This window comes from Paenibacillus apii (assembly GCF_011043685.1).
Classification (GTDB): domain Bacteria; phylum Bacillota; class Bacilli; order Paenibacillales; family Paenibacillaceae; genus Paenibacillus_AQ; species Paenibacillus_AQ sabinae.
In genome coordinates this window covers 1-115343 of record NZ_JAAKGU010000009.1, presented here as the reverse complement: position 1 = coordinate 115343, position 115343 = coordinate 1, and the positions used below count along the sequence as shown (strand labels likewise).

Sequence of the window (115343 nt, the reverse complement as noted above, 5' to 3'; positions counted from 1 at the left end):
TACCGGAAATTCTGCTGGCAGCGGCAGCGGCGTTTTCAGATGACGGCTCCCCGGCCTCGGACAATCTGGCCTTGTCGTTTGGAATCGGCCCGATTGTAAGCGGAATCATGGATGCGCATCTTTCTTTTCTGGCGGCAGACCAGGCTTGTCAAATGGGGCTGTTCTTCGGGGTTCCGGTAACGGACGGGAACGCTTGGCCGGAGGTCGTCCGCGCTTCTGAAAGATGGCTCTCCGATTGGTCTGAGCAGATCGAATCTTTTACCCGTTACGAACAGAAACCGTTTGAAGAGCTGCTCGAACGCTGGACGGAGTGGGGGAGGGGGCGATGGGTGGCTCCCGTTTCCCTGAAGAAGACCGGCATCCAGTGGGTGAACCGGCTGCTCGATCTGGTTGAGCGGGATTTTGGAATCAAGATCGGGAGCGTGATCGGAGACCGTTCGCTGCTGATTGAAGGGCTGCTGGAAGCGCCGGATTGGGCGTCGTTGCAGAAACAGTGCCTTGATTGCGCGCAGGGTGTGCAGTTTTTTTTGAACGTAACGAAGACTTCCTTAAAAGAAAAGGTGGTTCAAGAAATCAAGACTTATCTGGAATCCCACTATCATGAAAATATCCAGCTCGATCAATTGGCGGAGCGGTTCGACCTTAACGCTTCCTATGTTAGCAACCTGTATTCCAAATCGACCGGGCAGACGATTCTTGAATATGTCACGCTGCTGCGTATTCAGCAGGCGAAACGGATGCTGAGGGAGAGCAGCTTCAAAATCTCCAAAATCTCGCAGAACGTCGGGTACGATAACCAGCGGTATTTCTGCCAGGTGTTCAAGAAGCATGTGGGCGTAAGCCCCGGCCAGTACAGAGAGGATCATATGATCAGAGTCGAAGAAAGCTGCTCGTCGTGACTTTATTTCAAACACCTGGGAAGACTCTTCTAGACGGAACAAAAGCCTGCGGCCTTCGTTCGCTAATCAAGCGGACGCGGTCTGCAGGCTTTGGTTCAGATTGGTTGAAGTGGAGGAAGCCCTGCCGCATGTGTCCCGGCTCTCAGACGAATCTGGCTCCTCCGTCCACAGTCAGCGTAATTCCGGTCGTATACGTATTTTGCACCAAGAACAAGATCGCGCCCGCAATGTCGTCCGCTGAAGCAATGCGCCGTACCGGAAGGGTCGCTGCGGTTTGTTCAAACCAGGCTTTCTTTTGCTCCGGGGGCATTCCGTCGTGCATAGGCGTATCGACATAGCCGGGGGACACGACGTTGACCCGCACCGGAGCAAGCTCGGCGGTCAGCACCCGGCCCAGGTTCTCCAGGGCGCCATGCACGGCAGAAGGCACCGCCGCTCCCGGAACCGCCTTTTCGCCAAACACTCCGCTTGTCAGTGTAATCGATCCGGTGTCCCGGATTGCCGGCGCGCCGTAACGAATGGCGAGGTAGGGTCCCCAAAAGCGGCTCTCGAACTGTTCTCTGGCGCTTGCCGCATCTATGTCCAGGACCTTACCCAATCCGTGCTTCACTTCCCCTGCCGTAATCACTAAATGATCGAAATTCCCGACTTCCGCAAAAAATGTACGGAGATCGTCCTCGCTCCGCATATCCAGCGCCCTTGTCCGTACATTCCCAACCAGGCTTGCCGCCGCTTGTGCCAGCCGTTCCTCGGAGCGGCTGGCAATGATAACCTCAGCTCCAAGCTCTGCTGCCCGTTTCGCTGCCGCCAGACCGATTCCGGAGCTGCCTCCGATTACAACAATACGTTGTCCCTGCATTTCCATTCATCTCCTCTTTAAGAATTAACGGCATCCAGACGTTCTTTATCCGCCGACGGTTTGGCGCTCCAGGCTGAAACGGCCGCCGCCGCAAGCATAATGACGGACAGCGTCCCGCATAAAGCGGCGAATCCGAAGGGCATCAGCGCAGCGGCCAGGATGGGGCCCAGGCTTGCGCCGACGAAGACGAAAAATCCGTAAAGCGCCAGAGCCATGCCGCGTGCGGTCGAGCCCAATAGCCCGATCCGGGAAATGATCGACGGAACGGCCGAGGCGATACCGGCGACAAAGACAACCGTCGCGGCGATAAAGAGCGTCATATCGACGCCGGACAGCACCGCTTCTCCGGCCAATCCGGCCGCGGCAGTGAGAAAGCCCGCCACGAGGACGCGAACAGGCCCGAAGCGGCGGATCCAGGAGCCGCAAAACAATGCGCATACCACTCCGGTCATGCTGATCAGTCTGAGCCAAAGAATGCGATCGGGAGACAGGTGCAACTGCTGCACCGCGAATTCGTTCAATCCGAAGAACATGGCGACAAAGCTCATTAATATCGTTACCGCCGCCCCGTAGGCGACGAGCAGCGCCGGAATCCGGACCAAAGTGCGGAAGACTTCGAACAAGCCGGGGCCGGCCGCGGGCCGCCCGGCATTCGGGCGGTCTTTCGGCAGCCGCAAGGAGAGCACGATCAAAATGGCGTAAATGAGGCTTAATAATGCGAATACAGCTTTCATTCCCCAGTTCGCCGCTACTTCAGCCGAGAAGATCTGTCCTGCCACTCCGGCCAGCAAAAATCCGCAGCTTAGGTAAGAAATGACGTTCGGACGCTGCTCCGGGGGAATCACATCGCTGACATAAGCAAGCGCGACCGGAGGAAACGAGGCGGCAAGAAAGCCTTGCGCGGCCCGCAGCAAGAGGAACGGGGTGAAGGAAGAGGCCAGTTCTACGGACAAGGTGCATACCGCAAGCAGAATGAGGCCTGCGAGAATCAAACGCTTCTTAGGCACTCTGTCGGACAAGGTGCCGAAGAACAAATTCCCCAGGGCGAAAGCCATGCTGAAGATGCTGCTCGCCCAGACCGCCTGAATCGGGCTTACGGAAAATTCCGAGATCACGTAAGGCGTTAGCGGAATCATCACATACAGCAGCGAAACGACAGCAATCCCGGACACGGTTAACAGCATCGCCGTATAAGCGAGACGAGATTTACTCATTTCAATCATTAAGACATTAAACCTCCTTTTCTAACAGCAACAGTTACGTAAACGTAATGGTTTAGGGATAAAAACACGGCTCGGACTCCGCTTAATTCGACATTTCGTCAATCATAAGCTGAATCCGGGCCATATTGCTCAGGATCTCTTGCCTGAACTGATCCAGAGCCTCCATCTTTTTGTCGGTTTGTTCCAGATGCTTCGATAGAATCTCGAGAACCTTTTGCTTGCCTTTAATCATGGACGGCTCTTCAAAGTACAGGTCGATGACGGATTGAATTTCCTCCAGGCTGAGACCGAGCTTTTTCAAAACGTTGACTTTGTTCAGCCGCTGCAGCGATTCATCCGAGTAATAGTGATATCCGTTGCTTTCCTGCTCGACACTCCCCAGCAATCCGAGCTCCTGATAGTGGCGAATGGTCCGGGGCGTCACCCCGGCTCTGCGAGCCAGTTCTCCGATCAGTATTTTGGATTCCATCATTTGCATCCTCCAACCATTACGTTAACGTTACAGTTAGTATAATGAACAGGGAGGCTGATGTCAAACCGTTGTTGCCGCGACTCGAGAAAAGAGAACCAGATAGCTCGAGTTTCTGAATGCTAAAGGCACAATACCACCAATAATTGGTATTGTGCCTTTTCAAAATTCCGGCTGCGCTCAAAGCCGAAAGCCTGTCCTAAAACACCCGCCGCGCCGTCACGAGCCGTTTCTTCCAATAGTCGCTGAAGGCTTCGGTGCGGACGCCGTATTTCTCCGAGTAGGTATGCAGCAGCTTCTTGTCTCCCGCATAGATGGCTACATGCCCGATGTTCAAATCGCGGGCGCCGAAGAACAGCAGGTCGCCCTTGCGCAGCTCGTCCAGCCCGATCTCCGTGCCTTCCTTGGCCTGGTCGTAGGATACCCGCGGAAGGTCAACCGCGAGCGTATCCTGAAAGACGCGCTTCACGAAGGAAGAGCAGTCGAAGCTGGCTGTCTGATCCGGCGACGCTCCGAATACATACGGCGTGCCGAGAAAGGTCTCGCCGTAGGCGATCAGCTCGTCCGCCTGCTTATCGATCAGGGACGGGCTGGCATAGTCGGTGTACTTTGGCTTCGCGGATATGTATCCCGTTTGGTTGTCCGGGGTCCGCACCTCCAGCCAGAAGGCGCCCACTTCGCGTATAACGTGGACTTTCGATCCCGTAGGCAGCAGCTCCAGAATGTTCGAGCCGCCCGTATCCTGTGTGCCAGCGGCCGAGGCTGGCAGTTGCCCGCCCGTATTCGCTGAACGGCTAACCAGCGTCAGCGAAGGGGTCGCCTTATCCGCTGGGCTACTGCCTGAATCCGGCGAGCTGCGCAGATTGACGCCCCACCGGATAGACGTCTCGAAGGTTATCGTCGAGACGTGGACGGTGCGGGCGGCCTGGTCCCAGGCAACGGTGCTGCCAAGGGCTTCGCTGACGAAGCGCAGCGGAACCAGCGTATATCCGCCGGATATTTGCCCGGGAGCATTAAGCGGCACCGTCCGGTCGTTCACCGTGGCGGTAAGATCCCCTATGCGGTAGGTTAGCGTGATGCCGTCCTTCGTGGCTGTAACCATCTTGTCCGTATTGTTCCAGGACAGCTTGGCCCCCTGCCCTTCAAACAGACGGCGCATGGGAACGAGCAGTGTGCCGTTCACATTCACCGGCTCCGCTTCGGTCTTAAGCAGCGAGCCGTCCAGATAGATGGATACCGGCGCGGGAACGGTCAGGGCCGGCGGTACGGCGGGGGCATCCGGGGCATCCGGACCCGTCTGAACGGGTCCGTCGGACTGAACGGTCCCGGCGGCTTGTCCGGTCCCGGCCATCGGCGAAGCCGCTTCAGCCGGCTTAGTGCCCGGCTTGGCGGCTTCCTCCGCCTGCGCGGAAGCTGAGAATAACAGGGACATAGTCAATGCAGATAGGATCGCGTGCTTTCGAATCGTCATGAGTTCATCACCTTGTCGTTGGATTGATACGGATACCGTAACTTTTTTGAAAGGATGCAGCCGTTTCTTCTTGGAATATAAGAATTGATAAGCTGGGCGCTTATGAATTTGTCTTATATTTCTACAAGAAACGCACTTGCGTCCTTCAGGACGCTGTCAGGCATTTCTTCTTGTATAGTTAGACTGACAAAAGGCGAAATGGTTTTGCTTAGGGTGCCGACTTCTTTCATTGACGATTTCCCTGAAATCAACTAGAATCGACGTATTAATACAGGGCGATGGAGTTCGCCTTAAAACCGCCGCGAGGCTGATGACTCCTACCAGAGGACCTTGATCTCCCTGGTAGGAGTCTGTTTTTTTAGATATATAACGAAGGGGAAAGAAAAAAAGATGAATACAGTTAGACAGAAGTGGGCCCGGTGGGCTGAACAACGTGCGTTTGCCGCGCTGGCGGGCACGCTGCTGAAGTGGGTGGTGCTCGGGAGCGGCGTCGGCATCCTGTCCGGCACGGCCTCGGCTTTTTTCCTGAAGAGCCTGGACTATGTAACCGACGTAAGAATAGCCAATCCGTGGCTGCTCTTTCTGCTTCCGCTCGGGGGGGCGCTGGTCAGCTTCCTGTATATGAAGGTCGGCAAGAACAGCGGGAAGGGCAACAATCTGATTCTGGAACAGATCAGCAGCGGAGGCGAGACGATTCCGCTTCGAATGGCGCCGCTCGTCTTGTTCGGAACGCTCGTCACGCATTTGTTCGGAGGGTCGGCGGGCCGGGAAGGGACGGCTGTTCAAATGGGCGGAAGCCTGGCCGAATGGTTCGGGAGACTCCTCCGCGTCCGGCCCGCAGACCGCAAAATCCTGCTGATCTGCGGCATTAGCGGCGGGTTCGGCTCGATCTTCGGTACGCCTTTGGCCGGCACGGTATTCGGTCTGGAGGTTCTGGCGATCGGCCTCATCCGGCATGAAGCGCTGATCCCGGCTTTTGTGGCCGCTTTTACAGGCAATCTCGTCACCTCCTCGTTCTGGGGCGTTTCTCATATCCACTATCATATCGGCGCGGTGCCCGCGTTAACGTGGATCGTCGTTCTCAAGGTCGTATTCGCTTCGGTTCTGTTCGGGCTGACGAGTATCTTGTTTAGTGAATTGACCCATGCGCTGAAAAAAGGGTACAGCAAGCTCTTCAAAAACCCCGTGCTGAAAAGCGCCGTGGGGGGCGCCGTTATTATCGGTCTCGTCTACCTGCTCGGAACGCGCGATTATTTGGGGCTGGGCATTCCGCTGATTCAGGACTCTTTTGCGGAGGGCGTGTCTCCGTTTGCTTTTTTGGGCAAGCTGGTGTTTACTTCCCTCACTTTGGGCGCCGGATTTCAGGGAGGCGAGGTGACTCCGCTGTTCGCGATCGGGGCCACTCTTGGGAATGCACTGGCCGGTGCTTTGCATCTGTATGCTCCTTTTTTGGCGGGCCTCGGGTTTATCGCCGTCTTCTGCGGCGCGACGAACACACCGATTGCGTGCTTCCTGATGGGGGTTGAATTATTCGGATCGGACGCCGCCGTGTACATGTTCATGGCTTGTCTGGTCAGCTACCTGTTCTCGGGCCATACGGGCATTTACACTTCCCAGCAAATCGGGATATCCAAAAGCGAGCATCTGCCGATTCCCGAGGGTACGACCTTGTCGGCGGTCAAAAGCTTGATGAAGAAGCAGGACAAGGCCGCTCCGGCGTCGGAGAAGCGATAAAAGCACTCATCTCGGCCGTATCGAAAACAAGGCTGTGGATGATATAATAAAGGGAAGCCTTAGAGGAAAGGGAATCTATGATATGGAAATTGCGGAACGTAACGGACTTGTAGCCGGTTGGCTGGCGCTGACCCATATTCAGAGCAATACGGCGGTCAAGCTCGAACAAGCGCTGCAAGAAAGGCACCGGATATCCCTGAAGGAATTCTATATGCTGCTGTTCCTGTCCGAAGCGCCTGGCAAAAAGCTGCGTCTGCAGCAGCTCGAATCTATGGTCGGCCTGAGTCAGAGCGCCATGTCGCGGCTGGTCAGCCGGTTCGAGGCCAAGGGCTGCGGAGCGATGAAACGGCATATTTGCGAGGAAGACCGTAGAAGCGTCTATACCTCCTTGACTCCAATCGGGCAGAAAAAAGTGGATGAAGCGTACGCCACCTTTCAGTCCGTCCTTCTGGACGCCCTGCCGGCGCGCGAGCTTGCCGGTCTATTGCAGCAACTTCTTGAAGCGAAGGGCCATTCGGCGGATGCATGAAGAATACCGGCGCGTGGCGGACAGCCGCCCAGGTAAAGATCAGCCCTTGATTCATCAATCTCCTGATGGATTAAGGGTTTTAATAATTAAGGGGATGAAACACATGATCCTACGAAGCGATCCTTGGGGAGGGAGATATGAAAGAGATGCAAAGTGAATCGAAATATACGCAGCAGCATCTGGCGAACGAACGAACTTACCTGGCCTGGATTCGTACGGCGGTCGCGCTGGCGGGTCTCGGCTTTTTGGCAGCCGGCCTCGTATTCCGGGATTCCCGTTACAGCGGAATCGGGCACATCGTCGCGGCGGCGGCAGGCATTTCCGCGGTGCTTCTCGGCGGAGGCGTGGTAGCAGCGGCAACCGGCGATTATATGCGAAAAAGAGAGGGCATCAACAACGAACAGTTCCGTTCGTCATCTTCGCTTATCCGGCTGGTGTTCGTCTCGCTCACCATTATCGAAGTGCTGCTGATTGTGCTGGTTGTGCTGATGCTGTTGTCCTCTTAGAAGGGCTGAGGCAGAAATACAGGATGATGGCGGTTTACGCCAGAGGTCCAGTGAAGGAGGAACACGTTGAAGAACAGAACCGGCCTGATGGTGGCCGTCTCGATTATCCTGATTATCGTTAGCAGCCAATTAAACGCCGCCGAATCACGAATGCTGGGCGTGCTGCAGCAGCTCCTTCTCGGGCTCGGCCTGGTTGGCTGCCTGCTCGCTATGTGGAAATGGATGAAGGGCGGCAGGACCAAAAAATGATCGGCGGATAAAAAGTAAGCATCGAAAGCTTCGTAATCATTGTATGCATCACAGGCATCGTAAGCATCGCCGCGCAGTCAGCCCAAATGGGCTGGAACGCTCTTGGGACTTATATAAATCCCTGAATCCTTCCCTCCGGGAAGGTTTTGTACTTACTAGCTTTGGATGAACAGGAAATCCTCCCGTTTATTCCTCTCAAAAATCGATTTCTTGCCCACGAAGGGGAAAAGCTCCTGCTTATTTGACCATTCAGCTTCATTTCAGGCAAAACCGGCAGATTAAACGGGAGAAATTCCAGTTTAATACTGCCGGAGGGGTGTTTTCATGTAAATAAACAGGAGAAATTCCACTTCGTCCGCTCTCGGATTACAGTAGGCCGCTTCCTCGTATGGAGCGGCTTCTTCGGTAAGTCCAGCGGCTTTTAGGTTTGTCCTGTGCCTAAGGTTTGTCCAACGCTTCAGGTTTGCCCAACGCTTCAGGTTTGCCCAACGCTTCAGGTTTGCCCAACGCTTTAGGTTCGTCCTACGCCTAAGGTTCGTCCTACGCTTTAGGTTCGTCCAACACTTCAGGTTCGGGCCCCTTGCCGCTAGATCGGTTACGCCTGTTGGTCCGCGCCGTATGCCGCCCGGAGATCGGTTACACCTGTTGGTCCGCGCCGTATACGGTCCGGAGGCCTGGCTCTGGTCCGTCCGGCTGGACCGTTTCCCGCCCTGTTTTCCGGGACCAGAGGTGAAGGAGGAAATAAAGAATCAGCGCCAGGACCGAAATCGTTCCGGCAGTGAGATACATCGTCCGGTAATCGGTATGGGCCGCGATGATGCCCAAAATATATGAGCCGAGGCCAAAGCCGAGATCGAACAGTACAAAATAGGTCCCGGTAGCAAGCGCGCGCCGGTGAACGGGAGCCGCCTGGATGGCCAGCGTCTGAAAGCTGGGAAGAATGGCGCCGTAGCCCAGTCCGATCAGCCCCGCCGTGGCCAGAAATTCCGGAGCGGAAGAGATCCGGCTGAGCCAGATCATCCCTGCGGTGAACAGGAGGATGCCCGGATAGACGAGCACGTGGGGGCCTCTGCGGTCGAACAGGCGACCGGTAAAGGGCCGTGAAATCAGTACCAAAGCCGCGAATACAATAAAAAAGTAGCTGGCCACCGCGCCCATTCCGATCGACTTGGCATAAACGGAGATGAACGTCGACAGTGATGCATACGAAAAAGCGAGAATAAATCCGGACAGGGACACCGGCACGGATTTGGGCTCGATATACCGTTTGATGCTCCAGTTTCCGAGCGTATTCGGCCGCGGCGTATGGGGAGGAACGGGCGTTAGAATGCCGCAGACACAGGCAAGCAGCGAGAAAGCGCTGATCGTCACGAACAGCAGGTCGAAGCCGGCGTGGGCGGTGATGGTGAGGCCGATGAACGGGCCCATAACCATCGCGAGGCTCATGAACAGGCTGAAATAGCCGATGCCTTCGCCCTTGCGGCGTTCCGGAATGACATCAAGCACGATGGCCGAGGTGGCGGTCGCCCCGATCCCGAAGGAAATCCCGTGGATAAAACGCAGCAGCAGCAGGGCATTGTAGCTGTGAATGAACAGGTACAGCACGGAGCAGCCAGTAAACAGCAGGAGCGAACCGACTACAAGCGCCTTGCGGTTGAACTCGTCCAGCCATCTGCCCGCCAGCGGTCGGAATATTACGGAAGCGATGACGAACACGGTGGTCACCAGTCCGATATTTTGCTTGTTACCCTGCAAATTTTCCAGTACGAACGCGGGCAGCGTCACCGTCAAAATATAAAAGGTCATAAAAATAAAAAAGCTGCTAAGGCATATAGTCAAAAAATGACGGTTCCACAGACGGTCCTTTTCCAAATCCAATCTCTTCCTTCTCTAATAGTTGTTATAACAAGTATATGAAGAGGAGGTGAGCTTGTCAATCTGACAATATCCATAGTTTGCCGGGAATTCCTACAGGAAGCGGCCGGTGATTTTCTTTTGGAAAAAAAGGAGTTGACCCTAACACTGGTGTCAGGGTTTATAATGAACGCAAACATTCTCATCATCCGGAAGTGAGATGCAATGAAAATAGGCGAGCTTGCCAAACTGACCGGCGTAAGCGTCCGGTCGCTTCGATACTACGAGTCACAAGGTTTGATTTCGCCGGTCCGTCTGGCCAACGGCTACCGCGAATACTCTCCGCTTGCCGCGGAGACGGTGGAAACGATCCAGCTGTATTTGAATTTGGGACTTACGACAGAGCAAATCGCGGGCTTTTTAAACTGCGTGCTGAAGAACAAGGAAGCGTTCTGCGCGGAGGTGATGCCGCTGTATGAATCCAAACTTAAGGAAATTGACCGGCAGCTGCACCAGCTGACGCAGATCAAGCTTAATCTGGAGGAACGAATGGCTTCCATTCGCCGGGAGCGGGAAGGGTCCGGCGCGGAAAATCCAAGCTGAAAAGAGAAAGGAAGGATTTAAAATGGCGATTAAACATGCGGAAACACCCGAAGTATTACGGGAAGCGGTGGCTGGCGGCGGCGTAGTGCTTGCCGATTACGGCGCGGCCTGGTGCCCGCCCTGCAGAAATCTGCTGCCGATCCTGGATGAACTGGCCCGGGATTACGGAGACGCGGTAACCGTTGTTAAGATAGACTGCGACGAGCAGCCCGAGCTGGCCGCGGAAGCGGGCGTCATGAGCATGCCGACCGTGATTGTCTATAAGGGCGGGCAGCCGGTGGATAAGCTGATCGGCCTAAGCCCGAAATCGGTCTATACGGGTATGCTGAGCCGGCATCTCGCGTAAGCCCTATCCGTCGATAATAATAGATGGAGCGGCGCGGGAGTCATCCTGTGAAAAAAGCGTCAATGCCAACAAGCGGCCTTACACCGGTATTCGAACGGTGTAAGGCCGCTTTGGCTTGACCTGAATTGGCTTGAAGATGGTGAAGGTTACACCTCACCTCGGGATTTGAAGCGACGGCCAACCTTTTTATACTGACATTGACCAAGAGTAGCCTTAACGGTACCCGGAGCCTGTGAGAGCTTGAACGAACGAGTATGCTTGCTCAAGGCCGGAACTTGAAGTAAACGGGAAAACCTCCCTTACATTTGCCCGAAAACGGCCATTTCAGACAATAAGCAGGAAAACCTCCGGCTTATTGGCGGGTTTTTCAGCATTTCCGGTTGATTGGCCGGATTAGACGGGAGTTTTTCCATCCTATGCTTATTCCAGGCCGCCTTATTAAAAAATAAGAAGGAATAATTTCGCTTCATCCATCCGGCTGTAGCCGCAAGAGCTGGAGCTATTTTCGCTTTCCGCTTATGGTTATAAGCGGGTTCATAGCCAATACCGGCGCTCATTCCTGTCCGGCGCTGGCGGCGCTGTAAGTGAGGGCTTCCGGCACGTCGACGACGGTGTTCCGGCGAAGCGCGTCCGTCAGCTCGGCTTGAAGCTTATCGACGAAGGAATTCCATGTACCGCGGCTGGCGCCCAGCTTCTTGCGGCCGATCTTCTCCAGCCTTTCCATCCACATGCGTTTGTCGGTGATTTCGCCGAGCTCTGACTGGATGTCTTTATATATCGCTTCATTCGCGTGAAATTTCTGATCCAGTGCGAAGGATGCCGCGTTTGCGGTGTAGCGGATACGCTTGGCCAGCAGCCTTAGCTGGTGCAGTTCGTCCAACGCCTCGCGGGATGCCGGGTCTTCTTGCCCAAGCAGCTCCTTGCACCGTTTCTTCTGCTGCTCGAAAGCAACCTCAAGCTCGCGCATCGCGACATTGACATCCTGTTCGGTAACGAGGGCGGGCAGACGTTCCTTGATAAAATCATTCCATTTGCCATCCGTCTCGCCTTTCAGCAGCGAGGGCAGCTCATCGGCCAATTTCCCGCGCTGCCTTGTGCGCCTGTCTTTTTGATGCAGGATAACCGCTTTCAAAAGCTTGGCGGTCTTTTTGTCGCCTTCGCGCTTCGCTTCCTTCCGCCGTTTCTTGAAGGATTGGATGAGCACGTCGGCATCCCTGACTTTGCCCAGGCGCTTCTGGGAACGCTTGAAATACGCGCGAAGACCTGAGGCATCCTCAGGATCGAGAATCGACAGCAGCGTGATCAGCTTGCGGCTGCTCACCCGCGCCTGGTGAACGGCTTCTTCGTCGAAATCCTTCAGCGCCTTTTTTCCAAAATCCAGATAGCTTGCATACAGCTCCGACATGGCCTGCTCCCATTGCTGCTCCCGGCTTGCCTCGGCGCCTTGGACTTCTGTGCCTGTTGTCATTAGGTATCACTCCCGATTTAATTGTCACCTGCTGGACCGTGCTTCAAAGGATTGAGCATAGCGGTAATAAATGGTGTGTAACCTTTTGTGTATTCAGAGCGTCTTAATTTTAGAATAGCGTGATTATAGTCACATTACAATTCATGCGAGAGAAAGGGTGAGACGGATGTTGAAAAAAATAGCGGCACTCTGCATCGTCCTCGGGCTGACCGTTTCGATAACCGGAGGGGGGCCAGGCGGAACGCCTTCCGCGCAGGCGGCCGTCCCTGCCGGAATGGTGGTCGTGACGATCAATGGGGTAACCTTGAAGCTTCAGTCTCAGGCTTATGTCACGAAAGGAAGAGTGATGGTCCCCCTTCGGGAAATGGCGGCGGGGATGGGAGCGCAGCTGTCCTGGAATGCGGCCGCCCGCACGGCGACGCTCCGGAGAGCTCCGCATCTGGTCAAAATTACGGCCGGAAGCAGCCGGGCAGTGAAGGACGGCGGAATCGTCCTGCTGGATGCCCCGGCCGAAATTCGCGCTGGGCGGGTGTATATTCCGCTGCGCTTCTCGGCGGAGAGCATGGGCGGGACGGTGACCTGGAACGTTCGGACAGGCACGGCTGACATTGTGCTGCCGCTTGACCCGGCAAGCGCGAAGGCGGTCATTGCTGACCGCGCCAAAGAAGCGGTGCTGGCGCTGAAGAAGAAAGACTGGACTGCTCTTTCTTCCATGATCCATTCGAGGGGCGTCCGCTTCTCACCCTACGGTCATGTCGACACCGCGAAGGACATTGTCCTGAGCTGGAGCGAAATCGCCGCGGCCGGTACGGATCAGACCGTCCGAACCTGGGGCGAATATGACGGGACAGGCGATCCCATCAAGCTGACTTTTGCCCAGTATTATAATAAATTTATATACAGCGCCGACTTTGCGGATGCCCCGGAAATCGGCTACAATCAGACCATCGGCTTCGGCAATTCGCTGAATAACGCGCGGAACGCGTACCCGGATGCCATCTTGGTCGAATACCATTTCGACGGATTCGATCCGCAGTATGCCGGGATGGATTGGCAGAGTCTGCGGCTTGCATTCGTCAAGGAAGGCGGGCAGTGGATGCTTGCAGGCATCATACATGATCAATGGACGATATGAGTGAAATCAGTCAACCAAACGGATCGGACGGGCTTCATTCCGATCCGTCAGCAGCGCTTCCCGGGCGTATGGCGCTCTTCGAGCACCTGTCCGGCAGCGCGTCCGAAAGAGAAGGGGGCGGCGATATGCTGATCCCCTTTGCCTTTGAGGAGACGCTGTGCCGGGATGTCGGCGCAGGGCTTGCGCTGCCTTCGCTGCACCTGTGGAGCCACCCCAGCGGGGTTGCGCTCGGCCTGCGGGACAGCCGCTTGCCCTTCGCCGGGCAGGCGATGCAGAGCCTGGAAGCGCGCGGCATCCGCACGGCGGTCAGACATTCCGGCGGCGCGGCGGTTCCCCTTGATCAGGGAGTCGTTAACGTCTCCCTGATCCTGCCCAAGAGCCGGGGAACGCTCGATTTTCACCGCGATTTTCGCCTTCTGGCTTCCCTGATCGCGGAGGCGGCGGGCTTCTCCCACCCTTCCGCCGCTGCGCAAATCATGGCTGGAGAAGTCAAAGGCTCTTACTGCCCCGGCGATTACGACCTGTCTATCGGGGGCCGGAAATTTTGCGGCATCGCCCAGCGGCGGCAGAGCCATGCGTACTTTGTGCACGCCTTCGTCGTGGTGGGCGGCTCCGGGCGGGAACGCGGCGAGCTGGTGCGCCGCTTCTATGAGGAAGCGGCCCAAGGCGCCGAGGGCCTGGATTATCCGAAGGTGCGGCCGGAGACGATCGGCGCACTGGGCGAGCTGGGCGGCCCGGATGCGGCGGCCGTGTTCGCGGACGGCCTTCGAAGAGCGGTAGACGCCCGGGGAACGGAGTTGGTGAAGGCTGCCGATCTGGCGGAGGAGACCGGCTACCGTCTCGGGTACGGCGATCCAAGGGTGCTGGAAGCGGCCAATATGCTGCACGAGCGGTACGCCCAGTGAGCCGCGGTATAGGTATGCGGCATAAATGCGAAGAAGCGAGCAGGTCTCCGGGTTACTGGAGACCTGCTCGCTTCTGTTTTGGGGCTGCAGCCCGTTGAGGCGATCCCTAAGTCATTTGCGATGACTTTTGGGACAGCCCCGCTGATTGTTCTGTCCGTCAATTCCGAGCCGGACCGGGCAGGAACCCGGCAATCGCACCGACAGCAGCGGACGAGGTCAGGTTCATTGCTGCGGTTTTCGTTCGGCGCCTTCCCAAAACGGCCTGAATGCAGGTTTTTTTGGCCCAGAGTATATGATTCATAAGGAAATCCTGCGATCATACAGGAATTTCAGGCTGTACGGACCGAATTGAGTCCGAGCGGGGGAAATACCTGTATCCACGCAGGCATGTATTCCAAAACCTGTTCTCAGGCGACCAAAAGATGCACAATTTCAGGTTTTTGCATTATTGCTTCATCATGCCCCCTAAATTGGCGAAGAACATCCCGATTCCATTCGGGAGGATGAACCGGGATGTTCTCCTGTCTTCGAAAAATAAGGAAAGATTAACCAAATAAAAATTCCTCATTTAGTGATTGACCAATCAATAACTGGATGATATCATAAATTTAAGTTAGTAATTGATCAATAACTAATCACGAAATGAGGTCGATGAAAATGGAAAAAGCGATTGTAATTGGAGCAACAGGCGGAACGGGAGCAGCGATCACGGAAGAACTGGTCAAACGGGGGATACGTACTATTGCTTTTGGGCGTTCGCGTCAGAAATTGGAGCACTTTGCAGGAAAGCTTGGAAATCCCGCGCATTTGACGCTTGCCGTAGGGGAGGCAATGCGCCCTGATGATATTGTAGCTCAAGCAGGCGGCGCGGACGTATTATTCCATTGCGCGAACGTACCCTATAATGAGATGGTGAACAAGCTGATACCGCTAGGCGAATCGGTGATGGAGGCGGCAGAACGGCTTGCGATTAAAGTTGTAGCGATTGACGGGATCTATCCTTATGGGAGAAAACAGATGGATCTTGTCACAGAAGAGCATCCCAAGCAGCCTCATACGAAAAAAGGAAAAGTCCGCCTGGACTATGAACGGATGCTGTTCAGCAAGCGGTGGAGCAAGGTCAAAGTTATGATTGTTCGCTTGCCCGATTATTATGGGCCTACGGCTAATGAAGCCTCGTATTTAGGTTCAACCCTTGAAGCGATCGCTGCTGGGAAAATGGCTTTTTTCGTCGGCAACATGCATGTTCCCCGCGAATTCGTCTATTTGCCGGATGCAGCTGCCATGGTTGCCGAGCTGGCAGGCAAAGACTTCGCTTACGGACAGAACTGGAATATACCGGGGGCTGGGATCATATCGGGACGGGAGATCGTACGGATTGCGCAAGCGGCAAGCGGCCATGTTAAACCGGTCATTCCACTGAAAAAATTAGGTTTATCGATGCTGGGTATGAGCGTGCCCGTCATGAAAGAAGTCATTGAGATGCTTTATCTAACCGAAGATCCGCTGACACTAAGCGGAGACAAATACAAACGACTAATCGGACCGATCACTGCGACGCCATTCCAGGACGGTATTACTTCGACTGTTTTGGCATTGAAGAGCAGGGCATCTTTTGCACAATAGTTATTGATTGATTAATAAATTAACGAAAAGTTGTAACAAGCTTTAGACCGTTTATGAAATTAATCATTAAGGAGAGATGAAATATGTTGAAAAGATTGTTTAAGTCAAAAGCATTCACGATGAGCTTTCTTGTACTGATACTAATTCTGATTGGCGGGGTGATTTTTAGTATGAGGGACTCCGATGATTCCCAACGGACCACCGTCGATGTTGACCGAAACGCCCAGGTCATAGTCGACCTTTCCATCGAAATCGAAGCTTCGCAGCAGACCGTATGGCGGATACAGACTGGTATTGACCAGTGGCCAACTTGGCAGAAAAACGTCTCTAAGGCCCGGTTATCCGGTCCACTCGCGGTGGGAAGTACCTTCCATTGGGAGACCCATGGGCTACCCATCGTCTCCACCATTCGCGAGGTCGACCCTATGCGGCGTATCGTTTGGGGGGGGCCAGCACAAGGCATCGAGGGCGTCCACGTGTGGACCATCACTCCCACCTCCAAAGGAGTCGTCGTACATACCACTGAGTCCTGGGACGGTCCGCCAGTAGCGGCCGACTCCGACGGTATGCGCGCGGCACTAACGGCCTCGCTCAATGCCTGGCTTGCCGATCTCAAGACAACTGCTGAGGCGGCCAACTGAAAAGCAGCCTTTGCGCGATGGGGATTGTTACGCTCCCTCGGTACCTCCGGGTGAGTCAATCCCAATTGTAAAGACACCTCCAAAACCACTAAAGAAGTAGGAATGGAAGCATCTTTGCACATATGGGGGTTAAATTCCTAAAATGAATTTTGGGACACTTCAACATACAGGAGCACCTTGTTTCTTGTAAGTCAATGAATTATTTGTGGGTCATCACAAAAAGCAGGCCAAAACTGGTTCCTGCTTTTTGTGTTTCGGTATGACCACATGTCGAATAGCTGTTGCGGCATCTCAAATTGAAGGGGCTGGTACAATAACTGCATATGGTTATTCTATCCTGCGTGCTTCCGAGTAAGAAGAATTAGTAACGATTCCCACTCAAAGCAGCGGAGAGAACGGAATGATTGCGGAAAAGCGGCAGCGCCCGCCCCTTACACCCACTTTAGTTCTACCTCAAAAAAAGGACGCCGCCGCCACCATTTCTATGGTTTATTGGACAGTAAGCTCCTGAATGTCATGTGTACGAAGACTAAGGCAAGGTCACGGTGAAGCTGTCAAATTTGATTTTTCCCGACGCATGATGAGGAGTGAATGTTAAGGTCACTGTACCGGCTGGAAGAGGGTCGTACAGCTCGGTGCCGGTGGAATAATATTTGCCATCCCGGAATTGACTGCTGGTGCCGCCGAAGTTGTAATCAAGCCTATGCCCTGATTCATCCGTCGCACCGACCGTTATATAGTCGACCGAATCTTGGTCCTCGGACACCGCGCTATAGGTAAGCCGCATGCCCGCCGGTCCAATCACCAGGTCGGATACTGTCAGTTCAACGCCGCCGGATTTCTGCTTATGGCCGATCGCGATGAGCTTGGTGCCGGACTGTTTTGTCACAGGTATGGCGAAGTTCCACTTCTTCTGTCTGTCCTCCGTGCTGAGAGTCAGTCCAAGCTCGAACCGGTCCGGCAACGCCGCCGGTGAGTCGACTTCCAAAATCCCCGTATGATAGGTCGGGGTAACTTCGGTTAGATTTCCCCCCGTCGAGAAATTCGCTGGCGTTCCATTGACGGTAAACTCGTTTCTCATAATGATATATTCCTCTCCCATCGGCTTCTCCGTCTCCAGCGAGTACCCGATACTTAAGCGCGTCCCGTCGTAGAACACTTCATTGATCGTAAGCGAGTCGCCGCCGGATACCTTGGTCATGCCAACCGCTGAAGTTAATCCATGCTCGCTGACGTTCTTCAAACCGCTGTCCCCGATCTGGCTGAACACCGAGCCAATGACCGGAATTTGGGACACAATGCTTGCCATTGCCGGAGACAAGGCCGCCGAACCGAGCAGCAGACCGCAAGCAACCGCCGCCGCCCCCGCTGTATACCCTATTTTTCTAAGTATCTTCGTTCTCTTGCCTGCACCGGCTTCCTGTACCGTCTTCGAAATGATAGCGTCCAGCTTGTCCTGGGGTACCGGAATCGTGTCGATTTCTTGTTTAAAGGAATGAATTTCTTGGATCATCGCCAGCGGCTCCTTTCAGCTTTTTTCGCAAAATCGATAGGCCCCGGTGAATATTCGTCTTGACCGTTCCTTCCGGGCAATCCATTATTTCGGAAATCTGTTTGACCGAGTAATCCTTGTAGTAGCGAAGCAGCAGCACCGTCTTGTACTTCTCCTCAAGCGTCTCTACGGCCTCAAGAAGATCAAGCTGATCCTCCAGCTGAAGCTGATAGGAATCCCCAATATGTTCAAGCGCTTCCGGACTCATTGCGGTAATCTTGCGGTTCTTTTTCAAGGAAGAAATAGCGGTATTAATCAGAATCCGCGTGAGCCAGGTGGAAAAATAGCGGCTGTCCTGCAGCGAGGATATCGACTTGAACGCCTTATACACGGTCTCCTGAAAAACCTCCAGCGCATCCGTCTCGTTTCTCATGTACACATAGGCCATTCTGTAGAGCTTCTCTTTTTCCGCATGAATGAGCGTTTGAAACGCATCCGGATCGCCGCGCATGGCGCGAGGGACCAAATCTGCCGTTGTACTCATTACCCCGCCTCCTTTTCTCCTTAATTAGAGATTTCGGGCCCAAAAAACGTTTCAGCTTCTTTCTTTTTACATCATCGCCCGCGGGTGAAGGAACGGCTTGTAATATAAATCATATAAAAATGATTCTATTGCAATTTATATAGGAGAAGAGCTTCCGAGATTGAACGCAGAGGAATTTGGATTTTTTATAAAAAGGAGAGAACTACTGATGAACAAAACGCTTAACAAAGATTTTACCGAGATTGTTGCCGGACGGCGCTCCATTCGCAAATATGACCCTGCCGTAAAAATCAGCAAAGACGAAATGACGCAAATTCTGGAGGAAGCAACGCTGGCGCCTTCTTCGGTCAACATGCAGCCCTGGCGTTTTCTCGTGATCGAAAGTCCGGAGGGAAAAGCGGCTCTGGCCCCGCTCGCCATGTTCAACAAGGTGCAGGTGGAGACTTCCGCAGCGGTGATTGCCATCTTCGCGGACCTGAACAGCTTCGACTATGCCGAAGAGATTTACGGCACCGCCGTAGAGCGCGGCTGGATGCCTGCCGATGTGAAGGAAAGACAAATCGCCGGGCTGACCAAGTATTTCGCTACCCTGCCGCCGCAGGTCAACAAAGAAAACGTGCTGATTGACGCCGGTCTGGTCACGATGCAGCTGATGCTGGTCGCCCGCGCTCACGGCTATGATACGAATGCAATCGGCGGCTATGAAAAGGACAAGGTCTCCGAAGTCTTCGGCATGGATAAGGAACGCTATGCGCCCGTTATGCTGCTCTCGATCGGGAAAGCGGCGGAGGAGGGCTACACTTCGGTCCGGCTGCCGGTCGAAAGAATCGCAGAATGGAAATAATTAGATTCGAAGAGTAAAATATAGAGGAACACGACAAGGAGGGAAATCGAAATTATGATCATTATTCATGCTGTTTTTCATGTAAATCCGGAACGGAGAGAGACCTTTTTGGCCGAGATCGGGCCGCTGGTGGCCGCGAGTCAGGCGGAAGAGGGCAACCTGTCCTATGAATTGTACGAGCATTCGGAGAACAAGAATGTGTTCATTATGGTTGAAACCTGGCGTGATTCCGAGGCTGTGAAGTTCCATAACGCAACCAGCCATTTCACATCCTTTGCAGGCAAGGCGGGAGAATTCCTGTCGGCACCGCTGGAAGTGAAGTTTTATAACGCCGAAGAAACAAACGTGTAACGGCGGACCTGAGTTTTAACGAGGCGGCCGCGAAGGGCTTTCCGAAGCGTTCGGCTTATCCAAAAAGAAACGGCTGCACCGTACCTTAAGGGCGGGGCAGCCGTTTTTTCAAAATATAAGAAAGGTTAAGCTTCGCGCTTATCATTTGCCTTATATTTCTACGAGAAACGCTACCGTCCCTAACAGGACGGCGCAGCCGTTTCTTCTTGTGGAAGAATGTATGGCGGAAACGGCGTTACCCTTGTAGGCGCATGCCGTTTCTTTGTTATGGGCCGGGGAAGAAGGGCCGCTCCATCAGGTATACAGCTCGGGTCTCCGGTCGGCGAATACCGGGATTTGACGCCTGGCTTCCCGCACTTTGGAAAGATCCAGCTCGCCGGTTATAATTTCTTCTCCTTCGCCCGCTTCGCAGACGATTTCTCCCCACGGATCGATAATCATCGAATGTCCGGCAAAAACATTGGCGGGATCGGAGCCCGCCCGGTTGCAGGCCACCACATAGCATTGGTTCTCGATCGCCCGGCTGACGAGCAGCGCGCGCCAGTGGGCAAGGCGCGGCAGCGGCCATTCGGCGGCGGCGAACAGCACCTCGGCCCCGGCGGTCATATGGGCGCGAATCCACTCCGGGAACCGGATATCGTAGCAGATGACGCCGGCGCAGGGAGTGCCGGCAAGATCGAACAGCCCTTTGGATGCGCCCGGCTGGAGATACAGATGCTCATCCATCAGGCGGAACAGATGCAGCTTGCTGTATTCCAGGATTGGCTGGCCTTCGCGGTTCACGGCGAACATGGTGTTCGTTGTTCCGCCCGCGCGCTGCCAGGCGGTGGAGCCTGCGACAATGTTGATGCCGTATTCTTTGGCCAGACCGCCGATAAACGTGAGCGCCGCCTTTCCTTCGGGATCGGCCATTTCGCCGAGCCGCGTCAAATCGTAGCCGGTCGTCCACAGCTCGGGCAGCAGGAGACAGTCCGGCTTACCGGCCGCCGCAAGGCGGATGGCGCGCTCCGCCGAGGCGTAGTTGGCCTCCGGCTGGCCGAAGGCGATGTCGAGCTGAAGCAGGGAAACTTTCATTGGGCGGTGCACCTCCTTATGTATAGCACTATACGTTCCCTTGGGGGCCAAGGCAATACCGGCTGTCCCTTGAAAGTCTTTTCTCTGAAGTCGCGCGATATTGACAAAACCGGCTGGCGGAAGGTAAAAAAAGAGGAGATAACGGAAGAAAAGAGGGGGCCGACATGAAAATAACGTTAACCCGCGCCGCAGAGCGCTACGGTGAAATCTATTTCTCCACGGCCTATGGCGAGGGCAAGGGGCAATGGCTCGGCGCTTCTCCATTTGTTCCCGGAGCGGAATACGAGGCCGAGCTTGAGCTTCAAGGGCTCTTTATTAAATGGGTCGACCTCGTCCCGGCGCCCGGGCAGCCGCCCGCGATCTCGATTGAAGGGAACAAGAACGTTCTGACCGGAACGCTGGAGGATATCGAGGAGGACGGAACGGCCTATATGCGGCTCGGAGAGTCGCTGATCATGTTCGAATGTCTCGGCGAGCCTATGGCGATTGGCGGCACGGTGGAGCTTACGGCCGGGATCTTGCGCATTTATCCAGCCGCTTACTAGCGCAGAAGGAGACGCCATTTCGGAGTCCGCCGATGCGGCGTTCGCAGGCGGCAGGGTTGTGCGGGGTGGCTTCCATGGGTATGCTTATATAACGGACGTTATGCTTGAAGCGAAGATTGAAAGAAGCTGTGAGGAGCGTAAGCGAAATGAACAGTGATATTCAGCAATTTAAAAGCGAGTTTTTCAAGGCGCTGGCTCATCCGATGCGCATCCGCATACTGGAGCTGCTGAGCGAAGGGGAGAAGAACGTCAACGAGATGCAGGCGATTCTCGGTTCGGAGGGCTCCGCCGTATCGCAGCAGCTCGCTGTTCTGCGGGCGAAGAATGTGGTGAACAGCGTGAAGGATGGCACCTCGGTCATCTATTCGCTCCGTGATCCGCTGATCAAGGATCTGCTGGCCGTGGCCAAGCAGATTTTCGATAATCATCTGGTCAACGCCATTTCCCTGCTTGAGGAGATCCGCAGCGAATAAATGCTGCGGCTTCCGGCAGGGTGAACGGGATAGCGTCTTCAGGCGGTATTGCTGCTGGGCGCTTGTTTTTAGCATTGACAACAAAAAAATACAGGAGTAATGTGTCCTATATATTCAAATAATCAGATATTCAAAGAAAAGAAGGTTATGACATGATCGGATGGAGCCGATTTCAGGACTACAGCTTGAGTTCTCTGCGAAAAGACCTTGTTTCCGGCATGATTGTCGGCGTTATTGCCATTCCTCTTGGAATGGCTTTTGCTATTGCATCGGGCGTCAAGCCGGAATACGGCATTTACACGACGATTGTTGCAGGCATTCTCATTTCACTGCTCGGCGGATCGAGATTTCAGATCGGAGGCCCGACAGGCGCTTTTATTCCGATTCTGTTCGCCATCGGGGCGAAGTACGGCTACGAGAATTTGCTCATAGCGGGCATGATGGCCGGCATCATTCTTGTCCTGATGGGCACGCTCCGGCTTGGCGTCCTCATCAAATTCATTCCGAAGCCCGTCACAATCGGATTTACCGCTGGGATCGCCGTCATCATTTTTACCGGACAAATCGCGAGCTTCCTCGGTCTGAAGGGGATTGAGCGGCATGAGAGATTTGTGGACAACATGCATGAGATCGGCCTTCATCTCTCGACGATGAATCCGTACAGCCTACTGACCGCCGCGATCTGCCTGGCGGTTATCCTGCTGACGGCCCGGTTCGCGCCCCGGGTTCCGGGCTCGCTGATCGGCCTGATCGCTGCCAGCGTGATGGCGGCACTGCTGTTCAGCGGCAAGGTAGCGACAATCGGCTCGGCTTATGGAGACATCCCGAACACGCTGCCAAGCTTCCGCTTCCCTGAGATTACCTGGGAGCGGATCGGGTCGCTGCTGCGGCCCGCGTTCCTGATCGCGATGCTGGGCGCAATTGAGTCGCTGCTGTCGGCCGTCGTGGCCGACGGGATGAGCGGCACCCGGCATGACAGCAACCGGGAGCTGATCGGCCAGGGCATCGCCAACATCGCGGCGCCGCTGTTCGGCGGAATCCCGGCGACCGGCGCGATCGCCCGGACGGCGACCAATATCAAGAGCGGGGCCGCTTCTCCGGTGTCCGGCGTGATTCACGGCGCCGTCGTGTTCCTGATTCTGCTGCTGTTCGCTCCGTACGCTTCGAGCATTCCGCTGGCGGCGATGTCGCCGATTCTGATGGTGGTCGCCTGGAACATGAGCGAACGGAAGGCTTTTCTGCGATTGCTCAAGACGAAGACGGGAGATTCGCTGGTGCTGCTGATCACCTTCCTGCTCACGGTCTTTGCCGATCTGACGGCGGCCGTGGAAGTGGGGCTGGTGCTGGCCGTTATCCTGTTCGTGAAACGGATGGGCGAGGTGCATCTGGTTTCCAAGGTGCTGCCCGACCCAGAGTCGGTCAAAGTGGGGCCGCACATGGTATCCGAGGAGCATGACTGCCCGCAGATCGGCATTTACACCGTGGAGGGCCCGCTGTTCTTCGGGGCGGCCTACCGTTTTGAGCATACGATGCCCGGCGGCGGGCCGGATCAGCCGAGAGTCGTTCTTCTGCGGATGAGCAAAGTGCCGCTGATGGATACGACCGGCGAGAGCAATCTGGCGGGGCTTGTTAGGCATTTGGAGAGTTCGGGCGGCAAGCTGCTCATCTCCTGTATACAGCCCCAGCCGCTGGAGCTGCTGCGCAAGACCGGCCTCTACGAGCGGATCGGTGTTTCCCGGTTCTACGAGCATACGGGAGAGGCCATCAATGAAGCGCTTCGGACCGTCTCAAGAGAGCAGTGCATCGGCTGCCGTCATGCCGCCTTCCGGGAATGCGCCGCCTTGTCCGGCTATGAGGAAGCGCAGAACCGGCTTGGGTTCAAGGCGCGCTCCAAGGCGGAAGCCGTACGCTGATTAATTGGCGGCGGCAATGTGAAGATACATCAACAAAAGGCCCGGGCGAACAGCGCCTGGGCCTTTTTGGGTGGACGCGGACCTTTCTTCTTTTATACAATGGGGGAATATACATTACTCGCTGATAAGGAGAATGCAAACCGATGAAGGAGCTGAATTATCCGAAGGTCTTTCTGATGCTTGCCGGTCTGACTCTGGCGACGCTTGCCGTGTACGGCATCGTTTCGCTGCGGACCGATGACTTCTACAAGTTTCTGATCTGGAATCTGTTCTTGGCCTGGCTGCCGTTTCTGTTCTCACTGGCAGCGCATGCCTTGTATAAGCGGAATTCACGCAGTCTGCTGCAGTTTCCGCTCGGCGCGGCCTGGCTTGTCTTTTTTCCGAATGCCCCGTATATTATGACCGATCTGCTTCATCTGACGATTCGCAGCGGGATTTATATTGTTGACGGCGTCGTCCAGAGCCGGTTCTGGTATGATCTGACCATGCTGCTGCTGTTCACCTGGACGGCGTGGCTAACCGGATTTTTCTCGCTGTATCAATTTCAGACGGTGATTTGGCGCAGGAGCGGCCTACTGGTGTCCTGGCTGTTCGTGCTGGCCGCCTGCGCGCTGGGAGGGTACGGGGTCCTGCTGGGCCGGGTTTACCGCCTGAACAGCTGGGATGTGCTGACCGACAGGCACCGGCTGTATCAGCTGATGCTGGACAGCGTGAACCGGCAGTCCGTCTTTTTCAGCCTGTTCATCGCCCTGGTGCTGCTGGTCATCTACACGACGCTGTACAGTCTTCTGAATGCGCGCGGAAGCAGGGACACCCTCCGGTGGCGGAACTAATCCAGCGGGGCCGGGTCGTGGCCGAACCGCTTCAGGTCGATCGTTCCGAGGTCGTCGAACACGACGCCCTCGCCGAGAAGGTAGAGCCGCTGAAGCTCGCCCGCTTCCCCGTCCTCCAAAGAGATCCTTCCCTTGGCATTGATAATCCGGTGCCAGGGAAGCTTGTGGCTGCGGCTCATGGAGTGCAGAATCCGCACGACCTGCCTCGCTCCCCGCGGGCTGCCCGCTGCGGCGGCTACCCCTCCGTATGTCATGACCCTTCCTTCGGGGATGGACTGCATGATGCGTATGGCTTTTTCGGTAAACGGCTTCACTTTCGTACTTCCTTCCTGCCAAGGTGATGTCCCTCAATTATAGCAAAAAAAGAATACCAAGCTGGAAGATCGGCTGCCCGCGAGGGGAGTCGATTTTTTGGCGCGCAGGCCTGCGGATTTCCACCGCCTGCTCAATACAGGTATAATAGGAAGAATCAGGGCGATAGGCCCGGTTTTACGCGATCAATCGTTCTTAGGAGGCGGCCGGGAAAATGGCAGATAAGGTCATGAAGTACATAACTTTGCCTTCGCATTGGGGCAGGGAAGTCAGACATAAATATTACTCGCAGGAATCGGACACGCTGGTTGTCGTGTTTCCGGGGAGAAACTACCCGGCAGAGCTCCCGCTGCTGCATTATGCCGGCAAGTCCGCGCTGGAGTACGGCTGCGATCTACTGCTGCTGGAATACGGCTACCAAAGCGCGCGGGTTGACCTGAAGCGTGAGGAAATGGGAATTATCGAGGAAGAGTGCGGGCGGGCACTGTCGTCGGTCCCCGGGTACAAACGGCTGCTGTTCATCGGCAAAAGCATCGGCTCGGTCATCGCGGGCAGACTGGCGGCCGATTACGATCCGTCCGTGCAGCTGGATTGCCTGTATCTGACGCCGCTGCCGGAGACGATTCCATATATCAAGCGAACGGGCGGGACCGTGATTTACGGCGGCGGCGATCCGCTGTTCAGCGAAGAGGACACGGCCGGAATCCGCGGGCTAACGGATGTATCTTTGTATAGAATCGACGAGGCGAATCATTCGCTGGAGGTCGGCAGCGTCAACGAGTCCTTGGCTGTTCTTATTGTCGTTAATAATTTAGTGCATGAATTTTTTCGCGGAGCGCTGGGCTCGTGAGGAGGAGTCACCAAGACGATCGAAAGGCGGATGACCATGATACTCGAAGCGGCTATGCTTCACATCAAGAAAGGAATGACGGAGGCGTTCGAAGACAGCTTCAGGAAGGCTTCTTCCCTCATTTCCTCCATCGACGGCTATTTGGGCCATGAGCTGCAAAAATGTCTGGAAGACGATCACAAATACCTGCTGCTCGTCCGCTGGCGGAGCCTGGAAGACCATACGGTCGGATTCAGGGAATCCCCGCAGTATACGGAGTGGAAGGCGCTGCTTCATCACTATTATCACCCGTTTCCGGTAGTGGAGCATTTTACTCGCATCAGTCTGGAATGAGTGAAGGAAGAAGGAGGCGGCCCTATGGGAAAATATATTGCCCTGATCCGCGGCATCAACGTCGGAGGAAATAAAATCGTCAAGATGCAGGATTTGAAGACAATGCTTCAGTCGCTCGGATTTCAAAAGGTGAAGACGTATATTCAGAGCGGCAACGTCGCGCTGGACGGCGGAGATACGGATGCCGAGGCTGTACGGGGTTCTATTGAAAAAGGCATCAGCGATACCTTCGGCTTCGACGCCTCCGTGATCATCCGCACCGCGGAAGAGGTGAAGGCGGTGATCGCGAACAATCCGTTCGAGCTGACCGAACCGGAGGAGTTCAAGCGGTTGTACGTTTCTTTTCTGGCCGGAGAACTGACGGAAGAAGCGCTGGAGCGGCTTCGGCCTTATGAGGACGGAGTGGACAAGCTGCGCGTCATCGGCAAGGAGATGTATATTCTCTACAGCACCAAGGTGAGCGATTCCCCGCTGTTCAAGGTCCCTCTGGAAAAAATAATGGGCGTGTCCGCCACGTCCCGCAACTGGAACACGGTGAACAAGCTTGCGGCGATGGCAGCGGAAGATTGATTTGAAGGAAAATAGCGGGGGATTTTACTGAAATACTTCCCGGATCTCCGGGTTCAGATTGGAAAATAAGCTGCTTCCGGTACGCTTCCGGGGGCGGCTTATTTGCTTTGCATTTATTATGAGGCTGATTATAAAGCTGATTATGAGGCTGATTATAAGGCTGATTATAAGGCTGATTATAAGGCGTATGCCTTGAAGCGGGACAGCCATTTCACACTGAAGGCCTTCGGCGAACCGGTCTACCGTGAGCATTTCAAAGGAGGCCTTCGGCGAGGCAGTATGGCAGTATACGGCGGCGATAACAAAGCGGCCTGCAGCGGCGTGAGTTTGCGAAAAATTCCGTCGTTTATGCATCTTTTTTTCTCGTAAATCCCTCCTCCTGATTCGATTCCTGCAAAAGTACAGGCACTTGGCTTTCAATCTCCCCATAGCGGCTGTTCAAGCAAAAATACCTGCACAATGGCATCCATTTCTTTCTCCATGGGCGAAATTCATCGCGAAGCATGCAGATTTGCAGGAATTGCTGCCTGATCTACCTGATCTGCCTGATCTACTTGATCTGCCTGATCTGCCTAATCTACCTGATCTACCTGCTCTACCTGATCTGCCTAATCTACCTGATCTACCTGCTCTGCCTGATCTACCTAATCTACCTAATCTACCTGATCTACCTGATCTACCTGATCTACCTCCACCGGAAATGCCTGTTCTCCTGGAACAGACCGCACAGACCGCATAGACCGCACAGATCGGAACCAACCAAACAAACAGGCTGTTCCCTCAATCCTTTTTCTGCACGACGATAGGTGGTATGACTTGCCGGCTGCCGACCTGTTCCTTCAGCAAACATTCAGCCCGGATTCATTATGAGTTAAGGTAGGGATGCCATAATACATTACGGAAGAGGAAGCGGCAAGCCCTGCGGCGGGCCGGAAGAAACAAGAGCGGACGGAGAGTGGTTAAGATGAAATTTATCAGGAAAATGGGGTCTGATCCCGTTCTTTTGGTCATATTGCTGCTTGCGGCATTTTTGTGCGGCTACGGGATCTGGAATGACAAGTACGTGAATTTGTACTATACAAGCGCGGTGGGGAGCATGCTGCAGAGCTGGCATAACTTCTTTTATGCCTCGCTGGACTCGGCGGGGTCGGTGACGGTGGATAAGCCTCCGGTTGTGTTCTGGATACAGACGCTGTTCGCCTGGGTGCTCGGACTTAAGGGTTGGAGCGTGATCCTTCCCCAGGCGCTGGCCGGGGTGGGTTCAGTCCTGCTGATCTACCTGCTTGTTAAGCCTACCTTTGGCAAAACGGCGGCCCGGATCGGCGCTCTGGCGATGGCGCTTACTCCGGTGGCGGCGGCCGTCAGCAGAACGAATAATATCGATGCCATGCTGGTGTTCACATTGCTGCTGGCGACGTGGTTTTTGTTCAGGGGCACGAGAAGCGGCAAAATCGGCAGCCTGATCGCCGCGTTCGCGTTAATCGGCGTTGCGTTCAACGAGAAGATGCTGCAGGCGTATATGGTGGTTCCGGCTTTTTATCTATTTTATTGGCTGGCTTATAAGATCAATTGGAAGAAAAAAACGGGCATCCTGGCGGCATGCACCACCGTTATGCTGGTCATCTCCGTGTCCTGGGCGGTAATCGTTGATTCGATTCCTGCGAGCGAGCGCCCTTTTATCGGCAGCAGCACGACCAATTCGGTCATGAAGCTGGCCTTCGGATATAACGGCGTATCACGCCTGACCGGGGACCGCGGCAATGGCGGAGCCGGAGGCTTTCCGCAGGGCATGAACGGAGAGATGCCGTCATGGAACGGCACCGTGCCGGGAATGAATGGCGGCACTGGAACCGGACAGGACGGCGTGGACGGAACCTCGGGGGCCTCGGTGAACCTGAACGGGAACGGCGCGGGCACTCAAGGGGCAGGCCCCGCGCCCGGCGTGCAGGACGGAACCTCGGCGGACGATGGCCGTCAGGGTAGAGGAATGGCAGGGCAATTCCCGGGGAATGGCACGGATGACGGCGGCCAGCGTGCTTTCGGACAGATGGGGAATGACCGCGGAGGTATGGGCGGCGGCGGGATGTTCAATACCGGCACGGCGGGGCCGCTGCGGCTATTCCAGTCGGAGCTGTCGGGACAGGCCAGCTGGCTGATTCCTTTCATTCTCTTTGGCTGCATCGCCATCTTCGCTAATCTTCGCAGAAGACATTTCACGCAGCAGCATAAAGAGGCTATATTTTGGCTGGCATGGCTGCTGCCGGTTGCGGGATTTTTCAGCATTGCGGGCTTCTTCCACCAATACTATCTCATTATGATAGGTCCTCCGATCGCGGCGCTGGCCGGGGCGGGCTACGTCAAGATGCGGGATCTGTACCGCGGCCATTCGGGCTGGCTCTCCTGGCTGCTTCCGGCGGCGGTGCTGGCAACGGCAGCATTCCAGTGGTACATTCTGCATCCATATACCGCGACCATCGGGGCCGGCTGGTCCATCGGCGTACTGGCCGCGGGCATTGTCCTTGCGGCGGCACTGGCGATCCCTAAGATCGGCGGAAGGCCAATCGCCCGGCTTGTGACGGCCGCAGGACTGCTCACTCTTCTGATCGGCCCGCTGTATTGGTCGCTTACGCCGATCGCCTACGGCCTGAACAGCATGACCCCGGCAGCGGGTCCGGACAGCCGCGAAGGCATGGGCGGCGGAATGAGAGACGGCATGGGCATGAACGCAGTCGCCCAGGCCCAGGGCGCACCTGGCGGGGTGGCCCAGGACGGAGCGGGCACCCCGGATGGCGCTAATGCCCAGGATGGAACAGGCACCCCAAGCGGTGACGTCGCCGGGGACAGCCGCAGCGATGGCGGCCAGTTCGGATTCGACCGGAACGGCGGCGAGAGCGTCAATGAATCGCTGGTGGCCTATCTGAAAGAGCATAACACCGGTGAGCAATATCTGTTCGCCACGATGAATTACAGCACGGGCGGCCCGTACATCATCGAAGGCAACAAGGTTGTCATTCTCAACGGCTTCTCCGGCTCCGATGTGGTCTACACGACGGATACGCTTGCGGCGCTGGTGAAGAGCGGTAAGGTCAAATACTTCTATGTCTCCGGTGGCGGCATGGGAGGCGGACGTGAGGGGAACTCGAGCCTTACGACATGGATCACCGAGAACGGCACGGAAATTCCGGCTTCGGAGTGGCAGGGTACAGGCGGCACAGCAAGCGGCACGCTCTACGAGGTTACCCTGAACTGACCGCCAAACAGCATGCATAACGGGCAGGCGCGCCGAAGACCTGACTTCGGGGCGTTTGCCCATCTATTTTTAACAAAGGAGGAGCTGCTCATGAATACCAACGTGCGCTATTCCGTAATTATTCCGATGTATAACGAGGAAGCAGTGATTCAGGAGACCTACCGGCGGATCAAAAAAGTGATGGACACCACGAATGAGCCGTATGAGCTGATCTTTGTCAATGACGGCAGCGCCGACAACTGCGCGCAAATGATCGAGGAGTACAGCTGCTGGGACGAGAGCGTGAAGCTAATCGACCTCTCCCGCAACTTCGGCCACCAAATCGCGATTACCGCAGGGATGGATTACGCCCTCGGCGATGCGGTTATCATTATCGACGCGGATTTGCAGGACCCGCCGGAATTGATTTTGCAGATGATCGAGGAATGGAAGAGCGGCTATGAGGTCGTGTACGCCAAGCGGGTGAAGCGGAACGGCGAGACGTTCTTCAAAAAATGGACGGCAAGCCTGTTCTACCGGGTGCTCGCCTATTCGACCGATATTAACATTCCGGTGGATACGGGAGATTTTCGTTTGATCGACCGCAAGGTATGCGATGAGCTGAAGCGCCTGCCGGAGAAAAACCGGTTCGTGCGGGGACTGGTCAGCTGGGTCGGCTTCCGCCAGAAGGCGATTGAATATGAACGCGACGAGCGGCTGGCCGGAGAGACGAAATATCCGCTGAAGCGGATGATCAAGCTGTCGCTGGACGGGATTACTTCTTTTTCATACAAGCCGCTGAAGCTGGCCGGATTCCTCGGCGCTCTGCTGTCGGCGTCGGGCTTTCTGTATCTGCTGTACGTGCTCTATCTGGCCATTTTTACCGACTCCGCCGTCAAGGGCTGGGCCTCGGTCATCGGCATTACACTGACCTTTAACGGCTTCATCCTTCTGATGCTCGGTATCCTGGGCGAATACGTCGGCCGCATTTACGATGAGTCCAAGGGGCGTCCGCTGTATATTGTGCAGGAGGTATTCCAGGGGAAAAAGAAGCCGCAGCCGGTCGGGCTGCAAACGGCTCAGTATGAGTCGAAGTAACGTTTTGGCCAGTTCGGGTATGTTGCGTCCTAGCTCAACTTGGCAGTACAAGGGCTGAACTGAAAGATTAGATGCAGCTTTCAGAAGTATCTGAAACGGCTGTCTCCGTACGTACCGGCGTATAAGATTCAGCATGGTGAACCGTACCATAAATAGCGGCAAGCTTTTTGAGCATAGAAGGGATTTACGTGCAGTTAATGGAATAATATTACTATGCTTCGGAAAGGAGGATTTAGTATGTACTTTTACTGTTACAGAAAGCCGATAAGAATCCGCCAGCTTCCTCAAAATTAAAAATTTGAGGAGGATAAATATGAAGGTTAATGATAATTATCTGAAAGAACAATTGAGTCATGTTTATTGGTTGAATGGTGGTTGTTGCGCGGGCAAGACTACAATGACGAAGAAATTTGTTGAGGAATTAGGATTTCAAACGCTAGGGGATGATGTCTTAAAATATAGGCCATTCACTAGTTCAGTTGAATACCCAGCCCTTCAATATCCTCATCCGGAATTAGACTGGAGTAAATGGTTTAATAGACCGAATGATGAGCATTGTAAATGGCTTTTTCAAATTGTTGAAGAAATGATGGAGTTTTTTGTTATCGATTTATTGAAAATGTCTTCGGATACACCAATCGTCATAGATTTAGGAATAATGCCTGAACGAATATTACCGTTTATTCCTAAAGAAAGAATGGTATGTCTTTATACATCTGACGAAGAAATAGAACGGCTATATTTCTATAGGGAAGATCATAAGATGATTTTGGATGTTATTAATCTTACAGATAATCCAGCGCAAACAATCAAAAATGGAAACAAAAGTATGGCGAAGTTTTCTCGTGATATTAGAAACGCCTGTGTTAAGAATGGTATCATGACCATTGAAAGAACAACAAGTTTGAGTAAGGAAGAACAATTTAAATTAGTACGTGAATACTTTGGACTGTGATACAAGAAAGTGATTAGTTAATCATTTTCTGAACTGAAGAAAGGGCCATTCGCCGAGGATGGCCCTTAAACTTGCCGTTACAGACAGTGCAGTGAACCCTACCACAAGTAACGGCAAGTTTTTATTGTGCAACTCGAATCAAGTATGCGAAGATCGCCGGTGATATGATCGAAGGGAAAGGAGGGAGGACTTCCATGTACGAATGGAATGAAATGGTCCAGCTTATGGTGGATTGGGTGGAGGCCAATATAACGGAGAGTTCATCTCTATTGAAGATGTCGGAGCAGTTAGGGTATTCCCCCTATTATTGTTCCAAGCAGTTCAACCAATTGACCGGAATGACATTACGGGATTACGTCTGGACCCGAAGAATCAGCCGTGCCGCCTTGGAGCTCCGCGACACGGACCAGCGCGTTCTGGATATTGCCGTAAAGTATGGATTCTCATCACAAGAGGCGTTTACACGAGCTTTCAACAAGGCTTTTCAGCTCACCCCCGCAGCCTACCAAAAAGCTCCCCGACCTATTCCGTTGGCTATTCGTCAGGAGGTATTCTCGCCTTATCATTATTTGATCAAGGAGCGGGATAAGATGAGCAAGGTACATTTGCAACCGGCGGAGATCAAAGTCGAGTTCATACCAGCGCACAAATTTATCGGGATCTGGGACATTTCCGTAACAAACTATGGGGACTTCTGGGGAAACGGGCACTCTTGTGACGAGGTCAGCGGCACGTTGGAGAGTATGTCAAACCACACACTTCCCGGACAACTGGGACAGACCGCAGGATGGTTTTACCAGAATGGACAAAAGGGATATTTGTATGGCATCCCAGTTTCAACGGAGTACGACGGACCGATTCCGGCAGGAATGGAATGCAGGGATATTCCAGAGTCGGAGTATCTGGTCTTTTTCCACCCGCCGTTCGATTACCTGAAGGATAATGGTGCCGTTATGGGAACGGTTGAAGACGTGGCGTGGTCCTTCGACCCTAAAAGTCTGGGGTATCAGTGGGATGAATTGATCAAGCAGGATTACCAGCGGCATTTTCCAGAGGGGTATGGTTATGCGGTGCTGCGGCCGGTGAAAAGGTTATAGTACTAAAAAGTGAAATAATGGGGCACCGACCATAGCTGGATTACGGAAGGCCATCCTGCAAAGGATGGCCTTAAAACTTGTCGTTACAGACATCGCGGAGAACCGTATCATAAAGCTTTTTGGAAGTGGAACGTAAAGGGCCTATTAAAGCGTTGAGCGGTATGGGTTTGGGGGAGGTCACTTGTCCCTGAAACGTCAGCTCAGAGACGCTTTCTTTTTGAATGTCAGATGACGATGGTGTACTTAGCGGGAGGGCTTTTGCGGAAGCGGCCAGCGAAAAATGTGCTTGTAATTTTGCGACGATCTCCAACTCGATGCCTTGAGGGAGACGCGGGTCTTTAACATGAACCTGCTTGACCATCATCTGGAGAACGCCCAGCTGGCGAGCAGATGATTTTGACTGAAATAAAGACTCAAAATTTATATTAGGAATTTATATAAATTATGATATAGTTTTTTCCATGGGAAATAATAAAGATCAAAACAAGTTGAACGTTACCGACTTCGCTATGGTATTCGAAGATTTAACGAGAATTATCATTCGGATGCCCTCAATTGAAAAACTAAGCTTCACGACGCTTTCCGTCCTGCACACATTATCTCGTAAAAGCCCCATGCGACTAACTGAATTGACAGCGAATGAGCAAGTTACACAGTCGGGAATCACGCAGTTGGTCACCCGACTCGAACGAGACGGGCTTGTCGAGCGTCGGCCAGATCCGAATGATGGTAGAGTCGTTCAAGTGCATATTACCGAGAGAGGGGCGAATGTTATTGATTCCCGTCGTTCGGAGCGTATTGAACAGCTTTCGAAGTTTATTGAAGGGCTCACTCCCGAAGACAAACTGGCAATTGCATCTGCAATACCCGCATTAAGGCGTCTGGCCGAACTTGGAAACGATTCGTAATCTACAGGAAGGGGAATGTGCTATGACAACAGCTTCTTTCAAGCTTCAGCCCAGTCCGATCTTTGTACCGGATGAGGTACTTATTGATCTTCGCAATCGTCTACAGTCCACTAGATGGCCTCTTGATGCCGGAAATGCTGACTGGTTTTACGGTGTTAACCGGAACTATCTTGAAGAACTCGTCGACTACTGGGTTAACGAGTTTGATTGGCGCAAAACCGAGAAAGCGATCAATGTCTATGAACACTATAAAGTAAATATTGACGGAGTTCCGCTACACCTTATGCGTAAACCAGGCGTCGGACCCGATCCCATGCCATTAATCTTGTCCCATGGTTGGCCTTGGACATTCTGGCATTGGTCAAAGGTCATTGATCCACTAGCGGACCCTGGCTCATTCGGTGGTGATCCGGCTGAAGCATTCGACGTCATCGTGCCCTCACTTCCTGGATTCGGATTTTCTACCCCACTGCCAAACAACCCTGACATGAACTTTTGGAAAATTGCTGATCTCTGGCATACGCTAATGACCGATATCCTGGGCTATACCAAATACGCAGCAGCGGGATGCGACGTAGGCGCTCTCGTGACCGGTCAGCTCGGACACAAATATTGTGACGAGCTCTACGCGATTCATATCGGATCCGCTCTAAAACTTAGCTTTTTTAACGGGGATCGCGCTTGGGATTTTTCTGGAGGTCGTCCCATTCCTGAAAATATTTCTGAAAGCATCCGATTGCAAATTTTGGAGTTTGATCGGCGATTTGCGTCGCATCTTGCTGTACATGTTCTTGATCCCGGCACGTTGGTGTACGGGCTGAGCGACTCACCGGTTGGTATGCTAGCCTGGATATTGGAACGATGGGTGAGGTGGAGTGATAATAAGGGCAACATCGAGAATGTCTTTTCAAAGGACGACATACTTACCCACGCAACAATCTATTGGGTAAACAACGCTATCGAAACCTCCATACGCGTCTATGCCAATAATAATCGTTATCCATGGACACCCGCCCATAATCGCCTGCCCGTTATTGAGGCGCCGACGGGTATAACCTTCGTGGGCTACGAGAATCCGCCGGGGATCACGACGGAAAATCGCGTGCAAAATTTTCTCGAAAGCGACCGTGCCTCCTGGTATAACCATGTGAACATTGCAGCCCATGAACAGGGAGGACACTTCATACCTTGGGAGATTCCGGGCGAATGGGTTGATGATTTGCGTCGTACTTTCCGAGGTCGGCGATAATATAGCAGTTCTTAGGTCCGTGGCCATCCCTTAAAGGATGGCCCAAAAACTTGCCGTTACAGAGGTTATCTCCTTACTCATTGATTTCATTTCTAAATTTCCGGAAATCTTTTGGTGTTCTTTCATGATATTTTTTAAAAGACTGAATAAAGTGATTTACATGATTGAAACCCACTCTGTGGGCGATTTCGGTTATTGTATAATCTGTTGAGATTAATAACTCGCTGCTTTTCTTGATACGGTACTTAATTAAGAAGTCGTAAGGTGTCATATGAATGGTTCTCTTAAAACTCCGAGTACATTCCGAAACACTTAGATGCGCTACATCAGCAATCTCTTGCAGTGTTATATTATTTGAGTAGTTCTGATGGATGAAGCTAAGCATTAATTGAAGTCGTTCTTGCTGCAGCTTTAAGTATCCAGGTGCTTCCTCAGAAGAAAGTGAAATGTTAGAAATTAAGGTAAACCATAATTGTACAGTTTTGATAGCAACCTCGTATTCCCACCCCCAGTTTTTTTTCATATTAAATTTCTTTTTCATATCCCAAAGCATTTCTAGTACTTTACTTTCCCATTCAACATCTCCCTTGATTGCTAGTGACACTAAGGAAGAGTTTGTATAAGGCAGTACATAATTTTTTTCCATGGCACTATCTGCATAGAAGGCCAGCAGCTTCTCAGGAAAATTAAAACTTACATATTGACCGTTATGTGTCAGGCTCGTAGTAACATGAAGGGCGCCCTTATTAATTAAAATGGCCTGACCTGTTTCTAATTCATGATCAATCCCATTAACTTGTATAACTAGTTTTCCTTTAGTAACCAAAGTGATTTGTAGTTCTTCATGCCAATGTAAATCGTTAAATCCTCTGCCTTCAGGAATACTTCCATGAATAGTATCTTCGGCTTATCATTACAATCCTGTGCACAGACGATTGGATAAGACCTCTTGGAGGCGTCCATGTGAAAATAAATCAATCGTCGTTACCGTTTCATCCCTATATTTTGCTTTTAATCAGCATACTGTCTGTTTCGATCTCATCCATCATGATAAAATCCTCAGATACTCCAACCTCTGTGGCCGGGATGTACAGATTGTATATGTCAGTAATCATTATGCTTCCTTTTGTACCTTGGAAAACTCTCCGAACCTCAGAGACAAAAAAGATTGGAGTACCGTTTTTTTAGCCGGTCTATTTCTCGGGTTATACTTCTTATGTTGGATGGAATCTTTAGTATATACCTCAGTGGCGAGCTCCATGGTCATCTTATCTTTACAACCTTTATTTGTAATGATTGGTTCATATTTTATATTTAGAGAACGAACCAACATTTTAACCATTCTTTGTTTGATTGCTGCTCTTTTAGGTTCAGTAATTATAGCTTGGGGAGACATCGGGGTTTCGCGGGAGGCGTTAATAGGAGATGGATTATCCTTATTAGGAACCATCTTGGTTTCAGCATATATGCTGGCAGGACAAAAAGTAAGTCACAAAATAGACGCAAATTTATACAGTGTTATTGTTTTTTTTCTAGGCGGGAGTGTCATGCTAGTCTACAATTTGCTAAATAATATCACATTGATCGAATATGATTTTTCGGGTTGGACATATTTCTTTTTGCTTGCACTAATCCCAACTATTTTTGGGCAGTATATTTTTAATCTATTGTTAAAATCTATAGGCGCCACTACTGTTTCTGTAGGTATTATTGGAGAGCCTGTTTTGGCAATAATTCTTGCCTATCTATTCTTGGGAGAAACAATCTCGATCTTTCAATTCACAGGTGGATTGATGACCTTATTAGGAATGGCGGGTTATTTTTGGACACCTTCTTTAACCCTAACTGTTTCAAAAGATAGAAGTTATAGTTGAGTGTTTTGTAACTTTTAAAATTTAGGGAAACAAGTAATAGGGGTAGTCAATTTTCCTCCGCCGTCGTATAGCCGGGTTTAATTCAGAGGTATTAGTTCTTGGAGGAATACCTGATGGCACACCGATAGAGTGATCGATAGTTAGAAGGCTTATTCCACTTGTTTGCAGTTGGAATGAGCCTTTTTTTGCTCAGGCTCAAGCAGAGTATGAGAAGTTGATGTAGTTTTTTTATTTTGAAAAATACGTTCAAGGCGAAATTCAGTGATTTTCCAATTATATCTACCCATTGCATTGTATCTCTTGTTTTATAATAGACCGAGACGGAAACCACGGAAAGGAACATCCATGTCATGAAAAGCAGCATCCGTAACCGCTTATTGGTCATGCTTCTCGTATGTATTATTGTGCCCTATTTCATTTCGGTACTGGCTATCTATTTTCATACCAAAGAAAAGGTAGAGCAGCACGAATATCAGATCAGCGAGGTTCAGCTTGAAAAGGGCAGTGAAGAGCTCGGACAATATTTTCAGGATATGGTCAATTTACCGTATATTTTATATCTTAATCCCGGCTTATTCCGGATATTCGAAAGAGGCTTTGATAAAGAAATTTACTCGAATCAGCTTGAAGTAGATAAATGGTTTCAAGCCTTTTATCTGATGCGCAGAGAAATTCATCAAGTTCGGTTTTTTATCGTAAAAGACGGGGATTCTTTTACCGTTTACGATGCCAAGGTGAGTGCCCGTAAGAAGCAGCCTGATTTATCAGAAAGTCCTCCCATTCAGAAGTTGATTCAATCCGGCTCCAATTTTTTGATTGAACCGCCGCATTTGATCCGGAATTATAATGGAGCTGCCGTGATGCCAATGTCGGATCGGACGTTAGTGATGACGATTCATCATAAAATCAAAAATATACTCTCCAACGAATTTTTAGGTGTTGTCACCATGGATATCGACCTAAGCCGCCTTTCCACCATTTCCAACCGTTTTCTGAAGGAAGGTGAATTGGTTATCCTTACGGATGGGAATGGAGCTGTCGTCTATTCAACCGATCAAACGCTGATAGGTAAAAAGTGGAGGCCTGGTTCCGGATTGTCTCCCACGAGTGGAAGATCGGGCGATATTACAATGTCAAAGCCGCTTCCGGGCGAGTTCGGGGATTGGCATTTGATCAAGGTGACTTCAAGCGGCAACTTATACCGCGATGTGAGGCAAACGGCGTATATCAGCGCCTTTTTTGGTGTAGGTGTTGTTATTTTGGGACTTATTATGGTCCATTTTATTTCAAATAAGATCACTCGACCTATTCAATTATTAAGTAAGAAAGTCCGAAAGATTGAAGGAGGGCATACGAATATATGGTTTAATGATACCGGCCGTGATGAAATCGGTCATTTGGAGAGGCATATTAAGGAAATGATGGAGCGAATCAACTTGTATATTGATAGGGAATATCGGCTCGAACTCGAGAACAAAACGAACCAATACCGGGCGATTCAATCGCAAATCAACCCGCATTTTCTACATAATGCTTTACAATCCATCGGTGCGGTTGCCCTTCGTTCTCAAACTCCGCAAATTTATCAATTGGTGACTTCCTTGTCGAAAATGATGCGGTATACGATCCGAATGGATAATTGGGCTTCGATACGCAGTGAAGTGGATTACGTGAAAGCATACTTGGATCTGCAAAAAGAACGTTTTCGGGTGGAATTACGCCACTCCATCTCTATAGAAGATTCCATAATGGATATGTCGGTCCCGGTCATGATCTTACAGCCACTCGTTGAGAACTTCTTCAAGCATTGTTTTGAGGAAGGGCATTACGGTTCGCATCTCAGCATTCAGGGATGGCTTGATGACGGAGATGTGAAACTGGTTGTGGAAAATGATGGACCCGGCTTGTCCCTCGAAGAGTTGAATGAACTGAGAAGGATATTACACTCAGTCGGCCATGACGCAGCATCGCCTAATAACCGGATTGGTCTGAAGAATATACATGATCGTTTAATCTTGAACTACGGTTCCCGCGGAGGCCTGGAGGTGGATTCAAATCCCGGAGGAGGATTTACCGTCCTTATTACGATTCCAACCCAATCAAAGGAGGACGATAATCATGAAAGCTCTTATTGTGGATGATGAATTCAATGTGCGTGATGTGATTCGGTATTTGGGGCAATGGGACCAACTGGGCGTGACGGAAATATGGGAAGCCGACAACGGGGAAGAGGCTCAGACCATTATTGAAAGGGAGCGGCCCGAAATCATATTTGCCGATATCAAAATGCCCAAAGTTACCGGTATCCAGCTTTTGGAGTGGTTAAACCAACAAGCCTACCCGGGAAAAGTGATTATCGTTTCGGGGTATGATGACTATTCTTATATGCGGAAAGCCATCCAATGCTCCAGCTATGATTATTTACTGAAGCCGGTTGAAGAAGACGTATTAAATACGGTCTTGGAGGGTGCCATTTCTGCCTGGAACAGTGAGGAAGCCGAACGGCGAAGCGATTCTGCCGTTGCCCAAGAAGCCGAAAGGCTGCACAGGAACCGGTTAATTACGGCGGCCTGTGAAGGAGACCCTTGGAATGAGGAGGACCTGGCGAGGTACCTTCCGAAAGCCGATGCCTACGATCTTACCTTGCTGTATTTTTACCATTCTCACAGCGCCGATACTTACATTAATCGGCTCGCCGAGGAGATGAGGGCACAGGAGTGGGGCAATGCGTTTGTTCTGCAAAATGAGGATTGCACCGGTCTGTTGATCAGTCCGCGCGGCTGCAAGCTCCTGGTAGTGCAGTGGATTTCCAGCCACTTTGATATTCCCGTACGATTGGCCGGCGGCGATCCGCTAACGTCCTTAAACGATCTTCCGAATGCTTACCAATCGGCCAAGAAAGCGATGGAGCTGCAGAATTTCAGGACCATTCATCGTTTAAGCGATTTGGATGACGCGCGGCGAATGAATGACATTGTCGCCTATTTGGAGCAGCATTACACGGAGGAGCTTTCTTTGGATAAATTGGCCAATCGCTTTTTTCTAAGCCGGGAGCATATTTGCCGCCGGTTTAAACAAGAGCAGGGGATCAACCTGTCCAATTATTTAATCCAATTAAGAATTGAACAAGCCAGACGGTGGCTTAGTCAAACGGAAGAGAGAATTTACTCGATTGCGGTGAACCTCGGGTATCAGAATGAAAAGTATTTTTCAAAATTATTCAAGAAAGAAGTGGGCATGACTCCGGCCAGGTACCGCAGCCTATACGGAAAACAAAATAAAAAGAAGGGAGGGGAGATTGGTGAACAAAGTTACGAAAATAATGTTGACAGCGGTGATGGTCATATCGCTTGCGGCGTGCGGGGAAAGGAATGAGGAAGGCCAAACCGGTCAACAAAAAGTTCACAAGATCGTTCTGAGCGTATTAAATCCCAAGGTGGAGATTGCCTCCCAGTTTGAGCGGCTGGTCAAAGAATACGAGAGGGAACACCCTGAAGTGGATATTCACATTCGGACGGTTGGCGGGGGCGCTGATGACCGCTCAATGCTGATGACCCAATTTGCTGCCGGGAAAGGCCCCGATATTTATACAAACGGTGGATATGAGGAAGCCAGACTGTGGAAAGATTACCTGGAGGATTTGTCCGATCAGCCTTGGGTCCGACATGCGTATAAACACGCATTAGAACCGATGGAAATGGACGGTAAGATCTACGGCATGCCGATGAATGTGGAGGGCTACGGCTTTATTTACAATAAAGATTTGTTAGCGAAAGCGGGTATTAAGGAAACACCGAGAACACTGACCGAATTAAAGGATGTGTCGGAAAAGCTTAAGGCCATGAATATTACTCCTTTCTCGATCGGGTACGCGGAAAAATGGCTCCTTGGCGTATTCATGTTAAACATCGCATTTGCGCATCAGGACAACCCTGATGCTTTTATTAAGGGATTGACGGACGGAACGCAAAAGTTTAAAGGAAACGAACCATTTATAGGAATGCTCCGATTGCTTGATCTAACCGTACAATATGGCAGCAAGAATTCGCTGACCATAGATTACAATGCGGCAGTCACCGGATTTGCAAAGGGTAAAACAGCGATGATCCTGCAAGGAAACTGGGTACAGCCGATGTTGGACAAAATCTCACCGAACATGAATATAGGATTCTTCCCAATGCCGATCAGCGACGATGCAGCAAAAAACGATGCACTCGCAATCGGCATTCCCAACAATTGGGTCGTAAATAAAAAAACAACCGCTGTGAAGAAAACGGAGGCTAAAAAGTTCTTGAACTGGATGGTTTCTTCGGAACAAGGCAAAAGATTTATGACCGAACAATTAAAGTTTGTTCCCGCCTTTTCCAATATAGAGATCAAAAATCCGGATCCCCTTGCCGCTGATATGATCAAGTACATAAAAGAAGGCAAAACATTATCATGGAACTGGTTCAAATATCCTGCTGGAGTAAGCGATGAGTTTGGGCCTGCCATGCAAGCTTATATCAATAAACAAATGAACAGGGATGAGCTTCTGCAGGAATTCCAAAAATCTTGGAACAGATATTCGGAAAAATAAGTTGAAATGGGCTGAGAATCAACAAATTCTTAAGCCTTTTTTATTTGTAAAATAACACCATATCAAGCATGAAGTTGGATTCCCTTATCCAAGACCTATATTTATATTGATGCAGCTTCACTTGTTCGCATGGAGGTAAAAAGCTTTATTTCGCATTCATATTGGCCCTTTTGCAGATGATTTGTGATGTCCATTTAGAGGGCAATATCAATTTAGATACATCCCGCCGCTCCTGCACCGGGCGCTGACTATTTGAGTCCTTGTCGCTATTGCTCGAAATCCGCTCGTTAACCTAACATGGAACATGAAATCCGGAAGAGGATTAGCCTTTAGCGGAGAGGAGGAAAGTACAGAAGAGGGCAAGGCAAGATGAATTTATCGACAAGGAGAGAGAAACCGAATGAAACGAAAAAAAACGAAGAAGAAAGCAATACCATTGCTGCTCGCAACTGCTGTTCTACTTTCAGGGAATGCCGTTTCACAGTTCTATCTCGCTCAACCTGTATTTGCGGACGATTTGGTTTTCCCGGTAGAAGCATTTAGACCGACCGATGACAGGCCGCTTGATAAAAGCCATCTGCAGCAGCCTATGACGGTGCAAAGCTTCGAGCAGTTGGACAATGGCGTAAAGCTTAATTTAGGCGCACAAGAGGCTTACATACGGATGCTTACATCCGATATGGCCAAAGTGTCGCTCTTGAACAAAGGCGACAAGGAATATACCTCTGTGGGGATCGCCAAAACGGATTGGTCCGCTCCTAAATTCAAAGTGAAGGAAGACGACAAGAGAATCGTCATTACTACCGACAGCTTAACTGTAGACATCAAGAAAAGCCCGTTTGGAATCAAATATATGGATAAAGACGGAAACGTCATTAACGAGGACGGGGATCAAGGGATCGGTTACGAAAACGGGAAGCCTTACGTGTTCAAAAAGACAGATAACAACGAGAATTTCTACGGGCTGGGCGAGAAAACCGACGGTCTGAACAAACGCGGCAAGGAAGAAGGCATATGGCATCAGGACCCGTTCCCGTATGAGTCGAAATATATTTACCAATCGGTTCCATTCTTTATCGGTTTGAAAGATAAAAAGGCGTACGGCATTTTATTCGACAATACGTACCGCACTTACTACAACTTCGCCAAGGAAAGCGACGATTACTATTACTTCTACGCCGACGGCGGCAAACTGACCTACTATTTCTTCAATGGACCGCAGATCAAAGACGTCGTAGACCGTTATACCGATTTGACCGGCAAAGTCCCCCTGCCCCCTGAATGGTCTTTGGGCTTCCATCAATCAAGCTGGGCGTATTCCCAAAACGACATGGAAGAAGTAGCCGCAGGGTATCGCGAAAAGAAAATTCCGGCGGATGGATTGTTTTTTGACATCGAATATATGGACGACTATAAAGCCTTTACGTGGGGGAAAAAAGTTCCCGATCCTGCAGGGCTGGGCAAACGTATGGAAGAGCAGGGTTTCCATCAAGTGAATATTTTCGATCCGGCGATTAGGGCCTTGCCAGGCTACAGCGTCTATGATGAAGGGACCGCGAAGGATCTCTGGGTTAAAAATCCCGATGGAACCAACTTCCTTGGCAAGCTCTGGCCTTGGGACCCTTCTGCCCCGCCTTCTTCCGTTTATCCGAATTTCCTGAAAAAGGAAACCCGCGATTGGTGGTCGATGCAGTACAAGCCGTTCTTTGACACAGGCATAGACGGTATTTGGAACGACGTGAACGAACCGGTCAGTTTTATAGCCAAAGACCACTGGACGCTGCCGCTGGATGCGGTGCATGAGGATGATAACGGAGTCAAACATGCCCATGAAGAGGTCCATAATATTTACGCGCATTTGGAGGAAGAAGCGTCTTTCAACGCATTCAAAAAACTTAAACCGAACGTCCGTCCGTTTGTATTGACGCGTGCCGGATATACGGGAACGCAGCGTTACGCCGCAACCTGGACTGGTGATAACCACAGCACCTGGGAACATCTCAGAATGTCGATTCCAATGAATGCGAATGTCGGATTGGCGGGCCACCCGTTTGTCGGCAATGACATCGGCGGATTCACCAAAAATAAACAATTAGGCGAAATCTGCACGCCGGAATTGTTTGCACGCTGGGTTGAGCTTGGCGCTTTCCTTCCGTTTTCCCGTGACCACTACAATAATGATGGCGACAGCCCGTCGGTTAAGCAAAACATTAATAGACAAGAACCGTGGCAATTCGGTAAGGAAGTTGAGGATATCAGCCGTAAGTATATTTCCATGCGCTATGAATTGATGCCTTACCTGCAGAACGCGTTCAAACAAGCGCACGAAACCGGAAATCTGATTCAGCAGCCGCTCGTATTCCAATTCCAGGATGACCCCAACACCTATAACAATGAAGACCAATTCATGTTCGGCGATTCTCTGATGATTGCACCGGTTGTGGAGAAGGGCGCAACGTCCCGCAGTGTGTATTTGCCAGCCGGCGTAAAATGGATCGACTACTGGACCGGCGAAGAGTTTGAGGGCGGCCAAACGATTACCAAACAAGCCGATCTCGGCACGCTTCCGATCTACGTGAAGCAAAACTCGATCATTCCGCGCCGTGAAGTTCAGCAGTATGCCGGCGAGAAAAAGCTTACAAATCTGACTCTCGACACCTATCTTAACGACAAGGCTTCCTACAGCTACTATCAGGACGATGCGGCTACAGAGGATTACACGAGAGGCGAATTCAACGTCACCGACTTCCATGTGGAGAACAAAGGCAACCACGTCGAATTCGAACAGGACAAAAAAGTTCAGAACTACGCATCCGACATTCAGTCCTACACGCTGAAGCTTCATGACGCTGTAGAACCGAAGAAAGTACAAGCCGCTAACAACAAGTATGCCAAAGCAGGCAGCATGGAAGAATTGAATGGGCAAGAAAGAGCGTACTACTTCGATGCGAATGAACATGTGCTGTATGTCAAAATCCCGGTAGACGAGAAACAGAAAGTGAAGATTCAAACTCAAGACGATGTAGATGGAAGCAAATAATACCGCTGCCGGAATTGCCAAACTATGAATTACCGGGTTGGAGACTCTTATCTCCAACCTGTGTTTACAAAGTCATTATGAAGGAGAGAAACCAAATGAAGCCGAAAAGGAAATGGGTGCCATTAATTTTAGCTGGTGCAGTCCTTCTCTCAGGTAATGCCGTTTCACAGCTTTATTCGGCCCAATCCGTCTATGCCGAGGTCCAGCAGCCGGCACCCGATACGCCTTTGGATAAGAACAAGCTGCAACAGCCGATGACGGTGCAAAGCTTTGAGCAGTTGGACAATGGCGTAAAGCTTAATCTGGGCGGAGAGGAAGCTTATATCCGTTTGCTCACTACCGATATGGCCAAGGTGTCGATCTTAAACAAAGGTGAGGAAGAGTTTGTCTCTCCGGGGATCGCGAAAACGGATTGGCCTGCTCCTAAACTCAAAGTGAAGGAAGACGACAAGAGAATCGTCATCACTACCGACAACCTGTCGATTGACATTAATAAAAGCCCGTTTGGAATCAAATACCTCGATAAAAGCGGGAACGTGATTAATGAAGACGACATTAAAGGGTCCGGTTATGAAGACGGAAAGCCATACGTGTTCAAGAAAACGGACAAGACTGAAAACTTTTATGGTTTCGGCGAGCAAACCGGCGGTTTGAACAAACGCGGCTACGATATCGGCATGTGGAATACGGACGCATACTCCTATACGAAAGATACGAAATATGTGTATGCCACCATTCCGTTTTTTATCGGTTTGAAGGATGAAAAGGCCTACGGTCTCTTCTTCGATAATACGTACCGTTCCCATTTCAACATGGCTAAGGAAAGCGACGATTACTACTATTATTACGCCGATGGCGGAAAGCTGACCTATTATTTTATCAATGGTCCGGAAATCAAAGATGTTGTTGACCGGTATACCGATTTGACCGGCAAGATCAATTTGCCGCCGGAATGGTCCCTCGGTTTTCAGCAAAGTAAATGGGGTTACTGGCAGGATGACATTGTTCGGGTGGCCAAAACATTCCGCGAAAAGAAAATTCCCGCCGATGCGATGTACGCGGATATCGATTATATGAATGAATACCGCGTATTTACCTGGGGACCGAAGTATTCCGATCCGGACAAGCTGAAGGCAGATATGGACAACCTGAATTTCAAATATGTTACGATCAACGACCCGGGTGTCAAAGTTGACGAAAGTTTTGATACTTATCAGGAAGGAACCAAGAACAACTTCTGGGTTAAAAATGCCGACGGCAGCCCCTATGTCGGTTATGTATGGCCGGGCGACTCCGTTTTCCCGAACTTCCTGAAAACCGATGTCCGCGACTGGTGGGCGAAAAAACACAAAGCGCTGTTTGATAAAGGCGTATCCGGCATTTGGAATGACATGAACGAACCGGCCGTATTTGGCGGTCCGGGATGGTCCATGCCGCTGGATACCGTCTATGAGGCCGATGACGGAAGTAAGAAACAGAACAAAGAGATTCATAATATTTTTGGCCATCTGGAAAATGAAGCGACTTACAAAGGATTCAAAGTCAACAAGCCGAACGTTCGCCCGTTCGTGCTTACACGGTCTGCATATGCGGGAACCCAGCGTTACGCCGCCATCTGGACCGGAGATAATACCAGCAACTGGGATCATCTTCGCATGACGATTCCGATGAACTCGAATCTAGGATTGTCCGGCGCAGCGTTTGTCGGCAACGACATCGGCGGTTTTGCAAAACCTACGGCGCAGGATCAACCAACGCCGGAGTTATTTGCTCGGTGGATCGAAGTTGGCGCCTTTGTGCCTTTCTCCCGGGACCATTACAGTTGGGACAAGGAGCAGGAGCCGTGGGCATTCGGTAAGGAAGTAGAGGACATCAGCCGGAAATATATTTCCTTGCGCTACGAATTGCTGCCTTACCTGTATAACCAGTTCAAACGTGCGCAGGAAAGCGGACAGCCTGTACAGCAGCCGCTCGTCTATCATTTTCAGCATGATCCAAATACCTATAACAACGATGATCAGTACATGTTCGGCGATTCGTTAATGATTGCACCTGTAGTAAATCAAGGAGCAACGTCCCGCAGCGTGTATTTGCCGGCCGGCGCCAAATGGGTCGATTACTGGACCGGTGAAGAGTTTGAGGGCGGACAAACGATCACCAAACAAGCCGATCTCGGCACGCTTCCTATCTATGTGAAACAGGACTCGATCATTCCTCGCCGCGAAGTTCAGCAGTACACCGGCGAGAAAAAGCTGACGAATCTGATCCTTGACACTTACCTTGCAGGCCAGGCTTCCTACAGCTTCTATGAAGACGATGCAAATACAGAGGATTACACGAGAGGCGAATTCAACGTTACCGACTTTCATGTAGAGCAGAAAGGAAATCACATCGAATTCGAACAGGACAAAAAGACGCAAAACTACGCATCTGACATCCAGTCCTACACGCTGAAGCTGCATGATGCCAAAGAGCCGAACAAAGTGCAGGCGGCTGAGAACAAATACGGAAAAGCAAGCAGCCTTGACGAACTGAACCAACAAGCAAGCGGCTATTACTTCGATGCGGGAGCGAAAGTCCTGTACGTTAAAATTCCAGCAAACGAAAGCCACAAAATAAAAATCGATTAATCGTATAATATCAAATGAAAAACGGGTTGGAGACATTGTCGCTCCAGCCCGTTTTTTATGTTATTCGTATCCATTTCTATCCGAACTGAAAGGTTAGATGCAGCATTTGCCATTCGTAGGCGCTTGGCCATATTCGAAATCGGTGGACGTATGACGAAACGTTGCAACTCACTTCATTTGAAATTAACTCTGTCGTTAAAGTTCCTACACCCTGTTTCTTTCCATCCATGCGGCTGCCCAGTCCACCAGCGGCCGTTGCTCCAGAAATCGGACTTCAGCGTTTCCGATTCTATGAATCTTGATATTCATTTCTTTATCATATTCGTTTCCCAAGCGGACAAAATCCCCGTCGTCCACAGCCTGGGTTTCGTAAGTCACCCATTTGCGCGTTCCTTCCTCCATAATTGCACTGCTTTCATGGACAAATTTCTTGGCAGGAAAGTTAGCTATAGTTTCAGCCAGATGCAGCGACGTGTTTTTATTATAGCCGACGCCTATTAGGAGTACGTAACCATTTAGATGATACAATTTATCCAACGGGGAGTTCTTCCCGAAGATATTGCATAAATCATGGTTTTGCGTTAGATATTCCGCATGCTTGCCTACTGCGGCAATTGACCGTGCCGGGTGATTCGACCTTTTGGCTCCCGGCCACTTACGAAACATTTCAGCCACGACGCCCATACCGATCGCAGGGGTTATTTCTTTATCGTAGGGTGGCCAGTATTCGCGAATAATCGGCCACCATTCCGTAGGTGCTTCACTGTGGACTCCCGTTGAAGGGTCGAGATTCTTCCATGTCTGGGAAGGCATCATCAAAGTGCCTTCTTCACCGATAATTTCCAGAAGAGATCGAATTAAGGTTTCGGCTCCGCCTACAACAAAACCCAATTTGCTTAAAGAAGTATGAACGAATATGTGTTGACCTTCCCTTAATCCGCAGTTTTTAAATGCATGGATTAGATCTTCTTTCGTTAAGATAGCTCTTGTTTCTTGTAGTTCGGTCATGTGGATCTCCGCCTTTTCTTATATTAAAATAACCCGCTATAATTAGCAGGGTTGTCTCTAGCGTGGCCAGGACAGCAGTGCCCTTCAATTCATTTCCCAAATTATACCAACAATATTCGTTTGCAACAATAGCTCCAGCAGAATAACTTGCCGCTACAGACAGCGCGGAGAACCGTATCATAAGTAGGGGTAAGTTATTACGATTGACAGCAACAATTAGTACGTGATAACTTTACAATATAATAATAAAGGCAATGTAACCTTCGGGTTCAACCTCGCTGAGAAGTGGGTTGGACCCTTTTTGCATTCAAAACCAAGGGAGGATTCGTATGCTGAGAACAGAATTGCTGTTACAGAGGCTGGGCGAGATCGGCAAGTCGCTCGAACGTATGGGGGGAGCTCTTTTACTATTAGGCGTTGGTTCCGTTGGGGTCGAGACAGAACGGTTGGATGAATATTCGGATTTAGATTTCTTTGTTATTGTGAAACCGGGGGAGAAAAACAGATATATCGACCGATTGGATTGGCTCGAAGAAATACACCCTCTTGCCTATTCATTTAAGAATTCGGATGACGGGTACAAGGTACTGTTCGAGGACGGGATTTTCGGAGAATATGCTGTATTTGAGGAATGGGAGCTGGCGAACGCCTCCTATACGGAGGGCCGGGTCATATGGAAGGATCCGATGTATGGCAATACGGAAATCGCCAAACCTGTAAGTCCGATCCCCACCCTAAAAAATGATGCCTTGGACTTTCCTTTGAACGAAGCCTTAACAAATCTATACATAGGGCTCGGCCGCTATGCAAGGGGAGAGCGCCTATCCGCTACGAGGTTTGTTCAAGGTTACGCTATAGACAGGATTCTATCCGTGCTCCATTTACTGGAGCATGAGGTGGATTACTTTCCCGACCCATTCGGGAATGAGAGGCGGTTAGAGAAGAGATACCCCCGTTTTGCGGAAATCATCGGAGACATGATACAGGGATACAATCATGTTCCCGAATCCGCAATTCGCATTTTAAATTTCATAGAAGAAGTGTATCCGGTCAATCGAAGGTTAAGCGATGAGATACGACGATTGGCTAATCTAACTTGCCGATAGAAACAGCGCGGAGAACCGTATCATAAGTAGGAGCACTGAGAGCCAAAAGTCTCCTGGATAACAATTCTTTGAGTTGACTACGATTCCACCTCAGCTTACGGTTCTGTATTCGGTCTAGACAAATCTTTTCTTCCTCTTTTTGCTCAGAAATGATAGATGAGATTTGGAGTTAAATTCGACACGGATACAGCATGGGTGAAGGGGAATGTTGCCTTCTTCCAACCGTTCGATTAACTCTCCCTTTGTTTAAGGCTTCGCCAGTGCAACCTCAAGTGAGCAAACGGCAAAACTCGAAGGAAGTTGCAAAACCTTGAGAGAACGAAGCCGCAACTTAGCGAAGAAGCCGAAATGCAAAAGACAAAACGGCGAAGCGAAGGGGCAAACAAACCACCCCTAAGAAAATGCAGTACATAGATACCTCAAGCGATATTCAACAGATTATATAACCGCAAATTATGCATTAATTACCGATTAAAGTTTTCTTGCTTTAAAAACGAAGGACAGGGGAAACATTTTCGCATTGAAAGCAGAATGATATTTCTGTTCAACTTTACTCTCACTTTCAAGGGTTTGTTTATCAGTTTCTTCTATCATTTCCTCAATAAAAAATCCAGCTTTAGATAAAGCGTTAATGTACGTTGAAATTTTCCTTTTGCTGAGTGAAACATCAAAGCCGTATTTTTCAAACGTAAAAAGATTTTCATCATAATAAGAGCTTTTAACTACAAGATTATTTTCTTCAATTTCCATACATCTCATAACAGGGTGATCCCAGCTAAAGATAAAAATACCACCGCTTTTTAAATAGGATGCGATTAAATTAAATGTTTTTTGTAAATCGGTAGTCCAGCCGATTGCATATATTGAATAAACAATATCAAAATAACCCTTTGGTAAACCTGTATTCTCCTCCATGGGACTGTTAAATAAACGTGCTTCATATCCACAATCTTTTAAATAACGGCTTGTATTTTCAATTTGCTGTGTTGACATATCAAGTCCCCATAGTTCTGATGCATTATGGTCACCAAGATATTTAAGAGAGTGCCCACTTCCACAACCAATTTCAAGAACTTTTTTACCAGACACATCACCAAACAAATGTAAATCTTCTTCGGTTGGTATCAAGCATCCGAGTGTCGGGAGTGCAGTTACACCGACCCATTTGTCAGCAGTATTATCCCAAAACTTTTTATTTTGTTCTAAAACCCCTTTATTATCAAGAGTGTTTTTTCTTGAGTTTAATAATATATTGCTCTTTACGACTGAACTCTCCATAATATTCCTCCTCGTATAATCGTAGTATCCATCCAAAGGTCTTCTTGAATTACATGAATTATTTCCTCTACGGTTTTCATAGTTATAATCCCCCAGAGAATGGAATGTATGTTCCTATTATAGCGGAGTCTTTTAACAATTGGAAGATATACCCTTACGGTAAACTGTCTGTTAGCTTAATCCCCGCCTGGCTCTGTATAATAACATAATGGCTCTATTTTAATGATAAAGTGGTACTGACTCATTAGCCTGATGGCTCTGCTACATCGAAATAATCATGAGATGAATAAAGTTTTCGCAAACGGACTTCTTCGTACCGGGCGCTTAGTAGGGCTAATTCATGCGATTGACAATAAGCGGGAAAAAGTATACTCTAATAATGAGTGAGTAACTCACTCATTATTAATTCGACATTCGTTTTCAAAGGAGATGCAAAAGATGAGTAAAAAGAACATCCTGCCGGATTTATTATTGCGAAAACGTAATCGGCGTAAAAACACAAGGCTGCTTCAGATTCATACGCCGAATCGTATCGTTGAAAGCCGTTACGTTAAAATCGGCGATATCGACCAATGGGTAACCATACGGGGAGAGGATTACCATAATCCCGTTCTATTGTTCATCCATGGCGGACCAGCTTCCCCGTACTCCATTTTCAGCCCGTTATTGCGTTCGTGGGAGAAACATTTCACAATCGTTCAATGGGATCAGCGAGGCGCTGGCAAAACGTTCACCAGGAACGGAAAAGACGGAAGCGGTACGATCACCTTCGACCGCCTTGCACAAGACGGCATCGAGTTGGCGGAATATCTGTGCAACAAACTCCGGCATCAGAAAGTGATTCTCATCGGCAGTTCAGCAGGCAGTCTGATTGGAATTATGATGGCTAAACAGCGTCCCGACCTGTTTTATGCTTATGTCGGTACAGATCAAAATGCTCCGGATCCTCAGCATCAAACGTACAAAGTGACGCTAGGTGCTTTCCGCAATGCAGGCAATGCGAAGGGAGTTCATTTGGTTGAGAAAATGGGGCCGGATCCCACGCGATGGAGCCGCAAAGATTTCGAACTGAGGAATCAGTATCTGGTTAAAGTGATCAACGATGTGCCAAATATGATTATGGACCTGATGCTGCCGTCTATGCTCTCTTCCCCTGAACACAAGTTCAGTGATCTCATCCATATTTTTAAAGGGATGAATTACACCCTTGGCCACTTGTTTGAAGAGTTAGTGGCTTTTGACTTCGACAAGGTTGGACTGTGCTTTGAATTGCCTTTCTTTATTATGCATGGCGATCAAGATATCATAACGCCAACTGCAACGGCACAAGCATACTTCGACAAGATTGAAGCTCCTTTCAAAGAATATGTTCGGATTCGGAATGCCGGCCACCTAGCGTGTTTTGCCCGGCCGGAGCAATTCTTGGAGGAACTTATGAAGCGGGTACGTCCTCTGGCGGAAGGAACAGAGAACGAATTGCAGATGGGTTGAATTTAGAGATTTCGTGGTACTATGAGGATAATTCCTTAATAAGATTGGAGATTGAGGCTCATTGTCCCCATTAAATAAACACCAGCTGAATCTGATCCGCGACGAGCGTAGAGAACAGATTAAGCAAGCGGCGCTTAAACTATTTGCCCGGCGCGGATACTCGGGAACGAAAACGAGTATGATCGCTGCGGAAGCCGGTATCAGCGAAGGCCTTATTTTCCGGTATTTCAAATCCAAAGAAGAGCTATTCACCACGCTCGTTCAGGAGTTAATGGAAGAAGCGAAGAAGGAAACCGAGAACCTTCAATATTTGTCCGGCTCTCCCTTTGAACAAATCAAAACGTTAACCCAAGGCATGCTGGACGAGAGCAGTAAATATGCATTTATGTTCATTCTAAGGGCACGCAAGACGGATGAAATTCCAGAGGCGGCGGCCCGGATTCTAGAACAACATTCAGTAGATGTTGTAATTGACAGGCTGATTCCAATCTTTGCTCAAGGGCAGCATGCTGGAGAATTCTCCTCGGGAGATCCACGGAAGCTGTTGGCCTGGTACTTTTACATCATCAATTGTCTTATTTTGGAGGAAGTTGAGAAGGAAGAGTACGGGTTGCCGGATGTGGACTTCTTAGTGCGATTATTGACAAACGGGAAACGCTAGTCCAATCTTTCAAATGATAGAGCCATCATCACGCTCAAGTGGAAACCAATCTGGGATATCTATAATAAATTTCCAAAGCGAGTCGGGTATAATCAGCTTTTCCTGGTCTTTAACGGACAGGGTTGTTTTAATTTCTCCTTCAACTCCTTGCGCAATCTTCTCGATCCAGTCCGGTTCCATAATGATCTCTCGTCCTAATGCAATAATTGGAACGCCTGATTGCAACGCTTTAACGGCATTTTGAGGAGTACGGATGTTTCCAACACCGATAACAGGAACCTTATGGCCGACTCGTTCTTGAATAATTTCCAAGCGAGAGCGGGAATCATCGATACCTCGACGTGGAACAGACCAAAAATCATTCAACGAAATATGCAGATAATCAAGCCCTTTAGATACAAGAATCTCTATAAATTCAAGCGTGTCGGCCATTGTAATTCCTGGCGTTTCTGGCTCCTCGGGGGAAATACGATAACCGATAATAAATGGATCCTTGGCATGCTGACGAGCGACCCGCTGTATTTCTTCGATTAGCTGCAATGGAAAGGTTAATCGTTTTTCAAAGCTTCCTACGAAGCGGTCAGTGCGTCTGTTGGTATAAGGCGAAAAAAATTGCTGAAGGAGACATCCGTTTGCGCCATGGATTTCAACCCCATCGAATCCAGCTTCGATTGCACGTCTGGTAGCTTCACCAAACGCATGAATGATCTGAATAATCTCGGCTTCAGTCAATTCATAAGGTACCAGGTCTGCTTCTTTATCTTCGGGCAAAGCACTCACACATACTGTGTTTCCATCTACAGGGGCGGCTTTGCGGCCTCCATGAAAAATCTGTAGAACAGCTTTGGCTCCGTGCTCCTTAATAACAGAAGCGAGTGTGTTTAAGCCTGGGATCATGTCGTCCCGATCAACAGCGGCTGATCCTGACAACCCGCCATTGGACATTACCCAGGTGCCAGCCGTTATGACCATGCTTACACCATTAGCGCGTCGCGCATAATATTTGAGTTCTGTATCTGTTATGGAGCCGTCAGTATTTGAAGCGCCATGAGTCATGGGGGCCATGACGATCCGGTTTTTTAATTTAATACTATTCGGCAGGACAAGCGGTTCGAAAATTGGTTGATAGATATCCTTCATATTGAAGCCTCTCCTTTGGAAAAAATGATCGTTTTTTTGAGCAAAACGGCTGATGTCCGAGCAGGCAAGCTGTTTACCGGCGTCTCTTGTGAAGAGTATAATTGATTTGTTAAAATGAGCACAAATCATATTTGTCATAATTATATGAAGGGGATTCATATGAAATTATCACAACTTCAATGTTTCGTCGCCCTCGCCGAATTGGGGAGCTTTACTGAAGCTGCCTATGCGGTTGGTTTGACGCAATCGGCGGTGAGTCATGCCTTGGCAGCCCTTGAAAATGAAGTGGGAGTAACCCTCCTTGAGCGTAACCGCAAAGGCGTTGCAGCACTTACTGACGCTGGACAAAAAATTATCCCACACGTTCGTGAGCTTTTGGCGCAAGCAGAGGCCATTGAACAAGAAGCAAAGTCAGCGCGCGGCTTGGCAAAGGGGAAACTTCGACTGGGCGGTATTCTCTCCTTTAGCCCAGGCTTACTTGCCGGTGTGTTGGCTCGATTTCAGAAGAAATATCCTGATATCGAAGTGGTTCTGTTTGAAGGCACGATTCAAGAAATTAACGATTGGATTACGTGCAGCATCATTGATGTCGGGTTCGTGCTGCACCCCGCAAAAGATGTTGAGAGCACGTATATTACGACGGATGAGTTGTGCGTACTCGTTCCATCCAGGCATCGACTTCACGCTCAGACGGAAGTGTCCCCCCAGGAACTGTGTGAAGAAGGATTTATTATGGCCAAAGACGGCTGCTCGAGTCAGTTAATGGAACTGGCTGGTCTTGAGCTAAAGCAGTTCAAGCCGCTTACTCGCTATCATGCCAACGATAGCGCAACGCTCCTAGCGATGGTTCGTGAAGGACTTGGTATTACACTGTTGCCGCGTATGATGCTACCTAAAAAGCTGGAGGGAGTCGTTGCGCTTCCGCTCAATCCTCCACAAATGTTACAGATCGGACTCGCTGTCAGGTCGCAGGAAATAGCATCGCCAGCAGCCGTGCTGTTTGTTCAAACGGTATTGGCCTGGATGCAAGAGGTTGGGGAAATCTCATAACAGCCTGCGCAGCTCAGTCACCATAGCATTTAGAATTGCCCTTATATTTTCATGGGGTTACTGTGCATGCATAAGAAGAGGAATCATAATGTAAGCGCTTAAATTTTGATTGCCATTTGCCATACCCCTTGTTATAATGCAGTTGAAAAGGTTTCCAAGAATCCCGTCAGACGAACGAAAGCAAGAAGAAAGAAGACCTGAATATGAAAGCAACGATCCGAGATGTGGCCCGATTGGCCGGAGTATCCATTAGTACCGTATCCCGCGTGATGAACGCTCCCGAAACCGTCGTAGCCAGCAAAAGGGACCGTGTTCTGGAGGCGATTCAACAATTGCAGTATCAGCCGAACGCGTTTGCGCGCGGGCTGATCTACAAGAAATCGTTCACGCTGGGGCTCCTTATTCCCGACATTGAGAACCTGTATTTCGCGGGGATCATCCGGGGCATGCAGGATGCCTGCATCAAGCTTGGGTACAGCCTCATGATCTGCAACACGGACCGCGACAAAGAGCGTCTGCTGTCTTACATGGATACGTTCCGCGAAAAGCAGGTCGACGGCATCGTGTTCGCCAGCGACAAGCTGCACCCCGAGTATTACGAGAAACTGGTCGGATGCCGGATTCCGTTTGTCCTGCTATCCTCCCACTCCGACGAATACGAGATTCCGAGCATTGAGGTGGACGATGAGGCGGCCGCCTACGACGCGGTAAAGTTCCTGATTGAACTCGGACACCGGGAAATCGGGATGATCGGGTTCGGCCACAGCGATTCCATGTCGGGACCGCCGCGGTATGACGGCTTTGTCAGAGCGGTCACGGAATCGGGCCTCGGCCACAACGTAAACAGAGTGAAATATGCGAACCACCGTTTTGAAGACGCTTACCAGGCGGCTCATGAATTGTTCACCGACCATCCCGGACTAACCGCCGTGTTCTGCGTGGCCGACGAGTTCGCGATGGGGACGATTTCCTACCTGAAGGACCGGAATGTGCTGGTGCCGGGACAGGTATCGGTCATCGGATTCGACAATTTGCGGATGGCGAGCATGTTTATTCCGAAGCTGACGACGATCGCCCAGCCGATCTATCAGCTCGGATACCGGGCAGCGGAGAAGCTGCATGAGCTGCTGGCGACCGGAAGTGTGGAGGTTCTCCGGGAGAAGATGCAGCACAAACTGATCGTGCGGGAATCGTCCCGGGAAAAGTGAAGCCGACGGGTTTCACCTTGTGTCTTTGAAAACCTTTTCAGAGACGAATGGAAAGACTCTGGCGAAGCGGGCTGGCACGAATGACATTTTGAAAACCCTTTCAAGGAGGTGATCCCGCTTATCGGAAGGTCGGCCTCAAAATCAATTAAAAGGGGATGTATGAGAAGATGAACAAGAAGACGGGACGCAAGCTGTCTACTCTCGCTGTACTCGGTCTGTCATTCTCCATGCTCGTTACCGCCTGCGGCAGTGGCGGCAACAACGCTTCGCCAAGCCAGGCCCCGGCGGCCACGTCCGGCGATCAGGCGAAAGCCACTGCGGCCGCGACCGCAAGCGCGGCCGACACACCGCTGCAGAAGGCGCTGAACGGCGAATACAAAGGGACCAAGGTTACCATGTTCGGCCCGTTTGTTGACGCTGACCAGGTGAAATTCGAGACGAGTATCAAGGATTTCGAAGAGAAGACGGGCATCGACATCCAGTACGAAGGCTCCAAGGAATTCGAGGCCACTATTAACGTTCGTGTGGATGGCGGCAACGCGCCGGACATCGCCGATTTCCCGCAGCCGGGTCTTCTGGCAGCCATCGCGAAGACCGGCAAGGTGATCGATCTGAACACGGTGCTTGACCCTGAGAAGCTGAAATCCAACTACAACAAGAGCTGGCTGGACATGGCGACGATGGACAGCGGAAGCGGCAAGATCATGGCCGGCATCTGGAACCGCAGCAACGTGAAGAGCCTCGTCTGGTACCCGAAGAAGCAGTTCGAGGAAGCGGGATACCAGGTTCCCCAGACCTGGGATGAAATGATGGCGCTTACCGAACAGATTGCCAAGGACGGCGACCCGGCCTGGGCGATCGGCATCGAGAGCGGCGCTGCCACGGGCTGGCCGGCGACAGACTGGATCGAGAACATCATGCTGCGGACGACGACACCGGAGAACTACGATAAGTGGGTAAAGGGCGAGCTGCCGTTCACGTCGCCTGAAGTGAAGAACGCGGTCGAGATTATGTCGAAGATCTGGATGAACAAAGATTATGTCTATGGCGGCACGAAGTCGATTGTCACGACGGCCTTCGGAGACGCTCCGAAGCCGATGTTCGAGAACCCGCCGAAGGCCTGGTTCAACCTGATGGGCAACTTCATCACAAGCTTCTTCCCGGAAAACGTTAAGGTCGACCAGGACTACGACTGGTTCTACCTGCCGCCGATCGACGAACAGTACGGCAAGCCGGTGCTGGTAGCCGGAGACATCTACGCAATGTTCAACGACCGTCCTGAAGTGCGGGCTGTCATCGAATTCTTCACCACAGGCGAATCGATCAAGAGCTGGGTGCAGTCGGGCGGCGTGGTCGCGCCGATGAACGACGCTCCCCTCGACTGGTATCAGTCGGAATCTGACCGCCGGATGGCAAAGCTCGTGCAGGATGCGTCGACGCTGCGCTTTGACGGCTCCGACCTGATGCCGGGCAAAGTGGGTGCGGGCAGCTTCTGGAAGGGCATGACCGACTATGTCAGCGGCACCGCTACGCTCGAACAGGCGCTGGAGCAGATCCAGAAAGGCTGGAACAACTGAAGTCCGCGGTTCAGGGGTGAATCAGGTTAAAGCTGACCGGGGCAGGCGGAGCGTGCCGTAAGCGAGAACACCAAAAGGGGGCAGCGGGCAGGAAAGGCTCTGCCCCCTTTTGTCATGGTAAGTACAACATTTAGGAGGAGCGCATATGGGGACACAAGCCAAACCGGGAATCCGTCTGAGAGCCGTGTTGATCTCCTTGGGCATACTGCTCGCCAATATTTTGGTCAACGGCCTGATTTTCCTGTTTTTCCGGGATTCGACGCTGAATCCGCTGCTGACAGCGGTGCTTGCCGTGCTGTGGGGCGTCTTGGGCGTCTATCTGATTTATTATTCGCTTACCTTTGCGGCCGAGCAGTATCCCGACAAGATTCGCGGCAGGATCCTCCCGTTCATCTTCGTGGGACCGGCGGTACTCCTGCTGGGCTGGCTTCTGGTGCTGCCGGCGCTGCGGACGCTGTATCTCAGCTTCTTCAATGCGTCATCCGACAAGTTCACCGGGCTGGCTAACTATGCGGCCATCTTCAGTGACCGGCTGCTGGGCACGGCGCTGCGCAACAATCTGCTGTGGGTGTTCGTCGGCACGCTGGCCTGCGTCGCCTTCGGCCTGCTGATTGCCATTCTGGCGGACCGCAGCAGCTATGAGAGAATCGCCAAGTCCATCATCTTCATGCCGATGGCCATATCGTTCGTGGCGGCGGGCGTAATCTGGAAATTTGTCTACTATTATCAGCCGGGCGACGAGCAGATTGGTCTGCTTAACGCCATCGTGACGTACTTCGGCGGAGAGCCGCAGGCCTGGACCAGCATGATTCAGCCTTGGAACAACTTTTTCCTCATTCTCATTCTGATTTGGATGCAAACCGGGTTCGCCATGGTCATCTTCTCGGCGGCGATCAAGGGAGTGCCCGACGATATTCTGGAAGCGGCGCGCGTGGACGGCTCCGGCGAGATCCGTATCTTTTTCCGTATCATCATTCCGTTCATTTCGACTACGATTCTGACGGTCACTACGACTATTATTGTCTTCACGCTGAAAATATTTGACGTCGTCATGGTCATGACTGGCGGTCAATACGATACAGAGGTTGTCGCGACGCAGTTCTACCGGCAGTTCTTCATGTACCGCAACTTCGGTTATGGCTCGACGCTGGCCATCGTGCTGCTGATCGCGGTGCTGCCCGTCATCATCGTCAATCTGCGCCAGTTCCGCAAGCAGGGGGGATTCTAAATGGTGGGCTCCAAGAAAAGAAAAGGCAACAAGACGGTCGTCAATCTCGTGCTTGGGATTATCTGTTTCATCTGGCTGGTTCCGACGCTAGGCTTGTTCATCTCCTCGTTCCGCCCTGCCGCGGACATTCTGCAGACCGGCTGGTGGAAGGTGTTCCCGCACCAGGAATGGAAGGCTTCGGATGATGTGATCCGGCTGTCCAAGGATGTAGATCTGCGGGGACCGATTGAAGTGAACGGCAAGACCTACACGGACGCGCAGCTCAAAGCGGGCGTGGTTGAAGGCGGCAAACGGCTCATGTGGGAGAACCGCAGAGCGCGCATGATCAGTGTGCAGACGGAAGGCTGGGTGACGAAGCCCAACCTGACGACGGATAATTACAAGAACGTGCTGTCCGGCAAGGAGTATAAGCTGAAAAAAGCCGACGGCAGCGAGACGGTGCAGAAGGGAAGCGGTCTCTCCCAGGCGTTCTGGAACACGCTGACCATCGCGGTACCGGCGACGATTATTCCGATTCTGATCGCATCCTTCGCGGCGTACGCTTTTGCCTGGCTGCGTTTTCCGGGACGCAAGACGATGTTCGTGACCATCATCGCGCTGCTGGTGATTCCGCTTCAGGTCGCGCTCATTCCCGTGCTTAAGGATTACACGGCCCTCGGGCTGAACGGCAGCTATCTCGGCATCTGGCTGGTGCATTCGGCATTTGGCCTGCCGCTGGTAACGTATTTCATGTACAACTTCATCAGCCAGCTTCCGAAAGATCTGTTTGAGTCGGCGTTCATTGACGGGGCGAGCCATTTCACGATCTTCAGCCGGCTGATCCTGCCCCTGTCGGTACCTGCGCTTGCTTCGATCGGCATCTTCCAGTTCCTGTGGGTCTGGAACGACTATCTGGTGTCGCTGATCTTCATAGGCAACCAGCCGAATGTGCAGGTCATGTCGATGAAGATCGCCGATCTGGTCGGTTCGCGAGGCAACGACTGGCATCTGCTGACCTCGGCGGCCTTTATCTCGATGCTGATGCCGCTCGCTATCTTTTTCCTGCTGCAAAAGTATTTCGTCAGAGGTTTGATGGGCGGCTCGGTCAAAGGCTGACGCCTTGTGTACGTCCCTATTGCGAGCAAGGTCCGCTCCGGGCTTACGGCCCGTCCGTTCGATAGGTAATCCAGGCGGAGACAGACCGCCGTACAAAGGAGTGCGGAGTATCCATGAAGATGAAACCTTACGTCCATCCCGAGCCGCTATATCCGTACAGGGAATGGAGCCTGGAAGAAGAGAGTTTCGCCGACGGCGAGAACCAGCGGAGCGAAAGCTTGTTTGCCGTCGGCAACGGCTATATCGGCATGCGGGGCAATTTTGAGGAGGGCTACCACGGCACTGAAGGAACGTCGGTTAACGGCAATTACCTGAACGGCTTCTACGACGCTGAACCGATTATCTATCCCGAAGGCGCATACGGTTACGCGGTGCGGAACCAGGCCATGCTTAATGTCACCGACGCCAAAATCATCGGCCTGTCCGTCGAAGGCCACGCCTTTCACCTGAATGCCGGCACCGTGCATCGCTACAAGCGGACGCTCGACATGCGCAAGGGGGTGCTGCGCCGCGAGGTGGACTGGGAATCGCCCGGCGGGCACCGCGTGTCCCTCATCATCACCCGCCTGGCGTCGTTTGGGAACAAACACTTGGCCGCCATCCATTACGAGGCGACAGCGCTCAATTTCGACGGCGCGATTACATTCGCCTCGGCCATGGAAGGCGCCATCGCCCGGCCGCCGGCGACCGACGACCCGCGGCTCGGGGCGGGAAGCGAGCTGCCGAGCCTGCTTCCGGAGGGCATGGAGCACGGCGGCGCGTTCTCATGGATGCGCCAGCGGACCCGGCATACCCGGTTCGTGCTGCTGACGGCGATGAGCCATGCTCTGGAGACCCCGGCCGGCTGCGGGACGAACCGGAAGGCGGCGGACCAGCGGCTGACGGAGGAATTCTCCGTGCCGCTGTGCAGCGGGGAGACGGCAGCCCTGACGAAGTACATCTGCTACCATACCTCCAAAGACTATCCGGAGGAGGAGCTGATGTCTCGGACCGGAGAGCTGCTGCGCAGCGCGGCGCATGCCGGCTTCAGGCAGCTGCTGGCGGAGCAGGAAGCCTACCTGGACGAATTCTGGAAGCGGGCCGATGTCGAGATCGCCGGCGATCCCGCACTCCAACAGGGCATCCGCTTCAATGCGTTCCAGCTGCTGCAATCCGTAGGCAGGGACGGTGCGACCAACATCGGGGCCAAGGGCCTGACCGGCGAAGGCTACGAAGGCCATTATTTCTGGGATACGGAAATGTATATGCTGCCTTTCTTTACATTTACCCGGCCGGACATCGCACGATCGCTGCTGGAATTTCGTTACCATACGCTCGGCAAGGCCCGTGAGCGCGCGGCGATCATGTCGCAGAAGGGCGCACTCTACCCGTGGCGGACTATCGACGGAGAGGAGAACTCGTCCTATTTCCCGGCAGGTACGGCGCAGGCCCACATCAACGCGGACATCGCGTACGCCATCCGGCAGTATGTCCTGGCGACGGGAGATACCGATTTTCTCGTCAGCCAGGGTGCGGAAATCCTGTTCGAGACGTCCCGGTTCTGGGTCGACCTCGGTCATTTCAATCCGGCGCGCGACGGGGCGTTCTGCATCGACGCGGTGACGGGACCGGACGAGTACACGGCGATTGTTAACAACAACGCCTACACCAATCTGATGGTGCGCAGCCAGTTGGAGTACGCTGCCGGCACGGCCGACCTGCTCCGCAGCTCATATCCGGAGCACTACGAAAGGCTGGTCCGGGCCATCGGGCTGACGGAGGAAGAAGTGCGTCTCTGGCGCAAGGCGGCGGCCCTCATGTTCGTGCCTTTGGATGAACGGCTTGGCATCATCGCCCAGGACGATACATTCCTGTCGAAGGAGAAATGGAATTTCGAGCAGACGCCGGAAGACAAGTACCCGCTGCTGCTGCATTTTCATCCGCTCGTCATCTATCGCCATCAGGTGCTGAAGCAGGCGGATGTCGTGCTGGCCCTGTTCCTGCTCGGCGAGCAGTTCACGCTGGAGGAGAAAATACGGAATTACCAGTATTATGAGCCGCTCACGACCCATGATTCCTCGCTGTCGCCCTGCATCCACAGCATCATGTCGGCGGAGATCGGCGATCTGGAGGGCGCTTACGCCTATTTTGACCGGACAGTGCGAATGGATCTTGACGACATCAACCGGAACGCCAAGGACGGCCTGCACACGGCGGCGATGGCCGGCTCGTGGATGTCAATCATCAACGGCTTCGGTGGCATGCGGCTCCGGGATGGAGTTCTGTCCTTTCAGCCGCGCCTGCCGGGTCAGTGGGAGAGCTGCCGGTTCCGAATCGCGTTCCGCGGCTGCCTGTTGGAGGTGAGCATCGGGCGGGAGAGCACCCTTTACACGCTGCTGGAAGGCGACGCGCTGGAGCTGCTGCACATGGGGCTTCGAGTCTCGTTGTCTCCGGGACAACCGGCTTCCTTTTCCCTATAAGTAAAGCAGACGGCGCTCCGTCCCCTGAAGTGGGGAAACGGAGCGCCGTTTATGCGCTCTTTGGCCGGTAGTTTTTTTTGCTCCGAAGCGAACATATGTGCTATAATGGAAAAATCCTGCATGAAAGGAGGCTCCGTGGCATGTTGGTACATAAAGCTTGCGATTCCGGCGTTGAAGGTATGCGCGAAACAAGAACCATGAATGACAGCACGGACAGGAGTAGATCAGAATGAAAATAGAGGAAATCGTAGAATACTGTTTGTCTTATCCTGGCTCGTTTGAAGATCAACCCTTCGGAGAAGGATGGACGGCCATACGCCATAGAGAAAACAAGAAGTTATTTGCCTTGATATTTAATCGAGATGAACATCTTTGCGTTAACCTTAAATGTGATCCTGAACGATCTGATTTCCTTCGGCAAGCATTTAAGGAAGTCAAGCCGGGATATCATATGAATAAAGAGCATTGGAATACGGTCATTTTAGATGAAGGACTTCCGGAAGATGATCTTCATGATATGGTAAAGCACAGTTTTGATCTAACGAAACCTAAACGTAAAACCAAGAAATAACACAGATAAACGGATTCTCCTGCTCGGGGTCCTTGAATTGCAATTTTAGCGATCTCTTTCGCGCCCTGCCGGGCCTCTCCCGGCGCAGCCCGACACTCCATATTTTACCGGTTAAGCGTAAACAGATAATTATACTTGCTTGCATGCTTTAACTCATCCAGGATAATGCCGCCCACCGTATCCCGGTAGATGCCGACGGGAAGGCCAAACCATATTTTTCGATATTTTTCGACGGCCGACAATTCTCCCTGCAGCGCCCGCTGTATGCCGGTAGTATAGGATTCTACTCGCTGGTACTGCTCATTGCTGATCCCCCGTATGTCCTGCCCCGTCAACTCTTTGTAGATCCCCCGAAACATACGGTTATGCTCCCGTTCATCGTCGCGGATGGAAGCAATGATCGCAGCTTGCTCGGAGTTTGGGGCGAGCTTGATCAGTTCGTCATAGAAGAGCTCGTCATTTCGTTCTCCCTGAACCGCTTCTTTGATCATATCCAGGGCTTGCGGGGTAGAGGTGGCCCAAACGGGCTGAAAAGCGGCTCTGCTCCAATACGGGTTTACCCAATACATAATATTCAGGACCTCCCAATGATTTTGTAATCGTCAGGATTAGCATATGTGCGGAAGCCCAATTTGGTTTCATAAAAAAAGAAAACCGCCCAAAGGCGGTCGATGGAACAGGGTAGACGGGATAACGCGATAGTGGATGCTAAGCGGCTTTCGGCTCGGTCCTTCTTTCCAGAAGCGCAGCTCCTGCCCAGACAACGGCCGTAATAACTCCTGTGACGATAGCCGATCCGCCCGCGTGGAGAAGCAGCAGTGGAATCCATATGAGACTAAGAAAAAAATGCACTTTACGCATCCATTTATTTCGCACCCGCTTGATCAGCCACCCGTACCCGGCTAACGCCAAAAGGATCAAAAACGCGGCTAGTCCGGTAAATATTTTGTCGTCATGAAGTTTCGTGATCAGATAATAAGCGCCATGCACCAAAATGAGGACCAGTGCGGTCCAGCCCTTGAACTGGTGTACACGGTGCAGAAGCTTGCCCAGCTTTCGTACCGGAAGGGAGGTGGACTTGAGCTTCTTCTTGAAACCCATCCAGGAAAAACTGACCGCTCCGCATACGACCGCAATTGTCCCCAATAATTTAAAAGGTTCCAATTCTTCCTCTCTTTTTCATTATCGTATCAGCCAGTTATTAACGAATGATTAAGGCGGTCTCCCACTAAAAGGATCTTATGGTATTATGAAGGAGACGGTCACACAGTGTTCGGGAGGGGACTGAAATGATCATTGGTTCTTTACAAATGAATGTAGAAAAAAAGGATAAAATAAAAAACTTAAACACCATTGAGAAGCTAATCAATCAGTCGGTGGATTCGGTTGATTTGGTAGTTCTGCCTGAGCTGTTTTCAACAGGTTATTTTTTTGATTCGGCAAGCGAACTGATGGAGATCGCAGAAGAAATTCCTAACGGGTATACAACAAGAAGGCTTAGTGAAATTGCTAAAAATGCAAACTGTCATTTCGTTGGAGCCATTGCAGAACAGGACAACGGCCATCTTTATATTACCGCAATCGTAGTAGGGCCATCAGGTTATATGGGAAAGCAAAGAAAACGGCATCTTACGGATCATGAATCCAAAGTTTTTTCTTGTGGAACAAGCTCGGAAGTCTTTGATATCAATGGATGCAAGGTAGGAATTGTGATCTGTTTCGAAGGATGGTTCCCGGAAAGCGCAAGAGAATTAATGCTAAAAGGGGCGCAAATCATTTGTCATTCCGCATTAACCTGTCAGGAAAGAACCCTTGATATCATGAGAATCCGGGCGATAGAGAACAAAGTGTATCTGATTTTAGCCAATAGTATAAGCACAGAGTATCATAATAATGAGTCCATCACCTTTAGAGGAGATAGCAGAGTAATCGATTAAGATGGAAATATTTTAGTCAATGCCGGTCAAGATGAGAAACTAATTACTGTAGAAGTAAATGAAGAACATACGATTCACAAAGACTTGGAAGATTGTAAGGATTTGATTTCGGAAATTAAAAAACATACATACTACTAGGGGAGAACTTATTCCCAACATATCCATCACTTACACTTCCAGAATAATGGTAGTTTCGCGGATTATTTTCATCGGCTATGCTACTATTATTTTGTACTTTTCTTCATAACCTTTTCTTTTCCTCCGGATTTGGGTAGTCTGGAGGCTTTTTTTGATTGTTTAGGACCGAACAAGTATCAACTTGTCTGGTCCTTTTTTCATTATTGGCTAAAATCATCTGTAAGCATAATTCGATCAGCTGCAATCATGTTTTTGCATAACAATTTTGTTATGATGTATATCGTATATATTCATTTTACTTATGATAAAACCTGTTGTATCATCTGCTTATGGCAAGCGGAAAATCACTCAAGCAAGGCCAATCCGATTTGAATAAAGGGGGAACTATTGTGAAATATAAGGCTTGGATTCTATTAATATTAGCCAATCTATTTTGGTCTGGTAATATGATTTTCGGAAAATTCAGCTCAAATGAATTTCCTGCAGTGTGGACAGCTTTTCTAAGATGGGTTGTTGCATTGATTCTACTTATTCCCATTGCCCAAATTGTGGAGAAACCTTCGTGGCTTCAAATATGGAAAAAAAACCGGGGGATTATCATTTCGTTAGCTGTTTTAGCCATTGTCGTCTATAGCTATCTCATGTATGCTTCACTACAATTCACATCTGCAGCGAATGGCGCTTTAATTAACACTCTCACTCCAGCCTTGATTATGCTCTTTTCGTTGATATTCCTAAGGGAAAAAGTAAGTACCTTTCAGTTCATTGGATTAATCACTTCATTTATTGGTGTCCTGATTGTTTTGACTAAAGGAAACCTGCTTCAATTGTTCTTCACCCACTATAACAAGGGCGATGCACTCATGTTTTTGGCCGTGTTATGCTGGACAGCCTATTCATTGGTTGTAAAAAAAGCAAAGGGCATTCCGCCCATTACATTGGTAGCGATGATAGCGATTGTTGGTACTATTCTGTTGATTCCTTTTTTATTCATGCAACCACTTCAGTATAAGGAAGTAACTTCTTTCGGTATTATGGGGATTGTTTATTTGGGTGTGTTCCCGGCAGTCGGCTCGTTTATCTTTTGGAATCAAGGCATTAAGATGTTAGGAGCGGGTAAAGCTGGCATAACCATGAATTTGTTGCCTGTCTTTACAGCTATAATTTCGGTTATCTTGGGTCAGGGTCTGGTGATTTCACAAATTGTCGGGGGACTCCTTACGATTGCCGGTATGATATTAACTTCGATAAAACTGAAACAAGTTTCTCCCGAAAAGAGTATGGCGCCTCAGTTGAATGTATAATAACTCCTCAACAAAATGACCGAACAAGCATCTACTTGCTCGGTCATTTTCAGATTGTCGAGAAACCCATGTCTTTGAGACATTGGGTTTCTCTTTTTTCATTCGTAATGTGCTCAAAGACCTAAAAAAGAGGGGATCACCCCCGCTTTTCCAGGCGATCCAGGTGGATTGCCATCTTCTTCATGTTCGGCTTTGATGGCATACAATAAGGCGTATGTGCTACGTCTATTTCAAGTTCTCGTTATTCTCAAATAAAAAATGGTTCGCGATGTACATTTAATCTACAGCGTTGCATGTTATAATATCCTCATTAATGGAAGAAGAGGGAAAAAATGAATAAAGAGACATTTGAAAAAAAGCTATTCTATTTAGATGGCGTTAGGGGCCTCGCGGCATTTGCCGTGGTTATTTCGCACTACATTCAAGTATTTTATCCAGCTGCGTTAAATGGAAGACAACAACAAGCTCATTTTAAATGGGATATCTGGTACGGACATTCTCCGATTAATTTATTTTATAATGGACAATTTGCCGTTTGTTTGTTCTTTGTGCTAAGTGGATATGTGCTCAGTGTCAAAATGTTTGAAAATGAGCTCGATAATGAGACCTTTCTAAAATTGTTGCATTCCAGCGCCCTGCGAAGGTACATTCGGCTTGCCGTGCCGGCAGCGGTATCCGTATTGCTTGTGTATCTAGCTATTATTACGAATGCCTTTTATCTCCAAGATATATGGGGAACAACATGGACGGATATGAAAAAGAACTACTACGCTTTAGATACAAATATATATACCGTTATCAAGGCTGCTATTTTTGATCCGTTTTTCCGTTTTAAAGCACATCCATACAATCCGGTTCTTTGGACAATGAGCTATGAGCTATTGGGTTCTTTTTTGATTTTTGGTTTTCTTGCTTTATTTGGACGAGTAAAGAAAAGATGGATTGTGTATATGGTCTTATCCTTTGCTTTTATTCAAACCTATTTTGTCGCTTTTTTGTGGGGAATGCTGCTTGCCGATTTGCTCAAGCACAAATGGGTCCAAAGTATACTAATGAAAGTACTTGTGCTTTTAATGGGGATTTACTTAGGTTCGGCGCCTTATACTTCATTAATGGGGACTATGTACGAACCTATAGAAGTGTGGACAAAAAATTTTGACATCGACCCACGGCTTCTTGCACGAACCCTAGGTGCTGCTATGATTTTGTTTGCTCTGCTTCGTTCAAAATTGCTGCAATATGTGTTTGGATGGAAACCGTTTGTTTATTTAGGACAGATTTCATTTTCCCTTTACCTCATTCATTTCACTATCCTAAATACGTTCTCCGCGTTCCTGTTTAGTAAAGTAATTCATTATTTTAGTTATAATCGTGCCTATGCAATTACGTTTTTGGTTTCCATGGTGCCCTTATTTATTTTATCGTATTATTATATGAAATATATCGATCAAGGTGCATTAAAACTAGCTCGAAAAGTTGAAAAAAAGATGACCGAATAACCCAAAACGCAGAGTTGAAACCAACAATTCTGCGTTTTTTTGGTAGATTACCTACTTTTGTACGGAAAATACAGGTAAATAATTATAGAGACATAGGGGGAAATAGCAAAAATATAGCTCGTTCCAGACCTTCACGGTGAAGAACTTCAAAACAAGCTATTCACTGAGCGTGAACTTGTGAGAAGGATCTTGTCGAACAATGTAAGAGTCTCGTTTTACAAGAGAAATTTTTCGAAAAAGTGAAAGGGAAGTTAGGCCTTAGTGTATGGGAAGTAATGTAATTAAATGTCGTAGTATTGGTTATTTTGGAATTATATACCTTGTCATTTTATGTATGTTATGATAACAGCGTATTCAAAAATTATATGGAGAGGAAGTTAAGAGAATGACAAACAAATTTATGAGGATTATTGGTGCTGGTGCATTATCTATTTCACTTATTACTGGAGTTGCTAGTGCTGTTTCGGCAAATGACAATACAGCATCCAAAGAAGGAGATAAGGTCATTAATATTACTCCTTTTGCAATCCAACAAAGTGTACTAAATTGGGATTTAACAAATAATACTGTTGCAGACCCACATACTTCATGGACAGTACAGATTGGATATCCAAATATTAACATGTATTTAAAAAATACAGGGTCAAATTCTTTTAGAGTTGAAGTAAAGCATAATACTAAGGGTACAGTTATCTTTAATGAAACCATTGCAGCAGATGGAATAGGAAGAAACTACATAAATAATGATAGTAATCCACTTGTTCCTTCAGGTACATACACAGTGACTGTTTACGGTGGAACAGCTGTACCAAAAGGAACAGTTGTACTTAAAGCTTCTGACACTCCTTGGTAAACGTTATAATCTTGTAATGGGGCTGTCCCAATAGTCTAAATTGACTTGGGACACCCCCTGAAAATGACCGAACAAGCATCTACTTGCTCGGTCATTTTTATCGTGAATGGATTAGATCAGAAATTCTCCAGAACAATCTTTCCTACCGCTCTTCCGGTCTCTATTTTTTTATGGAGCCATTCCCGCTCCCATGCTTCAGACTGATCCGAATGCTGCCCAGCATGCATATGCAGCCGCGCGAGCAGACATCTCTATTATTTGTGAAGCAGCATTAGTGTAGACTAGCTGTAGGACGTACAATAATCTCACTAACGTCTACTTCAGCAGGCTGCTCGATGGCATACATGATTGCCCGCGCAATAGCGTTTGGTGAAATGGAGATTCGACGAAACTCCTTCATTTCCTCCCGGCCTTTTTCATCAGAGATACTCTCAGCTAGCTCTGATTCCGTAACTCCCGGCGATACAAGTGTCACGCGGATATCACCGCCTACCTCTTGCCGTAATCCTTCAGTGATGGCTCTAACGGCAAACTTAGTTGCACAATAAACTGCTGCAGTTGGAGATACGGTGTATGCACCTATAGAGGCAATATTAATAAATTGACCAAATCCTTGCTTTTTCATAAGCGGAAGGCCTGCGGCGATGCCGTGAAGAACACCACGAATGTTAACGTCAATCATACGATTCCATTCATCAATCTTCAACGCTTCCAACGGTGAAAGAGGCATTACGCCAGCGTTATTCAAAATGACATCGACACGGCCAAATATTTTATGTGCAAAATCAATGAATGTTTGGACCTGTTTCTGATTCGTCACATCCAAGGTCTGGTACTCAACTGATCCTCCTTCTGAACGAATTGCTGCTGCAAGAGTTGCTAATCTCTCCGTACGTCTAGCTCCTATTACGACATTAGCGCCATTTTGAGCAAGTAGACGTGCCGTTGCCTCCCCGATTCCACTGCTTGCACCCGTAATTACGATAACTTTCCCTTTAATATTGGACATGTCTTTTTTCTCCTTCAAACGTGTTATTTTTCGAATGGGTAAAGCCATTCATCCACAGTTCAGATTGATTTGGGAGGTTTCAAAGCATTGCACTCAAAAGCATGATTACACTCAGTACCGCGAAGACAACTTGAGATCCTGAATAGAACGCTTTTCCCACCGAAGCGTTTGATTATTTCCAGTAACGAGTGAGAGCAAAATGCTAGGTATACCTGAAATTCTAATCCACAGCATGCCTTGGTTTTAATCAGGTGAGGAAATTTTAAATGATATAAAGGAATTTATAATGCTCTTTCCAGAATCTCTTGGCTAATGTCCAATGTAAGATCATGAGTTTCCGAAAGTGCTGTCATCCCATGAGTCTTTAACTGTTCGATGATAACCGGTATTTTATCCGCACCAATGTTATAGTCGGACAGTCGTGTCTTTGCCCCTAGACTTTCAAAGAATTCCCTCGTTTTTTGTATGGCTGAATTTATCCGGTCATCTTCGCTTCCTTCCGTTATGTGCCAGACTCGTTCGGCATACTGCAAAAGTTTCGCGCGCTTTTTCTCGCGGCGAACCTCCAGTAACGGAGGCAGTATAACAGCCAATGTTCGTCCATGGTCAATGCCGTATAAGGCGGTAAGTTCATGTCCGATCATGTGGGCCGCCCAGTCCTGCGGGACTCCTGCACAGATTAATCCGTTCAGCGCCAGTGTAGCACTCCAGACCAGGTTTGCGCGTGCATCGTAATTTTCCGGTTCGGCGATTGTAGTTTCACCTATTTCAATCAATGTTTGCAGAATGCCCTCTGATATGCGATCCTGTATTCTTCCTTCTACGGGATACGTGAGATATTGCTCCGTTGTGTGCACGAATGCGTCAATCACTCCGTTGGCCACTTGATTTTTGGGCAGCGTATAAGTAAGAGTCGGGTCTAATATTGAAAATGTAGGAAATGCTAATTCACTGAAAACGGGGTATTTCCCTTGTCCATAGCTGATTACACCACCGCTGTTCATTTCTGAACCGGTGGCAGGTAAAGTCAGCACGGTACCGAAAGGAACCGCGTGTCCTATGATATCCAAGCCAATGGGCGAAAAACCGTATTGCAGAAGATCGAGCGCATCCCCATCATAGGAGGCAGCAAGCGAAATGAATTTAGTTCCGTCAATGACAGAACCGCCGCCGATGGCAAGCAAAAAATCAATATGTTCACGGCGCACCATTTCTGCGGCTTTTATCAAGGTCTCATAATGAGGATTTGGTTCTATTCCGCCAAATTCATGAATTTTTCTGTTACCCAGTGCGCTTCTCACCTTATCGATAGTACCGTATTTTTTGGCACTTTCACCTCCATAGGTGATTAGAACATTTGCATCGGCTGGAACAAGCTGATCAATGCTGCTAAGTCTGTCCTTACCAAATAAAATGCGTGTTGGATTGTAAAAATCAAAATTAAACATGGTAACATCTCCTTTTCAGATTTATGAGTTTTTCTTTCTGTCAACGCTGGACATAGGATGACCATCTCACCATTTTATCTCTGAGATCCATGGTCTCGCCGTCAACCGTAAAGGTTCCGTTTCCGTTGTGATGGATTAGCCGGCATTCCTCTCGATCCGGATTAATCCAGGCTTTCACCACTTCCAGAATGATGAGATTGTATTTGTCAATCAAACCATCGTCGGCGATACGGCATTCCAGGTTCACCAGGCACTCAGCGACAAGCGGAGCATTTACTTTTTCGGCAGTTACCGATGTCAGACCGAAGCTTTTAAACTTGTCTGTGTCTGTACCGGAACAGTTGCCGATTCCAACAACCTTAGAAGCAAGATCTACCGTTGGAACGGCAAGCACACATTCCCCTGTACTGAGCAGAGTTTTGAAGCTTTGATCCCATGGACCGAGCATGCAGCCGATAAGCGGCTTGTCGCCATCTGCTATCACCATGTGATAGCTCATTGCCATCAGGTTGGGCTGGCCGTGGTCGGAGGTTGCTACCAATACGACCGGGCCTGGTTCAATGAATTGGTATGCTTTGGATAGTGGGAGTTCTTTCATTAACAATCAGCTCACTTTCTCGAAATTTCACCCAGACGACCGAGTACGGCATCCTTTTTCTATCCCACACACATATCATTCTTCTCGATAAAGAATCATCCTGGCATGGTAGAGGATCCCGTCCCGAAAATCGCCGTCGGCGGTGGACTCGGTATCATCCACATACTCGATATGGTCGCCTTACCCACATGCCAACATACGGGTGATGATTCATGTTGTTGGTTTTGTACCATTTCACGTCCTCCTTGGCTCTATTTCTTTTGGGGTCTTCTTCATTATGAAGTAAATGAAAGAATAGCCGGTAGCCGGAATCAGGCGGATTCTTGCCTAATTCTCCATTTTTCAATAAAATTAAATGACCATATGATTTATGGAGGTTGGAGATATGAGGTTGGACGAGAAGGAAGTAACGCTGCAACAGGAACTGGCGGCGCAAATCGAACGATATACTGGGATAGACGGAACTTTCTCTACGAATATTCCCTCGCTGCATTTCATTAGGGCATCCAACGAAACTGATCCGATTCATACCCTCTATGAGCCTTCGTTATGCATCGTCGCTCAAGGAACAAAGCTCGTTATACTGGGCAAAGAGAGTTATGTGTACGATCCATCCTGTTATCTAGTCGCTTCGGTGCAATTGCCCGTTTCCGGACAGGTGATCCAAGCTACGCCGGAATGCCCTTACCTGTGCCTGCGACTGGATTTCGATTCGAGTCAAATTATCGACTTGATCCGGGAAGTTGATATATCGCAGAACGTTCCATCAAGTACGAAACGGGCTCTTTATGTCAGCCAAACAACCACATCTCTTCTCGAAGCAACTGTCAGACTCGTTAACCTATTAGACACGCCACAAGACATTCCCGTGCTTGCGCCAATGATCATCCGAGAAATTCTTTACCGAATTCTTTTGGGGGAACAAGGTCATTCGATCAAACAATTTGCCATGACGGGTAGTCACGCGGATTGCATTGCTAAAGTTATTGAAATGATTGAACGGGATTTTGCCAAGCCGCTGCGAGTGGAAACACTTGCCGCCGCTGTGAACATGAGCACCTCCTCGTTGCATTATCATTTCAAAGAGGTAACGGCAATGAGTCCATTACAATTTCAGAAAAAAATCCGTCTGCAAGAGGCTCGACGGATACTGTTCTCCGGGGTGACGGAAGCCGCAAATGCGGCATTTTTAGTCGGATATGAAAGTCCCTCTCAGTTTAGCCGGGAATACGCCAGAATGTTCGGCCTTCCCCCAATTAGTGATATAAAACAATTTCGCAGTACGCTGCGCGCCGCTTCGAATTGAGGCAGAAAAACCCCTTCCGGTCAATTGTCGGAAGGGGTTGTCATAATACTGTTCGAACGCTACGGTCAAACCTCTATTTCGATCTTCGGTTCTTACGCTTCTATAATAGATTCTCGACCCGGCACTTGGCTGGAAGGAGAACTGACATATCTATGAGATAAGACCACTGCTCCCACCGCCAAAGTGATTCCCACCGCGGCGACCCAGGTAATTGAAACAGGATCAACATTGGAATTATTATCGCCGGAGACGGGGCAAAGAGCATGATCAGAATGAGTGCGGAAACATTAAAGCGATAACCCTCCGATCAGGGTACGGTGAATCCCCCATTTGTCCGATGTGTAGATTTTTAACGTGCTCGACATGTCTCTTCAATTCCTTTCCGATTCGTTTAATCTTCCCGATATAAAATCATGCCTGCGTGGTAGAGGACGCCATTCCGAAAATCCCCGTCAGCTGTAAATCCGGTATCGTCTACATAGTCGATATGATCACCATTAAGCATGTAGCGGCCTTGATAGGCGCTTTTCCGATTGCCGCGCGCCTCGTCGTAACGTCCGTTTGGCAAAAGCTCATGTCGGATGTATCCATCCTGGGTAACCCACATGCCTACATAAGATGCTTGTCCTGCCTTGTTTCTTTTCTCCATTTTGTTTTTCTCCTTTTACGATTGATTGTGAAGGCCTCGTCTTGAACCAAGTATGGAGCATATCGGGGCTGATACGGTAGCCGATTCGCGTAGAGTTATTGCACAATCCTCCAAAATCGAAAAATAAACCAAAAGAGATGGTGATGTTAGGAAAAGAAAGCTATTATTATAATCCAGCATCCTAACCGGAAGCGGCGAATGCCGGATTCCAAGTGGGCAATCAACAAAATGACCGAACAAGTACCTACTTGCTCGGTCATTTTTATCGTGAATGGATTAGATCAGAAATTCTCCAAAACAATCTTTCCTACCGCTCTTCCGGTCTCTATTTTTTCATGTGCTAGACGCAGGTTTGCCGCGTTGATTGGTTCCAGGCGTTCGGCCAGAGTCGTCTTCAGCTTGCCATTATCGATCAGTTCAGCCAGTTGATTCAGGATATCGTGTTGTTTGATGATATCTTTGGTCTGGAACATGGCACGGGTGAACATGAGCTCCCATACAAACGTGACACTTTTATAAAAAAGCAGATCCATATCCAAGCTTCCCGCCTGGGAGGCCTTCGCTACAGGAACGATTGAGCAAATCTTGCCCTGGGGGGCGATAACTTCTGCCAAATTCTCAAAATGCTGCACCGTATCATTCAGGCAAAATACATAATCCACGGACTCAAACCCAATTTCCTTGAGCTGCGGTGCAAAAGGGCTGTTGTGGTTGATTGTAAAATCCGCACCGTGATCTTTGGCCCACTGCACTGATTCCGGACGTGAAGCGGTGCCAATTACAGTTAGTCCCGCTAATTTGGCGAGCTGCGTAGCTATCGATCCTACTCCTCCTGCCGCACCGATAATGAGTATGCTTTCGTTTTCCTCAGAACTATGACTGATTCCCAAACGATCAAATAAGCCCTCCCAAGCCGTAAGCGAGGTCAGCGGAAGGGCGGCCGCTTGCGCGAAATCCAGGCTCTTCGGCTTGTTTCCCGCAATGCGTTCATCCACCAGGTGAAATTCACTGTTAACGCCTGGACGAGTGACACTGCCCGCATAGAACACCTCGTCTCCCGGCTTGAACAATTGGCATTCAGGCCCAACCTGCTCCACGATTCCAGATGCATCCCAACCCAAAATTTTGGGCGATTCTGCCTCATAGTTATTATTCTTGCGAATATCCAGGTCGGCTGGGTTGACTGAGACTGCTTTGACTTTGACAAGCAGATCGCGGCCTGTAGGCACCGGTTTTTCTATATGCAGATCAACAAGGCTTTCCGGATCGGATAAAGGGAGATACCGATAAGAGCCGACTGCTTTCATGTTTAGGGGATTGCTCATTTGTTCCTTCCTTTCCAATTGGTTTGTCGTACATACGAATTATATATTGTATACTTACATTAAATAAGTACGCATATTTTTATTATATAGTATTAAAAATCATACCATTGGAGGAGGACGCGCTATGGGAGATCGGAGAAACAAATACGGGGGTAAGCCAAACATGGAAAGCTGTCCTGTGGAAACCACCCTGGATGTCATCGGCGGCAAATGGAAAGGGATTATTCTCTATCAGCTCATTGGCGGAACGAAAAGGTTTAATGAATTCCGGCGTCTTAATCCGGGGATTACGCAGTTTATGCTCACATTGCAGCTCCGGGAGCTTGAGCGGGACGGCATCGTTCACAGAGAAGTGTATAAAGAGGTTCCGCCCAAAGTGGAATATTCGCTCACCGATTTTGGCAGGACGCTTGAGCCAATCATCGTATCTATGAAAAAATGGGGGGAGACTTATAAAATCAGACTTAAAGATATAAGAACAGAGCAAGAGGAGGATGCTTGAGCACTCAAGCGGGAGACCTGTCAAAATCAACGTCCTCAATAAACTCAATCACTTCACTGTTGGGACTGTAAACCAAGGCGTTTTTCACCACAAGCGGCGGTTCGCCAAGAGACATCTGACTCGGTTCCACACAGGCCTTTGCTCCATGAGCAATGGCTTTTTGATATGTATCGTCTACATCACTCACATAGAAGGCAAAGTGTAACAACGCACCGTAAGCTACCTCCTCCTCAGACGAAGCTTTTTTACCTTGGGCTGGAATGACGGCTTCATTATCAAAAACTTCAATGCAGGTTCTTCGATCGGGCGAAACGAGCATGGATGCTTCTTTGATATGAAAGGAAGGCAGACTCCAATAGTGCCCCACCTTAAATCCCAAGACTTCAGTATAAAAGCAATCGTCCCTTCATAATCTTTGGCCTGGATCGCCACATGTGAAAGACCTTTTACGCTCATTCAATATCTCTCCTTATCTGTAAGTTGTTAATAGTATAGAAATTTTAATGCGTTAAATACATAGGATAAGTAAGCGTATATTGATAAAATAGTTATGAAGTATAAGTTAATTCAATGGATATGGCTTAATTTAATTATATGATTGAATTTGGGAGGGCCTAAGGATATGGATCATCCAATCGATGATATTGATAGGAAGATTTTGCAGCTGCTTCAGTACAATGCGCGAATGTCCATTTCGCAAATCAGCAAGGAAATCAGCATGTCCCAGCCGTCGGTTAAAGAAAGGATTTTGAAGCTGGAGGATAAAAAGATCATTTCCGGGTATTCCACAGCAATAAATTTAAGCAATCTGAATCGGGGAACGACGACCTTTATCCTGTTAAAAACTGAACATTGCCAGGAGCTCGTTGACTTTTGCAGCAAAGCCAGGGAGGTAACCGATTTATATCGGATCAGCGGGGAATATAATTATCTGATTAAAGTCCAAACCGCATCGATCGAAGAGCTTGCCGAATTCCAAGACTCTCTTGCTAAACTCGGACCATCCAAATCTCATATCAGTATGAAAAATATTTTGGAAAACAGAGTTTTGCTCTAGGTAATTCCGACAAAACCGATCAAAATTATATTGACGAACATTATATGAACATGTAATATTCAATGTGCTGAAAAAAAGATGTTCAATAGATCAGAAAAAAAGAGAAGAGAGAGGGTTCATAACAATGAGAAAATTCAGCCTGACACTTCTGCTGGTACTGACCGTCATTTTGGTCGCCGCCTGCGGAACAAATGCTAACAACGGCAGTTCGCCTGCGGCTTCTCCGTCGCAGAGCGCGGATACCGGAAGCGGGGAACAATCCAGCCTGGACGCAATCAAAGCAAGCGGTGTATTGCGGATCGGCACGGAAGGAACTTACGCTCCCTTCACTTATCATGATGCCAGCGGCAAGCTTACCGGATTTGACGTGGAGATAGCAGAGGAAGTTGCCAAACGCCTTGGGGTGAAAGCCGAGTTCGTCGAAACTCAATGGGACGGCATTTTTGCCGGAATGGACGCCAAGCGGTTTGACGCTATTTTTAATGAAGTATCCATTACGGACGAGCGCAAAGTGAAATACGACTTCTCCGATCCATACATCGTCTCCAAGGCTGTGCTGATCGTCAAGAGCGACAATAACACGATCCAGTCATTTGCAGACCTTAAAGGTAAAAAGGCCGCTCAGTCCCTAACGAGCAATCTGGCGGATATCGCAAGGGAGAATGGAGCTGAAATCGTCTCCACCGAGGGTTTTAACCAGGCGATCGATCTGCTGGCTTCCGGACGCGTGGATGCCACGGTCAACGACGGATTATCTTATTTGGACCTCAAGAAGCAGAAGCCGGGCGCTCCGATCAAAAAGGTCGACGAACAGGCGAACGGTTCGCAAAGCGCCGCCGCTTTCCTTAAAGGCAATGATGAACTGGTCAAAGCGGTCAATGACGCGCTGGCTTCAATGAAGAGCGATGGAACCTACTTGAAAATCTCCGAGAAATATTTCGGTGAGGATGTATCCCAATAACACATGAATCAAAGGTCTATTATGGCCCAAAGTTCAAGAAGGATGTCTGATTTATGGATGACCGTAAAATCCAAATCGTGATCGATTCTTTGCTGCCCCTGCTTAAAGCCGGGGTGGCTTTTACCATTCCGTTGACGCTGGTTTCATTCGCTCTAGGTTTGCTGCTGGCGGTTGCCACGGCGCTGGTCCGTCTGTCGTCATGGAAAGTTCCGGTTCTGATCGCCCGCTTCTATGTATGGATCATCCGCGGTACGCCGCTGCTGGTTCAGTTGTTCATTATTTTTTATGGACTGCCGAGCATCGGAATAACGCTGGAGCCGTTTACGGCAGCGGTGATCGGGTTTACGCTCAGTGTAGGGGCGTACGGCTCGGAAATCGTGCGTGCGGCCATCCTGTCTATCCATAAAGGGCAGTGGGAGGCGGCTCATTCGGTCGGTATGACGCGTATCCAGGCGCTGCGGCGAATTATTCTGCCCCAGGCCGCGCGTGTGTCCGTCCCACCGCTGACGAACTCGTTCATCAGCCTGGTGAAGGATACGTCGCTGGCGGCAACGATCACCTATGTGGAAATGTTCCGCACAGCGCAGCAAATCGCGGCCGTTACCTATGAACCGCTGCTCGTATACAGTGAAGCAGCAGTCTTTTATCTGGTATTTTGTACTGTCCTGACGGTGCTGCAAGATTATCTGGAAAAACGTTTGTCCCGCTACTCCGCGGGCTAAAGGAGAAATAATATATGATACGACTGTCTGGCCTACATAAATCGTTCGGCCCGCTTCAAGTGCTTAAAGGCGTGGATGTGACGCTGGAGGAAGGCAAGGTGCTGGTCATTATCGGCCCGTCGGGCTCAGGCAAGACAACGCTGCTGCGCTGCTTCAATCTGCTAGAGATTCCGGACAAGGGGAACATTTCGCTAGGCGGAATATCGCTAAGCTTTGACGGGAAGAAGCTCCCGCAGAAGGATGTCCTGGCTCTGCGGAAAAAAACAGGAATGGTTTTTCAGTCCTATAATCTGTTTCCGCATATGACGGCCCTCGGGAATGTCATGGAAGGACAGGTCACCGTCCAAAAGTTATCCAAGGAGGAAGCGCGCAAGCGGGCTTTGGAGCTGCTGGTTAAAGTGGGGCTTGCGGATAAGGCGGACTCATATCCCCATCAGCTCTCCGGGGGCCAGCAGCAGCGGGTGGCCATTGCCCGGGCGATGGCCACGGAGCCGGAACTCCTGTTATTCGACGAGCCGACCTCGGCGCTTGATCCCGAACTTGTTGGGGAAGTGCTGAAAGTCATCAAGGAGCTGGCATCCGAAGGCATGACCATGGTAATCGTAACCCATGAAATGAAATTTGCCGCCGATGTCGCGGACACGCTGATTATGATGGACGGGGGAGTTATTACGGAACAAGGAACGCCGGACCAAGTGCTAAACCATTCATCCAATCCCCGGACCGTGCAGTTTCTGAACCGGTTTGTGGGCGATGCGCGTCCGACAGTCTAAGCGGCGTGTTTACTGCTGCATATCCCATAATAGACCGAATGAAAAAATGATGCCCAAGCCGGGCATCATTTTTTGTTCTAATACAATTTTACCGATTGTTTTTCCAGATTCGATTTTTAATGGGCAAGTTTCAAGTTCGCAGCATTAATCGGCGATATTTTCTCGTGTGAAAACTAAAGAATACCATGTAAATATTTGTGAATATTTGAAAAATACCACAACAATTAGCGGATATCTGTGTCTATAATTAAGTAGGAAAGGGGGACCCAAATCGACATCTGTCGCACAAATCATTGAGAGGTGAATTATGAAAAAGCTCGTTATGGCTCTTGCCTGTATAACGTTTCTGTTTTTGTTTGCAAGTGTGAGCGTTGGACAGGCCAATGCAGATGCTGCCATTCGTCTTTACTTAGACAACCAATTGCTTCAGCCGGAAGTTCCACCCCGTTTGGTAGGGAACACTACAATGGTTCCATTGCGGGTCGTGTCGGAGGAGCTTGGCGCAAAGGTGTCTTGGAACCAGGCTGACAAGCAGATAACCGTGAAAAAGGACGAACTGGTGCTTCAGCTTTACATTAATAAAACCAAAGCCTTTGTTAACGGAGATTCTTATCTATTGGAGACGGCTCCTTTGCTGGTAAAGGGAAATACGTTGATCCCGGTTCGTTTTGTCAGTGAAAATCTGGGACTGAAGGTTATCTGGGATAAATCAACTCGCTCTGTCAGTCTCATCAATATAGGGGAAGTCTCCGGTTCGGGGAATCTTCCTGATAAAGCATCTTCGCCATCGCCGGCAGATGACGGAACTAACGGGAATCTTCCGGTAGTCAACCGGATTGAACGGAGCGAAGATGGGCTGAAGATTGCGGCAGAGGGAGGCAGCATCAAACCTGGCATTAGTAACTTGTCCGATCCTGAGCGGCTTGTAATCGATGTTCCGGGAGCAACCCTGGATCAAATGATGAATGGGGAGAACATGGTACAGAACGGAGAAATTCCTGTCGAGGATTCGTACATAAACAAGATCCGGTATAATCTCTTCCAGGGCAATCCTTCCGGCGTCAGGATCACAATCGACCTGAAGCAAAAAGTACAGTACAATTTGCTGGAAAGCCAAGAATTGGGAGAATGGACATTACAATTAAGTCCAATGGATACAGGTACGAAGCAGTATCGGGTTGTTCTTGATGCTGGTCACGGGGGAACAGACCCAGGAAATACGTCGGTCGGAGGACGCTTCGAGAAGGAATTTAATCTTGCTATAGTTTTGAAGCTGGCCAAAGTTCTGGAGGAAGACCCCAATATTTCTGTCTTTTTGACCAGACAAGACGACACTGCTGTAAAACGGGCAGATCGTGCAACTTTTGCCAATAATCTTAAAGCCGATATATTCATCTCTATTCATGGCAATAGTTATACGAGGCAGTCTGCTTCCGGAACGGAAACTTTCTATACGCGAGATGACAGCAAGGAGCTGGCTGATGTGCTTCATCGGTATATTGTACCGGCTACCGGTTTTATTGACCGGAATGTACGCAAGTCGAACTTTCAGGTGACCAGGGAGACAGTTATGCCCGCGGTACTGTGTGAAATCGGTTTTATGTCCAACCCGCAGGAAGAGCGGACGATGTGGGATGAACAATTCCAATTGCGGGTGTCTGAAGCCATAGCAGCCGGTATTAAAGAATATCTGCAGGTTCCATGAGGAGGGGTTCACAATGCGTATAATTAAAACCATTGTGCTGTGCTTCGCCATTGGTTTGACCTTAAGCATAGCGGGTTGTGGGGATAAAAAAAACAGTACTGGCGGTTCTCACGATCCGGCAGTTTCTTCTCCCGCTACGGCGGCTCCTGAGGCTTCCCCCACTGAAGCTGCTGAGAAGGAAGAAGCGATTGCAACGTATTACGGGAACGCTGATGCGACTGGTCTCGTCCAAAAGGAAACGGTTATTCGTTATTCCAGGGAAACGGATAAATATCTGGCTGCTTTGAATGCTCTTAAAACAAGCCCGGAGGATAAGGTTGTTTCGTTATGTGCTAACACTACCTTCCTGTCTGCCGAACTGAACTCCGGCAAATTGACTGTTGATCTGCACTTGCCGGACGAGGATCGGCTGGGGGCCTCCGGAGAAGAATTGTTTCTGAAAGCTTTGCGTAATACATTGTTCCAATTTAAAGAGGTCGAAACCTTTGAGGTGCTGGTGGATGGAAAACAAGTCGAATCACTGATGGGGCATTTTGATTTGCCTTCTCCGTTTACACGCAGCGAGTATTAAAGGGCTTTTTACACTTGATGCGCTGTTAATTTGGGAGAGAATAGGAGTAAAAGGTCTTTCGAACTATTAAAGAGAAAAGGACTGAAAAGAGTTAGACGTTCAGACACTGCTGTTCTGCCTCCCGGTGATTCTCATGGCGGGATTCATTCAAGGATTAACAAGCTTCGGTTTCGCCCTCGTTTCCATGCCACTGCTCACTCTATGGCTGCCGTTGCAGGAGACGGTGCCGCTGGTTGTTATGCTCAGCGTGATTACCAACATCGCAATTTTAGCAGGCGCTTATAAGGATGCCGCTGTCCGCAAAATCTGGGTGCTTGTGTTGTCCAGCATCGCTGCGGCGCCGCTGGGCGCCTGGCTCCTGCTGGTAGTGGACGCTTCCGTGCTGAAAGTGGCGACGGGCCTGCTCGTTCTAGCTTATTCCGCGCTGCTGCTCACTGGTAAATCCTTTCCTGTGCGTAACGAGCGATTTGCGTTTGTCCCGGTAGGCATAGCCAGCGGTTTGCTTAACGGTAGCATTTCCATGAGCGGTCCCCCGGTTGCCCTGTTCCTAAGCGGACAGGGAACGGGTAAAGCCGCTTTCAGGGCAAATTTGACGGCTTACGCTGCTATTTTGAATATTATCACCATCGTCTCGTTTTCCCAGGGCGGTCTTCTGAACGGAAACGTCATGTCCGTCTTCGGATGGACGGTACCGGTCCTGTTGGCCGGCGTTTGGTTGGGCATTAAAGCGGTAAGACGGTTGAACAGATTTAGTGTCGCAGTCCTCCACCTCTAAGCCAACAGCGAAGGTGGGGGTTAGACACGTCTGCTTTACCAAACATACGTTCTTGTGTTATGCTAGACTCATAAACCTTGCGATGGAGGCGTATCTCATGAAGGTGGTTAAAACACTCAAACATCCGATTACGTCTCACCACCGCATGCTGGATGCGACTCTCCATGTATATCAAGAGGCGCTGTCTTTCTTGATTACGGTCATTCAAGAGCAGTTTATGTCCTTGGCATCGTTATCCACTCAAGCGGTGGTGACGGCGGTAGAACGGCTGACTCACCGTACCAGACAAAATCCGAATCCGTTCTACGCCGAGTTTGATCAACGCTTTTATAAGTTTCCTTCGTACTTCCGCAGAAGTGCCATTGCCGAAGCGTTTGGTATTGTAAAAAGCCATCATTCCCGTTTTCAGCTTTGGCAAGCCGAGCGGCAACGTGCCCAGCAAGAAGGAAAACGCTTTTCGAAGAAACCGCCGACACTCCAAGCTCAGCATCAGGCATTCCCTTGCTTGTACAAAGGCAATATGTTCATTCGAACCTCCGATCGGGCAGCCAACATCAAAGTATTTCATCAAGGCGATTGGGTCTGGCTCCCCATTACCTTTAAAGGGCAAGACCTATTCAAACGTAACGTATGGAGCATGAAAGAATGCAACCCCACATTGGTTCGAACAGGAAAACGCTATGCCCTACATATCGCCTATGAAGGGGATGCGAAGTTGACTCAGCCGGAACGTTCCAAGCAGCGGGTGTGTGCCGTTGATTTAGGATTAACAAATTCCGCAGTCTGTTCCGTGATGGACGCTAATGGCACTGTCTTGGCGAGGAGATTTATCAACCAAGCCAAAGAAAAAGACCGGATGCGTCAAATCACAGGCAAACTGAAACAAGCCCAGCGTCAATCCGGTATAGGGGTAAAACCGAATTTCTGGCGGCGGATGAACGGCTTACAGACGCATATCGTCCATGATACCGCGCATCAAATCCTCGCCTTTGCCCAAAAGCACAGCGCAGATGTCATTGTTATGGAGTTTTTAGGGAAGATGCGTCTGCCTAAAGGAACGTGGGGAGCCAAGCGGCTTCGAGCCAAACTCCAGTTTTGGGCCAAACGGCGCATCCAAACGAAAGTGACCGAAATGGCGCATTTTATGGGGATGCGAGTTTCTCTAGTCAATCCGGCAAATACAAGTGCACTTGCGTTTGATGGCAGTGGATTTGTAAATCGAAACACAAAGCGTGATGTTGCTGTATTCGCAACAGGCAAAATGTATCACGCGGACCTTAATGCCTCGTATAACATCGGCGCACGATACGTGCTGCGTAGCATACAAAAAGCCACATCTGAAAAGACGTGGTTGTCCTTGGAGGCAAAAGACCCTTCATTGGCAAAACGAACGTATTGGACGTTGGCTTCCCTCATTCGGGTGCAACAGGCACTGAGCCTTCAATTATGAAGCTCGCAGCGTGTGCAACCCTGTATCGATGCCAACAGAAGCCCCCACTTCAGGCGTAAGCTAAGTGGGGGAGAGTTCACTGAAGCCGCATTCAAAAGGCTGACTCTATGGCTGCTTATTTTCTCCGGTTTATGGACAGTCATCAGCGCAATCAGGTGATTTTGCAGGGCCTTAAGCAGCGGGAAAGCCCTGAACCAAACAACGTCTCTTCGGCGAAAAAGGCCGGGGGACGTTGTTTATTGATTCAATGCTTTTTGGTTCCTGAGATGAGCTTGGTCCCTTGCTGTTGCCGCTTAAGCCTTCAGCACATCATGGTCCACATATCGCGTGCCGTTCAGCTCGCTGATGACGTTAATCGCCACCTTCGCGCCGTCGCCCGCCGTAATGACGGCATGCACGCTGACACCGGCAACGGTGCCGGCCGCCCAGATGCCATCGATGTTGGTCTTGCCGGCCGCATCCACGGCGACGACCGTCTTGATTCTCGGCTCCGTACCGTCCTTCGTTACCACTCCCGCTTTGGCGGCCAGATCCGTCAGCACGCCGGTCGCCAGAATAACATGCTTCGCTTCATAGGCCGCGCCGCTTTCGGTTTCAATGGTAAAGCCTTCGCCGCTTTTAGCGATGGAAACGGCCTGCTCCGCGATCAGCTCGGCCCCGAACTTGATCGCCTGTTTGTGTCCGGTTTCCACCAGGTCGGGTCCGCCAATTTCGGAAATGCCGTAATAATTCTCATACCAACCTCTGCGGGTCATCCCTTTGTCGTTGTCGATAAGCAGCGTTTTCTTCCCCGCCTTGGCGGCGAACAGCGCGGCGCTTGCGCCGGCGGGACCGGCGCCGATTACTGCGATTTCGTACATGATAGGACCTCCTAAAAGTTTTGTGGAGCTTTGCTTCCTGAGACTCTGCGCAGCAAAACTCGCATCGAAAGCATATATTCGCTATATATTATAGCGCTATCTATGATTTATTTGCCAATGCCTGCAGGCAGGGGAGCGTTACCCGGAAGGCCGTGCCCTCGCCCGGAGCGCTCGTTACGCCGATTTCCCCGCCATGCGCTTCGGTTATCGATTTGGTGATCGACAGCCCGAGCCCCGAACCGCCATACTTGCGGGCCCGGGAGGGATCGCTGCGGTAAAACCGGTCGAATACATGGGAGAGATGCTCCGCAGGAATGCCGGCGCCGTTATCCCGTACCGTCAGCTCCACGCGGGAGCCGGCAGGCCGCAGGGCGATGGAGATTTTTCCCGACTGCGGGTCCGTATGCTGCACCGCGTTCTGGAACAGATTCAGAACAACCTGCTTGATCTTGTCAGGATCGTACAGCCCTCTAATGCCGCGGGAGAGAGAAAATTCGACTTCCCGTTCTCCGGCAAGCATCACCAGATGAGGCCGCATCTCTTCGATGACTTCGTCCAAATCGAGCTCTTTGGCCCGAAGCTGCGGAGCGCCGTCCATCCGGGCGAGGAGCAGCAGATCCTCCACCAGCTTGTTGATGCGCTTCGATTCTCCGTGCATGGTGTTCAGGGCTTTGTACAGCTGTTCCCGGTTCTCCGCCGCACCCCGCAGCAGCACTTCGAGAAAACCGTGGATCGAGGTCAGCGGCGTCCGCAGCTCGTGGGAAGCGTCGGCGGCAAACCGGCGCATCTGCTCCTTGGCCTCCCGTTCACTGCGGAAGGAACTTTCCAGCCGCTCCAGCATGCCGTTGAACGAGGAAGACAACTGGTCGATTTCGGTCTGTCCCTGCGCGGACGCAAACCGGACATCGAGATTTCCCGCATCGATAATCTGCGCGGTCTTGCGCATATTGGACAGCGGGACAAGAGCCTTGCGGAGGGCGGGCAAGTAGAGCAGCAGACCGCCCGCCAGAGCCGCCGCGGACAGCGCCGCGTAAGTCAGCAGCTGGCGCATTATAACGTCGCGCAGCGGGGCCGTATCCGCAGTCATTTGAAGAACACCCAGCGGATGGTTTGGAGGGCCGATGGTCATGAAGACAGCCAGATGCTCAGTCCCGTCTTCGGAGGTCAGGATCCTGTAGTAATCCGCCTCTCTGCCCGCGGGATGCTGAAGCAGCAGCTCGTATTCCTCGTCCTCCATCCGGGGAGCGGGCGAGTCGGCCAGCGTCTCCGCCTGCAGATCGGTAAAGGCGCCGTCCGGGCTAAACAGGGCGAGCGTTGTCCGGGCGTCCAGCAGCAGCGGACGCCGTCCCGGGGTGTGCCTGTCGCTGCCTGCGGCGCTTCCGGGGCTGGCGCTCGTCCCGTCGTTGCCGCTCAGCCCCGGACTGCCATTCGTCGTCCCGCCGCCGCTCAGCCCCAGGCTGCCGCTCGCCGCTCCATCGCCGCCCTGCCCCAGGCTGCCGCTCGCCGCCCCATCGCCGCCTTGCCCTGAGCTGGCGCCTGTCGCCCAGGCGCTGCTCTGTCCAGCGCCGCCGTCCGGCGCTTCGGCGCTTGCCTCGCCGGCATAGCCGCCGCTCCCTGTGCTCCCGGCTTCCGCCGGGGGAGTCTCCGCGCCGGAGCCGGGGAACAGCACGCCGCCGCTCTCCTGGCGGCTCCGGGCGAGCTCGAAGATCAGCTCGCGGGGAACCGATTGGATCTGCGAGTGCATGGCCTCCGCCCGGTTCGTGTAGAGGAAATTGCGCATGATCACGTATTGAAGCACTCCGATGAGCAGGAGAAGTCCCGAGAGAATCAGCAGCGAGATGGCGAGCAGCCGCCCCCGAAGCGAACGGGGAGGATGCAGCCGCCGCCGGATAGCTGACCAGCCGGGGATCATAGGAGATCCACCCGGTAGCCCGCCCCGCGCAGCGTGCGGATGATGCGGTGCTCCTTATCGCCCAGCTTCTCGCGGAGGGAACGAATGTAGACCTCCACAATGTTTTCTTCCCCTCCGAAGTCGTATCCCCAGACCTTGTCAAGGATCATCGGCTTGCTCAGCACAAGTCCGTGGTTGATGACCATGTACTGCAGCAGCTCGTACTCCGTCGGCGAAAGCTCAAGCACGGCATCCCTGAAGCGGATTTCCTTTCTCCGGCCGTCGATCCGGAAGGGGCCGCAGCGTACCTCGCCAAGAAGTCCCGGGAACCGGTTACGGAGCCGCGCCTGAATGCGCGCGAGCAGCTCTTCGAAGCTGAATGGCTTGACCATATAATCGTCGGCCCCAAGGGACAGGCCCTTGACGCGGTCATCGACCTCATCCTTGGCCGTCAGCATAATAACGGCGATGTCCGGCTCTTCGTCCCGGAGAACCCGGCAGACTTCAAAACCGTCCATTCCGGGCATCATAATATCGAGAATGGCAACATGGGGTTTGAATTCGGCGGCGATTTCAAGAGCCGACAGTCCGTCCGGCGCCGTTCTTATGTCAAAGCCCTCATTTATAAGTCCCAGTTCCAGGAACTGGAGGATGTGAGGCTCATCGTCCACCAGCAGCAGACGGATGCCTATGTGAGCTTTCATGGTTATCCCTCCATGCCTACTTTACCCAAAAACGGTGTTTTTTCATTATGCCATACCAACTTGAATGTTTGCTGAAAATTACCTTAATCATTTCATGCCTAATCGTCTTTCATCGGTGTTCAAATTGGTTAATCTAAAGTATAGGGAGAAAATATCGCTCCTCTTCTCCGTCATGGCGGACAGGCGTATTATGGTGCCTTAGGAAGCGATTGCAAACAAAGGAGGACGGCGATTGCTCATGCGATGACGGCAAGCCGAAAACGTGAACTTTTTTTTATTTAGGAAAGGGTTTTGACGATGGGTATCGAAAACTTATTATATAGGATTTAGAGTCGGAATCCATTCATCCCCCGTTTGGTCCGGCCGATCCAATCCATTCCAGCCTTCCCCGTTTGCAAGACTTTTTTAACTGCCTTTCTTCTCAAAAAGTTCTGAATCACCGGTTTAAAACGGCCCGTCATCCAGTAAAATGCAATAGGAACTCTTTTCAGCGCTGTCTTTGCTTCGCACCAATCATTTTATCCCATTTATTGAAGAAGCTTTACTACCCCAAGTCAAGGAGGCTCTTCCAAATGAAGAAAAAAGAAATGGTAGCCATGCTTCTGGCAGGTGGTCAAGGCAAACGATTGAAGGGCTTGACCAAATCTATTGCCAAACCCGCGGTCTATTTTGGGGGCACCTACCGGATCATCGATTTTCCCCTTAGCAACTGCACAAATTCGGGGATTGATACGGTTGGCGTATTGACTCAATACGAACCCCTTGTGCTGAGCTCCTACATCGGCATCGGCAGCGACTGGGATCTCAACCGCAAGAACGGCGGGGTGTTCGTACTGCCGCCGCATGAACGCGAAGACGGCAGCAGCTGGTATCGGGGAACGGCTGATGCGATTTACCGGAACCTTAAATTTGTCGATCAATTCGACCCTGAGCATGTGCTCATTCTGTCGGGTGACCATATATACAAAATGAATTATAACGCCATGCTTGAATACCATAAGGAAAAGAAAGCCGACTGCACCATCTCGGTCATTGACGTTCCCATCGAGGACGCCAGCCGATTCGGCATACTTAACACGGAAGAGAACCTGAAAATTTACGAATTCGAAGAAAAACCCGCAAAGCCCAAGAGCACGCTGGCTTCGATGGGGGTCTATATTTTCAAATGGGAAGTTCTGCGCCGCGCTCTGCTGGAGGATGGGGAGGATGCGCTTTCTTCCCACGATTTCGGCAAAGATATCATCCCGGCATTGTTATCCAAAGGCAAGTCGATGTACGCCTATCCGTTCGAAGGGTACTGGAGAGATGTCGGCACCGTGAACAGTCTTTGGGAAGCCAATATGGATCTGCTGAGCGACAACCCGCCGCTTAACCTGAATGACCCGTCCTGGAGAATATATACCCGAAATCCGAACCAGCCTGCGCAGTATGTGGCGCCGGGAGCTAAAGTGTCGGGCTCCATCATCAACGAGGGCTGCATTGTCCGCGGGGAAGTGAAGCATTCCGTGCTCTTTTACGGCGTCGAGGTGGGCGAGGGAAGCGTCATCACGGATTCCGTCATCATGCCCAAGGTCAAAATCGGCAAAAATGTGCGCATCCACAAAGCCATTATCAACGAAAACACGGTGATCGAAGATTATTTGGAAATCGGCACGGACCGGGAGAACGAGGATGAGATCCTGCTCATCGACAACCGCAGCAAGAAGCGCAAATCGGTTCCGGCCAAGACCATTTAATCATAATAGAGGACGGTGAATCTGATGAAACAGCTCATGGGAGTAATCAATCTGGATCATGAATTGGACAATTTAAACGAACTAACCTATTTCCGCTGCGGCGCAGCCGTACCTTTTGCCAGCCGCTATCGTCTGATTGATTTTGTTCTCTCCAATATGATGCGCGCCGAACTGGAGAGCGTGGGGCTGTTTGTCCGCCGTAAGTACCGCTCCCTGATGGATCATCTGGGCGACGGAAAATCATGGGATATGAACCGCAAGCACGGCGGCCTGTTTATTTTGCCTCCCGACTGGAACGATCCGACGGACACTTCTCTTGGGGACCTGCAGCATTTTCACAACAATCTGGACTTCTTCAAACGTGCGTCGGCTAAATACATTGTGCATTCCGGAAGCCAGCATATCAATACGATTGACTTTCAGGAGCTGTACAGCTATCATCTGCAAAAAGGCGCCGACGTCACGCTGGTCTACAAAAAAATCGACCAGCTCGAGCCGGAGCATGATCCCTGCTTGCGCCTTGAGGTGGATGGCGAAGGCAATGTGACGAATATACATCACGAGAAGAATCATCCGAACATCTATCTGGATATGTTTATCATGGAAAAAGAGCTGTTCCTCGAACAGGTGGAATACTGCATCGCCCACGGAGAAAGCTTCTTCTTCCGGGATGCGATCCAGAAGAGACGGGATAAGCTCAAGATAGCCGCTTTTGAATATACAGGTTATCACGCTGTCATTAACTCCCTAGCCAGTTATTACAAGAACAGCATGGAACTGCTAAACCAAGAGGAATACACCGACCTGTTCCGAGACAATCAGGTTCAGACCAAAATTAAGTACGAAGCCCCGACCCACTATCTCGAAAGCGCCAATGTCAGCAATTCGCTGGTAGCGAACGGCTGCATCATCGCGGGCACGGTGGAGAACAGCGTTATTTTTCGGGGCGTTCAAATCCGCAAAGGGGCAAGGGTTGTGAACTCCGTCGTCATGCAGAAATGCATTATCGAAGAGAATGCCGTCATTGAGAACGTCATTTTGGACAAAGACGTGCAGCTGAGTCGGGAGCGGATTCTAGTCGGCGACAGCAAGCGTCCGTTTGTCATTGCCAAGAGCAGCAAAATGTAGGGTCGCAATACATCAGTGTCAGGAGGAACCTGCTTGTTGTTTACCGATAAAGAAGCGTTCAAGGAAGCATTTGTCGATGATTTGGTCGGGAAGCTGGGCAAGCCGCTGGAAGAAGCCTCAATTGCCGATGTTTACCATATTCTCGGAAGTATGGTCCGAGCACAGGCAGGAAAGAACTGGGCGAATACCAATCTGAAATACAAGGCTGGCAAGGAAAAGCAGGTCTATTATTTCTCGATGGAATTTCTGATCGGCCGGCTGCTGGGCAATAATCTGCTGAATATGGGCGTTCTGGAGATGGTGAGGGACGGGCTTTCGGAGCTGGGCTTTTCCCTGCAGGATGTCGAGGAGGAGGAGGCTGACGCGGGTCTGGGCAATGGCGGTCTGGGACGGCTTGCAGCCTGTTTTCTCGATTCGCTGGCTTCCCTGCAGTATGCGGGCCACGGCTGCGGCATCCGTTACAAATACGGCCTGTTCGAGCAGAAGATTGTGGACGGTTATCAAGTGGAGCTGCCCGATTATTGGCTGCAAAAGGATAATGTGTGGGAAGTCCGGCGGGAAGACAAGAGTGTGGAGGTCCGGTTCTGGGGACGCGTCGAGATCGACAAGGTGGGCGACAAGCTAGTGTTCCGGCACAAGGATTACGAGGCGGTGCGCGCGGTTCCGTATGATGTGCCGATTATCGGCGCCGACCGGCGGCATGTCAATACGCTGCGCAACTGGAGCGCCGAGTCGATTCTCCGGCCGGACAGCGCCTTGGGCCTGGAGCCGGGCACGGACTATCATAAATTCCTTGAGTATAAACGTTCCGTGGAGTCCATCTCCGAATTTCTGTACCCGGACGATTCCGAGTATGAGGGTAAGCTGCTGCGTCTGAAACAGCAGTATTTCCTCTGCAGCGCCGGTCTGCAAAGTATACTGCGAACCTTCGGAAAGCTGGGGCTTCCTCTGTCCGAGCTTCCAGGCAAGGTGGCACTGCACATCAACGATACGCATCCCACTCTCGTCATTCCGGAGCTGATGCGGATTCTGATGGATGAGAGGGGCCTGGAATGGGATGAGGCCTGGAATATAACGACCCGCATGGTCTCCTATACGAACCATACGATTCTTAGCGAAGCGCTGGAGAAGTGGCCGGTGAACATGGTCCGTGAATTGGTGCCCCGGGTGTATCTCATCATCGAGGAGATTAACACAAGGTTCTGCGCCGAGCTGATGAGACGCTATCCGGGCGACCAAAACCGGATTTCGCAAATGGCGATTATTTATGACGATCAGGTCCGGATGGCGCATCTGGCCATTGTCGGCAGCCACAGCGTCAACGGCGTGGCCGCGCTGCATACGGATATTTTGCGCAAACGGGAAATGAAACTGTTCGACGAAACGTACCCGCACCGGTTCAACAACAAGACCAACGGCATTACCCACCGGCGGTGGCTGATGCATGCCAACAGGGATTTGGCGGGTTTAATCACCGATGCGATCGGCTCGCGCTGGATGACCCATCCGCAGGAAATGATCGGCCTCATCAAATACTGCGAGGATTCCTCGTTCCAACAAAAGATAGCCGAGATCAAGCGGAAGAACAAGCTTCGTCTGGCGGAATACATCAAGAGCCGGCATAATGTCATGGTCGACCCGGATTCCATCTTCGATGTACAGGTCAAGCGGCTGCATGCCTACAAGCGCCAGCTGCTTAATATTCTGCATATCATGCATCTCTACAATCAGATCAAGGCAAGTCCGGGGATTGATATCGTGCCGCGCACGTTTATCTTCGCCGCCAAAGCGGCTCCAAGCTATCACTTAGCGAAGCGGATCATCAAGCTGATCAATACCGTGGCCGACATCGTCAATAGGGATTCCGACGTCAACGGCAAGATCCGTATCTTCTTTCTGGAGAACTATTCGGTGTCGCTGGCGGAGAAGATCATCCCGGCGGCCGATGTCAGCGAGCAGATCTCGACGGCGAGTAAGGAAGCGTCGGGCACCGGAAATATGAAGTTCATGATGAACGGCGCGCTGACCATCGGGACGATGGACGGAGCCAATGTTGAGATGAACGAAATGATCGGCAACGAGAATATGTTCCTGTTCGGCCTGCGCGCCGAGCAGGTCATGGATTATTACCAGTACGGCGGGTACAATGCGCACGGCATGTACAATAGCGACAGCCGGGTGAAGGAAGTGCTGGATCAGCTCATTACACCGGGGCCGATCTGCTGCTTCCATCAGGATTTCGAGCATATTTACCATTCGCTGCTCGACAATAACGACGAATTTTTCGTGCTGAAGGATTTTCCGAGCTACGTCGAGACGCATGTGGAAATCGACCGCGCCTACCGCAACCGCAGCGGATGGCTGAAGAAATCCATCATCAATATCGGCCACTCCGGCAAATTCTCCAGCGACAATACGATCAGCCGCTACGCCTCCGAAATCTGGAACATCCGGCAGGTACCGCTGTAAACGATTTGGTGGAAGAACATAACGAAATGAAGGATAACGGCAAACGGCTGCGCCCCGAATCGGGGCGCAGCCGTTATTTTTTGGCGTATGGAGGAATTGTTAAGAAATACGATGCGGCTGGCGAATGCGAAGAGGTCAGAGAACCTCGGAGACCATGGCCGCAAAGCGCTCCACAAACCGGCGTTCCTCATCGCTGAACCGGTGCTTGAGCGGGCTGTCTACATCAAGCACACCCATCAACTTGCCGTCCTTGATCAGCGGAACGACAATCTCGCTGTTGGATGCGGCGTCGCAGGCGATATGTCCCGGAAAGGCGTGCACATCATCCACGACGAGCGTCCGGCGCTCGTTCGCCGCCGTGCCGCATACTCCGCGGCCAATCGGGATGCGGATGCAGGCCGGCAGTCCCTGAAACGGACCGAGTACAAGTTCATTCCCGTCATACAGGTAGAAGCCGGCCCAGTTCGTATCCGTAAGCGAGAACTTGAGCAGCGCCGCGGCGTTGGCCAAATTCGCGATTGCATTCGGTTCGTCTTTCATCAAGGCCCCAAGCTGAGCCAGCACGGCTTCAAACCGTTCGCTGCGCGTTCCGTCATAAGGCATTGCCTGAAACATGGAGCATCACCTTTCTGTATATGAAGTCAGTCTTGAATAAGTAAACTGTTGTAACTATCAACATAGTACAGCGATGAAGCCGCCGTCAAGCTTTGGCGCAGGATTGTCAAAATTTAAGTTTTTAGTTTATCAAAATACGGCTCGTTTCCTGCTCAATGAGTGTTTCCCGCTGCTGCCCTAAGGGTAATGAATTCATAAATAATGGAAGGCTTATAGGCCGGAAGGAGTGAAACATGCGAGCCGATGTACAGAATATGTTCATAGGGATCCACATGCTTTATTACGCCCGCGAGCGGGACCTGACGGTAGCCGATATGCAGAATGAGCTGGAGAAATACGGGTACCGTATAGGCGAGCGGGAGGTTAAGCATGAACTGGAGCGTTTGACGCAGGACAATTTTCTGACAGCCCACGGCGAGGAGTTCAGCATTACGGGGACGGGAATCGAGGAGTTTAAGGAAATTCTGGCCAAGCTGGAATTGGTGTGCGGCGAGGTTCTGGAGCCAGTGAAGGCTGCGGGAATGACAGGCTGAAGCCAAGGAAGCGGGCGCTGCCCGGACGATGGCGGAGTGGACATTATGATAATATAGCGTCAGTAATGGAAGGTGAGGGTGTCTTTCATTACTGACGCTATTTTTGTTGATATTGGAAATAGGATATAATGGACGGGTTCAGAAGGGGGCGAGGGGATGAAGGAGCATAGCGGAACAGCGCCGGTATTGACCGGCCGCAGGCTGACGCTGCGTGCTTTGAGACAGGAAGACGCCGAAGCGCTGCTTCCCTGCTGGTCGTACCCGGAAGCGGCCGTCTGGCTCGGAATCAAGCCGCTCGCCTCAAAGGTGGAAGCGGAGGAGTTGATCCGGCTGCTCCTTGTGATGGAGCACGAGGAGGAGAGCCTGCGCTGGAGCATCACGCTGCCTAGCGGGAAAGTGATCGGAAGCTGCGGCTTTAACAGCTGGCAGCTAGCGGGGGCCTTCCGGGGTGAGGTGGGCTTCGAGCTGTCGCCCGCTTATTGGGGCCGAGGCTACATGCGCGAAGCGCTGACACTGGTCCTCGGCTACGGCTTCGAGGAGATGGGGCTCAACCGCGTCGAGGCCCAGTGTCATCCGGCCAACCTCCGGTCGGCCCGGCTGCTGGCTTCTCTCGGCTTTCGCCGCGAAGGGACGCTGCGCGAATATCGCCATACCCCGTCGGGCTACCAGGACGTAGACTTGTATGCGCTCCTGCGCAGGGAATGGTAAGAGCTATAGATTCACATACCCACCCAATCGCTCTGTGAACGCCTGGTGCAGACAATTTGTACAAAAATGTCTTTCAAAGTGTGGACACTCCGCAAAATCGGCACATACGAGGCGAACAAGCCCGAATCCCTTGTTTTTGTCCATATATTGGGGTGACTAATAGGCATCCATCAACATATGGATATCTGCTTTCAGAGCGTCCCTTCTGCTCTGATGTCCACCTTTTAAAAGACATTTTCTAGAAAATGTCTCCCTGGAACGGACGAAATGGACGCTGATTTCCTGTATAGCTGTAGGAGCGAATGTAAAGCATGATTTCAACAAAAAAGCGGCTGCGCCGCCCTTTCAAAGGGGGGCTGCAGCCGCTTATTTGCGGTTAGCCGGTGGGAACGGATAGCTGTATCGCCTATTTCCGCGGAAGCGGAGACAGCTTCTCAGCCTGGAGTCCCATCTTCTTCAGCAGAACGATCATCTGCTCCTTCTCTTCGTCATTCAGACCACTGAAGGCGAGATGGATGCGTTCCGAATATTTCGGGTACATGTCGTTCATCAGGCGCTCGCCCTCGGGCGTCAGTTCTGCAAAAATAACGCGTCGGTCGGTCGGGCATGGCTTGCGCTGCAAATAGCCGCGCTCTTCGAGCTTGTCGATGACGTAAGTAACGTTTCCGCTTTGGAGCAGCAGTTTGGCGCCGATCTGCTGGATAGGTTGCGGTCCTTTATAGTAGAGCACTTCCATAACGGCAAAGGCCGTCGGATTGAACCCTTCGATTTTGCTTCCGATTACGGCATGTTCATTGATACTCTTGAACGACTTGGCGAACACCCGGTACAAGTGCAGCGTCAGCTGGGTATCGCGTTCATAGGATTGTATCATGCATCTCTCACCCTTTTTTTTCAATTCTTCGTGCGGGCCGCCCGCAGGGTTGAACAATCTCATCCTGAAAGCACGGGTCACCTGTGCAGCGAACCAGTATATATCCATACAATACGTTAAAAAATTGAAGAAAAACATGTGATTTGTCACAATGAGCAACTTTTAATAATTAAAAATCAAAATGCTTTCGTTCGCTGTACCGAAAAGAGAATCGGCCTGTGCGTGTAGAGTCGACTACACCCCGGGACCGATGCTGAATGGCTCCTGTCAGCCTTAATATGGAAATATAATCAAAAAGGACAATAGGAGTGGAAAGACAATGAAAGAACGGAGCAATCTAAGTGGGCCAAAAGGCAAGCTGAAGCTGGGCCGCCCGCTGACGCTGCTGCTAACAGCGCAGTTCATATCGAATATCGGCGATTGGCTGCACATGCTAGCACTGCTGACGATGGTCGGCCTGAAGTGGAACGCCACGCCCTGGGAGATTACGGCTATCTCGCTGTGCATGGCCGCTCCCATGCTGCTGGGCGGGCCATTCGCCGGAGTGGCGGCTGACCGGCTGAACCGCAAAGCGCTGATGATCGTATCGGATGTGGTTCGCGCAGTTATCGTCGCCTCGCTCATCTTCGTCGGTTCGCTGGCTCAAGTCTACATCCTGCTGCTGCTCAAAGGATCGATGGATGTCATCTTCTCGCCGGCCAAAAGCGGCAAGCTTAAAGAGCTGGTTCCCGCTTCGCAAATGGATGCCGCGGTTAGCTTAAGCTCCTCCATTGAGCAAATCACGAAAATAATCGGGCCCGCCCTCGGGGGTCTGCTTGTGGCGATGTTCGGCATCAACGCCTGCTATCTGATTGACGCTGTGACGTTCCTCGTATCCGCTGCGATTCTGGTCTTCCTGCCAAAGGGACGGAGAGCGAATTCTCTGGACGAGGCGGAAGGACACTCCGGAAACCGGCCGTCCTTTCGCCGCGATATAGTCGCAGGTCTTAAGATCATTGCCGGTATGCCCGCCGTGCTGAGCGGCATTCTTATGCTCGTATCCGTGCTGCTGGTGCTGAATATTGCCGATTCGCAGCTAGTGACGCTGTTCCGGATTATTCCCGGCGTCAGCGGCGATCTGCTGGGCTGGTGCGTAGGGGCAGGCGGGATCGGCACGCTGATCGCTGCACTGTTGACCGGACGGATGGGCGGTTCCCGGCATCCGCTTCTATTTATGGGCATTGGCGCGGTATTGATGGGAGCGGTATTCGCCGGTGCGGCTGTGGCGACCGCTAACGGTAAGCCGGGGACGGTGATTTACATCCTTTTGTTCTCCGCCTTTCTGCTGGCGGGAGCCGGAGCGGGGCTTGTCTTCATTCCGTTTCAGTCGATGCTGCAAAAGCGGACCCCCGAAGCCTATACCGGCCGGGTTTTCGGAACAGTCAACAGTCTGGCCAGCGCGTCCGTCATTTTGGGACCGGTGGCCGGCGGGGCGCTCGTTACGGCGTCGGGTCCGGTAGCCGCCTTTATCGTCTCAGGACTGCTTACCCTGCTGTTGGGTGCGGCGATGCTGGCACTCCGGGGCTATATCGACCGAAAGGATCAAGCGGCTGTCGCCGGAAACGCCAAAGAGAAGGCGGCTGCGTACTCGTGAGGAGCTGCTGCAAAAGCCGGAAGCAAGTGGTAAGATGGGTATTGTTGTCAGGCCGAGTACGGCGCTGACCTTTATCATTTATACGTAATTGGGAGATGGAACTGTTGGAAGACAAAGAAACGGAACGGGAGTTGCAGGAGCGGGAAGATATTGTACTGGACGTTTCCATTGCCGAGGCGGGATATGAGGAAGGCGATATTCGTATCGCGGATATTTCGTTCACCGTCCGGCGCGGTCAGCTGCTTGGATTGATCGGTCCGAACGGAGCCGGCAAAAGCACGACAATCAAGACGCTGCTAGGGCTGCTGAAGCATGCGAAAGCGAAGGTGGAGATCGGCGGCTTAGGCGGCGGTTCTTACGCCTATGTGCCGGAGCAGCCGGTCTTTTACGAGGATTTGACGCTGTGGGAGCATCTGGACCTGTCGGCTGCCGCCTACGGACTGGAATACGAGCAATTCAAGGAGGCGGCGCAGCGTCTGCTCCGTCAGTTCGGCATGGAGCATGTGCGCGACGATCTGCCGGCGGGCTTCTCCAAAGGGATGAAGCAGAAAATGATGCTGATGCTCGGCTTTCTCGCCCAGCCTGACCTCTATATCGTGGACGAGCCGTTCATCGGTCTCGATCCCCGCGCGACCAAGGACTTTCTGAAGCTGCTGGAGACGGAGCGGCGGCGCGGAGCCGGTGTGCTGATGTCGACGCATGTGCTGGATACGGCGGAAAAGATTTGCGACTCCTTTGTGCTCGTATCCGCCGGAAAGGTGGCAGCATCTGGGACGCTTGAGCATATCCGCGCGGCGGCGGGGCTGCCGGAAGCTTCGCTGTTCGACTGCTTCGACGCGCTGGCATGATGGGGGAGGGAAAGCTTGCCATGAACACAATGATGGATAACCGAGCGGGCTATGATACTCCTTCTCCAAGGCGGCTGCTGCAAAGGCGGCTGGCCCGCCACTGGAAGGAACAATGGGGTATCATTCGCACCGCCGCGGACTGGACGGTGTTTCTGTACCTCATCATTCCGGGGGCGCTGCTGGGCGGAAGGTACTATTACGGATTCTGGAATGAGCCGCTTCCGACATGGAGCACGCTCCTGCCCTATGCCCTCCTGCCGGCGCTGCTCGCCTTACTGATGCAGGGCGGCATTCTGCTGCTGCTGCATGAAGGAGACCTGCTGTTCCTGCGGCAGCGCAAGGAATGGATGCGGACGGTTATGCTGGGCGGAATCTTGTACAGCCTGTCGGTCACGGCGCTGAAAATAACGGCAGGATTTCTGATTCTACTGCCTTTTCTCGTCCGGGCCTACGGGCTAAGCGGAGCGAACGCGGGAGCGCTGCTGGCCCTGAGCCTGTGCTGCGGGACATGCGTCAAGCTGCTCGCGCACATGGTAAGAGTACAGAAGCAGGGCTGGCGCAGATGGCTGTGGATGCTGCTTGCCTCATGGCTGCCGTGCGGGCTGTTCATCCGCGCCGCCGCGGCCTGGAGCTTTCACCCGGCGCTGCTGCTGCTTGCAGCCGCCGGGTATGCGGCGGTTGCGGCAGCCGCGCTGCGGGCAAGACTGAAGCTGCGCGGCACGTTCCTTGGCGATGTCCGCGAGGACTTCAAGCAGAGGATGAAGATTGCCGGACTGCTGCTCAGAGGCGTCATTGACAAGCCTCGTCCGACCCGGCATAAGCCGTGGATCTTCCGTAAATCCCGGCCGCTGCTGCGATCCGTCACTCCCGAAAGCAGGCTGGCCGATGCGTCAATCAAGGCGTTTGTGCGCCATCCAGGACATTTGAAGCTGTATCTACAGTTTACCGGAGTGGGCGCCATCGCAGTTCTGATTGTGCCGGGAATGCTGAAATGGGCCGTCTGCGTTGTGCTGATCTGCATGATGGCCTCATGGCTGGTCTCGTACTGGAAGATATTTTCCGGTGATGAGTTTATTGCGCTGCTCCCGTTCACCAAAGAACGGAAAGCCGACGCGGGGAGCCGTGCGGTTCCGATTCTTCTGCTTCCGTTCTCTCTGCTGTGTTCGGCGGCCGCTGCGGTGCCGCTGTACGGCTGGTGGGGGCTGGCGGTGTTCATACCAGCTGGAGCGTTGATCGGCATCATGGCGGCAAAAGCGTTTACGGCTTTTCTTCTGGTCAGATAATTCAAGAAAAACCAGCGTGAACGCCGGGGGTTCGTACGGGTTCACGCTGGTTTTATTTTACAAAACTATTTGTTTCACTCCGGATTTTACCGGGTAAGTGGGAATTACTTTTAAAATTAAGGATTAACGCCTTCAGGCTTCCGGCCGTGCGGCATGCATCCCGGCCGTATATCCCGTTGAGAAAGCCGCAGTGATGTTATAACCGCCCGTATATCCGTGTATATCCAGGATTTCGCCGCAGAAATACAGACCCGGCATCAGCTTTGACTGCATGGTTCCGGGATCGATTTCCTTCAAATGAACGCCGCCCCCCGTAACAAACGCTTCCTCCAAAGTACGGGTACCGTGAACAGTAACCGGCATGCGCTTCATCAGGGCGGCGAGCGCCGCAAGACTGCTTTTGGAGAGATGAGGCACGGTAAGGTCGCCGTCAATTCCCGCCTTGGACAGCAGAAGCGGAATGAGCCGTTCCGGCAGCAGTCCCTTCAGCGCGTTGCGGACGGCCTTTTTGGACTCAGATTCCAGCTTGTTCCGCAGCTCTGCTTCCATTTCATTTGGACTGTGGTCCGGGAACAGATCGATAGACAGCTCCACCGCCGGTTGTCCTGTCCTGCGCTGCACCTGCCGCAGAAACTGGCTGCAGCGCAGCGCAACCGGACCGGATAGCCCGAAGTGGGTAAAAATCATGTCGCCCCTGTGGGAGATCAGCTTTTTGCCTTTTTCATTCCAGACGGTAAGCGATACATCGCGCAGAGAGAGCCCCTGCAGCTCGCCGGACCTGATCCAGTCCTCGCGCGATACAATCGGCACCTCCGTCGGGTACAGCTCCGTTACCGTATGCCCCGCCGCTTCGGCCCATGCATATCCATCGCCGGTGGAGCCGGTATGCGGGACCGATTTGCCTCCTGTCGCGATAATAACCGCCCGGGCGGTGAGCTTTTTCCCCGAAGCCAGTAGAACGCCGTGAACGCAGTCCTTCCCATACATCACTTCCCGGACCGGACTGTCCGTTATGACCTGAACGCCGAGGCTCTTGACTCTTCCGACCAATGCGGAGACGACACTGGAAGCTTTATCGGAAACGGGAAACATTCGGCCGTTATCTTCTTCCTTTAACTTAATGCCCAAATTTTCAAAAAAGGCGACGATGGAACGATTGTCGAAATGCCCGAGCGCGCTGTACAGAAAACGTCCATTGCCCGGTATATTGGCGATCAGCTCAGCTGTTTCCTTCATATTCGTCACATTGCAGCGGCCGCCGCCGGAGATGCCCAGCTTGCGTCCGAGCTTGGTTCCCTTGTCGATCAGCAGCACGGACGCCCCATGCTCCGCTGCGGCAACGCTTGCCATCAGACCGGAGGGTCCGCCGCCGATGACGATAACATCGAATTCACTCATGATATGGCTCCTTTTGCAAATGACAGGGCTGCGGTTGATTCAGGTCTCATCATACCATTACCGCCCCTGCACGGGCCAGTCCAGCCCATAAAGGTATTCTTTCATTGTCAGATTGCACCAATTGCTTTAATCTAAGTCTGCACATAAAATTAACCGGGCCCGGATGGATGGTGATTACAATTACAACCGCGATAAAAGATATCATACTGCAAATTGCCGCTGCCTCATCTTTTTTGCTGTTGTTTCAATGGAGACTGAATCAAAGCCATCCCGCGCGCAGAAATCTTAAATTTCCGAATGACCAGACCTTCCTTGCGTTGTGCTGTGCGCTTAGCCTTATACTTTGCTCTGCGCTGTCCGGCAGCCTGTTCGGGATTATCAATCTGAACTGGGCTGTGGTTCCGGCGTTTATCGGCATGCTGTATGGAAGCTTGCGCTCCCGTATTTTTCTCGGGGTGCTGCTGCTGGCGTGCACCATTGTGTTCCACTATCCGTTCACACCGCTCCATATTCTGCTCGATTCGAATATTTTAATATTTCCGCTCGTATTCAGTCTGGCCAAACGATTCAAGCAAGGAACGGATCTGGAGAAAATTTCGATTATGTGGGGTCTGCTGGCGTCGTGCACGCTGTTCAGAGTGCTTACGCCTCTGCTCGACGGCAAGAGCTACTCTGTACTTCAGCCAAATGAAATCGCACTCATTTTGTGCATGCTGTTCTTCAGATTCCTGTTCGGAGGCTTCATGATTTATTGGCTGGAATCGGCTCTGGACAAGCTTGAAGTCGAGGAACGCATAGCCCATATGTCCGAGAGATTCAGATGGGAAACCGATAATCTTCAGCAGATTACCAATATGGTGCCCCTAAGTATCTTTTCCATTGACGACAATTACAAGATTACCAGCATCAACGATACGATGATGAAGAAATTGCAGGCCCGGCTGCCGAATATAAAAAGGAGCGATGTTCTGTTTCTTCCCGTATTCGACCTGATACATAAGCTGAAACTTAACGAGGATAAGGAACTGGACCGTCTCCTGGAGATTATTGTGCTTAAGCAAAGGTTCATGGAGAAGGTCAATTGCTTAGGGAGAGTCCTGCATATTCTTGCAGCTCCCCTGGTTCCGCAAGAGCCCGGCCAGATCGGAGGGATGGTTCTCGTTATTCAAGACGTGACGGAGGAAGAGATGATTCGAAGCGAACTGGATCATGTCGAGCGCTTGACGCTGGTCGGCCAGATGGCGGCGGGAATTACCCACGAAATTCGCAATCCGATGGCGGTGGTGCGCGGCTTCCTTCAATTGATGAGGGAGAAGAGCACACCGGATATGGATTCTTATTACCAGATTGTCATGGATGAGCTGGACCGGGCCAACAGCATTATCACCGATTTTCTGTCACTGGCGCAGAGCGGTATTTCCAGCAAAGAGGACAGCAACCTTCACGATGTGATTGAAGAGCTGGCGCCGCTGCTGTGGGCCGATGCGAATCTTCGCGGGCAAATTGTCGAGCTCAAGCTGTGCGATTCCCTGCCGGTTCTGCGGCTCAATGTTAAGGAGATCAAGCAGCTGGTGCTGAACCTGGGACGCAATGCAATGGAAGCGATGGATCCGAAGGGCGTGCTGACGCTGGAAACCCGCTGTGAGTCGGGAAAGGTTGAACTGCTGGTAAGAGATACGGGCAGCGGAATGTCGGAGACGGAGCTGGAGAAAATGTTCATTCCTTTCTTTACCACCAAAGACCAGGGGACCGGGCTGGGCCTTCCGCTATGCCTCAGCATCGTCGAGCGGCACGGCGGTGCGATCTCCGTCGATTCCAGCGCCGGTGCCGGTACGGTCTTTATAGTGTCTTTTCCATACGAAACTAAGGAGAAAGCAACCTATGCCGAAGCTTAGAAGGGCGGCCGTTTGAAGCCGGATGTCTGCCAGCGGCAAGCAAAAGCCAGAACTGCGCGGTCCCTTCCGCTTGCTTTCGGAGGGTAGGAATGTATAATAAAGTTAACGAATGAACTGTTAAAAAGTTCATAGACAAAACTATTTAAGCGTAGAGGAGAGTGCGAAAGCGATGTCCATGTCTTTTGACCAATATATGAAGGATACCATTCAACCGATGCGCGACGATCTGACCAGCATTGGCTTTAAAGAGCTGAGAACTCCGGAGGAAGTGGAAGCCGCACTGCCAACCGCGAAGGGAACCTCCCTTGTCGTCGTTAACTCCGTGTGCGGATGCGCCGCCGGACAATGCCGTCCCGGTGTGGCCGAGGCGCTGCAGCATGACATCAAGCCGGATCATCTCTTTACCGTCTTTGCCGGACAGGAGAAGGAAGCCACTGCAAAAGCCCGCGAATATTTCGCTCCTTACCCGCCTTCCTCGCCTTCCATCGCTCTGATGAAGGATGGGGAGCTTGTGCATTTTATTGAGCGTCACGGGGTAGAGAACCGTTCGGCTGTGGAAATCGCAGCAGAGCTGAAGGATGTCTTTGACCGCTATTGTCAATAAAACGAGGAGCTTTGCCTGCCTTTTCATCCCGCGGCGCCGGTTTTTCCGGTGCCGCGGGATTATTTTTGGATTTCAGCATGATGAAACGGAGTTGAGCTGCTGTGAGCCTGCAGGAAGATATCATTGCCGCACTCGGTGTAAAGCCGGCGATTGATGCGGAGGCGGAAGTAAGGAAGAGAGTCGATTTTCTGAAAGCGTATATTGTGGAATCGGGAGCCAAAGGACTGCTGATCGCGATAAGCGGGGGCGTGGACAGCGCGGTGGCCGCAGGTCTGTGCAAACGCGCGACGGACGAGCTGAGTGCTGAACGGGGCAGGGATTATTTGACGCTCGGAGTGTTCCAGCCTTACGGGGAGCAGGAGGATATTGGAGACAGCTACGCGGTGGCCCAAACGTTGGGGCTTATAACGGTGGAGACGAATATCGAGGATACCGTTGACGAGATTGCGCTTGAAACGGAATATGCGCTGAAGGCAATGGGGCAGTACCGCCATTTGACGCACAAAGGAAAAGGCAACATCAAAGCGAGAACGCGGATGGTAATCCAGTATGCGCTCTCTTTTGAGAATAACCTGCTCGTGGTTGGTACAGACCACGCATCCGAGGCGATTACCGGCTTTTACACCAAATGGGGCGACGGAGCCGTGGATATAGCGCCGCTCCGTTCCCTGAACAAACGCCAGGTGCGCCAGCTGGCCTCTTATCTCGGCGTGCCCGCCGAAATCATCGGCAAGGAACCGACTGCCGGATTGTGGCCCGGGCAGACGGATGAAGCCGAGCTTGGCGTTACGTATGAGGAGAACAGCGATTACCTGGAGGGAAAGCCGGTAAGGCCCGAAGCGGCGGAGCTGCTGGAGAAATTCTATCGCGAAACGGCGCATAAGCGGGGCGCCATCCCCGGCATCTAATGTGAACAATATGCCGGGTTAACCGCACCGCAGCGGCAGTTCAGCGTTCGGATTGGCAGGCCGCCGCAGAGCGGTATTCCTACAGAGGCTTCAGGATTGCAGTACCCGGTCAATAAAGGCCTCGGTCGCGAACAGTGCCTGCTCCAATTGCGGGGTAGGCCCGGTGAACGGATGGACCGTTCCGAAGGTATGATCTCCTTCCGGAATTTGAATCCAGTCGATATCTGGTCTGACGGCGATCAGCTTCTCGGACCCCTGCCGCAGACGGGCGACGTCCTTGCTTCCCTGAATGAGCGCAACCGGGAATGCCGCCGTCCGCATCCGTTCAATAATATTGTAGCGCTCTTTCTGATGCTCCAAATCCTCCAGAATGACGGCGTCCAGAGGCATTTGCTGGCCGGTCCGCCCGTTCAGGACATAAGCGCGGCCTTTTTCACGCATGTCCCGTTTCTGTTCTTCCGTGAACAGATCCAGATCGGTAACGCCGTTCCAGGAGATGACACCGGCGGTATCGCCCGGATGGTCCAGTGCGTACAGCAGGCAGTCGCCTCCGCCCCGGCTGTGTCCCAGGAGGAAGAGCGGAAGCCCGCCAAGCTTCGGATGCTGGCTGAGATAGGAGAGCAGCACTTCCAGATCTTTGAGCTCACGATGATAGGTATTGCGCGCGAATTTATCGAGCTCGGTGAAATTCTGGAGATCCTCGCCGATTCCGCCATGGGAGAAATTGAAGGTGACGACCTCGTGCTTCCCGCTCAGCGATTCCGCGGCATAAGGGAACATTCCCCAATCCTTGAAGCCTTTATAACCGTGAGCGATTACAATCAGACTGGCTGCCGCTCCCCGGGAAGGGAAACGCGTACAGCGCAGAACGGCGTCATCACCTGCGGGTATTTTAAAATTGATGCTTCGACTCATCAGAAAATGTCCCCTCTCGTAAGCGAATGGCTGGTCCATTCAGGTGCCGAAGGCACCGCTATGGCGGCATGGACTTCGGCTCGTTTTTCTTTTAAGATAGCAGAAAGCCTGCCTCAACACTATACTATTATACCATTCCCCATATGAATTTACGGAAAAAGAAGATTTGAGGAGCGTGTACCCTTGATCTATGGAATCGGGCACGATGTGCTGGAAATCGAACGAATTGCCGTTCTGCTGAAGGGGCGGCTCGGCGGCAGGTTCGCGCGCCGCATTCTGACCGGGGGCGAGCTTTGCCTCGCCGGAAGCCGGGGCGGCCTTACGGCCGAATTCGCCGCCGGGCGGTTTGCCGCCAAGGAAGCCGTCGCCAAGGCGCTCGGGAGCGGCATCGGCGCCGCGGTCGGATTTGCGGATATCGAAATCCTCCCCGGGGAGAGCGGCAGACCGGAGGCTGTCCTTTCGGAAGAAGCCTGGACGCGGCTGAATCTGCCGGGAGGATATCCGTACGCCATCCATCTTACGATTACGCATACCCGCGGTCTGGCGTCGGCCTTCGCCGTCGTTGAGCAGCGGGCGAAAGATTAACGGCGCAGTGTTTTGCCAAAGAATTTGACATCAAGGAGCGTGAGCATGGCACTGGAGGAACGGCAGGACATGGAGCGGCGGCAGGATATGGAATTCTTCAGCCGCCATTTGCTTGAGTGGTACCACGAGCAGAAGCGGGACTTGCCGTGGCGGCGCTCCCGCGATCCGTATCATATCTGGGTATCGGAAATTATGCTGCAGCAGACCCGGGTGGATACGGTCATCCCGTATTTCAACCGTTTTATCGGACGTTTCCCGACGATCGAGTCTTTGGCCGAAGCGTCCGAGGAAGAGGTGCTGAAATGCTGGGAAGGGCTCGGTTATTACTCCAGAGCCCGCAATCTGCAGCATGCCGCAAGGCAGGTGAAGGAGACTTACGGAGGGAAGGTGCCGGACGACCGGGATGCAGTGTTTGGCCTTAAAGGGGTAGGGCCCTACACGGCCGGTGCGATTCTCAGCATCGCCTTTAACCGGCCGGAGCCGGCAGTGGACGGGAATGTGATGCGGGTGCTCTCCCGCTTCTTTCTGCTCGAAGACGATATTGCCAAGGCCAAGACCCGTGTGAAAATGGAAGGCTTGGCGCAGGCACTTATTCCGTCCGGCGAGGCGTCCCACTTCAATCAGGCTCTGATGGAGCACGGAGCGCTTGTCTGCACCCCGAAATCGCCGCGCTGCCTCGTCTGCCCGGTGATGGAGCGCTGCGCCGGGCGGCTTGCGGGCCGCGAGACGGAGCTGCCCGTCAAGACCAAGGCCAAGCCGCCGCGCCCGGAAACGCGGCTGGCGGCCCTGGTGGAGGGCCGCGGCGAGCGCGCGGGCCGGGTGCTTGTGCGGCAGCGGCCGTCCAGCGGGCTTCTGGCCCGCATGTGGGAGCTGCCGCACTGGCCGGCGCCGGAGGCTCCCGGCGCCGGAGCTGCGCGGCCGGGGGACGCGGCCGCGATGGACCGGCTGCGCCGGTCCCTGGGCGAGGCCGGGATCTCCGCCCGGCCGGAGGAGCATTTTATGGCTGCCGAGCACACGTTCAGCCATATCCATTGGACCCTGCAGGTGTACCGCTGCAGGGAGGAGACGCTTCCGCTGCCGGTGGCTGCGGAAGCGCGCGGGCCGTACGCCGCGCAGCGTACGGCCGAAGGGGCGACGGCGCTATCTCCGGGCGCGTCCGTTGAGGAGCCCGAGCTGTTCGCCGACGAAGCCGGGCATGACGGGGAGCGGGCGGAAATGCGCTGGATCGGGCGCGAAGACATGGCGAAATACGCTTTTCCGAACGTCTTCCTTAAGCTGCTGAACGCTTATTTCGATCAAAGAGACGGCGCGGATTCGGCTGAATAAGAGAACTAAGCAAATGCAAAAAGGGATTGCCCGCGGGCAATCCCTTTTTAAATGTTAACTGCGCAAGGGCAACTTGCTGCTGCCGTCACACGAACTGCGGCTAAGCCGCAGCCGGTTTACTTCGCGCTTTCGTAGAGTTTGCCGACGGCATCCCAGTTCACAACGTTCCAGAACGCTTTGATGTAGTCGGGGCGTTTGTTTTGGTATTTCAGGTAGTAGGCGTGCTCCCATACGTCCAGTCCGAGCAGCGGAGTCGCGCCTTCCATAATAGGGCTGTCCTGGTTAGGCGTGCTCGTAACAGCCAGTTTGCCGTCCTTGATCGAGAGCCAGGCCCAGCCGCTGCCGAAGCGGGTCGTTGCCGCAGCAGCGAAGTCTTCCTTGAATTTCTCAAAGCCGCCCAGTTCGCTGTCGATGGCTTCAGCCAGTGCGCCTGTCGGTGCGCCGCCGCCGTTTGGTCCGATTGTTTCCCAGAACAAGGAGTGGTTGGCATGCCCGCCGCCGTTGTTGCGAACTGCAGTGCGGATTGCTTCCGGTACCGCGTCCAGATTGGAAATGAGCTCTTCAAGACCTTTTCCTTGCAGTTCGGGTGCCTTTTCCAGTGCGGCATTGAGGTTGGTCACGTACGTATTGTGGTGTCTGTCGTGGTGAATCTCCATCGTCGTTGCGTCGATGTGCGGTTCGAGTGCGTCATTTGGATATGGAAGTGCCGGTAATTCAAAAGCCATGGAAAAATCCCTCCTGATTTCAAATGGAATTTGTATACATCATATTAAACCGTATCTGAATCGAGAATGCAACACTAAACAAACAAAAATGTTTATAAAGTGAAATGCCCTGCATCCGCCGACTCATGCCCGCCATAATTTGTGTAAACTCGGTGTTAACTCTGTTAATATTTCCTGATATAAGAAACTTATACCCTAAATATTTCCTAAATGATGAACAATTTGCATATAGCGCGATGTATACGCTTTATATCAAGCGCTTTCACTAGAAAAGTAATGATATCGCCCGAATTATGTGTTTTAATAGAGACAAAAGCAGGTATTCCTCGTTAATTGATGCTTTTTTCGCCCTCCGGATTATAAAGGGAACTCCTTCTTTTTGTAAAATCCAAAGCCAAAGAAAAGGGAGACTGTAAAGAATGCACGTTCGTTCCTTTCAATTAAGCGACGTAAGTCCAGTGACTGAACTGTTGCAAGCCGCTTTATCCGAAGAATGTTACGAGAACACCATGGAACCCTTCTCCAGACAGCTTTCTTGGGATTCGGATCTCATTGTTGTTGCGGAAGAAGAAGGGGAGATTGTCGGAGCGCTTATTGGCACGATTGAGAAAAATTATGGTTGTTATTTCCGTATTGCCATCCATCCCGATTATCGCCGCAGAGGAATCGGCAGAGGTCTTGTATCGGCTATGGAGAGCAGATTTCAAGCGCGCAAGGTCAACGGTATTTACGTTGTCGGCGATGAGCATAATGCGGCCGCCCTCCCGCTGTACGAAGCGATGGGTTATGGCGAGAACCATATCTTTAAATCGGTGCGTAAGCTGAGCATCGTTGGACAATAAAGAGTAGGCCAATCTGCATTACGAAAGCGGAAACATTAACCAGACTACACCAGCATCATATGGAGCCGGAAGTTGGCTCCTTTCCTTACTTGGCATATCATCCTGAACGTTGCAAACGTGCGGGAGATATGCTTTTCTATTGTTAGGAGTTAGGAGTCATTCATATACCGGATCAGGGGTGGATTATGGAGCGGAAATTGGAAGAGGGAGGCTTGCCTTACCGCAAACGAAGCGACCGGACTTCCAGACTGAAGAAATACCGTTCCCTCCGGAGAAGAAAATGGATCGCGGAATTCAAAGACTGGTTGATTATGGCGGTTGTCGTATTCTCGGTCATATCGCTGCTGAATCTGTTCGTGTTCAATATCTCCATGGTTAAAGGCCATTCAATGCAGCCGACACTGTATGAAGGCGAACGGCTGTTTATCAATAAAATAACGCTTGCGTTTAGGGACCCAAGGCGCGGCGATATTGTCGTGCTGCATGATCCGAGCAACGGGCCGGACCGGAAGGAGTATCTGGTCAAGCGGGTCGTCGGCATCCCCGGCGATATTGTGGAAGTACGGGAGCACAAGCTGTACGTCAACGGCAAGCCGGCCGCCGAGCCGTATGTGGATACGGCTATCGAGGATGCGGATTTCTCGCCGGTTCCCGTCGGCAGGGGATTTTATTTCGTTATGGGCGACAATCGCCATGCCGGCGCCAGCAAGGACAGCCGTTTTTTCGGGGCCGTTCCCTTGAAGATGATCGTTGGCAGAGCCGCCTTTATCTGGTGGCCGCTTTCGAAAGCAAATACATTATAATGGAGTCTTGGCAATACCAATAGCAAAGGAGGCGGAAGGTTGAACAACATGAAATCTGCATCTTATTCGCCCCCGTCCTCAAGGTGGGAAGAATTAAAGAAGGAAATCAAGGAGGCGGCGCCGTCGCTGGGCATTGACGAAATTGGATTTGCGACGGCGGAGCCGTTTCTTTTTTTGAAGGATCTGCTGCAGGAGCACCGGGACAAGGGCTATGATTCGGGCTTTGAGGAGCCGGATCTGGACAAGCGGACAATTCCGGTGCTGCCGGAAGGGCCGCCGAAGTCCATTATCGCCATTGCGGTGGCCTATCCGTCCAAAATGGACAATCCCCCAAAATCCGAGCCCGGTGAGCGCAGGGGCATTCTGGCGAGATCGGCCTGGGGCCGCGACTATCATCTCGTGCTGCGCGAGGCGCTGGAGCGTCTGGAAGCCTTTATCCGGCAGCGGGTGCCGGACGCGTTGCTGGAGAGCATGGTGGATACCGGCGTTCTGGTCGACCGGGCAGTCGCTCAGCGTGCGGGAATCGGCTTCAGCGGCAAAAACTGCTCGATCATTTCTCCGAAATGGGGCTCGTGGATTTATTTGGGTGAAATGGTCACTGACATCCCATTCCCGCCTGATACGCCTGTGACGGAAGGCTGCGGCACCTGCACCAAATGCATTGACGCCTGTCCGACGGGCGCGCTGGTGGGACCCGGAGAGCTGAACGCTCAGGCCTGTGTCTCATATCTGACGCAGACGAAAGGCTTTCTGGACGAAACGTATATGTCCAAGATCGGCAACCGTCTCTACGGCTGCGATACGTGCCAAATCGTCTGCCCTCACAACCGGGGGAAGAACTGGGACCACCATCCCGAGCTTCTGCCCGATCCCGAGCAGGCGAAGCCGCTGCTTCTGCCGATTCTTGACCTCAGCAACCGGGAGTTCAAGGAGAAGTTCGGAAGCAGCGCCGCTGCCTGGAGGGGCAAAAAGCCGATCCAGCGCAACGCGGTCATTGCACTCGGCAACTTCAAGGATGCTTCCGCCGTGCCGAAGCTGACGGAAGTGCTGCTCCGGGACCCGCGTCCGGAGCTGCGCGGCGCGGCCGCATGGTCGCTTGGCGTGATAGGCGGCGAAGCGGCGCTTGCGGCCGTGGAGCGTGCGCTTGAGAACGAACGGGATGACGAGGTCGTCCGGCGCCTGAACCGGTCCCGGGGCAAGCTGGCAGGGCATGCGGAGGCTTGAAAATAAAGAGCTCGGACAGGAGCGGATATTCCAATTGCTGTCCAGTTCCCGAAATGCTATGATAGATTCGCGCGCGATAAATTAGGCGTGCCATAATACAACTCAGAGGTGGGTTTTTAATGGATATTGCTCTTCCGATTATTACACTGGTCGTGGGGCTGATCGGCGGCTTCTTCATTGGTGTATATTATCTGCGCAAGCAAATGACCAGCATGCAGAACGATCCGGAAATGCTGCAAAAGGTTGCCAAGCAGATGGGATATAATTTGAACAGTAAGCAAATGCAGCGCGCCCAGCAAATGATGAAGAATCAGAACATGGGGGGACGCGGTCCTGCCGGTGGCAAAGGGCAAAAAAGAAAGAGCAAGTAACCGGCCCGCTTCTCAGGTTGTTAGCGGGACGGCATGAATGGAGGAAGTTTCATGGGCGGCATCAAGGATTATGTGAACGAAACCGTATCGGCTAACCGTGAGAAGATAGAATACCATGTTCAGAAAATATTGGAGCTGATCGGGGAGGATACCGGACGGGAAGGGCTGCTGGAGACTCCGGCGCGGGTAACGCGGATGTACGAGGAGATTTTCGGCGGCTATTCCATCGATCCGAAAGAGGCGCTTGGCGTTACCTTTGACGAGTCTCATGAAGAGCTCGTCATCGTCAAGGACATTGTCTATTACAGCCAGTGCGAACACCATATGGCGCCTTTCTTCGGCAAGGTGCATATCGGGTACATTCCGAGCGGACGCATCGCCGGACTCAGCAAGCTGGCGCGGCTTACGGAAGCCGTGACGCGCCGCCTGCAGGTGCAGGAGCGCATCACCTCGCAAATCGCCGATATCATGACCGAAGTGCTTCATCCGCATGGCGTCATGGTCGTCGTCGAAGGCGAGCATCTATGCATGTGCGCCCGGGGCGTCAAGAAGCCGGGCAGCAAGACGGTCACCTCGGCTGTCAGAGGGACTTTCCGTAAGAACCCTGCAGCCCGGGCGGAATTTTTGTCGTTAATTAAAGAATAACGGACGTATGCAGCGAACCGGCCCCCTGTTGATTTCAGGGGGCCGGTTTATTTTTTAGGGATGGAGTATTTCTTTATAAGTAACGGGGTCCCCGCAAAGTATTTGGAATGATCTTCGAAGTTAAGGCTTCACTTTGTGGGGTGGTTTTTAGTATGGCTTCCAGGCGAGCTTGCTTGCCGCGGTATATCTTTCGGATACATAAGGCCAGTTTACAACTTTCCACCAGTCCTGAATATAATCGCTGCGCTTGTTCTGATGCTTCAGGTAGTAGGCATGCTCCCAGACATCGAGGGCGAGCAGCGGGATGACGTCCCATTGGGACAAGTTCTGGTGCTTCTCCGCCGTCAGGATCTCCAGTCTGCGGCTGCGCGGGCTCCAGACGAGAATGGCCCAACCTCCGCCCTCTACCTTGTCGGCGGCTTCGCTGAACTGCTTCTTGAAGGCGTTAAAGCTTCCGAAGTCCCGCTCAATGGCCGCAAGCAAAGCTCCGGTTGGGCGGCCTCCGCCCTGCGGAGACATTTCGTCCCAGAATATCGTATGCAGATAATGGCCGGCGCCGTGAAAGGCGAGTTCCCGCTCCCAATGCTTGACCAGTTCGAAATCTCCGCTCTTTCGGGCGTCAGCCAGCTTTTTCTCCGCCTTGTTCAGGCCGTCCACATAGCTCTTATGATGGATGTCGTGATGAATCCGCATCGTCTTCTCGTCGATGTACGGTTCAAGGGCGTTGTAAGGATACGGCAGAGGGGGGAGCTTATGCCCTCCGATCGGCACGGAAGGCAGGTCGCGGTGGGCGGAAGCAAGCTCCGGGTCCTGCGCAGCCGTGCCGACGGCAGATAGCCCTAGCGACGCATCGGCCTCATAATCCCGCAAGGCTCCGAAATGGTTGACGGGATGACCCAGCCCGCCAAGAACGCCGAGAAAATATTCCGTCTCGCGGATAACATGAGGCAGAAAGGCCTCCGCCGCCTCTGCCCTCAGGTCCGGGTTCTGCTCTTTCAAGGCTTGCAGCTGACGGATAAATTCCCGGGATTGTTCGACGGATACCGCCGCCAGTCTATTAATCTCGGCGGAATCCACGCTCCCGGCCGCCGCAGGCGAAAGCGCCGCCTCCAGCAGGCTCCGGGCGCTATGCTCCGTAGCGCCGAAGACGGCGTTCCATTCATCCAGCAGCTTGACGTAAGGCTCCTCCAGTTCGGGAACGGCGAGCTTGATCAGTGCTGCGTTCTCCTTCTCCTGATTTTTCCAGAATGCAATTTCATTCAATACGTGCACCGCCGTCGGTGGCCCATATACATACTGCATGACGTACAGCCCTCCCGTAATATGTCTTTTCCCTATAGAGTATGAAGGATGAGGGTTGTACTATGTGAGACTTAGCTCTACTGCTGCTTCTCCCTCTGGGCTTTGGCCGACGGGACATTGCTCAAGAAGGCGGACACCCGGCGCAGATATTCGCGTGGATGCTCGCGGAACAGCAGCTCGTGATGGCTGTCTTTGACGATCCAGGAATCGGAATACCGATTGGTCTGATTGGCGGCCAGCGCTTCGGCGATTGGATAAGGCGCTTTTTCATCCGACGTTCCATGCATGAACAAAGTCGGGAAAGGATAATCCTCCGCCTTCACCTTGCCGTATGGAATCTGATTCAGTCCGGTCCCGTTCAGCACAGGGAAGAGCAGCTCCATAATTTCAAGCGAAGGATGGCGCGGAAGGTCGATATTTTGCCGGATGTTGTGATACAGCGTATCGGGCTCCAGCAGGAAGGTGCTGTCCAGAATCATCGCGTCCACATCCTTGGTAACGAGCCCTGCCTGCAAGGCGGTGCCTGCGCCCATGGAGAATCCCCATACGACGATCTCCTTCGCTCCGCGCTGCTTCGCGAGCTGGATGGCGCCGAGCAGCTCGCGGGATTCTTTTTTGCCGCCTGTTGCCACATCTTTATTGCTTTGGGAAGCGAAGCCGTAGTCGAACATAATGACATTGAAATTCAGACGGTGCGCAAAATGGGCGAGATCGTACATCGGAACCCACGATTCCTCGCGGTTGGCGCCATAGCCGTGGCTGAATACGATCGTCTTGGCCGATTTGTCGGCGGGAATGTACCAGCCCTGAATGTTGCGGCTGCCGTCGCTTGCCGGAAAGGTTACGTCCTCATATTTCAGTCCCTTGGCCAGCATCGGATTGGAGAACACCGGAGCGACCGTCGGATTGGACAGCACCCAGGTAATATAAGCGTGCAGCGAGATGAAACAGAATGTTAAAAAAAAGAAAACGGACAACAGCAGCGCCACAATCACATGCTTTATGCGAATCATCCGCAGGGACAGCTGCGGCTGTTGATCGGACGGACGGTCCAGCGGCCTTGGGGAGACCGGCGTGCCGGCGCGAGATGTTGCAAGATCCATAAGGTCCCCTCCTAAAAGTTTTGCGAGTGCAAAAGCTACAGTTATTCTTCAGCAAAACTCGCTTCAGAAGCATAGGCTAAGTTTTGCGAGTGCAGACAGCTGTGAATTCTTCAGCAAAACTCGCTTCAGAAGCATAGGCTAAGTTTTGCGAGTGCAGACAGCTGTGAATTTTTCAGCAAAACTCGCTCCGAAAATAGTGGATTCGTTTGCACTCCTAGGTTTAATCGTAGGGTTCTGTTAATGCAAAGTCAATGAATGTGCCCCATTTGTAATGCAACTGTAAACTGAGTCGCAGGACCTGCCTCGAGATGAAGATACTGGACTTTTCACAGACTTTTGCTAAGATAGAAATGACTATAAATATTGTAACCGTGTTTCATTTGATGAAACACGAAGGGGAGATATCCGTGGACGACGACCGTAAGCTAACGGTGCGCGCCGTGGAGCGTGCGCTTGATATTCTGCTGTGTTTTACAAGAGACAGCGATCTGAGCCTGACCGAAATTGCCGCGAGCATCGGCCTGCACAAAAGCACGGTGCACCGGCTGCTCACGACGCTTGAGGACCGAGGCTTCATTACCCGCAATCCGGCGACGGAAAAATACCGGCTCGGCATCCGGGTCTGGGAGCTCTCGACCCATCTGCCGGTTTCGGAGAACCCGGGAACGCTGCTGCTGCCGGCGATGGAACGCCTGCGTGACCGGCTTGGGGAGACGGTCAGCTTATATTTGCGGGACGGCTTTGAGCGGGTGCGCATCCAGGCGGTGCAGAGCAATCAGGCGATCCGGCGCGTGGCGCAGATCGGCGCAAGGCTGCCGCTGACCGTGGGGGCATCCAGCAAGGTGCTGGCCGCCTACGCTCCGCCGGAAGTCCAACAGGAGCTGCTTGAAGGCGAGGACTGGCCCCCGGCTATTGACCGCAAGCGTTATGCGGATCAATTGAAAGAAGTGCTGCTTGCCGGCTATGCGACCAGCTTTGAGGAACGCGAGCCGGGAGCGGCCGCCGTGGCCGTACCCGTTATCGGGCGGAGCGGCGAAATCGCCGCCGCCTTGTCGCTGTCCGGGCCGGTCAACAGGCTTGCCCGCGAGACGCTGGTCGAATATGCAGGCGTGCTGAAGGAAGCGGCGGCGGAAATGGGGCTTATGGTGCCCTGACTCATCTAATATAAAAACCGGTGGCAGTAATGGACGTGAACGCGGGGTCCTGAACTGCCGCCGGTTTTTTTTAATCCGGACATGCGCTCGGCAGTTATATTTTCATAGATGAGCAGTGCGATATAGTACATTTGCGGCATGGGAATTATACATAAATTGGAATACAATGATTGAATTGCATATGGATTATGATAGGGAGGTTATGATGAAAAGGTTAGCTTATTGGTGCTCCATCGTTTTAGTGACGGTTCTATTTTCTAACTACGCATACGCCGACGAGAGCTTGCCCCCAAGCCTTGGTTCCACGGATATCCTTTCAGCCGATGATCATGCGGCCGTTCTGGTTGACCGTACAGCGGGGAAAGTGCTATTAGCCGATTTACAAGCAAATAAATTTACGAGTCTTTCAGACGATGCTTCTCCCGTGCTTGACGTGGAGGTGGTTAAACAGCCTGAGAAGATTGTGCTGCTGAAGAAAACAAACCGGAATACGATCT

Annotated in this window: 109 protein-coding genes, 3 pseudogenes and 1 riboswitch (1 of these 113 running past the window's edge); of the genes and pseudogenes, 77 read left to right on the top strand and 35 right to left on the bottom strand. The window is 51.4% G+C overall.

All coding sequences use genetic code 11. The features are described 5' to 3' along the window. Window positions 1-899, top strand: the 3' portion of a protein-coding gene (locus G5B47_RS18300) for a response regulator transcription factor (protein WP_165101036.1). The gene continues 685 nt to the left of window position 1, outside the view; the window shows 899 of its 1584 coding nt (coding positions 686-1584); its start codon lies off the left edge, out of view; the stop codon is at window positions 897-899. A gap of 142 nt (window positions 900-1041) precedes the next feature. On the opposite strand, the gene G5B47_RS18295 is transcribed toward G5B47_RS18300, so the two are convergent. From G5B47_RS18295 to G5B47_RS18280, 4 genes are all read right to left on the bottom strand, one after another. After that, window positions 1042-1758, bottom strand: coding sequence for an SDR family oxidoreductase (locus G5B47_RS18295; protein WP_206107431.1), 717 nt, complete (start codon window positions 1756-1758; stop codon window positions 1042-1044). Between the two features lie 17 nt (window positions 1759-1775). Then, complete coding sequence (locus tag G5B47_RS18290; protein ID WP_165101030.1) at window positions 1776-2981, bottom strand: MFS transporter; 1206 nt, start codon at window positions 2979-2981, stop codon at window positions 1776-1778. An 82-nt stretch (window positions 2982-3063) separates the two neighbouring features. Further along, complete coding sequence (locus tag G5B47_RS18285) at window positions 3064-3453, bottom strand: helix-turn-helix domain-containing protein (protein WP_235949688.1); 390 nt, start codon at window positions 3451-3453, stop codon at window positions 3064-3066. 196 nt (window positions 3454-3649) lie between these two features. Further along, window positions 3650-4921 (bottom strand): C40 family peptidase, encoded by a 1272-nt coding sequence (locus G5B47_RS18280; RefSeq protein WP_235957217.1) that lies wholly within the window; start codon window positions 4919-4921, stop codon window positions 3650-3652. Window positions 4922-5186: 265 nt separating this feature from the next. Continuing rightward, a riboswitch (Fluoride riboswitch) is annotated at window positions 5187-5248 on the top strand. Between the two features lie 63 nt (window positions 5249-5311). Between G5B47_RS18280 and G5B47_RS18275 the strand changes: the two genes are divergently transcribed. The 4 genes from G5B47_RS18275 to G5B47_RS18260 all read left to right on the top strand — a co-directional run bounded on the left by G5B47_RS18275 (window position 5312) and on the right by G5B47_RS18260 (window position 7939). Next, complete coding sequence (locus G5B47_RS18275; RefSeq protein ID WP_165101027.1) at window positions 5312-6655, top strand: voltage-gated chloride channel family protein; 1344 nt, start codon at window positions 5312-5314, stop codon at window positions 6653-6655. Between the two features lie 82 nt (window positions 6656-6737). Then, window positions 6738-7184, top strand: coding sequence for a MarR family winged helix-turn-helix transcriptional regulator (locus tag G5B47_RS18270; RefSeq protein WP_025332994.1), 447 nt, complete (start codon window positions 6738-6740; stop codon window positions 7182-7184). Between the two features lie 137 nt (window positions 7185-7321). Then, window positions 7322-7690, top strand: a complete 369-nt coding sequence (locus G5B47_RS18265) for a YidH family protein (protein ID WP_165101025.1) — start codon at window positions 7322-7324, stop codon at window positions 7688-7690. Between the two features lie 66 nt (window positions 7691-7756). Then, a complete protein-coding gene (locus tag G5B47_RS18260) occupies window positions 7757-7939 on the top strand; it encodes a hypothetical protein (RefSeq protein WP_165101022.1) in 183 nt (60 codons plus the stop codon). Between the two features lie 636 nt (window positions 7940-8575). On the opposite strand, the gene G5B47_RS18255 is transcribed toward G5B47_RS18260, so the two are convergent. Continuing rightward, complete coding sequence (locus G5B47_RS18255) at window positions 8576-9811, bottom strand: MFS transporter (protein WP_165101327.1); 1236 nt, start codon at window positions 9809-9811, stop codon at window positions 8576-8578. A 207-nt stretch (window positions 9812-10018) separates the two neighbouring features. Here G5B47_RS18255 and G5B47_RS18250 point away from each other — a divergent pair, with 207 nt between their 5' ends. After that, a complete protein-coding gene (locus G5B47_RS18250) occupies window positions 10019-10396 on the top strand; it encodes a MerR family transcriptional regulator (protein WP_025332999.1) in 378 nt (125 codons plus the stop codon). 22 nt (window positions 10397-10418) lie between these two features. Further along, window positions 10419-10742: a thioredoxin family protein gene (locus G5B47_RS18245; RefSeq protein ID WP_165101019.1), complete on the top strand. Its 324-nt coding sequence runs from the start codon at window positions 10419-10421 to the stop codon at window positions 10740-10742. A gap of 553 nt (window positions 10743-11295) precedes the next feature. On the opposite strand, the gene G5B47_RS18240 is transcribed toward G5B47_RS18245, so the two are convergent. Further along, window positions 11296-12210, bottom strand: coding sequence for a CHAD domain-containing protein (locus tag G5B47_RS18240; protein ID WP_165101016.1), 915 nt, complete (start codon window positions 12208-12210; stop codon window positions 11296-11298). A 166-nt stretch (window positions 12211-12376) separates the two neighbouring features. On the opposite strand from G5B47_RS18240, the gene G5B47_RS18235 reads away from it, so the two are divergent. The 4 genes from G5B47_RS18235 (at window position 12377) to G5B47_RS18220 (ending at window position 16517) form a co-directional block, all read left to right on the top strand. Then, entirely contained in the window at window positions 12377-13345 is a 969-nt protein-coding gene (locus G5B47_RS18235; protein ID WP_165101013.1) for a copper amine oxidase N-terminal domain-containing protein, read from the top strand. Next, on the top strand, window positions 13342-14250 hold the full coding sequence (locus G5B47_RS18230) for a lipoate--protein ligase family protein (protein ID WP_165101010.1): 909 nt from the start codon (window positions 13342-13344) through the stop codon (window positions 14248-14250). The genes G5B47_RS18235 and G5B47_RS18230 overlap by 4 nt, the downstream gene beginning before the upstream one ends. Window positions 14251-14907: 657 nt before the next feature. Then, window positions 14908-15876: an SDR family NAD(P)-dependent oxidoreductase gene (locus G5B47_RS18225; protein ID WP_206107430.1), complete on the top strand. Its 969-nt coding sequence runs from the start codon at window positions 14908-14910 to the stop codon at window positions 15874-15876. Window positions 15877-15959: 83 nt separating this feature from the next. Further along, the gene (locus G5B47_RS18220) at window positions 15960-16517 is read left to right on the top strand and encodes an SRPBCC family protein (protein WP_206107429.1); all 558 of its coding nucleotides are present in this window, start codon (window positions 15960-15962) and stop codon (window positions 16515-16517) included. A gap of 529 nt (window positions 16518-17046) precedes the next feature. On the opposite strand, the gene G5B47_RS18215 is transcribed toward G5B47_RS18220, so the two are convergent. Then, window positions 17047-18030, bottom strand: coding sequence for a DUF4179 domain-containing protein (locus G5B47_RS18215; RefSeq protein ID WP_165101004.1), 984 nt, complete (start codon window positions 18028-18030; stop codon window positions 17047-17049). Further along, on the bottom strand, window positions 18005-18553 hold the full coding sequence (locus tag G5B47_RS18210) for a sigma-70 family RNA polymerase sigma factor (protein WP_165101001.1): 549 nt from the start codon (window positions 18551-18553) through the stop codon (window positions 18005-18007). Before G5B47_RS18210 ends, G5B47_RS18215 begins: the two co-directional genes overlap by 26 nt. Window positions 18554-18761: 208 nt before the next feature. Here G5B47_RS18210 and G5B47_RS18205 point away from each other — a divergent pair, with 208 nt between their 5' ends. Beyond that, the gene (locus G5B47_RS18205; protein ID WP_165100998.1) at window positions 18762-19397 is read left to right on the top strand and encodes a nitroreductase family protein; all 636 of its coding nucleotides are present in this window, start codon (window positions 18762-18764) and stop codon (window positions 19395-19397) included. 54 nt (window positions 19398-19451) lie between these two features. Then, a complete protein-coding gene (locus tag G5B47_RS18200) occupies window positions 19452-19748 on the top strand; it encodes a putative quinol monooxygenase (RefSeq protein WP_165100995.1) in 297 nt (98 codons plus the stop codon). 294 nt (window positions 19749-20042) lie between these two features. Here the strand turns inward: G5B47_RS18200 and G5B47_RS18195 are convergent, their stop codons facing one another. Next, on the bottom strand, window positions 20043-20822 hold the full coding sequence (locus G5B47_RS18195) for a carbon-nitrogen family hydrolase (RefSeq protein WP_165100992.1): 780 nt from the start codon (window positions 20820-20822) through the stop codon (window positions 20043-20045). A 164-nt stretch (window positions 20823-20986) separates the two neighbouring features. Here G5B47_RS18195 and G5B47_RS18190 point away from each other — a divergent pair, with 164 nt between their 5' ends. The 4 genes from G5B47_RS18190 to G5B47_RS18175 all read left to right on the top strand — a co-directional run bounded on the left by G5B47_RS18190 (window position 20987) and on the right by G5B47_RS18175 (window position 24586). Next, complete coding sequence (locus G5B47_RS18190) at window positions 20987-21367, top strand: hypothetical protein (RefSeq protein ID WP_165100989.1); 381 nt, start codon at window positions 20987-20989, stop codon at window positions 21365-21367. A 146-nt stretch (window positions 21368-21513) separates the two neighbouring features. Beyond that, window positions 21514-21840 (top strand): ArsR/SmtB family transcription factor, encoded by a 327-nt coding sequence (locus G5B47_RS18185; RefSeq protein ID WP_025333011.1) that lies wholly within the window; start codon window positions 21514-21516, stop codon window positions 21838-21840. 152 nt (window positions 21841-21992) lie between these two features. Beyond that, window positions 21993-23753, top strand: a complete 1761-nt coding sequence (locus G5B47_RS18180) for a SulP family inorganic anion transporter (protein ID WP_165100986.1) — start codon at window positions 21993-21995, stop codon at window positions 23751-23753. A gap of 143 nt (window positions 23754-23896) precedes the next feature. Continuing rightward, entirely contained in the window at window positions 23897-24586 is a 690-nt protein-coding gene (locus tag G5B47_RS18175; protein WP_165100983.1) for a DUF1361 domain-containing protein, read from the top strand. Here G5B47_RS18175 and G5B47_RS18170 read toward each other — a convergent pair. Continuing rightward, the gene (locus G5B47_RS18170; RefSeq protein WP_165100980.1) at window positions 24583-24900 is read right to left on the bottom strand and encodes an MGMT family protein; all 318 of its coding nucleotides are present in this window, start codon (window positions 24898-24900) and stop codon (window positions 24583-24585) included. The two genes, G5B47_RS18175 and G5B47_RS18170, sit on opposite strands and share 4 nt — an antisense overlap. A 212-nt stretch (window positions 24901-25112) precedes the next feature. Between G5B47_RS18170 and G5B47_RS18165 the strand changes: the two genes are divergently transcribed. The 8 genes from G5B47_RS18165 to G5B47_RS18125 all read left to right on the top strand — a co-directional run bounded on the left by G5B47_RS18165 (window position 25113) and on the right by G5B47_RS18125 (window position 33030). Then, a complete protein-coding gene (locus tag G5B47_RS18165; RefSeq protein WP_165100977.1) occupies window positions 25113-25748 on the top strand; it encodes an alpha/beta hydrolase in 636 nt (211 codons plus the stop codon). Between the two features lie 36 nt (window positions 25749-25784). Continuing rightward, window positions 25785-26081, top strand: coding sequence for an antibiotic biosynthesis monooxygenase family protein (locus G5B47_RS18160; protein WP_165100974.1), 297 nt, complete (start codon window positions 25785-25787; stop codon window positions 26079-26081). Between the two features lie 24 nt (window positions 26082-26105). Next, on the top strand, window positions 26106-26651 hold the full coding sequence (locus tag G5B47_RS18155) for a DUF1697 domain-containing protein (RefSeq protein ID WP_165100971.1): 546 nt from the start codon (window positions 26106-26108) through the stop codon (window positions 26649-26651). Window positions 26652-27154: 503 nt separating this feature from the next. Beyond that, complete coding sequence (locus tag G5B47_RS25715; protein WP_235957215.1) at window positions 27155-27457, top strand: hypothetical protein; 303 nt, start codon at window positions 27155-27157, stop codon at window positions 27455-27457. A 158-nt stretch (window positions 27458-27615) separates the two neighbouring features. Continuing rightward, window positions 27616-29901: a glycosyltransferase family 39 protein gene (locus G5B47_RS18145; protein ID WP_235957214.1), complete on the top strand. Its 2286-nt coding sequence runs from the start codon at window positions 27616-27618 to the stop codon at window positions 29899-29901. Window positions 29902-29991: 90 nt separating this feature from the next. Beyond that, complete coding sequence (locus G5B47_RS18135; protein ID WP_165100968.1) at window positions 29992-30978, top strand: glycosyltransferase family 2 protein; 987 nt, start codon at window positions 29992-29994, stop codon at window positions 30976-30978. A gap of 313 nt (window positions 30979-31291) precedes the next feature. Next, a complete protein-coding gene (locus G5B47_RS18130) occupies window positions 31292-31933 on the top strand; it encodes a DEAD/DEAH box helicase family protein (protein ID WP_165100966.1) in 642 nt (213 codons plus the stop codon). 194 nt (window positions 31934-32127) lie between these two features. After that, entirely contained in the window at window positions 32128-33030 is a 903-nt protein-coding gene (locus G5B47_RS18125; RefSeq protein ID WP_165100963.1) for a helix-turn-helix domain-containing protein, read from the top strand. A gap of 70 nt (window positions 33031-33100) precedes the next feature. Here the strand turns inward: G5B47_RS18125 and G5B47_RS18120 are convergent, their stop codons facing one another. Continuing rightward, window positions 33101-33394: a hypothetical protein gene (locus G5B47_RS18120; RefSeq protein ID WP_165100960.1), complete on the bottom strand. Its 294-nt coding sequence runs from the start codon at window positions 33392-33394 to the stop codon at window positions 33101-33103. 97 nt (window positions 33395-33491) lie between these two features. Here G5B47_RS18120 and G5B47_RS18115 point away from each other — a divergent pair, with 97 nt between their 5' ends. Further along, window positions 33492-33938, top strand: coding sequence for a MarR family winged helix-turn-helix transcriptional regulator (locus G5B47_RS18115; RefSeq protein ID WP_124697351.1), 447 nt, complete (start codon window positions 33492-33494; stop codon window positions 33936-33938). A 22-nt stretch (window positions 33939-33960) separates the two neighbouring features. Continuing rightward, window positions 33961-35187, top strand: a complete 1227-nt coding sequence (locus tag G5B47_RS18110; RefSeq protein WP_124697352.1) for an epoxide hydrolase family protein — start codon at window positions 33961-33963, stop codon at window positions 35185-35187. 73 nt (window positions 35188-35260) lie between these two features. Here the strand turns inward: G5B47_RS18110 and G5B47_RS18105 are convergent, their stop codons facing one another. Next, the gene (locus G5B47_RS18105) at window positions 35261-36082 is read right to left on the bottom strand and encodes a helix-turn-helix domain-containing protein (RefSeq protein WP_165101318.1); all 822 of its coding nucleotides are present in this window, start codon (window positions 36080-36082) and stop codon (window positions 35261-35263) included. A 28-nt stretch (window positions 36083-36110) separates the two neighbouring features. Between G5B47_RS18105 and G5B47_RS18100 the strand changes: the two genes are divergently transcribed. Beyond that, entirely contained in the window at window positions 36111-37061 is a 951-nt protein-coding gene (locus G5B47_RS18100) for a DMT family transporter (RefSeq protein WP_407945233.1), read from the top strand. 149 nt (window positions 37062-37210) lie between these two features. Here the strand turns inward: G5B47_RS18100 and G5B47_RS18095 are convergent, their stop codons facing one another. After that, window positions 37211-37348 carry a hypothetical protein gene (locus G5B47_RS18095; RefSeq protein ID WP_165100957.1) on the bottom strand — a complete coding sequence of 46 codons (138 nt, stop codon included), beginning with the start codon at window positions 37346-37348 and terminating at the stop codon, window positions 37211-37213. A gap of 63 nt (window positions 37349-37411) precedes the next feature. On the opposite strand from G5B47_RS18095, the gene G5B47_RS18090 reads away from it, so the two are divergent. The 5 genes from G5B47_RS18090 to G5B47_RS18070 all read left to right on the top strand — a co-directional run bounded on the left by G5B47_RS18090 (window position 37412) and on the right by G5B47_RS18070 (window position 47310). Then, a complete protein-coding gene (locus tag G5B47_RS18090; RefSeq protein ID WP_165100954.1) occupies window positions 37412-39202 on the top strand; it encodes a cache domain-containing sensor histidine kinase in 1791 nt (596 codons plus the stop codon). After that, the gene (locus G5B47_RS18085; RefSeq protein ID WP_165100951.1) at window positions 39180-40436 is read left to right on the top strand and encodes a response regulator; all 1257 of its coding nucleotides are present in this window, start codon (window positions 39180-39182) and stop codon (window positions 40434-40436) included. Before G5B47_RS18090 ends, G5B47_RS18085 begins: the two co-directional genes overlap by 23 nt. Next, window positions 40384-41640, top strand: coding sequence for an ABC transporter substrate-binding protein (locus G5B47_RS18080; protein WP_407945234.1), 1257 nt, complete (start codon window positions 40384-40386; stop codon window positions 41638-41640). The genes G5B47_RS18085 and G5B47_RS18080 overlap by 53 nt, the downstream gene beginning before the upstream one ends. Before the next feature lie 400 nt (window positions 41641-42040). Then, complete coding sequence (locus G5B47_RS18075; RefSeq protein WP_165100945.1) at window positions 42041-44680, top strand: glycoside hydrolase family 31 protein; 2640 nt, start codon at window positions 42041-42043, stop codon at window positions 44678-44680. A 95-nt stretch (window positions 44681-44775) separates the two neighbouring features. Continuing rightward, window positions 44776-47310 (top strand): glycoside hydrolase family 31 protein, encoded by a 2535-nt coding sequence (locus tag G5B47_RS18070; protein WP_165100942.1) that lies wholly within the window; start codon window positions 44776-44778, stop codon window positions 47308-47310. Window positions 47311-47514: 204 nt separating this feature from the next. Here the strand turns inward: G5B47_RS18070 and G5B47_RS18065 are convergent, their stop codons facing one another. Next, a complete protein-coding gene (locus G5B47_RS18065; protein WP_165100940.1) occupies window positions 47515-48318 on the bottom strand; it encodes an aminoglycoside N(3)-acetyltransferase in 804 nt (267 codons plus the stop codon). Between the two features lie 329 nt (window positions 48319-48647). Here G5B47_RS18065 and G5B47_RS18060 point away from each other — a divergent pair, with 329 nt between their 5' ends. Next, window positions 48648-49424, top strand: a complete 777-nt coding sequence (locus G5B47_RS18060; protein ID WP_165100937.1) for a hypothetical protein — start codon at window positions 48648-48650, stop codon at window positions 49422-49424. A gap of 471 nt (window positions 49425-49895) precedes the next feature. Here the strand turns inward: G5B47_RS18060 and G5B47_RS18055 are convergent, their stop codons facing one another. Beyond that, entirely contained in the window at window positions 49896-50702 is an 807-nt protein-coding gene (locus G5B47_RS18055) for a class I SAM-dependent methyltransferase (RefSeq protein WP_165100935.1), read from the bottom strand. Window positions 50703-51140: 438 nt separating this feature from the next. On the opposite strand from G5B47_RS18055, the gene G5B47_RS18050 reads away from it, so the two are divergent. Beyond that, complete coding sequence (locus G5B47_RS18050) at window positions 51141-52193, top strand: alpha/beta fold hydrolase (RefSeq protein WP_165100932.1); 1053 nt, start codon at window positions 51141-51143, stop codon at window positions 52191-52193. Between the two features lie 61 nt (window positions 52194-52254). Beyond that, entirely contained in the window at window positions 52255-52854 is a 600-nt protein-coding gene (locus G5B47_RS18045) for a TetR/AcrR family transcriptional regulator (protein WP_165100929.1), read from the top strand. Window positions 52855-52863: 9 nt separating this feature from the next. On the opposite strand, the gene G5B47_RS18040 is transcribed toward G5B47_RS18045, so the two are convergent. Then, window positions 52864-53994, bottom strand: a complete 1131-nt coding sequence (locus tag G5B47_RS18040; protein ID WP_165100926.1) for an NADH-dependent flavin oxidoreductase — start codon at window positions 53992-53994, stop codon at window positions 52864-52866. 159 nt (window positions 53995-54153) lie between these two features. Here G5B47_RS18040 and G5B47_RS18035 point away from each other — a divergent pair, with 159 nt between their 5' ends. The 7 genes from G5B47_RS18035 to G5B47_RS18005 all read left to right on the top strand — a co-directional run bounded on the left by G5B47_RS18035 (window position 54154) and on the right by G5B47_RS18005 (window position 63182). Further along, a complete protein-coding gene (locus G5B47_RS18035) occupies window positions 54154-55044 on the top strand; it encodes a LysR family transcriptional regulator (protein ID WP_165100923.1) in 891 nt (296 codons plus the stop codon). Window positions 55045-55247: 203 nt separating this feature from the next. Next, the gene (locus G5B47_RS18030; protein WP_165100920.1) at window positions 55248-56252 is read left to right on the top strand and encodes a LacI family DNA-binding transcriptional regulator; all 1005 of its coding nucleotides are present in this window, start codon (window positions 55248-55250) and stop codon (window positions 56250-56252) included. A 167-nt stretch (window positions 56253-56419) separates the two neighbouring features. Continuing rightward, a complete protein-coding gene (locus tag G5B47_RS18025; RefSeq protein WP_165100918.1) occupies window positions 56420-57829 on the top strand; it encodes an ABC transporter substrate-binding protein in 1410 nt (469 codons plus the stop codon). 145 nt (window positions 57830-57974) lie between these two features. Beyond that, window positions 57975-59057, top strand: coding sequence for a carbohydrate ABC transporter permease (locus tag G5B47_RS18020; RefSeq protein ID WP_165100915.1), 1083 nt, complete (start codon window positions 57975-57977; stop codon window positions 59055-59057). Then, complete coding sequence (locus G5B47_RS18015) at window positions 59058-60152, top strand: carbohydrate ABC transporter permease (protein WP_025333044.1); 1095 nt, start codon at window positions 59058-59060, stop codon at window positions 60150-60152. A gap of 113 nt (window positions 60153-60265) precedes the next feature. Continuing rightward, window positions 60266-62611 carry a glycoside hydrolase family 65 protein gene (locus tag G5B47_RS18010; RefSeq protein WP_206107427.1) on the top strand — a complete coding sequence of 782 codons (2346 nt, stop codon included), beginning with the start codon at window positions 60266-60268 and terminating at the stop codon, window positions 62609-62611. 229 nt (window positions 62612-62840) lie between these two features. Further along, a complete protein-coding gene (locus G5B47_RS18005) occupies window positions 62841-63182 on the top strand; it encodes an MmcQ/YjbR family DNA-binding protein (RefSeq protein WP_165100912.1) in 342 nt (113 codons plus the stop codon). A 104-nt stretch (window positions 63183-63286) separates the two neighbouring features. Here the strand turns inward: G5B47_RS18005 and G5B47_RS18000 are convergent, their stop codons facing one another. Together G5B47_RS18000 and G5B47_RS17995 are read right to left on the bottom strand one after the other, a co-directional pair. Next, window positions 63287-63751 carry a ferritin family protein gene (locus tag G5B47_RS18000; RefSeq protein ID WP_165100909.1) on the bottom strand — a complete coding sequence of 155 codons (465 nt, stop codon included), beginning with the start codon at window positions 63749-63751 and terminating at the stop codon, window positions 63287-63289. Window positions 63752-63890: 139 nt separating this feature from the next. After that, on the bottom strand, window positions 63891-64346 hold the full coding sequence (locus tag G5B47_RS17995; protein ID WP_165100906.1) for a hypothetical protein: 456 nt from the start codon (window positions 64344-64346) through the stop codon (window positions 63891-63893). A gap of 125 nt (window positions 64347-64471) precedes the next feature. On the opposite strand from G5B47_RS17995, the gene G5B47_RS17990 reads away from it, so the two are divergent. From G5B47_RS17990 to G5B47_RS17975, 4 genes are all read left to right on the top strand, one after another. Then, the gene (locus G5B47_RS17990; RefSeq protein WP_165100904.1) at window positions 64472-65119 is read left to right on the top strand and encodes a nitrilase-related carbon-nitrogen hydrolase; all 648 of its coding nucleotides are present in this window, start codon (window positions 64472-64474) and stop codon (window positions 65117-65119) included. 527 nt (window positions 65120-65646) lie between these two features. Beyond that, window positions 65647-66561, top strand: coding sequence for a DMT family transporter (locus G5B47_RS17985; RefSeq protein ID WP_165100901.1), 915 nt, complete (start codon window positions 65647-65649; stop codon window positions 66559-66561). Window positions 66562-66893: 332 nt separating this feature from the next. Beyond that, window positions 66894-68060 (top strand): acyltransferase family protein, encoded by a 1167-nt coding sequence (locus tag G5B47_RS17980; protein ID WP_165100898.1) that lies wholly within the window; start codon window positions 66894-66896, stop codon window positions 68058-68060. A gap of 385 nt (window positions 68061-68445) precedes the next feature. Then, window positions 68446-68913 carry a hypothetical protein gene (locus tag G5B47_RS17975; RefSeq protein ID WP_165100896.1) on the top strand — a complete coding sequence of 156 codons (468 nt, stop codon included), beginning with the start codon at window positions 68446-68448 and terminating at the stop codon, window positions 68911-68913. A gap of 271 nt (window positions 68914-69184) precedes the next feature. Here G5B47_RS17975 and G5B47_RS17970 read toward each other — a convergent pair whose 3' ends face one another. The 4 genes and pseudogenes from G5B47_RS17970 to G5B47_RS17955 form a co-directional block, all read right to left on the bottom strand. Continuing rightward, entirely contained in the window at window positions 69185-69922 is a 738-nt protein-coding gene (locus G5B47_RS17970; protein ID WP_165100893.1) for an SDR family oxidoreductase, read from the bottom strand. 281 nt (window positions 69923-70203) lie between these two features. Continuing rightward, the gene (locus G5B47_RS17965) at window positions 70204-71370 is read right to left on the bottom strand and encodes an iron-containing alcohol dehydrogenase (RefSeq protein WP_165100890.1); all 1167 of its coding nucleotides are present in this window, start codon (window positions 71368-71370) and stop codon (window positions 70204-70206) included. A 40-nt stretch (window positions 71371-71410) separates the two neighbouring features. After that, the gene (locus G5B47_RS17960; protein ID WP_165100887.1) at window positions 71411-71968 is read right to left on the bottom strand and encodes a flavin reductase family protein; all 558 of its coding nucleotides are present in this window, start codon (window positions 71966-71968) and stop codon (window positions 71411-71413) included. A gap of 75 nt (window positions 71969-72043) precedes the next feature. After that, a pseudogene (locus G5B47_RS17955) lies at window positions 72044-72148 on the bottom strand (Atu4866 domain-containing protein); the annotation flags it as partial. A gap of 205 nt (window positions 72149-72353) precedes the next feature. On the opposite strand from G5B47_RS17955, the gene G5B47_RS17950 reads away from it, so the two are divergent. Continuing rightward, window positions 72354-73274: an AraC family transcriptional regulator gene (locus tag G5B47_RS17950; protein WP_124695375.1), complete on the top strand. Its 921-nt coding sequence runs from the start codon at window positions 72354-72356 to the stop codon at window positions 73272-73274. A gap of 391 nt (window positions 73275-73665) precedes the next feature. Here G5B47_RS17950 and G5B47_RS17945 read toward each other — a convergent pair whose 3' ends face one another. Together G5B47_RS17945 and G5B47_RS17940 are read right to left on the bottom strand one after the other, a co-directional pair. Beyond that, window positions 73666-73923, bottom strand: a complete 258-nt coding sequence (locus G5B47_RS17945; protein WP_165100884.1) for an Atu4866 domain-containing protein — start codon at window positions 73921-73923, stop codon at window positions 73666-73668. 281 nt (window positions 73924-74204) lie between these two features. Then, a complete protein-coding gene (locus G5B47_RS17940; RefSeq protein WP_235949682.1) occupies window positions 74205-75248 on the bottom strand; it encodes a zinc-binding alcohol dehydrogenase family protein in 1044 nt (347 codons plus the stop codon). 124 nt (window positions 75249-75372) lie between these two features. Between G5B47_RS17940 and G5B47_RS17935 the strand changes: the two genes are divergently transcribed. Continuing rightward, window positions 75373-75750 (top strand): winged helix-turn-helix transcriptional regulator, encoded by a 378-nt coding sequence (locus tag G5B47_RS17935; RefSeq protein ID WP_025333052.1) that lies wholly within the window; start codon window positions 75373-75375, stop codon window positions 75748-75750. A gap of 4 nt (window positions 75751-75754) precedes the next feature. Here the strand turns inward: G5B47_RS17935 and G5B47_RS17930 are convergent. Beyond that, window positions 75755-76206: pseudogene (locus tag G5B47_RS17930) on the bottom strand (VOC family protein). A gap of 166 nt (window positions 76207-76372) precedes the next feature. On the opposite strand from G5B47_RS17930, the gene G5B47_RS17925 reads away from it, so the two are divergent. The 8 genes from G5B47_RS17925 (at window position 76373) to G5B47_RS17890 (ending at window position 83764) form a co-directional block, all read left to right on the top strand. Then, window positions 76373-76807: an Lrp/AsnC family transcriptional regulator gene (locus tag G5B47_RS17925; RefSeq protein WP_165100881.1), complete on the top strand. Its 435-nt coding sequence runs from the start codon at window positions 76373-76375 to the stop codon at window positions 76805-76807. 124 nt (window positions 76808-76931) lie between these two features. Then, window positions 76932-77768, top strand: coding sequence for an amino acid ABC transporter substrate-binding protein (locus G5B47_RS17920; RefSeq protein WP_165100878.1), 837 nt, complete (start codon window positions 76932-76934; stop codon window positions 77766-77768). Between the two features lie 53 nt (window positions 77769-77821). Continuing rightward, on the top strand, window positions 77822-78490 hold the full coding sequence (locus G5B47_RS17915; protein WP_165100875.1) for an amino acid ABC transporter permease: 669 nt from the start codon (window positions 77822-77824) through the stop codon (window positions 78488-78490). A 14-nt stretch (window positions 78491-78504) separates the two neighbouring features. Further along, window positions 78505-79263, top strand: coding sequence for an amino acid ABC transporter ATP-binding protein (locus G5B47_RS17910; protein ID WP_165100872.1), 759 nt, complete (start codon window positions 78505-78507; stop codon window positions 79261-79263). A gap of 307 nt (window positions 79264-79570) precedes the next feature. Beyond that, complete coding sequence (locus G5B47_RS17905; protein ID WP_165100869.1) at window positions 79571-80968, top strand: N-acetylmuramoyl-L-alanine amidase family protein; 1398 nt, start codon at window positions 79571-79573, stop codon at window positions 80966-80968. 13 nt (window positions 80969-80981) lie between these two features. Next, complete coding sequence (locus tag G5B47_RS17900) at window positions 80982-81539, top strand: GerMN domain-containing protein (RefSeq protein WP_165100866.1); 558 nt, start codon at window positions 80982-80984, stop codon at window positions 81537-81539. A 124-nt stretch (window positions 81540-81663) separates the two neighbouring features. After that, window positions 81664-82314 (top strand): sulfite exporter TauE/SafE family protein, encoded by a 651-nt coding sequence (locus tag G5B47_RS17895; RefSeq protein ID WP_328804576.1) that lies wholly within the window; start codon window positions 81664-81666, stop codon window positions 82312-82314. 97 nt (window positions 82315-82411) lie between these two features. Further along, window positions 82412-83764 carry an RNA-guided endonuclease TnpB family protein gene (locus G5B47_RS17890; RefSeq protein WP_165100860.1) on the top strand — a complete coding sequence of 451 codons (1353 nt, stop codon included), beginning with the start codon at window positions 82412-82414 and terminating at the stop codon, window positions 83762-83764. 293 nt (window positions 83765-84057) lie between these two features. Here the strand turns inward: G5B47_RS17890 and G5B47_RS17885 are convergent, their stop codons facing one another. The 3 genes from G5B47_RS17885 to G5B47_RS17875 form a co-directional block, all read right to left on the bottom strand. Next, the gene (locus G5B47_RS17885) at window positions 84058-84624 is read right to left on the bottom strand and encodes an FAD-dependent oxidoreductase (RefSeq protein ID WP_165100857.1); all 567 of its coding nucleotides are present in this window, start codon (window positions 84622-84624) and stop codon (window positions 84058-84060) included. A gap of 100 nt (window positions 84625-84724) precedes the next feature. Then, window positions 84725-86536 (bottom strand): HAMP domain-containing sensor histidine kinase, encoded by a 1812-nt coding sequence (locus tag G5B47_RS17880; protein WP_235949681.1) that lies wholly within the window; start codon window positions 86534-86536, stop codon window positions 84725-84727. Continuing rightward, window positions 86533-87219 (bottom strand): response regulator transcription factor, encoded by a 687-nt coding sequence (locus tag G5B47_RS17875; protein WP_165100854.1) that lies wholly within the window; start codon window positions 87217-87219, stop codon window positions 86533-86535. The genes G5B47_RS17880 and G5B47_RS17875 overlap by 4 nt, the downstream gene beginning before the upstream one ends. A 572-nt stretch (window positions 87220-87791) precedes the next feature. Between G5B47_RS17875 and G5B47_RS17870 the strand changes: the two genes are divergently transcribed. From G5B47_RS17870 to G5B47_RS17860, 3 genes are read left to right on the top strand one after another with little or no spacing between them, the layout of a single operon-like run. After that, window positions 87792-88955, top strand: a complete 1164-nt coding sequence (locus tag G5B47_RS17870; protein WP_165100851.1) for a glucose-1-phosphate adenylyltransferase — start codon at window positions 87792-87794, stop codon at window positions 88953-88955. 24 nt (window positions 88956-88979) lie between these two features. After that, on the top strand, window positions 88980-90083 hold the full coding sequence (glgD, locus tag G5B47_RS17865; RefSeq protein ID WP_165100849.1) for a glucose-1-phosphate adenylyltransferase subunit GlgD: 1104 nt from the start codon (window positions 88980-88982) through the stop codon (window positions 90081-90083). Window positions 90084-90119: 36 nt separating this feature from the next. Next, window positions 90120-92552, top strand: coding sequence for a glycogen/starch/alpha-glucan phosphorylase (locus G5B47_RS17860; RefSeq protein ID WP_165101306.1), 2433 nt, complete (start codon window positions 90120-90122; stop codon window positions 92550-92552). A gap of 135 nt (window positions 92553-92687) precedes the next feature. Here G5B47_RS17860 and G5B47_RS17855 read toward each other — a convergent pair whose 3' ends face one another. Next, window positions 92688-93167: a GAF domain-containing protein gene (locus G5B47_RS17855; protein ID WP_165100846.1), complete on the bottom strand. Its 480-nt coding sequence runs from the start codon at window positions 93165-93167 to the stop codon at window positions 92688-92690. A gap of 233 nt (window positions 93168-93400) precedes the next feature. Between G5B47_RS17855 and G5B47_RS17850 the strand changes: the two genes are divergently transcribed. Then, window positions 93401-93700, top strand: coding sequence for a hypothetical protein (locus tag G5B47_RS17850; protein ID WP_165100843.1), 300 nt, complete (start codon window positions 93401-93403; stop codon window positions 93698-93700). Window positions 93701-93856: 156 nt separating this feature from the next. Next, a complete protein-coding gene (locus tag G5B47_RS17845; RefSeq protein ID WP_165100840.1) occupies window positions 93857-94408 on the top strand; it encodes a GNAT family N-acetyltransferase in 552 nt (183 codons plus the stop codon). Window positions 94409-94814: 406 nt separating this feature from the next. On the opposite strand, the gene G5B47_RS17840 is transcribed toward G5B47_RS17845, so the two are convergent. Beyond that, window positions 94815-95282: a MarR family winged helix-turn-helix transcriptional regulator gene (locus tag G5B47_RS17840; protein WP_025333069.1), complete on the bottom strand. Its 468-nt coding sequence runs from the start codon at window positions 95280-95282 to the stop codon at window positions 94815-94817. A 319-nt stretch (window positions 95283-95601) separates the two neighbouring features. On the opposite strand from G5B47_RS17840, the gene G5B47_RS17835 reads away from it, so the two are divergent. The 3 genes from G5B47_RS17835 to G5B47_RS17825 all read left to right on the top strand — a co-directional run bounded on the left by G5B47_RS17835 (window position 95602) and on the right by G5B47_RS17825 (window position 99046). After that, a complete protein-coding gene (locus tag G5B47_RS17835) occupies window positions 95602-96915 on the top strand; it encodes an MFS transporter (protein WP_165100837.1) in 1314 nt (437 codons plus the stop codon). A gap of 104 nt (window positions 96916-97019) precedes the next feature. Next, entirely contained in the window at window positions 97020-97763 is a 744-nt protein-coding gene (locus G5B47_RS17830) for an ABC transporter ATP-binding protein (RefSeq protein ID WP_235949680.1), read from the top strand. A 20-nt stretch (window positions 97764-97783) separates the two neighbouring features. Continuing rightward, window positions 97784-99046, top strand: coding sequence for an ABC transporter permease (locus G5B47_RS17825; RefSeq protein WP_165100831.1), 1263 nt, complete (start codon window positions 97784-97786; stop codon window positions 99044-99046). A 132-nt stretch (window positions 99047-99178) separates the two neighbouring features. On the opposite strand, the gene G5B47_RS17820 is transcribed toward G5B47_RS17825, so the two are convergent. After that, on the bottom strand, window positions 99179-100444 hold the full coding sequence (locus G5B47_RS17820) for a BaiN/RdsA family NAD(P)/FAD-dependent oxidoreductase (protein WP_165100828.1): 1266 nt from the start codon (window positions 100442-100444) through the stop codon (window positions 99179-99181). A 167-nt stretch (window positions 100445-100611) separates the two neighbouring features. Between G5B47_RS17820 and G5B47_RS17815 the strand changes: the two genes are divergently transcribed. The 3 genes from G5B47_RS17815 to nadE all read left to right on the top strand — a co-directional run bounded on the left by G5B47_RS17815 (window position 100612) and on the right by nadE (window position 103851). Beyond that, window positions 100612-102339, top strand: a complete 1728-nt coding sequence (locus G5B47_RS17815; protein ID WP_235949679.1) for a two-component system sensor histidine kinase NtrB — start codon at window positions 100612-100614, stop codon at window positions 102337-102339. Window positions 102340-102508: 169 nt separating this feature from the next. Continuing rightward, window positions 102509-102943, top strand: coding sequence for a BrxA/BrxB family bacilliredoxin (locus G5B47_RS17810; protein WP_165100825.1), 435 nt, complete (start codon window positions 102509-102511; stop codon window positions 102941-102943). A 101-nt stretch (window positions 102944-103044) separates the two neighbouring features. Continuing rightward, window positions 103045-103851, top strand: coding sequence for an ammonia-dependent NAD(+) synthetase (nadE, locus tag G5B47_RS17805; RefSeq protein ID WP_165100822.1), 807 nt, complete (start codon window positions 103045-103047; stop codon window positions 103849-103851). A gap of 90 nt (window positions 103852-103941) precedes the next feature. On the opposite strand, the gene G5B47_RS17800 is transcribed toward nadE, so the two are convergent. After that, window positions 103942-104766 carry an alpha/beta hydrolase family protein gene (locus G5B47_RS17800; RefSeq protein ID WP_165100820.1) on the bottom strand — a complete coding sequence of 275 codons (825 nt, stop codon included), beginning with the start codon at window positions 104764-104766 and terminating at the stop codon, window positions 103942-103944. A 183-nt stretch (window positions 104767-104949) separates the two neighbouring features. Here G5B47_RS17800 and acpS point away from each other — a divergent pair, with 183 nt between their 5' ends. Together acpS and mutY are read left to right on the top strand one after the other, a co-directional pair. Next, window positions 104950-105351: a holo-ACP synthase gene (gene acpS / locus G5B47_RS17795; protein ID WP_165100818.1), complete on the top strand. Its 402-nt coding sequence runs from the start codon at window positions 104950-104952 to the stop codon at window positions 105349-105351. A gap of 45 nt (window positions 105352-105396) precedes the next feature. After that, complete coding sequence (gene mutY, locus G5B47_RS17790) at window positions 105397-106677, top strand: A/G-specific adenine glycosylase (RefSeq protein ID WP_165100816.1); 1281 nt, start codon at window positions 105397-105399, stop codon at window positions 106675-106677. A gap of 116 nt (window positions 106678-106793) precedes the next feature. Here the strand turns inward: mutY and G5B47_RS17785 are convergent, their stop codons facing one another. Further along, window positions 106794-107402: a superoxide dismutase gene (locus tag G5B47_RS17785; protein ID WP_165100814.1), complete on the bottom strand. Its 609-nt coding sequence runs from the start codon at window positions 107400-107402 to the stop codon at window positions 106794-106796. Between the two features lie 419 nt (window positions 107403-107821). Between G5B47_RS17785 and G5B47_RS17780 the strand changes: the two genes are divergently transcribed. From G5B47_RS17780 to folE, 5 genes and pseudogenes are all read left to right on the top strand, one after another. Beyond that, complete coding sequence (locus G5B47_RS17780; protein WP_165100812.1) at window positions 107822-108244, top strand: GNAT family N-acetyltransferase; 423 nt, start codon at window positions 107822-107824, stop codon at window positions 108242-108244. Between the two features lie 185 nt (window positions 108245-108429). Next, complete coding sequence (lepB, locus tag G5B47_RS17775; RefSeq protein WP_165100810.1) at window positions 108430-109047, top strand: signal peptidase I; 618 nt, start codon at window positions 108430-108432, stop codon at window positions 109045-109047. Between the two features lie 48 nt (window positions 109048-109095). Beyond that, a pseudogene (gene queG / locus G5B47_RS17770) lies at window positions 109096-110179 on the top strand (tRNA epoxyqueuosine(34) reductase QueG); the annotation flags it as partial. A gap of 211 nt (window positions 110180-110390) precedes the next feature. After that, entirely contained in the window at window positions 110391-110642 is a 252-nt protein-coding gene (locus G5B47_RS17765) for a YneF family protein (RefSeq protein ID WP_165100807.1), read from the top strand. A gap of 51 nt (window positions 110643-110693) precedes the next feature. Further along, window positions 110694-111287 carry a GTP cyclohydrolase I FolE gene (gene folE / locus G5B47_RS17760; RefSeq protein ID WP_025333085.1) on the top strand — a complete coding sequence of 198 codons (594 nt, stop codon included), beginning with the start codon at window positions 110694-110696 and terminating at the stop codon, window positions 111285-111287. 147 nt (window positions 111288-111434) lie between these two features. Here the strand turns inward: folE and G5B47_RS17755 are convergent, their stop codons facing one another. Both G5B47_RS17755 and G5B47_RS17750 read right to left on the bottom strand, forming a co-directional pair. Next, the gene (locus G5B47_RS17755) at window positions 111435-112589 is read right to left on the bottom strand and encodes a Fe-Mn family superoxide dismutase (RefSeq protein WP_165100805.1); all 1155 of its coding nucleotides are present in this window, start codon (window positions 112587-112589) and stop codon (window positions 111435-111437) included. A gap of 77 nt (window positions 112590-112666) precedes the next feature. Beyond that, a complete protein-coding gene (locus tag G5B47_RS17750) occupies window positions 112667-113692 on the bottom strand; it encodes an alpha/beta hydrolase (RefSeq protein ID WP_165100802.1) in 1026 nt (341 codons plus the stop codon). Window positions 113693-114099: 407 nt separating this feature from the next. Here G5B47_RS17750 and G5B47_RS17745 point away from each other — a divergent pair, with 407 nt between their 5' ends. Together G5B47_RS17745 and G5B47_RS17740 are read left to right on the top strand one after the other, a co-directional pair. Then, on the top strand, window positions 114100-114846 hold the full coding sequence (locus tag G5B47_RS17745; protein WP_328804575.1) for an IclR family transcriptional regulator: 747 nt from the start codon (window positions 114100-114102) through the stop codon (window positions 114844-114846). A gap of 205 nt (window positions 114847-115051) precedes the next feature. Continuing rightward, window positions 115052-115343, top strand: a 292-nt coding sequence (locus G5B47_RS17740) for a hypothetical protein (protein WP_165100799.1), incomplete at its 3' end; no start/stop codon positions are given.

Excerpts from the sequence above, each read along its gene's own strand:
- G5B47_RS17845 (WP_165100840.1), top strand. The coding sequence starts at position 93,857 with ATGAAGGAGCATAGCGGAACAGCGCCGGTATTGACCGGCCGCAGGCTG.
- G5B47_RS17960 (WP_165100887.1), bottom strand. The coding sequence starts at position 71,968 with ATGAAAGAACTCCCACTATCCAAAGCATACCAATTCATTGAACCAGGC.
- G5B47_RS18130 (WP_165100966.1), top strand. The coding sequence starts at position 31,292 with ATGAAGGTTAATGATAATTATCTGAAAGAACAATTGAGTCATGTTTAT.
- G5B47_RS18005 (WP_165100912.1), top strand. The coding sequence starts at position 62,841 with ATGAAAATAGAGGAAATCGTAGAATACTGTTTGTCTTATCCTGGCTCG.
- G5B47_RS17940 (WP_235949682.1), bottom strand. The coding sequence starts at position 75,248 with ATGAGCAATCCCCTAAACATGAAAGCAGTCGGCTCTTATCGGTATCTC.
- G5B47_RS17820 (WP_165100828.1), bottom strand. The coding sequence starts at position 100,444 with ATGAGTGAATTCGATGTTATCGTCATCGGCGGCGGACCCTCCGGTCTG.
- G5B47_RS17755 (WP_165100805.1), bottom strand. The coding sequence starts at position 112,589 with ATGCAGTATGTATATGGGCCACCGACGGCGGTGCACGTATTGAATGAA.
- G5B47_RS18060 (WP_165100937.1), top strand. The coding sequence starts at position 48,648 with ATGCTGAGAACAGAATTGCTGTTACAGAGGCTGGGCGAGATCGGCAAG.
- G5B47_RS18230 (WP_165101010.1), top strand. The coding sequence starts at position 13,342 with ATGAGTGAAATCAGTCAACCAAACGGATCGGACGGGCTTCATTCCGAT.
- G5B47_RS18015 (WP_025333044.1), top strand. The coding sequence starts at position 59,058 with ATGGTGGGCTCCAAGAAAAGAAAAGGCAACAAGACGGTCGTCAATCTC.
- G5B47_RS17950 (WP_124695375.1), top strand. The coding sequence starts at position 72,354 with ATGAGGTTGGACGAGAAGGAAGTAACGCTGCAACAGGAACTGGCGGCG.
- G5B47_RS18020 (WP_165100915.1), top strand. The coding sequence starts at position 57,975 with ATGGGGACACAAGCCAAACCGGGAATCCGTCTGAGAGCCGTGTTGATC.
- G5B47_RS18145 (WP_235957214.1), top strand. The coding sequence starts at position 27,616 with ATGAAATTTATCAGGAAAATGGGGTCTGATCCCGTTCTTTTGGTCATA.
- G5B47_RS18285 (WP_235949688.1), bottom strand. The coding sequence starts at position 3,453 with ATGATGGAATCCAAAATACTGATCGGAGAACTGGCTCGCAGAGCCGGG.
- G5B47_RS18190 (WP_165100989.1), top strand. The coding sequence starts at position 20,987 with ATGAAAATAACGTTAACCCGCGCCGCAGAGCGCTACGGTGAAATCTAT.
- G5B47_RS18205 (WP_165100998.1), top strand. The coding sequence starts at position 18,762 with ATGAACAAAACGCTTAACAAAGATTTTACCGAGATTGTTGCCGGACGG.
- G5B47_RS18095 (WP_165100957.1), bottom strand. The coding sequence starts at position 37,348 with ATGGGTAGATATAATTGGAAAATCACTGAATTTCGCCTTGAACGTATT.
- G5B47_RS18265 (WP_165101025.1), top strand. The coding sequence starts at position 7,322 with ATGAAAGAGATGCAAAGTGAATCGAAATATACGCAGCAGCATCTGGCG.
- G5B47_RS17765 (WP_165100807.1), top strand. The coding sequence starts at position 110,391 with ATGGATATTGCTCTTCCGATTATTACACTGGTCGTGGGGCTGATCGGC.
- G5B47_RS18175 (WP_165100983.1), top strand. The coding sequence starts at position 23,897 with ATGAAGGAGCTGAATTATCCGAAGGTCTTTCTGATGCTTGCCGGTCTG.
- G5B47_RS17965 (WP_165100890.1), bottom strand. The coding sequence starts at position 71,370 with ATGTTTAATTTTGATTTTTACAATCCAACACGCATTTTATTTGGTAAG.
- glgD (WP_165100849.1), top strand. The coding sequence starts at position 88,980 with ATGAAACAGCTCATGGGAGTAATCAATCTGGATCATGAATTGGACAAT.
- G5B47_RS18070 (WP_165100942.1), top strand. The coding sequence starts at position 44,776 with ATGAAGCCGAAAAGGAAATGGGTGCCATTAATTTTAGCTGGTGCAGTC.
- lepB (WP_165100810.1), top strand. The coding sequence starts at position 108,430 with ATGGAGCGGAAATTGGAAGAGGGAGGCTTGCCTTACCGCAAACGAAGC.
- G5B47_RS18290 (WP_165101030.1), bottom strand. The coding sequence starts at position 2,981 with ATGATTGAAATGAGTAAATCTCGTCTCGCTTATACGGCGATGCTGTTA.
- G5B47_RS17920 (WP_165100878.1), top strand. The coding sequence starts at position 76,932 with ATGAGAAAATTCAGCCTGACACTTCTGCTGGTACTGACCGTCATTTTG.
- mutY (WP_165100816.1), top strand. The coding sequence starts at position 105,397 with ATGGCACTGGAGGAACGGCAGGACATGGAGCGGCGGCAGGATATGGAA.
- G5B47_RS17855 (WP_165100846.1), bottom strand. The coding sequence starts at position 93,167 with ATGTTTCAGGCAATGCCTTATGACGGAACGCGCAGCGAACGGTTTGAA.
- G5B47_RS18185 (WP_025333011.1), top strand. The coding sequence starts at position 21,514 with ATGAACAGTGATATTCAGCAATTTAAAAGCGAGTTTTTCAAGGCGCTG.
- G5B47_RS17905 (WP_165100869.1), top strand. The coding sequence starts at position 79,571 with ATGAAAAAGCTCGTTATGGCTCTTGCCTGTATAACGTTTCTGTTTTTG.
- G5B47_RS17815 (WP_235949679.1), top strand. The coding sequence starts at position 100,612 with ATGGTGATTACAATTACAACCGCGATAAAAGATATCATACTGCAAATT.
- G5B47_RS17935 (WP_025333052.1), top strand. The coding sequence starts at position 75,373 with ATGGGAGATCGGAGAAACAAATACGGGGGTAAGCCAAACATGGAAAGC.
- G5B47_RS18155 (WP_165100971.1), top strand. The coding sequence starts at position 26,106 with ATGGGAAAATATATTGCCCTGATCCGCGGCATCAACGTCGGAGGAAAT.
- G5B47_RS18075 (WP_165100945.1), top strand. The coding sequence starts at position 42,041 with ATGAAACGAAAAAAAACGAAGAAGAAAGCAATACCATTGCTGCTCGCA.
- G5B47_RS18165 (WP_165100977.1), top strand. The coding sequence starts at position 25,113 with ATGGCAGATAAGGTCATGAAGTACATAACTTTGCCTTCGCATTGGGGC.
- G5B47_RS17875 (WP_165100854.1), bottom strand. The coding sequence starts at position 87,219 with ATGAAAGCTCACATAGGCATCCGTCTGCTGCTGGTGGACGATGAGCCT.
- G5B47_RS18065 (WP_165100940.1), bottom strand. The coding sequence starts at position 48,318 with ATGACCGAACTACAAGAAACAAGAGCTATCTTAACGAAAGAAGATCTA.
- G5B47_RS17870 (WP_165100851.1), top strand. The coding sequence starts at position 87,792 with ATGAAGAAAAAAGAAATGGTAGCCATGCTTCTGGCAGGTGGTCAAGGC.
- G5B47_RS18245 (WP_165101019.1), top strand. The coding sequence starts at position 10,419 with ATGGCGATTAAACATGCGGAAACACCCGAAGTATTACGGGAAGCGGTG.
- G5B47_RS17840 (WP_025333069.1), bottom strand. The coding sequence starts at position 95,282 with ATGATACAATCCTATGAACGCGATACCCAGCTGACGCTGCACTTGTAC.
- G5B47_RS17835 (WP_165100837.1), top strand. The coding sequence starts at position 95,602 with ATGAAAGAACGGAGCAATCTAAGTGGGCCAAAAGGCAAGCTGAAGCTG.
- G5B47_RS18000 (WP_165100909.1), bottom strand. The coding sequence starts at position 63,751 with ATGTATTGGGTAAACCCGTATTGGAGCAGAGCCGCTTTTCAGCCCGTT.
- G5B47_RS17810 (WP_165100825.1), top strand. The coding sequence starts at position 102,509 with ATGTCCATGTCTTTTGACCAATATATGAAGGATACCATTCAACCGATG.
- G5B47_RS25715 (WP_235957215.1), top strand. The coding sequence starts at position 27,155 with ATGCAGATTTGCAGGAATTGCTGCCTGATCTACCTGATCTGCCTGATC.
- G5B47_RS17850 (WP_165100843.1), top strand. The coding sequence starts at position 93,401 with ATGCGAGCCGATGTACAGAATATGTTCATAGGGATCCACATGCTTTAT.
- G5B47_RS18200 (WP_165100995.1), top strand. The coding sequence starts at position 19,452 with ATGATCATTATTCATGCTGTTTTTCATGTAAATCCGGAACGGAGAGAG.
- G5B47_RS18215 (WP_165101004.1), bottom strand. The coding sequence starts at position 18,030 with ATGATCCAAGAAATTCATTCCTTTAAACAAGAAATCGACACGATTCCG.
- G5B47_RS18210 (WP_165101001.1), bottom strand. The coding sequence starts at position 18,553 with ATGAGTACAACGGCAGATTTGGTCCCTCGCGCCATGCGCGGCGATCCG.
- G5B47_RS18240 (WP_165101016.1), bottom strand. The coding sequence starts at position 12,210 with ATGACAACAGGCACAGAAGTCCAAGGCGCCGAGGCAAGCCGGGAGCAG.
- G5B47_RS17890 (WP_165100860.1), top strand. The coding sequence starts at position 82,412 with ATGAAGGTGGTTAAAACACTCAAACATCCGATTACGTCTCACCACCGC.
- G5B47_RS18110 (WP_124697352.1), top strand. The coding sequence starts at position 33,961 with ATGACAACAGCTTCTTTCAAGCTTCAGCCCAGTCCGATCTTTGTACCG.
- G5B47_RS18025 (WP_165100918.1), top strand. The coding sequence starts at position 56,420 with ATGAACAAGAAGACGGGACGCAAGCTGTCTACTCTCGCTGTACTCGGT.
- G5B47_RS17785 (WP_165100814.1), bottom strand. The coding sequence starts at position 107,402 with ATGGCTTTTGAATTACCGGCACTTCCATATCCAAATGACGCACTCGAA.
- G5B47_RS18180 (WP_165100986.1), top strand. The coding sequence starts at position 21,993 with ATGATCGGATGGAGCCGATTTCAGGACTACAGCTTGAGTTCTCTGCGA.
- G5B47_RS18030 (WP_165100920.1), top strand. The coding sequence starts at position 55,248 with ATGAAAGCAACGATCCGAGATGTGGCCCGATTGGCCGGAGTATCCATT.
- G5B47_RS17915 (WP_165100875.1), top strand. The coding sequence starts at position 77,822 with ATGGATGACCGTAAAATCCAAATCGTGATCGATTCTTTGCTGCCCCTG.
- G5B47_RS18225 (WP_206107430.1), top strand. The coding sequence starts at position 14,908 with ATGGAAAAAGCGATTGTAATTGGAGCAACAGGCGGAACGGGAGCAGCG.
- G5B47_RS18275 (WP_165101027.1), top strand. The coding sequence starts at position 5,312 with ATGAATACAGTTAGACAGAAGTGGGCCCGGTGGGCTGAACAACGTGCG.
- G5B47_RS17800 (WP_165100820.1), bottom strand. The coding sequence starts at position 104,766 with ATGAGTCGAAGCATCAATTTTAAAATACCCGCAGGTGATGACGCCGTT.
- G5B47_RS18115 (WP_124697351.1), top strand. The coding sequence starts at position 33,492 with ATGGGAAATAATAAAGATCAAAACAAGTTGAACGTTACCGACTTCGCT.
- G5B47_RS17885 (WP_165100857.1), bottom strand. The coding sequence starts at position 84,624 with ATGTACGAAATCGCAGTAATCGGCGCCGGTCCCGCCGGCGCAAGCGCC.
- G5B47_RS18270 (WP_025332994.1), top strand. The coding sequence starts at position 6,738 with ATGGAAATTGCGGAACGTAACGGACTTGTAGCCGGTTGGCTGGCGCTG.
- G5B47_RS18090 (WP_165100954.1), top strand. The coding sequence starts at position 37,412 with ATGAAAAGCAGCATCCGTAACCGCTTATTGGTCATGCTTCTCGTATGT.
- G5B47_RS17970 (WP_165100893.1), bottom strand. The coding sequence starts at position 69,922 with ATGTCCAATATTAAAGGGAAAGTTATCGTAATTACGGGTGCAAGCAGT.
- G5B47_RS18295 (WP_206107431.1), bottom strand. The coding sequence starts at position 1,758 with ATGCAGGGACAACGTATTGTTGTAATCGGAGGCAGCTCCGGAATCGGT.
- G5B47_RS18085 (WP_165100951.1), top strand. The coding sequence starts at position 39,180 with ATGAAAGCTCTTATTGTGGATGATGAATTCAATGTGCGTGATGTGATT.
- G5B47_RS17780 (WP_165100812.1), top strand. The coding sequence starts at position 107,822 with ATGCACGTTCGTTCCTTTCAATTAAGCGACGTAAGTCCAGTGACTGAA.
- G5B47_RS18080 (WP_407945234.1), top strand. The coding sequence starts at position 40,384 with ATGTTGACAGCGGTGATGGTCATATCGCTTGCGGCGTGCGGGGAAAGG.
- G5B47_RS17910 (WP_165100872.1), top strand. The coding sequence starts at position 78,505 with ATGATACGACTGTCTGGCCTACATAAATCGTTCGGCCCGCTTCAAGTG.
- G5B47_RS18135 (WP_165100968.1), top strand. The coding sequence starts at position 29,992 with ATGAATACCAACGTGCGCTATTCCGTAATTATTCCGATGTATAACGAG.
- G5B47_RS18125 (WP_165100963.1), top strand. The coding sequence starts at position 32,128 with ATGTACGAATGGAATGAAATGGTCCAGCTTATGGTGGATTGGGTGGAG.
- G5B47_RS18160 (WP_165100974.1), top strand. The coding sequence starts at position 25,785 with ATGATACTCGAAGCGGCTATGCTTCACATCAAGAAAGGAATGACGGAG.
- G5B47_RS18195 (WP_165100992.1), bottom strand. The coding sequence starts at position 20,822 with ATGAAAGTTTCCCTGCTTCAGCTCGACATCGCCTTCGGCCAGCCGGAG.
- G5B47_RS18055 (WP_165100935.1), bottom strand. The coding sequence starts at position 50,702 with ATGGAGAGTTCAGTCGTAAAGAGCAATATATTATTAAACTCAAGAAAA.
- G5B47_RS17975 (WP_165100896.1), top strand. The coding sequence starts at position 68,446 with ATGACAAACAAATTTATGAGGATTATTGGTGCTGGTGCATTATCTATT.
- G5B47_RS18050 (WP_165100932.1), top strand. The coding sequence starts at position 51,141 with ATGAGTAAAAAGAACATCCTGCCGGATTTATTATTGCGAAAACGTAAT.
- G5B47_RS18010 (WP_206107427.1), top strand. The coding sequence starts at position 60,266 with ATGAAGATGAAACCTTACGTCCATCCCGAGCCGCTATATCCGTACAGG.
- G5B47_RS18220 (WP_206107429.1), top strand. The coding sequence starts at position 15,960 with ATGTTGAAAAGATTGTTTAAGTCAAAAGCATTCACGATGAGCTTTCTT.
- G5B47_RS18120 (WP_165100960.1), bottom strand. The coding sequence starts at position 33,394 with ATGATGGTCAAGCAGGTTCATGTTAAAGACCCGCGTCTCCCTCAAGGC.
- G5B47_RS17925 (WP_165100881.1), top strand. The coding sequence starts at position 76,373 with ATGGATCATCCAATCGATGATATTGATAGGAAGATTTTGCAGCTGCTT.
- folE (WP_025333085.1), top strand. The coding sequence starts at position 110,694 with ATGGGCGGCATCAAGGATTATGTGAACGAAACCGTATCGGCTAACCGT.
- G5B47_RS17945 (WP_165100884.1), bottom strand. The coding sequence starts at position 73,923 with ATGGAGAAAAGAAACAAGGCAGGACAAGCATCTTATGTAGGCATGTGG.
- G5B47_RS17900 (WP_165100866.1), top strand. The coding sequence starts at position 80,982 with ATGCGTATAATTAAAACCATTGTGCTGTGCTTCGCCATTGGTTTGACC.
- G5B47_RS18040 (WP_165100926.1), bottom strand. The coding sequence starts at position 53,994 with ATGAAGGATATCTATCAACCAATTTTCGAACCGCTTGTCCTGCCGAAT.
- G5B47_RS17980 (WP_165100898.1), top strand. The coding sequence starts at position 66,894 with ATGAATAAAGAGACATTTGAAAAAAAGCTATTCTATTTAGATGGCGTT.
- G5B47_RS17750 (WP_165100802.1), bottom strand. The coding sequence starts at position 113,692 with ATGGATCTTGCAACATCTCGCGCCGGCACGCCGGTCTCCCCAAGGCCG.
- G5B47_RS18280 (WP_235957217.1), bottom strand. The coding sequence starts at position 4,921 with ATGACGATTCGAAAGCACGCGATCCTATCTGCATTGACTATGTCCCTG.
- G5B47_RS18235 (WP_165101013.1), top strand. The coding sequence starts at position 12,377 with ATGTTGAAAAAAATAGCGGCACTCTGCATCGTCCTCGGGCTGACCGTT.
- G5B47_RS18250 (WP_025332999.1), top strand. The coding sequence starts at position 10,019 with ATGAAAATAGGCGAGCTTGCCAAACTGACCGGCGTAAGCGTCCGGTCG.
- G5B47_RS17880 (WP_235949681.1), bottom strand. The coding sequence starts at position 86,536 with ATGATCCCCGGCTGGTCAGCTATCCGGCGGCGGCTGCATCCTCCCCGT.
- G5B47_RS17990 (WP_165100904.1), top strand. The coding sequence starts at position 64,472 with ATGATCATTGGTTCTTTACAAATGAATGTAGAAAAAAAGGATAAAATA.
- G5B47_RS17825 (WP_165100831.1), top strand. The coding sequence starts at position 97,784 with ATGAACACAATGATGGATAACCGAGCGGGCTATGATACTCCTTCTCCA.
- G5B47_RS18035 (WP_165100923.1), top strand. The coding sequence starts at position 54,154 with ATGAAATTATCACAACTTCAATGTTTCGTCGCCCTCGCCGAATTGGGG.